Genomic DNA, 113020 nt, shown 5'->3' with positions numbered 1-113020 from the left:
ATCCGGCGGAGATGACCAGGGCGCCGAGGGAGAGGGTGACCTTGGGGCCGCGCGCGGCCGACAGCTTGGCGCCGAGCGGGGCCAGGACCATCATCATCAGGCCCGCCGGGGCCATCCAGAGGCCCATCGCCATCATCGACTGGCCGAGGCCGTAGCCGGTGGCCTCGGGCAGCTGGAGCAGCTGCGGGACGACCAGGGACTGCGCGTACATGGCGAAGCCGACGAGCACCGAGGCCGCGTTGGTCAGAAGAACGACGGGGCGGGCGGTGACGCGCAGGTCGACGAGCGGGTCACGGGTGCGCAGCTCCCACGCGCCCCAGGCGAGCAGGACGACGGCCGAGCCGGCGAAGAGGCCGAGGGTGGTGCCGCTGCCCCAGCCCCAGGTCGCGCCCTTGGAGACGGCGAGCAGGAGGGCGACGAGTCCGACGCCGAGGCCGAGGGCGCCGGGCACGTCGAAGCGGCCGGGTGCGGGGTTGCGGGGGCCCGCGGGCACGACGCGCCAGATCAGGAGGCCGACGAGGAGGCTCAAGGCGGCGGCGACCCAGAAGAGGACCCGCCAGCTGGCGTTCTCGGCGACGGCGGCGGAGAAGGGCAGGCCGAGGGCGCCGCCGACGCCCATGGAGGCGCTCATCAGGGCGATGGAGCCGCCGAGCTTCTCGGGCGGCAGGACGTCCCGGAGGAGGCTGATGCCGACGGGCACGACGCCCATGCCGAGGCCCTGGAGGCCGCGTCCGACGACCATCGGGACGACGGACGAGGCGAGGGCGCAGACCACGGATCCGGCGATCAGCGGAACGACCGAGGCGAGGAGGACCCGGCGCTTGCCCAGGGTGTCGCCGAGGCGGCCGGCGACGGGGGTGGCGACGGCCGCGGCGAGCAGGGTGGCGGTGATCACCCAGGAGGCGTCGGACGGCGCGGTGTCGAGAAGTTTCGGCAGGTCGCCGATGAGCGGCACCACCAGGGTCTGCATGAGTGCGGCCACGATGCCCGCAAGGGCGAGGACGCCGACGACGCCTCCGGTGCGGGCTTCGGGCTTGGAGCCGTCCACGGGTTCTCCCTCGGTTTTCCACTGTGAATGATGTGCATCATGCACAGCTCTTGCGTTATACACAAGTCGTGCATGATGCACATCATGTCGCCGCGAGAGAGAATGACCCCATGGACAAGCCCGTGGACAAGCCCACTCACCTGGTCGAGTTCGAGACCATGCTGCTCGGCCGGCACGCCCATCTGTACGCGCCCCGCTCCCGCGCCGCCGGCGGTCACCTCGACCGCAGCGCGTACGTCCTGCTGAGCCGCATCCGCATGCACGGGCCGATGTCCATCGGGCAGCTCAGCGACGCCTTCGGCCTCGACGCCTCCACCCTCAACCGGCAGACCGCCGCCATGCTCCGCGCCGGGGCCGTCGAGCGCATCCCCGACCCCGACGGCGGCATCGCCCGCAAGTTCCGCATCACGGAGGAGGGCGAGCACCGCCTCGACGCCGACCGGGCGTCGAACATCGAGGGCCTGGAGCGGGTCATGGAGCACTGGTCACCGGAAGACGTGGCCCGTTTCGCCGGCTTCCTGGAACGCTTCAATCGGGACATCGAGCGCCTGGAGGGCCGCCCCTGGCCCCGCCCCTGACGGGGAATCACCTCCCGATCCCCCCCACTCACGAGCACTCCTGAGGGGCCCGTGGCCGATCCGGCCGCGGGCCCCTCTTCCGTCGGATCCCTTTACGGGCGGGCCGTGCAGCGGTAGCTTCCGGCCACGCAAGATGTTTCTGAAAGTTTCCGACTGTGTTTCCAAAGGACCTCACGGCCCGTCAGGGGGCGAGCTCCGACCGGTGACGCGGCGGCCCTGCCTGGAGATTCAGATGACACGCACCCGCAGACGGCTGCCGGCCCGCCCGGTCGCCGCACTGGCGGCCGCCGCACTGGCGGCCGCCGCCGGCGTTCTCGGCCTGGTGGTCGCCTCGCCCCCCGGTGGTACCTCGCCCCGCACCGCACCGGTCGCGGCCGCCGCCGAGAACACGGCCACGGTCTTCTACTGGACGAAGACGAAGAACTGGGCCCTCCACCACCTCCATTACGCGCCCGACGGCGGGTCCTGGACCACGGTCCCCGGCGTCGCCATGGAGGCGGCCTGTACGGACTGGGTGAAGAAGACCGTCACCCTCGGCACGGCCGCGGGCCTTCAGGCCACGTTCAACAACGGCACCGGCACCTGGGACAACAACGGCGGCAAGAACTACGCCCTCGGCACCGGCGCCATCACCGTCAAGGACGGGGTCGTCGCGCACTCCGACCCCTGCGCCGGAACCGAGCCGACACCCACCCCCACCCCCACCCCCACCCCATCGCCTTCCGCCAAGGCCACGGTCTACTACTCGACCGAGGCGCTCGGCTGGTCCACCGTCAACGTCCACCACCAGCCAACGGGCGGCGCCTGGACCACCGTCCCCGGCGTCGGCATGCAGGCGGCGTGCGCCGGCTGGTGGAAGCGGGAGGTCGACCTCGGGACGGCCGCCTCCCTCAAGGCCGCCTTCAACAACGGCAACGGCACCTGGGACAACAACCGCGGCTCGGACTACACGATCGGTACGGGCGTCAGCACCGTACGGAACAACGTGGTGACGGCGAACGCGTCCGACCCGTGCGCCGCCGCCGTCCCCGACACCCAGGCCCCGACGGCGCCCACCCGGGTCACCGCCGCCGCCGACGGCGTCTCCGTCCTGCTCACCTGGGATCCAGCCACGGACGACCGCGGGGTGACCAAGTACCAGGTGACCCGGTCGGGCGGCAGCGGCGGCACGGTCGTGACCGACGTCGGCTCCACCGTCTTCTCCGACACCGGACTCGCCGAACGGACCGCGTACGGCTACACGGTGAAGGCCGTGGACGCCGCGGGGAACGTCTCCGCGGCCTCCACCGCCGCGACCGCGACCACGGGCGACAAGCCGCAGACCCCCGCCGCCGGGAAGCCGCTCGGCACCGACCCGCGCAAGGACCCGATCTACTTCGTCCTCACCGCCCGCTTCAACGACGGCGACCCGTCGAACAACCGCGGCGGGAGCCAGCACACCAAGTCCGGCAACGCGGCCAACGACGACCCCATGTTCCGGGGCGACTTCAAGGGACTCGTCCAGAAGCTGGACTACGTCAAGGGCCTCGGCTTCTCGGCGATATGGGTCACCCCGGTGGTCCTCAACCGCTCGGACTACGACTACCACGGCTACCACGGCTACGACTTCTACAAGGTCGACCCGCGCCTGGAGTCCGCCGGGGCCTCCTACCAGGACCTGATCGACGCCGCCCACGCCAAGGGCATGAAGATCTACCAGGACGTCGTCTACAACCACTCCTCCCGCTGGGGCGCCAAGGGCCTGTTCGTGCCCACCGTGTACGGCGTCCGCGACAGTCAGTGGAGCTGGTACTACGACGAGAAGCAGCCCGGCTTCGAGTACGACGGCCTGACGGTCGACGCCAAGTCCGGGAAGTCGCACTACAACGGCGACCTGTGGTCGACGGCCGAGCCGACCGGCAACACCTGCCTGAACTGGGGCAAGCCGACGGGCGGCAAGAGCGCCGAGGGCTACACCGTCTACAACTGCCAGTGGCCGAGCCCCACGTCCGGCATGTTCCCCAAGGCCCTCTTCCACCAGTGCTGGATCGGCAACTGGGAAGGTGAGGACTCGCGTTCGTGCTGGCTGCACGAGGACCTCGCCGACCTCAACACCGAGAACCCGACCGTTCAGAACTACCTGATCGGCGCCTTTGACAAGTACATCGACATGGGCGTCGACGGATTCCGCGTCGACACGGCCGTGCACATCCCCCGCACCACCTGGAACCGCCGCTTCCTGCCCGCGATCCAGGAGCGGGTGACACAGCGTCACGGCGCTGAGGCGGCACGGAACTTCTTCGTCTTCGGCGAGGTCGCCGCCTTCGTCAACGACAAGTGGAACCGTGGCTCGGTGAACCACTCGGCGCAGTTCTTCACCTGGAAGGAGCGCAAGGAGTACGACGCCGACGACGCCAAGGCCGCCCTGGAGATGTACGACTACGAGCAGCAGCAGGGCACGGGCAGCCAGCCCACCTCCACCAACGCCTTCCTGAACGGGAACAGCTACCACACGCCCGACCACAGCCGCTTCTCCGGCATGAACGTCATCGACATGCGCATGCACATGAACTTCGGTGACGCGTACAACGCCTTCTCCAACGGCAAGGACTCGGACGACAGCTACAACGACGCCACCTACAACGTCGTCTACGTCGACAGCCACGACTACGGTCCCAACAAGTCCAGCGAGCGGTACACGGGCGGCACCGACGCCTGGGCCGAGAACATGTCGCTGATGTGGACCTTCCGCGGCATCCCGACGCTCTACTACGGCTCGGAGATCGAGTTCCAGAAGGGGCAGAAGATCGACTGCGGGCCGTCCTGCCCGCTCGCCACGACCGGCCGCGCGTACTTCGGCGACCACGTCGCCGGCTCCGTCACGGCCTCCGACTTCTCCCAGGTCTCCTCGGCCTCCGGCGCCGTCGCCACCACCCTCCAGCAGCCCCTGGCGCAGCACGTCCAGCGGCTCAACCAGATCCGCCGGGCGATCCCGGCCCTCCAGATGGGCCAGTACTCCACCGAGGGCATCTCGGGCGGCATGGCGTTCAAGCGCCGCTACACCAGCGGCACGACGGACAGCTTCGCCCTCGTCACGATCTCGGGCGGTGCCACCTACTCGGGCATCCCGAACGGCACGTACACCGACGCGGTCACGGGTGACGTGAAGACCGTCACCAACGGAACGCTCTCGGTCGGCGCGCCCGGCAAGGGCAACCTCCGGGTGTACGTCCTGAACGGCCCGGGCAAGATCGGCGCCACGGGCCCGTACCTGAAGTAGGCCGGCGCCTCACCTGTCGGACCCCGTACGGGGCGGGAACCACCCGCCCCGTACGCGCGCCGCTCCCGTCCGGCTTCCGTCCGGCTTCCGTCCGGCTTCCGTCCGGCTTCCGAGAACGAACGGGACAGGACGGCTGATTCCCGCGTCTTCCCGGCACCGACAGGTCAACAGTGCGTAACGCGAACAGGCTTCTCGGACAGAACACTTCCTTCCGTCCGGCGAGTCTGGGATCTTGCGTCCACCCCACACATCACAGGGCCCGGCGGGCGCCACCCGCGCCACCGGGTCATCGGAGGACGCATTGTTTTCCCAGATATCCAGCCGGTTGAGACTCTCGGCCATCGCCGTCGCGACCCTCGGTACGACCGTGGCGCTCGCCGCTCCCGCCGGATTCGCCCAGGCAGCACCGTCGGACACCGCGCCCGTCGCGGCCCGTTCGGCGGGGGCGACACAGGCCACCACGGCACAGACCGCCACCTCGACCGCCGCCGCACCGGCGGCCTGGGCCGCGGGCACCCGCGCCTACCTCGTGATCACCGCGCCGGGCGGCACCTCCGCCGTGAGCGGCGCCGTGGCGAGCAACGGCGGTTCGGTCTTCGCCACCTACGACGCGATCGGCGTGATCGTGGCGCACTCGACCTCCGCGTCGTTCGCCTCGTCGATGCGCACGGTCGGCGGCGTCCAGCAGGTCGGGGCGACCCGTACGTCGGACGTCCCCGCCGACGCCTACAACCCGGCCCTCCCCGCCAACCCGTCGCAGTCCGCGACGACGCTGACGGAGTCCAACCGCTGGGACATGACGCAGATCAAGGCCGACCAGGCCTGGGCCGTCACCACCGGTTCGGCTTCGGTGAAGGTCGGCGTCCTCGACACCGGCGTGGACGACCAGCACCAGGACATCGCGCCCAACTTCAACGCGGCCGACTCGGCGTCCTGCGCCTACGGCAAGGCGGACACCCGCGCCGGTGCCTGGCGTGACGTCGGCACCCACGGCACGCACGTCGCGGGCACGATCGCGGCGGCGAAGAACGGCAAGGGCGTCATCGGCGTCGCGCCGGGCGTGAAGATCTCCTCGGTCCGCATCGCGGAGCCGGTCAGCAGCCTGTTCTTCGCGGAGAACACGATCTGCGGCTTCGTGTGGGCCGGTGACCACGGCTTCAAGGTCACCAACAACAGCTACTACACGGACCCGTGGGCGTTCAACTGCCCCGACAACGTGGACCAGGCCGCCATCATCGAGGGCGTCCGCCGCGCCCAGGCGTACGCCGAGGGCAAGGGCTCGCTCCAGGTGGCCGCCGCCGGCAACTCCAACTACGACCTGGCGAACAAGACGACCGACTCCGAGTCCCCCAACGACTCGACGCCGGTCACCCGCACGATCACCAACGCCTGCATCGACATCCCGACGGAGCTCCCGGGTGTCGTGACCGTCGCCGCGCAGGGCAACGGCGGTGCCAAGGCCTCGTACTCGAACTTCGGCAACGGCGTCATCGACATCGCTGCCCCCGGCGGCGACGGCGCCTCCGGCGTCTACTCGACGCTCCCGGGCGGCAAGTACGGCAACATGAACGGCACGTCGATGGCCTCCCCGCACGTGGCGGGCGTCGCGGCGCTGATCGCGAGCGTGAACCCGTCGTTCACCCCGGCGCAGATCCGGGACCAGCTCGGCGTCCAGGCCACGGACCGGGCGTGCCCCTCGGACACCCGCTGCAAGGGCACCACGACCAAGAACGGCTTCTTCGGCGACGGCGCGGTCGACGCCCTGAAGGCCGTCGGGGGCACCACCCCGCCGCCCGGCGCGTACTTCGAGTCCCTGACCGATGTCACGATCGCCGACAACGCGACGGTCGAGAGCCCGATCACGGTCAGCGGAGTGACGGGCAACGCTCCGGCGACCCTCAAGGTGGGCGTGGACGTCAAGCACACGTACATCGGTGACCTGAAGGTCGACCTGGTGGCTCCGGACGGCACCGTCTACACGGTCCACAACAGGACCGGCAGCGGTACGGACAACATCGTCCAGACGTTCACGGTCAACGCCTCGGCGGAGGTCGCCAACGGCGTCTGGAAGCTCCGCGTGAACGACAACGCGAGCCAGGACACGGGCAAGATCGACGCCTGGAACCTGACCTTCTGACACGGTCGTTCCGACCGAGCGTGACCCCTTGACGGGGCCGGAACCCACTGGGCTCCGGCCCCGTTCGCGTGCCCGCCGGAAAAAGTCCGTACCGAGGGGTAGGCCTGCCCCGGACCCTTGCTATACGTTCCGTCTAACAAGCTTGCTAGACGCAGCGTCTAATAAGCGTCCGAGCCACCGATCACGCGATCCGAGGAGCCGCACCATGGCAAGCAGCACCGTTCGCCCGGAGCCCGAGGACCAGTACGACAACTCCACGGCCGAGCGGCTGCTCCGGTCCGCGGCGAAGCTGTCGTACGACCCCGCCGTCGACGTCGACTGGGACACCCCGCTCGACAAGGACTTCCACGGGCAGAGCCCCGAGTGGAACTCCCTCTACGGCACCGCGTACTGGACCGAGATGACCGAGGAGCAGCGCAAGGAGCTGACCCGGCAGGAGACCGCCTCGGTGGCCAGCACGGGCATCTGGTTCGAGATGATCCTCCAGCAGATGGTGCTCCGCGACATCTACCGCATGGATCACACCGATCCGCGGTTCCAGTGGGCGCTCACCGAGATCGCCGACGAGTGCCGGCACTCGATCATGTTCGCCCGGGGCTCCCAGAAGCTGGGCGCGCCCGCGTACCGGCCCAAGCGGGCCGTGCTGGAACTCGGGCGTCTCATGAAGACCGTCGGCTTCGGCGAAGCCGCGTACGCCGGCATCCTCGTCGCCGAGGAGGTCCTCGACGTCATGCAGCGCGACTGGATGCGCGACGAGCGCGTCGTCCCCTTCGTGCGCACCATCAGCAACATCCATGTCGTCGAGGAATCCCGGCACATGAAGTTCGCCCGGGACGAGACGCGCCGCAACCTCGCCCGCGCGAGCGCGGCGCGCCGCCGCTTCCAGGCCCTCGTGGTCGCCATCGCCGCGTACTACATCATCACCAGCCTGGTGAACCCGGAGGTGTACGTGCGGGCCGGACTCGACCCCGAGCGGGCCCGCCGCGAGGCGGCCGCCAACGAGCACTACAAGGCACAGCTGCGCGCCAGTTGTTCCGGACTGATGGAGTTCCTCGCCGACGTCGGGATGCTGACCCGGCCCGCGCTGTTCTTCTACCGGCGCGCCCACCTCGTCTGACTCCACCTCGCCTGACCCCACCGAGCCGAGCCCCACCAAGCCGAGCCTCCACCGAGCCGAGCCCCCCTCCGAGCCGATCCCTCCGAGCCGAGCAGAGCAGAGCCGACGACATGACCTACGCGATCACCCAGACCTGCTGCAACGACGCGACCTGCGTCGCCGTCTGCCCGGTCAACTGCATCCATCCGACGCCCGGGGAACCGGACTTCGGCACCACGGAGATGCTGTACGTCGACCCCCGGGCCTGCATCGACTGCGGCGCCTGCGCCGACGCCTGCCCCGTCGACGCGATCTTCCCGGCGGACCGCCTCACCGAACGGCTGCGGGAGTACGAGGCGATCAACGCCGAGTACTACGCGAACCGGACACCCGCACCGGCGCTCGCCTCGCCCAACTTCCACCCCTGGGGCGCCCCTTCGTTCCCCCGCTCGCTGCCCGCCGACTTCGCCCCGCTGCGGATCGCGGTCGTCGGCACGGGCCCCGCGGGCATGTACGCCGCCGAGGACCTGCTGCTGCACACCAACGCCGAGGTGACGCTGATCGACCGGCTGCCGGTCGCCGGCGGTCTCCTCCGCTACGGCGTGGCGCCGGACCACCCGGCGACCAAGGGCGCCGGGGAGGCCTTCGCCCGCTTCCACTCCCACCCCCGCGTCCGGCTGCGGCTGGGCGTGGAGATCGGCCGGGACGTCTCCGTCGAGGAACTCGCCGCGCACCACGACGCGGTGATCTACGCGGTGGGCGCGCCCGCCGACCGACGGCTCGGCGTCCCCGGCGAGGACCTGCCGGGCAGCGTCTCCGCGACCACCGTCGTCTCCTGGTACAACGCCCACCCGGAGACCGGCGCGCACGCGGTCGACCTGTCGGGCGGGCGGGTCGTGGTCGTGGGCAACGGCAACGTGGCCCTGGACGTCGCCCGCGTCCTCGTCATGGACCCCGACTCCCTCGCCGCCACCGACATCGCCGACCACGCCCTCGCCGCCCTGCGCGGCACGCCGGTGCGCGAGGTGGTGCTGCTGGGCCGGCGGGGCCCGGAGCACGCGGCGTACACGTCGTCCGAACTGCTCGCCCTGAAGCACCTGGCGGGGGTGGAACTGCTCGTCGACGACCGGGACCCGCGCACCGGGGAGGCGATCGACGCGGCCGCGCCCGGGGACAAGGCCGCGCTCCTGCGGGACGTGCCCCGCGAGGCGGTGGACTGGACGGGGGAGCCCGCGCGGGACCGGCGCCGGATCGTCCTGCGCTTCCACTCGGCACCCGTCGAGGCACTCGGTACGGAGCGACTGCGGGCGGTCCGGGTGACGGAGGACGGATCGCCGGCGGCCACGGAGATCGGCGCGGGCCTGCTCGTCCGGGCGATCGGCTACCGCGGTGTGCGCCTGACGGGGCTGCCGTTCGACGAGGCCACCGGCACCGTGCCCCACGAGACCGGACGGGTGACCGGACTGCCCGGTGGCTATGTCGTCGGCTGGATCAAGCGGGGGCCCTCGGGGGGCATCGGGGCCAACCGGGCGTGCGCGGAGGAGACGGTGGGGACGCTGCTCGCGGACGCGGTCGCGGGCGCCCTGCCCTCCCCGACGGGCACGCCGCAGGCCTTCCGCAAGCTGGTACGGAGCCGCAGCGCCGGTCTGGTCGACGCGCGCGGTCTCGCGGCCATCGACCGTGCCGAGCGGGCACGGGGCCGGGACGCCGGGCGCCCCCGGGTCAAGCTGGCGACGGTGCCGGAACTCGTCGCGGCGGCGCGGGGCGGACGGTGGCGCCGCCCGGGCTGAGCTCTGCCGAGGCGTGAGGCGTCCCGTACGCGGTGTCCGGCCCGGGACGGCGGGCCGGTACGGCTCAGACGGCGACGGCCAGGGCCTGCCGGACCAGGATCGCGTTGAGCCGGACGGCGAAGGGGACGACGTCCGTCAGCTCCAGGGTGGTGGCCTCGGCCTTCGGCAGCTCGACGGTCACGTCGACGCAGAAGGCGAGGGCGTAGATGTCCTCCCCGGTCTCCTCGTCCTGGAGGGCGAAGAACAGGTCCCGGTAGAAGCGGGTGCGCTGCTCGGACTCCTCGTAGAAGGAGAGTCCGGGCTGCCCTTCCTGCCCGGCGAGGCCGGTGAAGGCGTCGACGAGCTCGCGCTCGACGGTCCCCCAGAAGCCCGCCTCCGCGTACTCCGGGGGAAGGGCCTGCCGGACGGCCTCCTTCAGGGAGAGGACCATGACCAGGACGGGGGCGTGCTCCTGGAGCCCCCAGCCCCGGACCTGCCGCACGACGGTGGTGTCGGGGACGGCCGCGGCCGCGGCCCGTATCGCCTCGAAGTCGAAGTTGACGGTCGCGGGCGCGATCGCCTCCTGGAACACCCGGTCGATGGACCGGGCCCGTTCGAGATGGTCCGGTCCCACCTCGACGACGGTCCTGAAACTGGCGGCCAAAGCTCCTCCTGTGTGATCTCGATGATCAGGAGGGGTCAGTATGCCGAGGCACCCCCGCCCCGGTGAGGGCCGTCCGCCGTGCGGACAGGGGCGACACCGAAGGACCGTACGGCGTCAGGACCGGCCGCGGGGCTTTCCGCCCTTGCCGCGGCCGGAGCCGCCCGCGCCGCCGCTCTTCGCGCCGCCCTTGCCGCCGGTCTTGGCGCCCCCCTTGCGGGCCGTCGTGGGCTTGCCGCCGCCGCGCGCGCCGCTGCCGCCCGGCTTCGCGGACCTGCCGGGCTTCTGCTCCTTCTTCGGCTGCTTCTGCCCCTTCTGGGCCTCGGCACGACGGCCCCGGGTGCTGTTCACGGTCCGGCCGCGCACGATCCCGATGAACTCCTCCACCAGGTCGGGGGCCTCGTCGGCCGCCGGCCACGACAGGGCCACGCGCGACTGCGGGACGTCGTTGAGCGTCCGGTACGTGAGGTCCTTGCGGTGGTGGAGCCGGGCGAGGGACTGCGGGAGGGCGAGCACGCCGACGCCCGCCGCGACGAGCTCGACCGCGTCGGCCGTCGTCTCGGGGCGCTCGTTCGCGGGGCGGCCCGGCGGCTGCTCCCAGCCGAGGGTGTCGTCGAGGGGGTGCAGCACGAGCTCGTCGGCGAGGTCCGACGCCCAGATCTCCTCGACCTCCGCGAACAGGTGGTCCTTGGGGACGACGACGACCGTGGTCTCCGTGTAGAGCGGGATGGCGCTGAGGTCGTCCCGGTCGACGGGCAGCCGGACGAGACCCGCGTCCGCGGCCCCGTCCCGGAGCGCGCCGAAGGCCTCGGCCGGGTCCACGGCGAGGAGGGTCAGCGGCACGTCGGGCAGGCGCTCGTTCCAGATCCGCACCCACTTCGCGGGCGTCACTCCCGGGACGTAGGCGAGCCGGAAGGCAGGAGAAGCGGAAGCGGAAGAGGGGGAAGCGGCGGGGGAATCCGAAGGGGATTCCGCGGGAGAAACGTCCGAGCCTGTCACCCCGCAAGGCTACCGGTAGCGGACGTGGTCGGAGGTCGCCCGCATGCTCGATACCCTTGGCACCATGACGTCGCACCAGAACGCCCAGACGATGAAGCCCGCGACCGCGGCGAAGAAGCTGGGTGTGTACCTCGAAGCCACCCCCGCCGAGTTCCAGGAGGGGGTCGTCTCGCGCGCCGAGCTGACCGAGCTCCAGGCCAACCCGCCGGCCTGGCTCCAGGAGCTGCGCAAGAACGGCCCGCACCCCCGCCCGGTCGTCGCCAACAAGCTCGGCGTCTCCATCGCCGGTCTCGCGCGCGGCGGGATCACCGAGCCCCTCACCACCGAGCAGATCGACGCGATCAAGGAGGAGCTCCCCGCGTGGCTGCGGAAGGAGCGGGCCACGCAGTCGGAGGTCCGCGCGGAGACCGTCCGCATCAAGGAGCGGGACGCGGAGCGGGCGCGCAACGACCAGAGCGCCTGACACTTCCCCGTACTCTTCTCCGCCGGCCCGTACCGAAGCGATTCGGTACGGGCCGGTGTGGCGTCCGGGCGGATGCGGGAGTCATGTCCCCATGAGTGACACGAGCACCGCTTCCGAGCCCCCGGTCGTCGTCGGCGTGGACGGCTCCGAGCACAGCCTCCGCGCCCTGGAGTGGGCCCTGGGCGCCGGGGAGGGCCTCGGCGCGCTCGTCGTGGTGGCCCATGTCCGCTCCGACGCGCTCCAGCTCGGGGCCGCCCGCATCGCCTCCCTGGGCAAGGAACCGGAGCTGCCCGACACCGTCCTGAACGCGGTCAGGACCGTCGTGGAGGAGCGCGGGCACACCATTCCCGTCCGGTACGTCTCCCTCGACGGGACCGTCGCCGACGCGCTGCCGGCGGCCGCGCGGGGCGGGCGGCTCCTGGTGACCGGCTCGCGGGGGCACGGTGGTTTCGTGACGCTGCTGCTCGGCTCGACCAGCCGCACGCTGGCGATGACCGCGCCCTGCCCGCTCGTGGTCGTGCCGCACGAGGCGCGTACGGTCGCGTCGCCGGGCGCCCCGGACCAGGGGCGGGTCCTGTTGGGCCTGCACCCCGAGGAGACCCCGGACGAGGTGCCGGCCTTCGCGTTCGAGGCGGCACAGCGGCGGGGCGTGCCGCTGGAGGTCGTGACCGCCTTCCGGATGCCCCCGCAGCCGGGGGCGCTGCTCGCCGCCCCGTCCCCGGCGCTCCAGGTGCCGCCGCCGCTGCCGGAGGCCGACGACTCGGCGGAGCTCCTGCGGGAGGCGGAGCGGGAGCAGGAGGAGCGGCTGCGGCCCTTCGCGGAGCGGTGGCCGGATGTCCGGCTGGTTCAGTCCGTCGTGCCGGGGGACGCGGCGGGGCGGCTCGTGGAGGGTTCGCGGGATGCCGGTCTGGTGGTCGTGGGACGGCACCACCGGCACCGGATCGGTTCACTGCTCATCGGTTCGGTCGCCCATGCGGTGCTGCACCACGCGCACTGTCCGGTCGCGGTGGTCCCCCCGCCTGGCGGAGGAACCACCGGTGCCCTCGGGACATGACAGTCCCCGGCGGTCCGGGTCGGTTCGCGCGGTCGTCGGCCGTCGCCGACGGCTCCGTGCCCGACCGGCCCCGCCGGGGGCCTGGCCAGAGCCGAGTCAAGGGTCACGCGGGCCTTCGGACGTCTCCGTCGGCGGGTGCGGCTCTTTCCGGTTGTCCGGTGTAAGGATGAGTTTCCTCCTTTTTTCGGACGATTCAAGGGGTTCAGATGGTTTTGTTACGGGTCTTTGCCGTACGGAGAGGGCTGCTGGTAGAGGAGGCTCATGTCCACCCCGGATCAGCCCGCCACGGCGCGCCGCAACGTGCAGCCGCCCCCTGCCCAGGCCTCGCTCCCGGTGCCCGACGGCCCGTTCCACCGCTATGCGATGAGCCGCCTGCCCCGCTGACCCCGCCGCTCACCCGGTCAGGGTGCGGGCGAGGCGGAACCCCACGTCGTCGATGCGGAGGGTGGGGTGGCTGCGGCGCCGTACGGAGGCGCGGCAGCTCCAGTGCTCGTCGAACCAGCCGCCGCCGCGGAGCACCCGGTAGCCGCCGTACACCTCGGCGTCGTAGACGTCCCAGCACCACTCCCAGACGTTGCCGAGCATGTCGTGGAGCCCCCAGGCGTTGGGGCGGCGTCCGCCGGTCTCGTGGAGTCGCTCTGCGGAGTTACCCCGGTGCCAGGCGATCTCGTCGAGCGGCCCGTATCGCGCCTCCGTGGTGCCGGCGCGGCAGGCATGCTCCCATTCGGCCTCGGTGGGCAGCCGGTAGCCGTCGGCGTCCCGGTCCCACTCGACGCCGTCCGGGTCGCCGTCCGTGACACTGTCCGGGTCGCCGTCCGTGCCGTCGCCCGGGATCCGGTACGCGGGGGTGAGCCCCTCGCGGGCGGAGAGGGCGTTGCAGAAGCGGATCGCGTCCCCCCAGGACACTCCTTCCACCGGGAGCCGGTCACCGTGCGCGGTGCTCGGCCGCTCTCCCGTGATCCGCGCGTACAGCTCCTGGGTGACCGGGTGGGCGGCCAGACCGTACGCCTGGAGGTCGACCGTCCAGCGTCGCTCGGTGCGCCGGTCGGACAGCGTGACCCGCCCCGCCGGGACGGCGATGATCCCGTGCTCCGCGCTCGTCTTCATGCGTCCATGATCGCAGCAGCGGGGGCACGGTCACGTTGCGTCACCGAGCGGTGTGTGGCGGGCGTGGCTAGCGTGGCTCACAGGAACACGACATCGATCGCAAGAGAGAGAGTCACCGTCATGGCCGCACGACCTGAAGGCACGCCGGTCTGGACCGACGCGATGTTCACCGACGTCGAGGGCGCCAAGACGTTCTACGGCGACGTGCTCGGCTGGACCTTCGGCGAGTCCTCCACGGAATACGGCAACTACACGCAGGCGTACAAGAACGGAAAGGCGGTCGCGGCCGTCGTGCCGCCGATGCCCGGTCAGGACGGCGAACCGAAGTCGGCCTGGTGTCTGTACTTCGCCTCGCCGGACGCCGCCGCCACGGCGGAGAAGATCCGGTCGGCGGGCGGCACCGTCCTCATGGAGCCGATGCAGGTCGGCGACTTCGGGTCGATGTGCCTCGCGCAGGATCCGACGGGCACGACGTTCGGCATCTGGCAGCCGGGCGTGCACGAGGGCTTCGAACTGGAGGGTGAGACCGGCTCGTTCGCCTGGGCGGAGGTGTTCACCCGGGACCCGGCGAAGGCCGACGCCTTCTACACCGCCGTCTTCGGCTACGCCTCCAAGAAGATGAAGGACGAGCACGTCGACTACCGGGTCTTCGACCTGGGCGGGGAGATGCCGGTCCTGGGGCGGATGAAGATGACCCCGGAGGACTTCCCCCCGGAATTCGCCCCCTACATCCAGATCTACTTCGCGGTCGACAACTGCGACAAGGCCGTCGAGGCGGCCGAACGCCTCAAGGGGCGGAAGCTCTTCGGGCCGATGGACAGCCCGTTCGGCCGGTTCGCGGCGATCATCGACCCGCAGGGCGCCGCCTTCGCGGTCATCGACCTCAAGACCACCGTCGGCGACATGCCCGAGATGGTCTGACCGGACCCGTCGCCCGAACGGAGAACCACGGAACCGCCCCGGCGCCTCTCGGCTCCGGGGCGGTTCCGTGTGCCTGCTCAGGCCTTGTCGCGGACGGCGACAATGCCGTTGAAGACGCCCACGTACGCGGTGCCGTCCGGGCCGATGGTGATCGGCGCCCAGTTGTTGTCGTAGGCGAGGCCGGTGCCGGTGAAGCGCGAGAAGGCCCGCTGTCCGGTGCGGAAGTCGACGGCCGTGAGGTACCAGGCGTCGATGCCGAAGGAGTTCGGGCGCTTCTCGTAGAAGTAGACCAGCCCGTTGGCGGTGGAGAGCTTCGGGACGGTGGAGGGCGAGCGGACGTCGCTCTCCCAGACGATGTCGCAGCCACTGCCGTCGGCGCGGACGTCGATCCTCGTCGCGCCGCCGACGACGCTGCGGCCGAGGGTGAGCGTACTCGGGTTCTCGTAGCCGTAGTTGTTCTCGACGACGAGGCTGTTGCCCCAGCTGATCAGGGAGTTGTCGGTGGTGGAGGCCCCGGAGCGGAAGACCGGGACCTCGCAGACGAGACGCTCGGCGGCGGGGACGTCGGCGCCGCGCCGGTAGACGACCACGTTCATCCGGTCGTCGGCGTTGTCGGTGATGGCGACGTACTGGTCCCGGTCGCCGAACAGGTCGGGGGTGGTGCCCGAACCCTGGTTCACGGAGCCGGGCTTGGTGCCGGTCCCCCGGTCGTACGTCTCGCGCCACTCGACGCGCGGGGTGCCGTCGGCGCCGGCGCGGAAGCCGTACAGGGCGTGGTCGGTGACGATGGAAACGCCGTCCTCGGCGACGGAGAACGAGTTCTGGATCTCCTCGCCGTCGAGCCTGATCGAGCGGAGCGCGCCCGTCGCCGGGTCGACGGTGCCGACGCGGCCGAGCCGGGTGACCCACCAGATGCGGCCGTCCCAGTCGGGCATGACGGAGGTGACGGGGTCGCAGACGCCGCTGGGGAAGAGATTGGTCCAGGTGACGCAGTCGTGCGGGACGAGGGAGGTGAGGTCCCAGTCGTTCTCGACGACGAACTCCCAGGCGCCGTCGGCCTTCTGGCGGTGGGCGATGCGCAGGACGTGCTGGCGGGAGTCGGCGAGGACGACCCTGTCCTGGTCGTCGAGGTAGAAGTAGGCACCGCCGGAGGTGTCCTTGAAGATCTTCTCGAAGTCGAGGCGGGTGATGGCCTCGACGGTCGAGGAGCGCTGCGGCAGCTTGTACTCGGCGAGGGTGTCGAGGGTGCGCGGATCGAGCAGCTTCAGGAGGAAGCCGCTGAAGGTGCCGCAGACGGTGACGAGGCGGCCGCCGGAGTCGAAGGTGACGGTGGCGCACTCGCCGCCGACGGGGGCGATCCTCTCGCTGTCGACCTGCGGGTCGCGGCCGAGCGGACCGGAGTAGGGGTGGGTGCCGCTGCCCGCGCCGTCGGCGTGCATGCCGCTGCGCCCGTTGGGGGCGAGGTGCGGGTGCTGGGCCGGGGCCTTGCCGGGTAGGGGCCGGGCGGTGGCGGGGGCGCCTTCGTAGTGGTCGACGAGTCGGTGGCCGATGGCGAGGGGTATCTCCTCGGCCTGCGCGACGGGGGCGGCGCCCGCGAGGAGGGTCGCGCTCAGCGCGGCGATCAGCGCGAGCGCGCGTGCTCGTCTTCGAGGCGGGTGGGTGGTCACTGCGGCTCCTCGGGTTGCTGACAAACTGTCGCGCCGGCCGCCGACGCTAGGCCCGAGTCGGTGAGATGTACATGCAACTGCCCTGTGTTTCACAGGCAGTTCACGATCGCGCAATGATCACGGCTTGAGGTTGGAGACCACGTTGGCCGTGGCGGCGACGCCGTTGTGGATCGTGGGCGCCACGCTGGTGCCGGCGAGGAAGAAGCCGAGCAGGGCGCAGGTGAGCGCATGGGTGACCTTGAGTCCGCCGCTGCGCAGGAAGATCACGGCCAGCACCAGCAGCAGCACCACGACAGAAATGGAAACGGCCATCGCCTTCACGTCCCTCCGTCGCCGCACCGGAATTGCGGCGTTCGGCGGACAGTGTGGCGGAATGGGCGGTCCGTCCGGGCGTATGGCGGGGCGGCCATACGGGTGGGATTTCGGCCGGGTTCAGCTGCCGAGGCTCTCGGCGATGGTCGGGTGACGCACCGCGTCGAGCTCCGGATCGGCGAGCAGCCCCGCGATCAGCGCCGCGTCTCCGAAGACCTCGGTGGCGTTGAGGTCGAAGTCGGTGAGGACGAGCCAGCTCCCGTCCGCCGCCCACCAGGTGGCGGGAAACCACCCGTCCGGCATGGCGTCGTGGTGGGCGAGGGCGTCGCCGAGCCGGCCCCGTCGGGCGACCAGCCGTTCGCCATGGAGCATCCCTTCCTCGTGAGACGTCGCCACGGGGGCCCGGACGCCCGCGCACGGGGTGTCCGGCCCCTGCGGACCACTGCGGACCAGGTGCTCGACGAGCCGGGCCAGGCACGCGCGGTCCATCTCCGCCGGGTCGGGCCCTTCCAGGTCGTGCATGCCCTCCACGCCCTCGAAGACCAGGTGGGACAGGGTGCCTTGCCAGTCCGCAATCCGTCGCCCGGCTCGGGACAGCACCTCGTCCCAGCGGAGCCGTACGGGGCCGTCGTGGACGGTGTGGAGGATCCAGCAACGGTCCTCGTACCCACCCTGGGGCTCGTAGCCGCAGTCGGCGGTGGTGACGGCGGCGCGCAGCCCGTCGAGGGGGTCGTCGTCGGCGGCGCGCGCCCAGGGCGTGGTCAGGGGGTCTCCTCGGGGGGCAGGCAGTCCTTCCACTCCACCGTACGGTCGCACCAGCGGTTCAGCAGGACGCGGTCGTGGCCCACGGCGAGCAGGCCCGCGCCGCTCTCCGTGCGGTAGGTCTCGACGGCGGCGACGAGCGCGGCCGTGGTGGACGCGTCGAGCATCGCGGTCATCTCGTCGCAGATCAGCCAGCGCGGACGCAGGGTCAACGCGCGGGCCAGGCAGGCGCGTTGGAGTTGGCCGTCGCTGACCTCGTGGGGGCGGCGGGTGAGCAGGTCGGCGGTGAGGCCGACGGCCGGGGCGAGCTCGGCGACCCGGCTGTCGGCCTCGGCGCGGCGACCGGTGGCGCGGAGCGGTTCGGCGACGATCTCGGCGAGGGTGAGCCGGGGGTCGGCTGCGGTGCGGGGCTGCTGGAAGACGACGCCGACGGCGGTGCGGAGCTCACGCGGGGCGCGGTGGCGCCAGGCCCGGATCTCGGTGCCGTCGAGGACGAGCCGGCCCGCGTCGGGCCGGTGGAGGAGGGCGGCGACCCGGGCGAGGGTGGATTTGCCGCAGCCGCTGGGGCCGAGGAGGCCGACGGACTCGCCGGGGGCGACGGTGAGCGAGGCGCCCCGGAAGACGGGGTCGCGGCGGTCGTAGCCGGCGGTGACGGTGTCGAGTTCAAGCACGGGGGTGCTCCGGGTGGTGGCAGGCCACCCCGGCGCGCGGCTCGGGGCGGGTGGCGCAGAGGTCGGTGGCCAGGGGGCAGCGCGGGGCGAAGGCGCAGCCGTCGGGCAGCGCGGAGAGCTCCGGAGGCATGCCGGGGATGGGGGTGAACGCCCGGTCGGGGAGGGCTTCGAGGAGCCCGCGCGCGTAGGGGTGGCGGGGTCCGGCGGCGCCGAAGAAGCGGTGCGCGGGGGCGAGTTCGACGATCCTGCCCGCGTACATGACGGCGACGCGGTCGGCGATACGGGCGGCCGCGGCGAGGTCGTGGGTGATGAGGAGCAGGCCGCGGCCCTCGTCGACGTGGCGGCGCAGCTCGTCGACGGTGCGGTCGACGAGGTCCCGGTCGAGGCCGGTGGTGGGTTCGTCGGCGAGGAGGAGGCGGGCGTCGCCGATGAGGGCGAGGGCGGTGGCGGCGCGCTGCGCGAGGCCGCCGGAGAGCTCGTGCGGGTACCGGTCGAGGTGGCCGGCCGGGAAGGCGGCCCGTTCGGCGGCGTCCTCGGCGGCCTTCCGCCGGGCGCGGCGCGGAGTGCCGGTGAGGGCCCGTACGGTCTCCTCCAGCTGGGACCGGACGGTGCGGACGGGGGTGAGGTGGGCGGCGGGGCTCTGCGGTACGAGGCCGACGCGGCGGCCCCGTACCGTGCGGGCCAGGGTCTTCTCGTCGGCGGCCAGCAGATCGGTCCCGTCCTGGCCCTCGGGGCCCGCGAGCAGGGCCGTACCGGACGTCTCGGCGTTGCCCGGGAGCAGTCCGAGGAGGGCGGAGGCGAGGACGGACTTGCCGCAGCCGCTCTCGCCGACGAGGGCCAGGCACTCCCCCGCGCCGAGGTCGAAGGCGGCGTCGCTGACCGCGGCGACGGTCCGCCCGCCGCGCAGCCGGAAGCGGACGGTCAGGTCGCGGACGCTGAGGACGGCGTCCTCGGCGCGCTCGGCGGTGAGGGCCTCCAGGGCCCGCAGAACGTTCCCGTTCACAGCATCAGCTCCGATCGGCGGCGCGGGTTGAGCCGGTCCCGCCACACGCCCGCGAGTCCCGCGATGGCGAGGGTCGGCACGATGAGGAGGAGGCCGGGGAAGAGGGTCGGCCACCAGTCCCCGGCGAGGAGCGAGGAGCGGGCGTTCTGCACGAGGTTGCCGAGGCTCGCCTGGTGGCTGGGGAGGCCGAGGCCGAGGAAGGAGAGCGCGGACTCGTGCCACATGGCGTGCGGGACCATGAGGACGGCGGCGAGTCCGGCCTGCGGCAGGACGGCGGGCAGCAGGTGCCGGACGGTGACGCGCCACCGCGAGGAGCCGCCGGAGACGGCGGCGTCCACGAAGGGCCGGGTGCGCAGCGAGAGGACCTCGGAGCGGACGATCCGGGCGGTGGAGAGCCAGTGGGTGACGGCGACGGAGGCGATGACCGGCCAGACGCCCGGCCGGAAGAGCGCGACGACGAAGATGCCGAGCAGCAGGTGCGGCACGGACGAGAAGGTGTCGACGAGCCGCATGAGGCAGCGGTCGGTCCAGCCGCCGAGCGCTCCGGCGGCGGCTCCGACGGCGGTGCCGACGACGGTGGCGACGAGGGCGGCGACGAGCCCGACGAGGAGCGAGATCCGCAGCCCGTAGATGCAGCGCAGGAGCAGGTCGCGGCCGAGGTCGTCGGTGCCGAAGGGGTGGTCCCAGGACGGCGGGAGGAGCTTGCGTGAGAGGTCGACGGCCTGTTCGTCGAGCTGCACGAGCGGGGGTACGAGGAGGACGGCGAGGAGGATGACGCCGACGGTCACGGCGGAGCTCCACAGCCGCAGGCGGTGGGTGCGCGGGTCAGCCATCGAAACCCACCCTCGGGTCGGCGAGTCCGTACAGCAGGTCGGAGAGGAGGTTGCCGAGGAGGACGGCCGCGGTGGCGAGCACGGTGAGCGCGGCGAGCAGCGGGAAGTCGACGGAGGTCGCGGCCTGCACGGTGGCGGCGGCGATGCCGGGCCAGCTGAAGACGGTCTCCACGAGCAGGGCGCCGGTGATGAGCTCGGGGACGCGGGATCCGACGAGCGTGAGCATCGGCAGCATCCCGGAGCGCAGGGCGTGGCCGGTCAGGACGGTGCGCCCGCTCAGGCCGCGGGCGCGGGCGCCGCGCACCGGGTCCTCGTCGAGGGCGTCGCCGACGCCCTGGCGGACGTACAGGAAGAACCAGGGCAGCTGGGAGATCCCGAGGACGAGCGCGGGCAGCACGAGGTGGCGGGCGACCTGGCCGGCGGTGACGGTGTCGCTGGCGGTGTCGGTGAGCCCGCCGGCCGGGAGGACGCCGAGCTTCAGGGCGAAGAACCAGATCGCGAGGAGGCCGAGCCAGAAGGCGGGGGCGGCTTCCAGGGTGTACGCGGCGGAGCTGACGACCCGGTCGAGGAGGCCGCCGCGGCGGCGTCCCGCGAGGACGCCGAGGAGGGTGCCGAGGACGATGGCGATCAGGAAGGCGGTGACGGCGAGGAGGACGGACCAGCCGAGGCGCTCGGTGATGACCTCGGCGACGGGGCGGCGCATGACCGAGGAGTCGCCGAGGTCGCCGGTGACGGCGGCGGTGAGCCACTCCCACCAGCGAGTGAGGAGGGGTTGGTCGGCGCCGAGGTTGGCGCGGAGCTGGTCGAGGTTCTCCTGCGAGGCGGTCAGTCCGGCGGTGCCGGCGTAGGCCTTCACGGGGTCGAAGGGGGAGGCCGCAGCGACGGCGAACACCGCGAAGGTGACGGCGAGGAGGACGGGGACGGCGGCCAGGGCGCGCCGTCCCGTCATCCGCGCCATGGCCCCCCAGGGGAGGCGGCGCTTCACTTCTGCGTCGCTCCGGTGGTCTTCGGCTTCCAGCCCTCGACGTTCCACCAGGGACCGGAGGCGAGGCCGTGGTCGTGCGGCTCGGTCTGGGTGCTCAGCCCGTCCCAGTTGTCGTCGACGACGTACAGGTGGTCGATGTGGGTGAGGAAGGTATAGCCGGGGTTCTTGGCCAGTTCGCGCTGGACGGTGTCGTACGCGGCGCGGCGCTCGGCGGTGTCGTTCGTCCGGCGGCCGTCCTCCAGGGCGCGGTCCACGGTCTTGTTGTCGTACCAGGCCATGTTGTTGAAGCCGTCGCCCCCGAGGGAGGACTTCAGGAGCAGGTACTGGTCGAAGTCGGGGTCGCCGGGCGAGCCGCCGCCGGCGAGGACGGCGTCGGTCTTCATCCGGGGTTCGATGACCTCCCAGGAGCCGGCCTGGGTCGTGATGTCGATGCCGGCCTTCTTGGCGTCGGAGGCGTAGGCGAGGGCGTGGTCCTGGCGGAGCTTGTCGCCGGAGAGGTACCAGAGGGGGAACTCGGCGCGGACGCCGTTCCTGACGCGGATGCCGTCCGGGCCGGGCTTCCAGCCGGCCTCGTCGAGGATCTTCTGGGCGCCGGCGAGGTCGTGGCGGCGCTCGGTGCCCTTAGCGAACCAGGGGCTGTCGGTGGGGACGGGCCCGTAGGCGGGCTTCCCGGCCCCTTCGAGGATCTTGTCGACCATGGCCTGCCGGTCGACGGCGATGTCGAGGGCGCGGCGGACGGCGGTGTCGCCGGTCACCTTGTGGTGGGTGGGGAGGGTCACGGTGCGGTAGTCGTACGTCTTCGCCTCGTACGTCTTCCTCCCCTTGTCGCCCTTGAACCCGGCGGCGAGGTTGGGCGGCAGGATGGCGCCGTCGAGGTCGCCGGCGCGCAGCCGGGTCGCGCGGACGTCGTCGTCCTTGACGACGGCCATGGTGAACTTCTTCACCGCGGGTGCGCCGCCCCAGTAGGTCGGATTGGCCTTGAAGCTGAGCTTCTCGCCCTTGGACCAGCCGGTGAGGACGTACGGTCCGGTGCCGATCGGCTTCGTGGTGAAGGCGCCGGTGTTGACGTCCTGCCGCGCGGCGACGTGCTCGGGCGCGATGGCGTGGACGGTGCGCTCGGCGAAGGGAGCGTAGGGGTACTTCAGGGTGAAGACGACGGTGTCGTCGCCGACCGCCTCGACCTTCTTGACCGCGTCGAGCTCGGTGCGGGAGGGGTTGTTCGTCTTCGGGTCGAGGATCGTCCGGTACGTGAAGACGACGTCCTTGGAGGTGAAGGGCGCTCCGTCGCTGAAGGTCACGCCGTCGCGGAGCGTGTACGTGTAGGTGAGCCCGTCCGCGCTGACGTGCGGCAGCTTCGCGGCGAGGGCGGGCTTCGGCTTCATGTCGGCGTCGAAGGCGAGGAGCCCGTCGAAGATCTTGGAGTTGCCGTCCTTGCCGTAGCCGAGGAGCGGGCTGAGCGTCTCGGGCTCGTAGGCGATGCCGACGACCGCGGAATCCTTGGGGCCGCCGGAGGCCCCGGCCGGGGAGCCGGGGTTCGTGCAGGCCGCCGCCGTGAGGGCGACGGCCCCCGCGAGTATCGCGGCGGCCGCGCCGCGGATGGATCGGGCGGTCATCGTGTCCACACCCCTTTTGGAGATCAACTGTTATTGCGAACGGCTTGCAATTAAACAGTATGTAAAGGGGTGTGGGCACAGTGGGCCCCTTACCGGGCCGCCATGAGCTCTACGCGGGGGCCGGGAGGTCCACCAGGGCGGCGATCGCGTCCTGGTGGCGGCCCGCCGAGCCCAGCGCGAGCTGGTCGGACTTGGCCCGCTTGAGCGCCAGGTGCGCGGGGTGCTCCCAGGTCATGCCGATCCCGCCGTGCAGCTGGACGCACTCCTCGGCCGCGCGGACGGCCACCTTGGAGCAGTAGGCCTGGGCGACCGCCACCGTGAGCGGGGCGTCCGGGCTGCCGGTGGCGAGGGCGTCGGCGGCCGCGCGGGCCGCCGCCCGGGCGCCGACGACGTCGAGCCACAGCTGGGCCATGCGGTGCTTGAGCGCCTGGAAGGAGCCCACCGGCCGGTTGAACTGGTGGCGCTCGCGGGTGTGCCGGACGGTCTCCTCCAGGCACCACTCGGCCAGACCCAGCTGCTCGGAGGCGAGCAGCCCGGCGCCCGCGAGCAGCCCGCGGCGGACCGCGGTGGCGGCCGCGTCCGGCCCGGCGAGCAGGGTGCCGCTCCCGGCTTCCGTCGTCACCCGGGCGAGCGGGCGGGTGAGGTCGAGCGGGATCTGCGCCTCGACGGCCGCCTCCCCCGCCGGCACGGCGTACAGACCGTCCGCGCGGGAGACGAGGAGGACGTCGGCGACGGCGGCGTCCGCGACACCGGTGACGGTGGACGCGGCGGACTGCTCCGCGTAGGGGGAAGCCGACAGGGGTACGGCGAGGACGGCGACCGTGCGGCCGCTCGCGAGTCCGGCGAGGAGCTCCGCCGCCGGGGTGCTCTCCCCGGCGAGGGCGAGCAGCGTCTCGGTGGCCACGACCGCGCTCGTCAGATACGGCGCCGGGGTCACCGCGCGGCCCAGCTCCTCCAGGACGACGGCCGCCTCGCGGTGGCTCGCGCCCTGACCGCCGAGCTTCTCGGGTACGAGGAGTCCGGCGGCGCCCATGTCCCCCGCGAGCGCCTTCCAGAGGCCGGGGACGTACGGGCTGTCCGACTCGATCCGGCCGAGGAGTTCCTGGTGCCCGGCCCGGTCGGTGAGCAGGGAGCGGACGGCGGCCCGCAGGTCGTCCTCGGTCTCGGAGTAGAGCAGATCGCTCTGTGCTGCCTGTTCCGTCATCGGGCGAGGTCCTTCCAGGCGACGTCCTTGTCGTTGCGGGGCTCGGAGGGCAGACCGAGGACCCGTTCGGCGACGATGTTGAGCAGGACCTCGGTCGTGCCGCCCTCGATCGAGTTGCCCTTGGAGCGCAGGTAGCGGTAGCCGGCGTCGCGGCCGGTGAAGTCGACGAGCTCGGGCCGGCGCATCTCCCACTCGCCGTACAACAGCCCTTCCTCACCGAGGAGTTCCACCTCCAGGCCGCTGATGGCCTGGTTGAGCCGGGCGAAGCCGAGCTTCATCGCGCTGCCCTCGGGGCCGGGCTGGCCGGCGACGAGCTGCTGGCGGAGCCGTTCGCCGGTGAGGCGGGCCACCTCGGCGTCGACCCAGAGGTCGAGGAGGCGCCGGTGCAGGTCGTGGGTGCGCAGCTCGGGGCGTTCGCGCCAGGTCGTGGCGGCCTTCCCGATCATGCCGCCCTCGCGCGGGATGCGGGCGCCGCCGATGGAGACCCGCTCGTTCATGAGGGTGGTCTGTGCGACCCGCCAGCCGTCGCCGGTCTCGCCGAGGCGGTGGGCGTCGGGGATCCGGACGCCGGTGAGGAAGACCTCGTTGAACTCCGCCTCGCCGGTGATCTGGCGCAGCGGCCGGACCTCCACGCCGGGGTCGGTCATGTCGCAGACGAAGTAGGTGATGCCCCGGTGCTTGGGGACGTCCGGGTCGGTGCGGGCGATGAGGATGGCCCAGCGGGCGACGTGGGCGCTGGAGGTCCACACCTTCTGCCCGTCGACCACCCAGCTCTCGCCGTCCCGGACGGCGCGGGTGCCGAGTGCGGCGAGGTCGGAGCCGGCGCCGGGCTCGCTGAAGAGCTGGCACCAGACCTCCTCCCCCACCCACAGCGGGCGCAGGAAGCGGCGCTTGACCTCCTCGGAGCCGTAGGCGAGGAGGGTGGGGGCGGCCATGCCGAGGCCGATGCCGATGCGGCGCGGGTCGTTGTCGGGGGCGCCCGCGGCGGCGAGCTCGGTGTCGACGACGGCCTGGAGGGCGCGGGGCGCGTCGAGTCCGCCGAGACCCACGGGGTAGTGCACCCAGGCGAGTCCGGCGTCGAAGCGGGCGCGCAGGAAGTCGGTGCGGTCGGTGGTGGCGGGCGGGTGGTCGGCGAGCAACCGACGAGTGAGGGAGCGGAGTTCTTCGGCGCGGGTCGTGCGTTCGGCGTCGGTCACGCGCGGGCTCCTTCCGGGAGGACGACCAGGCGGCCGGTGGTGGTGCCGTCGGCGACGCGCTGGACGGCGTCCGCCGCGCCGGCGAAGGGGACGCGGTCGCCGATGAGGGGCTTGATCAGACCCTTGGCGGCGTAGGCGGTCAGGGTCTCGTGACAGCGGGTGATCGCGCCCGGGTCCTTCGCCGCGTACAGGCCCCAGTGGAGGCCGAGGACGGAGTAGTTCTTCACGAGCGCGTGGTTGAGGGCGGGGGCGGGGACGGTGCCGCTCGCGAAGCCGACGATCACGATCCGGCCCTCGAAGGCGACGCACTTGGCGGACTGCTGGTAGGCCTCGCCGCCGACGGGATCGTAGATCACGTCGGCGCCCCGGCCGCCGGTCGCGGCCTTGACGGCGGCGACGACGTCCTCGGAGCGGCGGTCGACGACGAGGTCGCAGCCGAGGGCGCGGGCGACGGCCGCCTTCTCCGGTCCGCCGACGACCCCGATGACGGTGGCGCCTGCCGCCTTGCCGAGCTGGACGGCGGCGCTGCCGACACCGCCCGCGGCCGCGTGGACGAGGAGCGTCTCGCCCTCCTGGAGGGCGGCCCGGCGGTGCAGGCCGAACCAGCCCGTCTGGTAACCGATGTGCAGCGCGGCGGCCTGGGCGTCGTCCAGGCTCTCGGGGGCGGGGAGCAGCCCGGCGGCGTCGGCGAGCGCGTACGCGGCGAAGCCGCCGTGCGGGAGTGCGGCCGTGGTGATGACGCGGCGGCCGTCCTCGGTCTCGCCGCAGAGCTCCACGCCGGGCGTGAAGGGCAGCGGGGGCCGGACCTGGTAGTGGCCGCGACAGAGCAGCGCGTCCGGGAAGTTGACGTTCGCGGCGCGGACTCTGAGGAGGACCTGCCCGTCGGCGGGCGTGGGCGGCTCCACCTCCTCGCGGCGCATCACCGCGCTCGGTTCGCCGTTCTCGTACACACGCCATGCCTGCATCCGCGAGCCTCCTCCGTACCGGGTGGTCGGTGGCATACTAAGCGGTCGCTTGCACGCTGCGGAAGGGTCGGCCGGACCCGTTCGGCCGAGTCAGCCCGACTTCTTCGGTCGCGCCCTGACATGCATGCGCTCCCCCTGCGGGCCGAAGAGGCTGAGGAACTCCACGGGGCCGTCGGCCGTCGGACCGAACCAGTGCGGGACGCGCGTGTCGAACTCGGCGGCCTCCCCGGCGGCGAGGACGACGTCGTGCTCGCCGAGGACGAGCCGCAGCTTCCCGGAGAGCACGTACAGCCACTCGTACCCCTCGTGGACGCGGGGCTCCGGGGCGTCGCGCGGCTTCTCCTCGATCACCTTGTACGCCTGGAGGCCGCCGGGCTGCCGGGTCAGCGGGTACATCGTGCGGCCGTGGCGCACGATCGGCCGGGCCTTGACCCGGGGGTCGCCGACGGCGGGGGCGCCGACCAGCTCGTCGAGGGGGACCTGATGCGCGCGGGCGAGCGGGAGGAGCAGTTCGAGGCTGGGCTTGCGCTGCCCGGACTCCAGGCGGGAAAGGGTGCTCACGGAGATGCCGGTGGCGGCGGAGAGCTCGGCCAGGGTCACGCCGCGGTCGCGGCGGACGCGGCGGAGCCGGGGGCCCACCTCGTTCAGTACGGCGTCGATGCGGTCGTCGTCTTCGGTCATGCCTCCAGTGTTCCTCCAGTGTTGCGGAAACGGCAAGAACAGTTGCCGTTCGATCCGGCGGTAGGCGACGCTCACGACATGAGCACGAACGCGAGGAGCACGGAGATGACGAAGCCGGACGAGCGGTACGACGTGGTGGTGATCGGCGGTGGCGCGGCCGGGCTGAGCGCCGCGCTGATCCTGGGCAGGTCGCGGCGGCGCACCCTGGTGGTCGACGCGGGCGAACCCCGCAACGCGCCGGCGGCCCACATGCACGGGGTGCTGTCCCGGGACGGGATGAGCCCCGCCGCGTACCTGGAGGCCGGGCGGCGCGAGATCGCGGAGTACGGGGTCGAGTGGCGGGCCGGGAGGGTGACGGGCGCGGCGCCGGACGGGCGGGGCGGGTTCGCGGTCACCCTCGCGGACGGTACGGCCGTGGGCGCGCGGCGGCTCGTCGTCACGACCGGGCTCGTCGACGAGCTCCCGAAGCTCGACGGGGTCGCCGAGCGGTGGGGGCGGGACGTGCTGCACTGCCCGTACTGCCACGGCTGGGAGGTCCGCGACCGGGCCTTCGGCGTGATCGCGCACCCGATGATGCCGGCGCACCAGGCGCTGATGGTCTCGAACTGGTCGAAGGACGTGACGCTCTTCCTGCACACGGCCGACGGGCTCTCCGCCCACGACGCGGCGCTGCTCGACGCGGCCGGGGTCACGGTCGTGGCGGGCGAGGTGGCGGGGCTCGTGGTCGAGGACGACCGGCTGACCGGGGTCCGGCTCTCCGACGGCCGGGTGGTCGCCCGCGAGGTGGTCTTCGTCGGGGCCGACCGCCTCGTGCCCGGGGACGGGGTCCTGCGGCGGCTGGGGGCGGCGCTGCGCGAGACGCCGTTCGGGGAGTTCGTGACGGTGGACGAGACGGGACGCACGAGCGTTCCCGGCGTCTGGGCCGCCGGGAACGTGACGGGCCCGCAGGAGCAGGTCGTCAACGCGGTCGGGCTCGGCTACCGGGCCGGCGTGGCCGTCAACAACGAGCTGCTGCTCGGCGACCTGGAGGACGCGGTGGCCGGTCGGCCGCGCGGATGAACCGGAGGTGCTGCGGCTGCGCCGTCGCGACGCAGGGGTGAGGATCGGTCGTGGTGGCCGGAAGCCGGCGGGACCGGCGGCAGGGTTCCGGCAGCACGACTCCGGCAGTCACGGACGACGGAAGGACAGGACACCTCCCATGCTCGGTACGCAGTTCACCACGGGTTCCCCCAGCTGGATCGATCTCGGCAGCCCCGACACCGAGGCCGCCGCGGCGTTCTACGGCGCCGTCTTCGGCTGGGAGTTCCGCTCGGCGGGCCCGGACGCCGGCGGCTACGGCTTCTTCCAGCAGGACGGCCGCACGGTCGCCGCGCTCGGCCCGCTCACCGAGGAGGGCGCGAGCAGCGCCTGGACGGTGTACTTCCGGACACCGGACGCGGACGCCACGCAGAAGGCCGCCGAGTCGGCGGGCGGCACCGTGCGCCTCCCCGCCTTCGACGTCATGGACGCGGGCCGCATGGCCGCCCTCACCGACCCGGGCGGCGCACAGTTCGCCGTCTGGCAGCCGGGCACCACGCAGGGCCTGGAGCGGACCTCGTCCACCAACACGCTGGTCTGGGCGGAACTGCACGTCGCCGACCCGGAGGCCGTCCTCGCCTTCTACCGGACGCTGTTCGGCTGGCGATGGGCGGAGATGGAGGCGCCCGGCATGACGTACCGGGTGATCTCCACCGCCGAGGGCAACCAGGAGGACGCCTCCTTCGGCGGAGTCGCCGAGCTCCAGGGGGAGACACCGCACTGGATCCCGTACTTCGCGGTCGAGGACGCCGACGCGATGGCCCGGGCGGCACAGGGCAACGGCGGGTCGGTCCTCATGCCGGCGGCCGACATCCCGGACGTCGGCCGCATCGCCTGGCTCGCCGACCCCTTCGGCGCCCCCTTCGCGGTGCTGAAGCCCGCGCCGATGGGGTGACCGGGCCGCCTCCGGTAGCCGTCAGCGCGGGAACAGTTCGAACGTCACCGCCGGGCGGTCGCCGAAGCGGGTGGCGGCGCGGGCTGTCGTCGTCGTGAGGAAGGAGCGGACGTACTCCTCCGGGTCCTCGTCCGTCAGGGCCTCGATGTAGGCGCGGTGGCAGAGCAGGGAGCGGATGGCGCGGTCCAGGCCCGGGGTCGCGTCGACCGCGTGGGTCGGGGTGCTGGAGGCCGCGACCGCGACCCAGCGCACGCCGTCCCAGGGCTCCAGGCCCTGTTCGGTGAGTTCGGGGAAGATCCAGCGGTTTCCGGCGTCGGCCGCCGCGTCGAGCGTGGCGCGGCCGACGGCGAGGTGGTCGGGGGTGTTCCAGGGGGCGCCGGGGCCGCCGCCCCAGGTGTCGCGGTGGTTGAGGGTGATGACGAGCTCGGGGCGGTGGCGGCGGATCGCGGCCGCGATGTCGCGGCGCAGCCCGAGGCCGTACTCGATGACGCCGTCGCGGTGGTCGAGGAAGTCGACGGTGTCGACGCCGACGACGGCGGCGCTGTCCCGCTGCTCCCGTTCGCGCAGCGGGCCGCAGACATCCGGGGCGAGGGTGTCGATGCCGGCCTCGCCGCGCGTGGCGAGGACGTAGACGACCTCCTTGCCCGCGTCCGTCCAGTCGGCGACGGCGGCGGCGCAGCCGTACTCCAGGTCGTCGGGGTGGGCGACCACCGCGAGGGCCCGCTGCCAGTCGCGGGGCATGTCCAGGAGGCCCGTGGCGTCGTTCTCGATCATGAGCGCAGGATACGGGCCGCGTCCGAGACGGTCGGGCGGAACGCTCCGGCGAGGATCACCGAGCGCGAGACGTGCCGTGGGCGGTCGGGGTTGAGGCCGCGCCGGTCCGCGAGGGCGACGGCGAGCCGCTGGGCGCGGACGAGCGCGGCGACCGGGTCGATCGCGTCGGCGGCGAACAGGGCGCCGGTGGACTCCACTTCGTCCCGGAGGCCCGAGGGGGCGGGGCCGAAGCAGCAGACCAGGCTCGTCCGGTCGCTGATGCTGATCGGGCCGTGCCGGTACTCCATGGCCGCGTACGACTCCGTCCAGGCGCGGGCCACTTCGCGGAGTTTGAGCGCCGCCTCGTCGGCGAGGCCCACGGTCCAGCCGGTGCCGAGGAAGGTGAACTGGCCGCGTCGCTCCCAGACGGCGGGCAGCCGCTCGTACAGCACGAGTTCCGCGTCGACGATGGCGGGCGTGAGGTCCACCCCGAGTCCGGCGCGCAGGAGTTGGAGGGCGGTCGTCGCGAACCGGGTCTGGACGACGGAGCGTTCGTCGGCGAAGGCGAGGTCGACGGTCTCGTCCGCGAGCTGTCCCGCCGGGCTGTCGGGGACGCCGGTGAGCACGAGGGTCGGGATGCGGCCGGCCGCGCCGGCGAGGAGGTTCACGACCTCCGTGGTCGTACCGGAGCGGGTGAGGGCGACGATCCGGTCGTAGCCGCGGCCGAGCGGCGTCCGGTCGGAGGCGGGGAAGGCGTCGGTCTCGCCCCCGCCGAGGGACTCCCGCAGCGCCGCGTAGGCGCGGGCGATGAAGTACGAGGTGCCGCAGCCGACGACGGCGACGCGCTCGCCCCGGCGCGGCAGCCGGGCGGCGTGGCGGTCGGCGGTCTCGGCGGCGCGGCGCCAGCAGTCGGGCTGGCTGGCGATCTCCCCGGTGACGTGGGTGCTCATGGTGCGGTCCTCTCTCGCGGACTCCCCCGTGGGGTCCGGACCGAGTTCTACCGGCAACGGTCAAGAGCACACCATGAGCAATAGGGACTCACCGCTTGGACTTTCCTCGGCTCCCCCTCACCTCGCGACCGCGCGTCCGCCCCCGCAGGACGCGCGGACGACGAGCCGGGGCCGCAGCTGCACCTGGTGGAGCGGGGCCGCGTCGCCCTCGGCGAGGCGCCGGAGCAGGATCTGCGCGGCGAGCCGCCCGAGCTGGTACTTGGGCGGCGAGACGGCCGTCAGCGGGGTCTCCGCGACGTCGGCGAACTCGTTGTCGTAGCTGATCACCGCCAGGTCCTCGGGCACTCGGAGCCCGGCGCGGCGGACCGCCCCGAGCATCAGCGCGGCCTCCCGGTCGCCGAAGCAGAGCGCCGCGGTGACCCCGGCGGCCCGCAGGGCGTCGAGGGCCCGGTCGGCGCGGGCCGCGTCCCAGCCGGCCATGAGGTCCCGTTCGTACGGCGGCGCCTCGGGCAGCCCGAGGTCGGCGAGCGCCCGGGCGAAGCCGGACTCGATGGGCGCGGTGGTGGGCGCGTCGGTGCGGGCGACGAGACCGAGCCGTTCGTGGCCGAGGCCGTGCAGATGGCGCACGGCGTCGTAGGCGCCGCCCTCGTGGTCGGTGCAGACGTGTTCGGTGGCGTCGCCGGGGCCGTGGGCGGCGAGCCGGCGTTCGACGAGGACGGCGGGCACGGGCAGTGCGAGGAGTTCCTCGGCGCGCCGGCCGGGGTCGGTGGCGGTGTGCAGGCTCGGGACGAGGAGGAGCCCGTGGACGCCGTCGGAGAGGAGGCGTTCGACGGCGGCGTCCTCCTCGTCGGGGTCGTAGTGGGAGCAGGCGAGGACGAGCCGGGCGCCGTCCGCCGCGAGTTCCTTCTCGATGCCCTGGAGGACGCGCGGGTAGTAGAACGTGGTGTCGGGGACGAGGACGCCGACGATCCGGCGGCCGGTCCCGCCCCGCTCGGGGCGGTGGGCGGCGAAGGAGCCCGCGCCCTGGCGGCGCTCGACGAGGCCGAGGGCGACGAGGTCCTCGTAGGCGCGGCGGACGGTCGTCACCGACAGGCCCGTCTCGGTGGCGAGGGCGCGTTCGGTGGGGAGTTTGCTGCCGGGCGGCCAGGTGCCGTCGAGGATGCCGCGCCGCAGCTCGGCCATGAGGGCCCGGAACTTCAGTTCCCGGCCGGACGCCGGAGTCTCGCGTCCCGCCATCCGGGCCCCCTCACGTTCCCGCGCCGCGCGCGGCGCCCTTGCCGGTCGATTGCGCGCCGCATCCTATGCCCGGACGATCAGCACCGGCCCCGGGAGGTCAGACCTCGTCCCTGGCGAGCGAGAGCAGCCGGTCGAGGACGCGCGGACCGCCGGCCCGCACCCCGTCGTGCTCGAACTCGTCGGTCACCCACGTCCGCAGGCCGCGCACGGCGCTCGCCGTTTCGAGGGAGTGGGCGGTGTCCACGTACATGTCGTCGTGGTAGACGGCGGCGGCGACCGGGATCTCGTTGGCGGCGAGGCGCTCGGGGTCGTAGAGCGGGTCCCAGTCGGCGCGCGCGGCGAGCAGTTCGGCGGTCTCGCGGAGCGGCCGCAGGGCGGGATCGGTGGTGAAGTGCCAGGGGTGAACGGTCTCGCCGGTGAAGAGGAGGGGCTCGCCCGCGGAGAGGGCCGACGCGGCGTCGAACTCGGGGAACTCGCCCCGGACGCGCTCGGCGGCCCAGTCGGTGGGGCCCAGGCCCTGGGCGTAGATGGCCTCGTGGAGCACGGCGTAGAGCGGGTGTCCCGCGTACGACAGATGGGCCTGGACCTGTTCCAGGAAGGCGTCGGCGAGCGCGGGTCCGGCCGGGGTCGGGACGAAGGCGTGCTCCAGGAGCAGATGGAGCTGGTGGGTGCCGTCGCCGGAGCCGAGGAGGATGCCGAGGGACTGGAAGGCCTCGACGGTCAGGAGCCCGCCGCCGGGGAGGGTGACCTCGCGGTCGAGGAGGTGGGCGGCGATCGCCCGGGCCCGTTCGGCGTCCTGCGGGTAGCGGGCGAAGTGGGCCTCGTTCTTGCGCCGGATGCGGGGGTAGGCGGCGCGGTAGACCTCGTCGGCCGTGGCGTACAGGGAGGGAAGGCCTCCGGTGACGAGGACCGTCTCCAGCCCTTCGGGGGCGGTGGAGAGGTAGTGGGTGGCGCAGAAGCCGCCGAAGCTCTGGCCGAGGACGGTCCAGGGAGCGCCGCCGGTGAGGCGTCGCCGGATCAGTTCGCAGTCCTTGACGATGGAGTCGGCGCGGAAGTGGGCGAGGTAGTCGGCCTGCTCGCGCGGGGTGCCGCGCAGGGGCAGGGTCTGGCGGTTGGCGGGGGTGGAGCGGCCGGTGCCGCGCTGGTCGAGGAGGAGGACGCGGTACTCGCGTACGGCCCGTCCGAGCCAGGCCTGCGGGCCGATGAAGCGGCGGGCGCCGAAGCCGGGCCCGCCCTCCAGGTAGACCAGCCAGGGGAGCCGTTCGGGGTCCCGGCCGGCCTTCTCGCTCGCGACGAGCTCGCGGCCGTAGATCTCGATCCGCTCGCCGTCGGGGCGGGTGTGGTCGAGGGGGACGGGGAAGCGGTGGTCGGTGAGGACGAGGCCCGGCTGGCGGTAGGTGGTCAACGCTGCTCCTGCTGCTCCTGATCGGTACGCCCCCGCCAGGACAGTGGATCACACGGCGGGGGCGCACGAGGGGCGGGGAGGGTCAGGAGGTGGGGAAGGAGTCCGCCGTCCTGATCCGGTCGCGGATCCAGACGCCGGCGGGCTTGAGGGAGCCGGTGCCGGTCCACGTTCCGCCGGCGGCGCAGGTGCCGGGCTTGAAGACGGCGCCGCTGCGGTCGTCGTCGGAGAAGTTCCAGTTGACCCAGCTGATCTTCTTCGCGGCCATCAGGTCGAGGTACTTCTGCGTCATGGCGAAGTCGTTGCCGCCCTCGCCGGCGTAGTTCTGCGTGCCGAACTCGGTGACGAAGACGGGCAGCTTGTCGGCGGCGCGGGACAGGGTGTTCAGGTACTCGTCCCGGTGGGAGTACGCGTAGAAGTGGAACGTGTACATGATGTTGCTCGCGTTCACCGGGTTGGACACGACCTCGGACTCGTTCGCCCCTTCCGAGACCCCGAACGAGGACCAGGCGCGGGTGCCGACGAGGACCGGGGTCTCGGCGTCCTTGGCGCGGATGACGGGGATGAGCGCCTCGGCGTAGCTCTTGATCCGGGACCAGGCGACGCCGCTGGGCTCGTTGGCGATCTCGTAGAGCAGGTTGGTCTTGGCGCCGTGGCGCTGGGCGATCTCGGTGAAGAAGGTCTTGGCGCGGGCGAGGTTGGCGTGCGGGTCGCCCGGGTCGAGCATGTGCCAGTCGACGATCACGTACATGCCGCGTGCGGTGGCCTGCTCGATGAGCGCGTGCGCCAGGTCGGTGTACTTGCGGGGGTCGGTCTCGTAGCCGCCCTCCTGGACGTACGTGGAGACGCGCAGGACGTCGGCGTTCCAGTCCTTGGCGAGGGCGTCGAGGGAGCCGCCCGTGAGGCACTGGGCGTACCACTGGGTGCCGTGGCTGGACATGCCGCGCAGCTGGATCGGCTTGCCGTACGTGTTGCAGAGCTTGGTGCCGCAGACCGTGAGCTGTCCGTTGATCGCGGCGGGGGTGGAGGCGGTGGGCGGCGGGGTGGTGGCGGTGTCGACGGTGAGGTGGTCGACGTTGGGGCCGCCGTTCGCGGTGGTGGCGGTGGCGCGGACGGTGTTGGCGCCGGCCTTGAGGGTGGCGGTGATCTGTGTGGTCGCCCAGCTGGTCCAGGCTCCGGTGCCGGCGAAGGCCTTGCCGGCGGCGGCGGTGGCGCCGTTGACGGTGATGTCCATGGGGCGGTTGGTCGTCGTGCCGTTGGCGTACCGCAGGGTGAGTGTGGCGGTGCCCGCCTGGGCGGCGTTGACGTTCCACTGGACGTAACTGCCGCTGGTGTTGTCGTAGTTGACGAATCCGGTGCCGGTGAATCCGGTGTGGTTGGACTCGGCGAGGCCCTGGGAGACGGTGGCCGTCTCCGCCTCGTGGGTGACGGGGGCGGCGCTCGCGGTGGGCGGTGCGGTGGCGAGGCCGAGGAGCAGGGCGCCGAGGGCGGTGCCGGCGACGCCGAGGCGCCGGAGTCCGGTGCGGGAGCGGGGTCGTACGGATCGTGCCGAAGTCATGGGGGTCTCCACGGAACGACGAACGAGGGGTGGGGATGGGGCGTTGGACGCGCATCCGACTGGAAGGAAACTTTCCTAACGGATGAATAGCAGGGGTCCGCAGCGCCCCGCAAGGGTCATGACAAGAGACACTGTTCAGCGGGCTGACGACGGAGCCTCGACTCGTCGGCCCGGAATCAGGCCCCTGTCGGCGAGGTAGTTCCGCGCCACGTCCTCCGGGAGCCGGCGCCAGCTGTCCACCCGCTCGTTGAGCTCCGCCAGATCAGCCGTGGTCAGGACGGTGTTGAGGCGGTCGAGCGCCTCCGTGACGCGTGCGCTCCCGGCGCGGGCGCGGTTGACGACGGGCACGATGTGGTCGGCGTTCTGGAGGTTCTTGTCGTCGGCGAGGAGGACGAGCCCGAAGTCGTCGAGCGTGGCGTCCGTGGTCGTCGTGAGCACCAGCTGGTCCTGGCCGCTCTGGACGGCCTGCTTCGCCTGGGTCGTCCCGACGCCCTTGGGGTCGACGGCGGTCACCTCGATCCCGTAGACCTTCGTCAGACCGGGGGCGCAGTACGGCCGCCGGACGCACTCGTCCCCGGCCGCGAGCCGGACGGGGAGGCGGGCGGCGCCGAGGTCGCTCAGGGTCTTCAGGCGGTGCTCGGCGGCGTAGGCGGCGGTGACGGCGAAGGCGTTCTGGTCGACGGCGCGGCCGGGGTCGAGGACGGTGAGCCCGCGCGGTGCGGCGAGCGCGCGGAGGGCGGTCATGGTCGCGGCCAGGTCGGGTGAGCCGACGGTCGGCGCGTCCGGCCCGTTGGCCTTGGCGTTCAGCCAGTCGGCGAAGGTCGCCGCGTACTCCGGTACGACGTCGATCTGCCCGTTCTCCAGCGCGGGTTCGTACAGCTCTCGGTTGGTGACGGAGAGGATCTTCGTGCGGTAGCCGGCCTCTTCGAGGAGCAGCGCGTACATCTGGGCGAGCAGGTCGCTCTCGGTGAAACCGGCCGAGCCGACGGTCAGACTGCGGCTGTCGCCCGGCGGCGCCGTGACCTCGCCCTGATCCTCCAAGCTCGGGCCCGTGGCACAGCCGGCGAGGGAGAGGGAAAGGGAGAGGGAGAGGGCAAGCAGCACTGCCGTGGGTACGCGGGGCGGCCTCACGCGCCGCTCCCCCGCGCCCCGGCGGGCGCGAGGCGCCGGACCCCCTCGAAGACACCCTCCACCAGGAGCGCGAGCGCGGCGACGAGGAGGGCCCCGGCGACGACCTGGGGCGTGGAGGCGAGGTTGAACCCCGCCGTGATGATCCGCCCGAGCCCGCCGCCGCCGGCGAGCGCGGCCACGGTGGCGGTGGCGACGAGCTGGACGGCGGCGATCCGTACGCCGGTGAGGACCATCGGCAGCGCGAGCGGCAGCTCGACCCGGGCGAGCGTCTGACTGCCCGTCATGCCCATGCCCCGGGCGGCCCGTACGACGTCGGCGTCGACGCCGCGCATCCCCACGTACGCGTTGGTGAGCAGCGGGGGCGCGGCGAAGAGGACGAGCGCGATGATCGTCGGCCACTGGCCGTACGGGCCGAGGGGGCTGAGGAGCAGGAGGACGAGGACGGCGAAGGTGGGCACCGCACGGCCCGCGTTGGCGAGGTTCACGGCGAGCGCGCCGCCCTTGCCGAGGTGACCGAGGACGAGCGCGACGGGCAGGGCGACGAGGCAGCTGAGCGCGAGGCAGACGACGGTGAGGAACAGGTGCTCGCCGAGCCGGTGCCAGACGCCGTTCTCGCCGGACCAGTGCGCGGCGGTGGTGAGCCACGACCAGGCGTCGGTCAGCGTGGTCACGCGGCCTGTCCCCGGGTCCAGGGGGTGAGGAACCGCTGCGCGCCGAGGAGGAGCAGGTCGGCGACGACGGCGATGACGACGCAGAGGACGGAGGCGGTGAGGACCTGGGCCTTGAAGTAGGTGTTCATCCCGGCGTAGATCAGGTTGCCGAGACCGCCGTGGCCGACGATCGCGCCGATGGTGACGAGGGAGACGGCGGAGACGGTGGCGATGCGCAGCCCGGCCATGGCGGCGGGCAGCGCGAGCGGCAGTTCGACGGCGAGGAGGAGGCGGATCGGCCCGTAGCCGAGGCCGCGCGCGGCCTGGCGCGTCTCCTCGGGGACGGCGCGGAGCCCGGCGAGGATGTTCCGTACGAGGAGGGTGAGCGAGTAGAGGACGAGACCGGCCACGACCAGGGCGGCGGAGAGTCCGTACACGGGCAGGAGCAGCGAGAACATCGCCAGGGACGGGATCGTGTACAGGACCGTGGTGATCCCGAGGACGGGCCCCGCCGCCCAGCGCCAGCGGCGCGCGACGACCGCGAGGGGCAGGGCGAGCAGGAGGCCGAGGGCGACCGAGACCGCGGTCAGCTGGAGGTGCTGGACGACGGCGTCGCTCAGGATCTCGCCGCGCGTGGACACGTAGGCGCCGCAGATCCACTCGTTGCGGGCGAGGCAGTCGTCGGGCGGCGCGGTCACCTTCCCATTCGAGACGGCACGCGGGCGCGGCGCACCTCCGGCCGGGCCGTTCGGGGGCGGGGCGCGTCCGCCTCCCCGGTCAGGGGTGACCGTGGAGGACGGAGAGGACGTTGCCCGCCGGGTCCGTGAACCAGGCGATGGTCGGTCCGCCCTCGGCTCGCACGATGCCCTTCTCGTCCGCCTCGAATTCGGGGTAGCGCTCTGGGGTCACCCCGCGCGCCGCCAGCTCGTCGACGGTCCGGTCGACGTCGTCGACCTCGAAGTTCAGGATCGTGAACGAGGCGGGGGTGTGGTTCTCCTTGGGATAGACGAAGATCCGGGCCCCGCCGCCGAGGGTGAGGGTGAGCATCCGCATGTCGCCCTCCCCTTCCTCCTCCACCTTCAGACCGAGGGTCTCGCCGTAGAAGCGCCGGGCGGCGTCGAGGTCGTCGACCGAGAAGCCGCTGAACGCCGTGGTCTCGCCGAACATGGCGTACTCCCTTCCGGGGGACTCTTCCGAGGCCCCCTTCCAGGATCCGCCGAAGGGTCGCGATGCGCTCAGGGGACGCCGAGGGCGAGCTCAGGGGACGGCCAAGGCCCTGGTCAGGGAGCGATCGGCAGCTGCCGCTTGTGCTCGGTGAGCCGGTAGCGGCGGACGATGGAGGCGAAGGCGGCCTCAGCGACCGGCTTGCCCTCCAGGAAGTCGTCGATGTCGTCGTACGTGACGCCGAGCGCGTCCTCGTCGGGCTTGCCCGGGTCCAGGGTCTCCAGGTCGGCCGTCGGGACCTTCCACACCAGCCCGGCCGGGGCGCCGAGCTCGGCGGCGACCGCGCGGACGCGCCGCTTGGTGAGACCGGTGAGCGGGACGACGTCGGCGGCGCCGTCGCCGAACTTGGTGAAGAAGCCGGAGACGGCCTCGGCGGCGTGGTCGGTGCCGACGACGAGACCGTCCTGGGCGCCGGCGACCGCGTACTGGGCGATCATCCGCTGGCGGGCCTTGATGTTGCCCTGCACGAAGTCCTGGTGGTGGGCGTCACGGAAGGCCACCCCGCCCGCGAGACAGGCCTCCAGGGCCGCGTCGCTCGCGGCCTTCACGTCCACCGTGAGGACCTGGTCGGCGCGGATGAAGCCGAGGGCGGTCTGCGCGTCGCTCTCGTCGGCCTGGACTCCGTACGGCAGGCGCATGGCGTAGAAGGTGGCGTCGTGGCCGGCGGCCCGGACACGCTCGACGGCGAGCTGGCAGAGCCGCCCGGCGGTGGTCGAGTCGACGCCGCCGCTGATGCCGAGGACGAGGGAGCGCAGACCGGTGGAGGTGAGGCGCTCGGCGAGGAAGGCCACTCGGCGCTCGATCTCCACGGCCGGGTCGAAGGTGTCGGACACCTCGAGGTCCCGGGCGATCTGCTGCTGGAGGGCGGTGGACGCCGGGTCGGTCACGGGGGTCTCCTCGTCGGGGTCGGGCTGGCTGCGATGTACCGGGGTCGACTCTACGCGCCGCCCGATCAGGCGACGGACGCGTCCGGGGTGCAGAGCACGTCGACCAGCTGGACGAGGTTGTCGGCGAAGCCGCCGCGGTTCCACGGGGCGACGAGCGGCTGGACGTGGCCTTCGGCGCCGGTGGCCCGCACGGCAAGGTGGTGCGGCCCGGGCGTCGCCGTCCACGTGGTGTGCCGGGACGACCAGGCCCAGGGGTGCGCGGGGTCGTGATCGAGTACGGCGTCGGTCCACGCCGCACCGCCGTGGTACTCGCCGTCCTCGCCGTCCTCGCCGATCTCACCGTCCTCGCGCCCCTCTCCGACCTCACCGCCCTCACCGCCCTCACCGACCTCTCCGACCTCGACGCGGGTGACCGGGCCGTGGCCGGACCAGGCGCGCACGGCGAGCGGGACGGGCCCGGGACGGACGACCCGGGTGCGGGACATGAAGTCCGGGAAGCCGGGCGGGATCATCAGGGCGCGGGGCGCGATGAGGGTGGCGGGCTCCCCGGGCTCGTCCCCGTCCGTCGACGCCCGGATGCGGTAGGCCACGCTCTGCTGGAGGCCGGTGTACGGATCGGCGGTGACCGTGATGTCGTGGAGCCACTTCACGTGGGCCATGCCGTACCAGCCGGGGACGACGAGCCGGAGCGGGCTGCCGTGCTGCGGGGGCAGGGCGCCCCGTTCGTCGCGTACGCGACGAGGAGCGTAGGGCGAGCGGGTACCGCTCACCCGTCATCGGCCCCGCGGGGAGCCGCGAGCGCCCGGTCGAGACCGTCCTGCGGGAGGCCCGTGAGGGCGCGCAGGAAGATCTCCTCGTAGGCGGGCTCGCCGATGGTCGCGCGGGCCGTGTCGGTGTACTTCTCGCGGAGGGCGCGCAGACCGGGCAGACCGCGGCGGGGCTGGCCGGTGGAGCGCCAGTAGGCCTCCCCCGTGCCCGAGACGTCGGCCGCCCGCTCGCCGTCGCCGGCCGCCGCGAGGGCGGTGGCGAGGACGTCGAGGCCGAGGGCGACGCCCAGGCTCGCGCCGAGCCGCCGGGTGCCTTCGAGCATGGCGCGGGCGTGGCCGGCGGCCGCCGCGGGTTCGCCCTCCAGGAGGCCGGTCAGGGCCAGCTGGTACTCCAGGGCGGTACGGGTCCAGTGTTCGTCGAGCTCCTCGCAGAGGGCCCGGAGCGCCAGGGCCCGCTCGCGGGCCTCGGCGAGCCGGCCCAGGCCGGTGAGGGCGAAGACCCGCACGAGGCCGCAGCGGAGCCGGGCGGCGGAGTCGGCCGGGCCGCCGGGTACGGCGTCGAGGACGTGGTCCACGACGACGAACGCGGCCATGGGGCGGCCGGTGGTCAGGGCGAGCAGCCCCGCGAGGGCGGCGGCGTCCAGGGTGAGGTCGCCGGGCCGGGGCCGCCCGGCCCTCGCGTACGGCGCGCCCGGCCCCGCTCCGGGCCGCGCCTCCGGCCGCTCTCCGGAGCGCGCCTCGGACCGTGGCTCGGAGCGCGCCTCGGACCGTGGCTCGGAGCGCGCCTCGGACCGTGGCTCGGAGCGCGCCTCGGAGCGTGGCTCGGAGCGTGGCTCGGACCCTGGCTCCGGCCGTCCCTCCTCCAGGGCCTCCTCGTACTCCGTGTAGCGGGCCTCGCGGGCGCAGCGTTCGCTGACGTCCTGGGCCGGGCCGAACTCGCCCTGGAGGATGAGAGTCACGCCGAGCGCCCAGAGCGCGCGGGCTCGGGCGCGGCCACGGGAGCCGCTGAGGAGCAGGGCCTGTTCGAGGCCGTCGCAGGCCTCCCGGAGGCGGCCGCGGCAGGACCAGGCGAAGGCGACGGAGCCGACGAGGTCGAGGGCCGCGTCGGGGTCGGTGCGCAGCAGCCGGTCGAGGGCGGTGCGGAGGTCGGTGTGATGGGCGTCGACGCTCCGGTACCAGCGGAGTTGGCGGGCGCCGAGCCATTCGGTGTCCGCGCGGCGGGCGAGGCCCCGGAAGTGGGCGGCGTGCCGGTCGGCGACGGTCCCGGTCTCGCCGGTCCGCTCCAGCCAGGTCGCCCCGTACGCGCGGATCGTGTCGAGCATCCGGTGGCGCCCGGCTCCATCGGGCGGGTGGACCACGGAGGAGCGGACGAGTCCGTCGAGGGCCTCCGGCAGGGTCGCGGAGGTCAGCGGGCCACCGGAGCACACGGCGATCGCCGAGGCGAGGTCGAAGGGACCCCGGAAGACGGAGAGACGGGCCCAGAGGAGGCGTTCGAGCGGGGCGCACAGCTCGTGGCTCCAGCCGATGGCGGCGCGCAGGGTCTGGTGCCGGCCGGGCCACACCCGCTCGGTGTGGGCGAGCAGGTCGAAGCGGGCGCCCGGCGGGGTGTCGAGGCGGGTCCCGAGCTGGTCGCGGACGGCCTCGGCGCCCTGGAGGCGGATCTGCGCGGCGGCCAGCTCCAGGGCGAGGGGGATGCCTTCGAGGCGTACGCAGATCTCCCCGGCGGGTCCCGCGGCGGGGAAGTCCTCCCCGGCGGCCCGGCGGAGCAGCTCCAGGGCGTCCCGCCCCGCGGGCGGCAGCGGGTCGAGGGCGACGACCCGTTCGCCGTCGACGCCGAGGGGGCGGCGGCTGGTGGCGAGGACCGTGAGTCCCGGGGCGGCGGCGAGCAGTTCGGCGACGAGCCGGGCGCTGGGGTCGGCGAGGTGCTCGCAGGAGTCGAGGACGAGGAGCAGCCGGTCCTCGGCGAGCCTGCGGCAGAGCGCGGTGCTCGCCATGCCGGGCGTGTGGTCGGCGAGGTCGACGGAGTCGGCGACGAGCGCGACGAGGAGCCGGTCGCCGTCGAGGGGGGTCAGGTCGGTCCACCAGGCACCGTCCGGGAACCGCTCGGCGACGCGGTGCGCGGAGCGCAGCGCGAGCCGGGTCTTGCCGACGCCGCCGACGCCGGTCACGGTGACGAGGCGGTCCTCCGCCAACGCGGCGGATATTCGGCCCAGTTCCGTGCGGCGCCCCACGAACCCAGGGTTCTCGTCCGGAAGATGTCCACGCACGAAGGCAGTCTCCCTCAATTGGGCGAGGAACGGGCGTACGGATCCGGTTCGTTACGCACCTTCGACGGTCACCACCACCGAGTGCCATCCCTGCGCCCCGTCGGGCATGGTGCCGGTGCGCTTCTCGGGCTGGGTGGAGCCGGTGCTGTCGGTGGCACGGACGGTGAGGGTGTGCCGGCCGGGAGTGGCCTGCCACGGGTACGCCCACTGGCGCCAGGTGTCACGGCTGTCCTCGGCGGCGAGCCCGGCGTCCCGCCAGGGGCCGTCGTCGATCCGAACCTCGACGCGGGCGATGCCCCGGTGCTGGGCCCAGGCCACTCCGGCGATCATGACGGTACCGGCGGCGGGCCGGGCGAGGGCGCGTGGAGTGTCGATGCGGGACTGGGTCTTCACGGGCGCCTCGGCGGCCCAGCCGCGCGGGACCCAGTAGGCGTCGTAGGCGTCGAAGGTGGTGAGCTCGATCGACTCGATCCACTTGCAGGCCGAGACGTACCCATACAGGCCGGGGACGAGCATGCGGACGGGGAAGCCGTGGGTGAAGGGCAGGGGTTCGCCGTTCATCCCGAAGGCGAGGAGGGCGTCCCGGCCGTCCATGACGTCCTCGACGGGGGTGCCAATGGTCATGCCGTCGACGGAACGGGCGACGAGCTGGTCGGCGGGGCCGCCCTCGGAGGGCGGCCGGACGCCCGCCTCGCGGAGCAGGTCGGCGAGGTGGACGCCGAGCCAGCGGGCGTTGCCGACGTACGGGCCGCCGACCTCGTTGGAGACACAGGCCAGGGTGATGTCCCGCTCCACCACCCTGCGCGCCATCAGCTCGCGGAGAGTGAGGACGCGTTCCTCACGGACGCCGCTGCCGTGGAGACGCAGGCGCCAGCGATCGGCGTCGACCTTGGGGACCACGAGCGCGGTGTCGACGCGGTAGAAGTCGCGGTTGGGGGTGAGGAAGGGGCTGATGCCCGGGACACGGAGCTGGGCCCCGGCGGGCACGGGCGGGGCGGGGGACTCCGGGCGGGGCAGCCGGAGCGCCGCCCGGGAGGCGGCCGCGTTCTCTGCGACGGGCGAGCCGGCCGCCCTGCCGAGGGCGGCGGCGCCGGTCGCGGCGAGCCCGGCGGACGCGGCGACGATCAGGAAGCCGCGCCGGTCAGACCGGTCCACGAGGTCCGACGGCTCCGCGCGGCCCTCACCGTCCGCGAGGTCCGACCGATCCACACGGTCCTCACCCTCCGCCACGTCCGACCGATCAGTCCCGCTCGACCGATCAGCCCCGTCCGTCAGGTCCGGTCCGCCCGGCAGGTCCGGCCGCGGTGCGGCGCCTGCTCGTGGGGCGAGGAGCCGGCCGGTCAGGACGTACAGCAGGACCGCGCCGGCAGCCGCGCCGACCAGGGAGGGCACGGCGTCCAGGGCGGAGTCCGAGTCGGGGCGGGTGACGGCGGCGAGTGCGCCGAGCAGGCCGAAGGCGCCGACCGCCGCCGAACCGGCCGCCCGGTGCCGGAGCGCGAGCAGTCCGATCCCGGCGGCGAGCAGGCCGAGGAGGACCAGGATGCCGAGTTGGAGGACCGCCTTGTCGCTCTCGCCGAAGACGCGGATCGCCCACTGTTCCACGGCCGCCGGGGTCCGGTCGACGACGGCGCCGCCGACGGCGGGCACGGGGCTCGCCTCGGGCCGTACCCAGAAGGCGACGAGGTCCGCGACGGCGAGCGAGACGTACGCGGCGACGAGGCCGCCGACCGCTGCCAGGAGTCGGTCCGTGCGCGTGGGCTCGCGCGGGGGCGCTGAGAGGGTCATGCCTCTCATTCGGCATCGACGGCGCTCCGGATGGGGCGATTCACCTGGACGGGTGGGCCGCAGCGCCGACCGGTCCCTTCCCGGACGCCGTCCCCGGACCCGCCGCGCACACGCGTCGCCTACGCGTCGTTTCCGGCCCTCAGCGCGCGAGCACGGTGGCACGCCGGCTCCGCCCCGGCGCCTCGCCCAGCGAGCGGCGCAGCCGGTCGAGACCGCGCCGCGCGTGGCTCTTCACGGTGCCGAGCGGCAATCCGGTCCGCTCGGCGATCTGGACGTGGGTGAGGTCCCCGTAGAAGGCCATGGCGAGGACCTCGCGCTGCGCGGCGGGGAGTTTCGCCAGCTCACCGGTGACCACGAGCCGGTCGAGGACCGCGTCGGGGCCGTGGGCGGACGCGTCGCGCTCGTGGGAGAGCCGCGCACCGGCCGCGATCACCAGGTCCCGGCGGCGGGTGCGGGCCGAGAGGGCGTCGGCGATCTTCCGCCGGGTGATGCCGACGAGCCAGCCGGGGAACGGGCCGCGCTCCGGCCGGTAGCCGGCGCGTCCCCGCCAGGCGGCGAGGAAGACCTGCTGGCCGACGTCCTCCGCCTCCTTGGGATCGCCCAGGCAACGCGCGGCGAGTGCGGTCACGAGGCCGGACCACCGGGCGTACGCGGCGGTCAGGCAGCGGTCGTCGCCGCGTACGAAGCCCTCGGCGACCTCGTGATCGGGCAGGGAACCGGCCTCGCTCCACGGCGACGGCCGGAGGGCGACACTCGGTGCGGACATGGCGACTGCTCCTCTGGCCTGGACCGGGGGTGACCCGGTCGGCGGGCGGCGGTCCCCTCGCGGGGGACCCTCAGGCTCCGTCACGGCGCCGCCGCGGCTCCACCCGCATCGCTTGTGCGTCGTATCGTGGAACCATGAACGAGCCCTCGCCGGGAATCACCAGCGGAGCGGTGGCGCGCCGCCTGGGCGTCGCGCCCACGACCCTGCGCTCCTGGGACCGGCGCTACGGCATCGGCCCGGCCGCCCGCGAGGACGGCAGACACCGACGGTGGACCCCGGACGACATCGCCGTCCTGCGGGAGATGTGCCGCCTGACCTCGTCCGGGTTCCCGCCGGCGGAGGCCGCGCGCGCCGCCAAGGCAGGAGCGGCGCCCGCCGCGCCCGTCCCGCCCGCCGCCGAGGACGGACCCACCGAGCGGCGCCCCGCGGACGCTCCGCCTCCTGGGGCGCTGCGACGGGAGGTCCGCGGTCTGGGCCGCGCGGCCGTACGACTCGACTCCGGTGCCATGGACGAGCTCTTGGAGTCCGCGATCGCGACACACGGTCTGGTCGCCGCCTGGGAGGAGGTGATGGCCCCGGCCCTGCACGCCGTCGGCCGCAAGTGGGCGACCTCGGAGGACCGTTACGTCGAGGTGGAACACCTGCTGTCCTGGCATGTGTCGTCGGCCCTGCGCCGGTTCGACTCCGTGGCGCGCTCCGGCGCCCCGGCGGCCGGCACTCCCCCGGTGCTGCTCGCCTGTGTGCCCGGCGAGCAGCACACGCTTCCGCTTGAGGCCCTCACCGCCGGACTCGCCGAACTCGGAGTGCCCACCCTGATGTTCGGGGCGGCGGTGCCGCCGGAGGCGCTCGACCAGGCGGTACGGAGGACCGGTCCCGCCGCGGTCGTGCTCTGGGCCCAGGCACGGTCCACGGCCCACCACCCCCTGGCACGCCACGTCGCCGACATGTCCTGGGGCGTCAAAGGCGCCAGGAACCGTCCGGTCGTCCTCCTCGCGGGCCCCGGCTGGGCGGGCCGGACCCCCGCGCCGGGGATGCCGCGCCCGGGCGGGCTGCGGGAGGCCCTGACCCTGCTGCGCGGGCTCTGCGACGCGGCGCGCGACGGCGAGCGGCCGGCCTCCGCGTCGGCGTCGGCGTCGTCCTGAGAGCCGGGGGCTGAGCGCGGCGCTCAGTCCCGACCCCGTGCGTGCCGGAAGCGGGCGAGCCCGTCGGCCAGTTCGATCATCGGGTCGGGGTAGTCGTAGCGGGCCCGTTCGAGGCCGGGCAGTCTCCACGGCTCGTGGATCGCGGGACCTTCGAGGCCGGCGAGTTCCGGTACCCATCGCCGTACGTACGCGCCGTCGGGGTCGTATCGCTTTCCCTGGATCACCGGGTTGAGCACCCGGTTGGGGCGGCTGTCGGTGCCCGTGCCGGCCATCCACTGCCAGTTGAGCTGGTTGTTCGCGACGTCACCGTCGACCAGTAGGTCCATGAAGTGCCGCGCGCCCTCACGCCAGTCGAGGTACAGCGTCTTGGTCAGGAACGACGCCGTGAGCAGCCGCCCCCGGTTGTGCATCCAGCCCTCGTGGGCGAGCTGCCGCATCGCGGCGTCCACGACGGGGTAGCCGGTGCGGCCCTCCTGCCAGGCCCGGAGGTCGGCCTCGGCCTCCTTCCCGCGTCGCCAATGGTCGTGACGGGTGCGGTAGTCGGTGGCGGCGGCGTCGGGGCGGGCGGCGAGGACCTGGTGGTGGAAGTCGCGCCAGCAGAGCTGCCGGACGAACGCCTCCGCGCCGGGCCCGCCCCGCGACCGGGCCCGGTGGGCGGCCTCGGCCGCCGAGACGGCTCCGAAGTGGAGGTACGGCGACAGGCGCGAGGTCGCGTCGCCCGCGAGGTCGTCGTGGCGCTCCTCGTACGTGTCGGCGTACCGGCCCAGCCAGGCGGCGAGCCGCTCGCGGCCCTCCTTCTCGCCGCCGGTGGCCAGGCCGGCGGAGACGGAGGGAACGTCGGCGGGGCTGGGCAGGTCCTCGGACCGGACCTTCTCGGGTACCCGTACGCGGCCGGGCGCCGCGAGCGGCTCGCGCAGACGCTCGCGCGACCAGCGCCTGAAGTAGGGGGTGAAGACCGCGTAGTGGTCCGAGCCGTTCGGTGTCACCGCGCCGGTGGGCAGTGCGGTGACGACGCCGTCGTGGACGTACAGCCGCCGCCCGTCCGCCTCCAGGGCGCGGCGCAGCCGGTCCTCGCGGCGCCGCGCGAAGCCGCTGCACCCGGCCGCCATGTGGACGTCGTCGGCGTCGGCCTCGCGCACGACGCGGCACACCTCGGCGACGGGGTCGCCCGAGCGCACGACGAGTCGGCCGCCGCGCTCCCGCAGCCCGGCGTCGAGGCCGGTGAGGCAGGCGGCGAGGAAGGCGAGGCGGTTCGGCGCGAACCGGCCCGCGCGGTCCACCGCCGGATCCCGCACGAACAGGGGAACGACCTCGTTTCCCTGGCCCAGCGCCGCGCGCAGGGGCGGATGGTCGTGGACGCGGAGGTCCGAGGTGAACAGGACGACCGAGACGTTCATGGCACCGCTCCTGGCAGGGGACCACCGACCGCCGCGCGACGCGCGGGCCCGATGCTCACTGGGCTGACCTTGCGGAGGTCATTCGCGGCGGGCGCGTGCGCCGGATGCGGTCCACGGGCGGGAGGTGCCGGGCATCGGACCGCGCCGCCACTCCGACTCGTCGACCCGGGCACGCTCGTCGACCCGGGCGGCTGGTCGACCCGGCCGCGCTGGTCGACCGGGGCGGCTGGTCGACCCGGGCCGCTCGTCGACCCGGCCTCGCTCGTCGACCCGGGCCGCTCGTGGACCCGGCCGCGCTCGTGGACCCGGCCACGCTCGTGGACCCGGGCCGCTCGTGGATCCGGCCGCGCTCGTGTCGACCCGGCCGCGCTCGTGTCGACCCGGCCGCGCTCGTGTCGACCCGGCCGGGCTCGTGCGCGCGGCCCGCGCTCCGGTCATCTGGTCCCGTCCGTCGGGCCCCGATGCTCGCCCGGCGTGGCCAGTTCCTCCACGGCGTCGGCCCCGACGACCGCGCCCGTGGACTTCTTGCCGCGCCGCAGGCGGCCTTCGAGCCAGGAGGCGAAGGTGGTGAGCGCGAAGTTGAGGATGACGAAGATGACGGCGACGACGGTGAAGCAGGCGATCGTGTTCGCGCCGTAGTTCGCGCTCGTCGGGCGTACGGAGGCGAGGAGTTCGGAGAAGCCGAGCATCGCACCGCCGAGCGCGGTGTCCTTGACGATGACGACGAGCTGGCTGACGAGGGCGGGCAGCATGGCGGTGACCGCCTGCGGGAGCAGGACGTACGTCATGGTCTGGCCCTTGCGCATGCCGATGGCCTTCGCCGCGTCGGTCTGGCCGCTGGGCAGGGAGAGGATGCCGGCGCGGACGACCTCGGCGAGCACGGAGGCGTTGTAGAGAACGAGGCCGGTGACGACGGCGTAGAGCGGGCGGACGTCCGGACTCATGTCGGTGAACTCGGAGTAGGCGGCGTCGGCGAAGAGCATGAGGATCAGGACGGGGATGGCCCGGAAGAACTCGACGACGGTGCCGGCCGCGCCGCGCACCCAGCGGTGCTCGGAGAGGCGGGAGATGCCGAGGAAGGCGCCGAGGGGCAAGGCGATCACCATGGCGAGCGCGGCGGCGATCACGGTGTTCTTCAGGGCGGGCAGGATGTACGTCTCCCAGACCCGGGCGTCGGTGAAGAAGGGCGCCCACTTCTCCCATTCGAGCTGGTTCTTCTCGGCGAGGCTCGCCACGACCCACCACACCACGGCGGCGAGGGCGACCACGAACAGCAGCGTCCAGAGGAGGTTGCGCCGTCGGGCGCGCGGCCCGGGGACGTCGTAGAGGACCGTGGGCTTGCTCTTCACCGTTTCACCGCCACCTTCTTGGCCACCCACCCGAGGAACAGCCCGGTGGGCAGGGTGAGACAGAGGAAGCCGACGGCGAAGATCGCGGAGATGAGGATGAGTTGGGCCTCGTTCTCGATCATCTCGCGCATCAGCAGGGCCGCTTCGGCGACGCCGATCGCGGCGGCCACGGTGGTGTTCTTGGTGAGGGCGATGAGGACACTGGCGAGCGGGCCGACGACGGAGCGGAAGGCCTGCGGGAGCACGATGATGCGCAGCACCTGCGGGAAGCTGAGCCCGATGGCGCGGGCCGCCTCGACCTGCCCGAGGGGGACGGTGTTGATGCCGGAGCGGACCGCCTCGCAGACGAAGGCGCTCGTGTAGGCGGTGAGGCCGAGGACGGCGAGCCGGAAGTTGATCGTCGTGAACCTGTCGGCACCCAGGCTGACCCCGAGGGTCTGGAAGAGGCCGAGGGAGGTGAAGACGATGATGACAGTGAGGGGGATGTTGCGGACGATGTTGACGTAGCAGGTGCCGAAGCCCCGCATCAGAGGGACGGGGCTGACGCGCATGGCGGCCAGCACCGTCCCCCAGATCAGGGAGCCGATGGCGGAGTACACGGTGAGCTGCACCGTTACCCAGAAGGCTCCGAGCAGGTCGTACCCCTGGAGGAAGTCGAACACGACGGCCTGCTCACTTCACGATGACGCCGATCTTCGGGGCGGGTTCGTTCTGGTAGCCGGCGGGGCCGAAGTTCTTCTCCACCGCGGCGTCCCAGGAGCCGTCGGCGACCATCTTCTCCAGCGCGGTGTTGATCTTGGCCGTGAGGTCGCTGCCCTTCTGGACGCCGATGCCGTAGTTCTCGTTGCTCATCTTGAAGCCGCCGAGCTTGAACTTGTCCTTGAACTCGGCCTGCGAGGCGTACCCGGCGAGGATCGAGTCGTCGGTGGTGACGGCGTCGATGACGCCGTTCTCCAGGCCGGTCAGGCACTCGGAGTAGCCGCCGTACTCCTGGAGCTGGGCGTCGGGAGCGATCTTGTCCTTGACGTTCTGCGCGGAGGTCGAGCCGGTGACCGAGCACAGCTTCTTGTTGTTCAGGTCGGACGGCTGCTTGATCGAGTCGTCGTCCGCGCGGATCAGGACGTCCTGGTGGGCCAGGAGGTAGGGCCCGGCGAAGTCGACCTTCTCTGCCCGCTCGTCGTTGATCGAGTACGAGGCCGCGATGAAGTCCACGTCACCGCGCTGGAGCAGCGTCTCCCGGTCGGCGCTCTTGGCCTCCTTCCACACGATGTCGGACGGGTCGTGGCCGAGCTCCTTGGCGATGTACGTCGCCACGTCGACGTCGAAGCCCGTATAGGTGCCGTCCGGGGTCTTCAGGCCGATGCCGGGCTGGTCGTACTTGATGCCGACGGTGATCTGCTCGCCACCGTGGTCGCGGGACACGTCGCCGGCGGCGCCGGACGCGAGTCCGGCGGAGGTGAAGGAGAGGACGACGGCCGCGGCGACGGCCACGGTGGCCCTTCCGGTCCTGTGTGTGTTCATGTGGATCACCCCTGGGGGCTGCTGATCGGGCGACGGCCGGGCTCAGTGGTGGAGGATCTTGGACAGGAAGTCCTTGGCCCGGTCGCTGCGCGGATTGCTGAAGAACTCGTCCGGGGTCGTCTCCTCGACGATCCGTCCCTCGGCCATGAAGACGACGCGGTTGGCGGCGGAGCGGGCGAAGCCCATCTCGTGGGTGACGACCACCATCGTCATGCCGTCCCGGGCGAGTTGCTGCATGACCTCCAGGACCTCGTTGATCATCTCGGGGTCGAGCGCGGAGGTCGGCTCGTCGAAGAGCATCACCTTCGGATCCATGGCGAGGGCGCGGGCGATCGCCACGCGCTGTTGCTGACCACCGGAGAGCTGCGCCGGGTACTTGTCCGCCTGCTCGGCGACCCCGACGCGGTCGAGCAGCGCGCGGGCCCGCTGCTCGGCGGCCTTCCGGTCCTTCTTGCGGACCTTGATCTGGCCCAGGGTGACGTTGTCGAGCACCGTCTTGTGCGCGAAGAGGTTGAAGGACTGGAAGACCATGCCGACGTCGGCCCGCAGGGCCGCCAGCTCGCGGCCCTCGGCCGGGAGGGGACGTCCGTCGATGACGATCTCGCCCGAGTCGACGGTCTCCAGACGGTTGATCGCCCGGCAGAGCGTCGACTTTCCCCCGCCCGACGGCCCGATGACGACGACCACCTCGCCTCGGTGGATCGTCAGGTCGATGGACTGGAGGACGTGCAGGGTGCCGAAGTGTTTGTCCACTGCACGCAGCACGACGAGCGCGTCGCCGCCTTCCGGGACGGGCATGGCACCCTCCAAGGGTCACGCCCCCGATTGCCGCTCCCTCCTCACGTTCATGCTCCGCCCTCCGCCGGGCCCGCGCACGCCGGGCGCCGGGCGTCGGGCGGAGGGCGGAGGGCGGAGGGACGGAAGGACGGAGATCAGCCGGTGGTCTCTCGTACGGCGAGCTCGATCAGGTCGCAGACGTCGACCGGCCGGGAGGCGAGCGAGGCGTGGCTCGCGTCGAGCTCGACGGTCTCGCGCGGATTCATGCGCTGCGCCATCCGGCGCTCGTTGTCGGGGTGGATCATGCGGTCCTGGGTCGAGACCTGGTACCAGCACGGCTTGACGCGCCAGGCCGGGGCGGTGACCGTGTCGCCGAACGTGGACGCCAACGGAGCCTTCTGGGTGACGGCCATGACGAGGGCCTCGTCGGGGGCGAGGTCCTGGGCGAAGCTCTCATGGAACTTGTCCTGCGCGACCCAGAGGTAGCCGTCGGAGTCGGGGGCGATGTTCTCGAAGGCGGCCGGCGGGTGTTCCTGGCTGATCTGCCCGGGGCTCTCGCCGGAGTCGGGCGCGAAGGCGGCGATGTAGACGAGGGCCTTCACGTTCGGCAGGTCACCGGCCTCGGTGATGACGGCGCCACCGTAGGAGTGGCCGACGAGGACGACGGGTCCGTCCACCTGCTGGAGCATCTTGCGAGTGCGTTCGGCGTCGTCGGCGAGCGAGGTGAGGGGGTTCTCGACGGCGCGGAGCTTGTCGTAGCCGCGCTTGTTCAGCTCGACGATGACGTTCGCCCAGTGGGCGGCGCCGCCCCAGAATCCGTGCACGAGGACGATCGTGGGCTTGTCTGCCATGGGTGTCCGTACCGATCTGTGCGAGGGATGGATCCCGCCCCTGTCCCGCCCCGTCTCCCCGCGGCCACGCTACGTGCGCGTCGGTGGCCCCGCACGCGCGCCCGCGCGGGGCGGCGGACACTGGGGGTGGGAGCCGAGCGTCCGAGGAGGAGGGTCCGCCATGACCAGATCCGCGCCCAAGGTCAGCACGTTGCCGCCGGAACACCGGGAACGGCTGATGGCCTTCGCCGAGGACGTGTACTTCGATTCCGGTCATCGGCTGTTCGAGGAGCAGCAGCTCGCCGACCGGTTCTGGATCGTGAAGACGGGAGCGGTGACGCTCGACGCCAAGGTGCCGGGCCGCGGGTCGCCGGTGATCGAGACCCTGCGCCACGGCGAGCTCGTCGGGCTCTCCTGGATGTTCCCTCCGTACCTGTGCCAGTCGGGTGCCGAGGCGATGACGCCGGTGCGGGCGTACCAGTTCGACGCCCCGGCCGTCCGGTCGATGTGCCGCGCGGACACGGAGTTCGGCGCCTCGGTCATGTTCTGGGTGGGGGCCATCCTGGCCCATCGCCTCAACGTGACCCGGGTCCGGCTCCTGGACCTCTACGCCCCGCACGGGAGCGGCATCTTCGCGTGAGCCCCGCCCCCTCCTCGTCGAGGGGAGGGGGCGGGGCTCCGACCGGGGTCGGACGATCGTGATCAGTTCACGAAGACGGCGGGGCTGCCGGCCTGGCTGGTGTCCAGGACGGGGCCGTACTTCGCCGAGAAGTAGCCGTTGGCGGGACAGGTGCCGGGACCGCTGGCCTTGGTGAACAGCTGGTCGGTGAAGGTGAGCGAGTTGTCGGTGTTGGAGGGCGTGGCGGTGAGGCTGCCGGCGCGGTAGACGCAGGTCATCAAGCCGAGGATGCTGTTGATCTTCAGGGTGGTCTGGATCGGGCCCGCGGCGCCCGCCGTGACGGTGAGCGCGCCGCCGGAGACGACGGCCGTGCCGAACGGCAGGTTGTTGACGGTGATGCTCTGGACGCCCGTCGCGCCGACGATGTTGGTGGTGCAGCTGCTGAGCGTGTGGGCCGTGGCGGTCTCGGTGGCGGTGCCGGGCGCGGCGGGGTTGCCGGTGACCGTGGCGGTGAACGCGGAGGTGTTGCAGGTGATGCCCGTGCTGCCGCCCTGGGTGGTGGCGATCCGGGCCTTGGTTCCGGTGGGGAGCGAGGCGGAGAGGACGTCGCCGATCGCGACCGCGGGGCCGGTGGCGGAACCGGTGGTGAGGACGTTGCCGGCGGCGGAGCCGACCGCGCCGGCCTGGGTGGTCGCGGCGAGCGTGGCGGAGACGGCGAGGCCGACGGCGGCGAGGAGAGCGTGCTTGCGCATGAGGGTGCTTCCTTCCGTACGGAGGGGGGGTGGGGACGTCGGGACGTACGGATCGACGTGCGACCGCTGCCGGAACGGTCCGGCGCCACGGATGATGTCCGGCAGCGGCGTTCTGGAGAGGGGGTGCTGGAGAGGGGTGCTGGAGAGGTGCGGGAGCGTGATACTCGGTGCGGTGTGCGGTGAGGACGTGCCCCGTCCCTCGGGGATCGGCTCCACCGAACACGTGAGAACACCCGATGACACTCGGCGCACCGAGAGGAAAACCCACGAGGGTTGTAATCCTGCCGAGTACGCGACGTCAACAAGCCCGGAAGGATGTGGCCGATGACGAGTGCCCGCGAGGCCGAGGAGGAGCTCGTCCTCCCGGGGGCCCGCTCGGGTCGTGAACCGGGGCGCTCCCTGCGCCCCGGGCCGCGCCGGCTGAGCCCCGAGCAGGTGGCCTCCCGACAGCGCGAGCGGCTGCTCGACGGAGTCGCCAGGACGGTCGCGGAGAACGGCTACGCCGGGGCACGCATCAGCGACATCTGCCGGGAGGCCGGGGTGACCCGACCGGTCTTCTACGAGCTGTTCTCCGGAAAGGAGGACGCCGTCATCGCCGCGTACCGGGGCGGTACGCAGCTGGTGGTGCGCGCCATGCAGCGGGCGTACGACGAGGCGGGCGGCGCGGCGGACTGGCCGGCCTCCGTGCGGGCCGGGCTGCGGGTGCTGCTGACCCTCCTCACGCAGAACCCCGCCTTCGCCACGATGGTGGTCGAGATCGAGTCGGTGGGGCCCGCGGGGCGCGGGGCCCGCGCGGAACTTCTGGCCAGTTTTCGACGGTTCTTCGCGGACGCGCCGGCGGGGCCGCCGTGGGTGGCGCGGGGCGAGCTGGTGGACATCGTGGTGGGCGCCGTACACGCGGCGGTCCATCGCGCGGTCGACGAGGGACGGTTCACCGATCTCCCCCCTCTCCTCGACACCCTCGTGCACGTGGTGGTGGCCCCGTTCACGCCTGAATGATCGATCGCCGGAGGTCCGACAAGCAGCACACGCACGCTGGTTGACCCGGGGTAACCGCAAGCCTTACGGTCCCGGGAAGGTTCCCTGCGGCATGTCTGCCTCCGCACCACGCGAGGAAGACCCGGGCAGCTCGGGGAACGGTCCGCGCCAGGACACCGCCGCGCAGGTCTGTTTCCTCACCCACGTCAGGAGCGCCTCATGGCCATGTCCGAAAACACCCGGGAGATCGCGCACACCCCGTTACCCGACGACGGATCCGACAGACGCGGCCGGGTCCGGTTCCGCCGCGCGGCCCTGATGGGCGGGCCCGCCCTGGCGGCCGCGGCGGCTCTCGTGGTGCTGACCGCGCAGGGAGCACTCGCCGCCCAGTTCGCCATCTCGGGCATGCCGTTCACGGTGACCGCCGACAGCCTGGAGGGCCGGGGCTTCGGGCAGTTCGGCGGCCTCGACAACATGCCCGAGGGCAGCCCGAACGCCGGCGACACCGGGGGCCAGATCCTGGTCATCGTCACCGCGATCCGTGAGGCCGAACTCACCAACCTCTGCCAGAGCGTGGAGCTCGGCGGCACGTACCTGCACATCACGGCGGGCGCCAAGGGCACCCCGGTCAAGGCCTCGGGGCTCACCACCGACTCCACGGACATGTCCGGCAAGGTCGCCGACTTCGACAACATCGAGATCGGCGGCGACGCGAGCACCTTCGACAAGCCCCCGGTCAAGGGCCCGCTGGGCGTGTTCGGCCAGCAGGCCGACACCGTCCGCATCAAGGACGTGCGGCAGACCAACTACGCCACGACCGCCGTCCGGTTCACCCTGCCCGACCTGCACATGCGCTTCAGCTCGAAGGGCTGCTGAGCGTGGCGTCCGGCCGCCGGCGGTCTCCCTGGCGGGCCTTCCGGCTCTGGCGATACCGCCGCCCGTTCGGCGCCGGTCTCACGCTCGCCCTGGGCGGCGCGGAGATCCTGCTGACCCAGCGGGCGAGCATCACCGTGATCCTCACGGCGGGGGCGGACAGCCTGGTGGGCTACGTCCTGCCCCTCCTCATGGTGATCTGCGGACTGCTCGTCGTCTTCAACCCGCGCCAGCGGCTCTTCTACTCGGTCGTCGGCGTCCTGGCGTCCCTCGGGAGCTGGGTGACCTCCAATCTGGGCGGGTTCTTCATCGGCATGGCACTGGGGCTCGTCGGCAGCTCGCTCGCCTTCGGCTGGCTGCCCGACCGGCCCCGGCGCCGGTCCTGGCGCCGGGGGCGACGCCGGAAGCCGGGGACGACCGCGAGCGGGACGGCGGCGCCCACCGGAGCGGCACCCACCGCAGCCGTGGCCGGAGCGGCGGCCGGACCGGCGCCGGAGCCACGGCCTGGCGCCTGACCTGTCCGTACGGGCGGCTCCGCCGCGCCTCCACCGTCCGACGGTACGGTGGAGGCGCACCACCGACCCACCCGTACGGACGGATCCGGCGACGAGCGGCGAGGCACGCATGACCGACCCGATGACGGCACGCGAGGCGCTCGCGCTCGTCACCGACGACTTCACCGAACTCCCGTTCTCCGAGGGGCCTCTGGACGGGGACGGGCCGATCGGCTGGCCCGGCTACTCCGCCGCGCACGGCCGCGCCGCCGCCCGTTCCGGCGAGACCGAGTCGGTGATCTGCGGTACGGGCACGATCGGCGGCGTGCACGTGGTGCTGCTCTCCTTCGAGTTCCGCTTCCTCGGCGGTTCCATCGGCGAGCGGACCGGTGCCCGGGCCTCCGCCGCGCACCGCCTCGCCCGCGACCGCCGGCTGCCCGTGGTCGTGCTTCCGGCCACCGGCGGGAGCCGGATGCACGAGGGCATGCGCGCCCTGCTCCAACTCCAGGTGCTGGCCCGGGAGTCGGCGCTCACCCGGGCCGCCGGACTGGCGCAGATCGCGGTCCTGCGGGACCCGACGACCGGCGGCGGCTGGGCCACCCTCGGGGCGGGCTCCGATGTCGTCCTCGCCCTGCCGGGCGCCCAGGTCGGCTTCGCGGGCTCGCGGGTACGTCCACAGGACGCCGACCCCGGCGCCTACACGGCGGAGGCCCAGCTCGCCCACGGCCACATCGACGCCGTCGTACCGCCCGGGGAGCTGCGCGCCGCGCTCGGCCGCTGGCTCACGCTCCTCACGCGTCCCGCCGAGGGCCCGGCCGCACCCCCGCGCGCCCTGGGCGCCGGCGCCATGTCACCCGCCGAGTCGGGCCGGGAGGCCGTCGCCCGCGCCCGGCACCCCGACCGGCCCCGGGCGCCCGCCTACCTCGACGCCCACTTCACGCGGCGCGCCGGGATCTCCGGCGACCGCTGCGGAGGCACGGATCCCGGCATGCTCTGCGGCTTCGGGCAGCTGCCGGACGGCCGCACCGTCGCCTACGCCGCCCAGTGCGGCACCGCCACCCGGCCCGCCGGATTCCGTACCGCGACCCGGCTCGTCCGCCTCGCCGACCGCCTGGGGATCCCGGTCCTCACCCTCGTCGACACCCCCGGCGCCGCCAACGACCCCGAGGCCGAACAGGACGGAGCGGGCCCGGCCATCGCCGCCCTCTTCGAGGCCGTCGCCACCGCCCGGGTCCCGCTCACCTCGCTCCTCGTCGGGGAAGGCGGCTCGGGCGGCGCCCTCGCCCTCGCCGCCCCCGACAACACCTGGGCCACCCCGGACAGCTACTTCTCCGTCATCGCCCCGGAACTCGCCGCGGCCATCCTCAAACGGACACCCGAGGAAGCCGCCACCACCGCCGACCGCCTCCGTCTGCGCCCCCAGGACCTCCTCGCGCTCGGCGTCATCCGAGGCATCGTCGACGGCCCCGCTCGCGGCTAGGGGTGTCCTGTCGATCAGGCAGGACACCCGTGAACCGGTGCACCTTCCCGGTCGCGGCACAATCGTGTTGACCGCCCCGGCAGGCGGTGCTTGAGTCGGCGCGTGGACAGCATTCCTGCCAACCGGCGGTTCTGGAACCAGATCAGCAGCGCCTACCAGGACGAGCACGACCCGCAGATCGGCGCAACGCCCCGGCTGTGGGGCACGTACGCCATCCCCGACGCGCACCTGCACGCCCTGGGCGACGTCACCGGCAAGCGCGTCCTCGAACTCGGCTGCGGCGCCGGCCAGTGGTCCAGGGCGCTCGCCGCTGAGGGCGCCACCGTGGTCGGGCTCGACCTGTCCGAAGCCCAGCTCGCCGCGGCAGCTCGCGCGATGGGAGCGGCCCGCTACCCCCTGGTGCAAGGCGCCGCCGAACAACTCCCGTTCGCCGCCGCCAGCTTCGACGTGGTGTTCTGTGACTACGGCGGGCTTAGCTGGGCGCCCCCGCACCTGGCCGTCCCGCAGGTCGCACGCATCCTGCGCCGGGGTGGGCGCCTGGTGTTCAACGTCGCCAGCCCATGGTTCGAAGCCTGCTACGACGAAGCCGCCAGCCGCGTAACCACGACGCTGCACCAGGACTACTTCGGGCTGGACACCATCGCCGAAGACCAGGGCGCGGTCAGCTATCAGCTCACCTACGGCGGCTGGATCAAGGTCCTGCGCGGCGCGGGTCTCGTCATCGACGACCTCATCGAGCCGCGGCCCGAACCCGGAACAGACAACGGCTACAACCGAACCGACCCGCCTGACTGGGCACACCGCTGGCCGGCAGAAATGATCTGGGTAACCCACAAGCCGTAAGCACCGCCGCACCGAGACGTGAAGATGTCCCCTCCCCGGTCGGCCCTGGAAGATCCTGTCCCAGGCGCCATCCGCCGACCAGGTACAGGATCCGATGATGGTCCTGCGACGACTGGCCCACCGGCCGCCGCGCAGCCCTGACTTCGGCAGGTACGGCTTCAGCCGGACCCACTCCTCATTCGTGAGATCTCCCCATTCGTGAGATCTCCCCGTCCTCTCAGCGCCTGTGCTTTAATCGCATCCGTGGCGCGTGGCGCCGGCCAAAGAGCAGTGGGCCGGCCGGCGATCGGGCGACCACCTTCCCGTCGGAGGACCTCACATGAGTCCGTTCCCTACCGACCACGCCTGACCGAGGTGCGCTCGCGCGCGGCATTCCCGCGCGAGGCACCCGTGCGTTCCCACCCGTGACCGGCCGCCTCCGGCGCGCTCTCACGGCACACCCAGGGCCATCGCGCCCTTCACGGAGATCCCCATCATCATGCCCACATCGTTCAACCAGTCCGTCATCGACGAGTTCCGCGCGAACCGCGGGAAGGTCGGCGGCTACTTCGAGGGCGGCGACCTGCTGCTCCTGACCACCACCGGCGCGAAATCCGGCGCGGAGCGCACCGTGCCGCTCGGGTACGTGCGCCATGACGATCTGCTGTTGGTCGTCGGTTCGAACCTCGGGTCCGAGCAGCACCCCGACTGGTTCCACAACCTGCTGGCCCACCCGCTGGTCCGGGTGGAGATCGGTGCCGAGGAGTTCGAGGCACTCGCCGTACCCGCCGAAGGCGAGCGCCGGGACCGGCTGTTCGCGCACGTGGTGAAGGCGGAGCCCGGCTACGGCGCCTACCAGGAGAACACCGCGCGCGTGCTGCCGGTCGTGGTCCTGGAGTCCGCCGCGGTCGCCGAGGACGAGGCACCCGTCGAGGTCGCGAACCTCGCCGACAAGCTCATGGAGGTCCATCTCTGGCTCCGCGGCCAGTTGGGGCTCGTACGGGACGAGGTCGACGCGCACTTCACCGCGCGCGCGGCGCACCAGGGCCAGGGCGAGCCGCCGGCGCCGGGTCTCGGGCTCCAGATCCGGCAGCGGTGTCTCGCGTTCTGCCAGTCGCTGGAGTTCCACCACACGAGCGAGGACGCCCATCTGTTTCCCGGCCTCGAGGCACATCACCCGCACCTCGGCGAGGTCTTCGAACGGCTCCGCGTCGAACACCGCACGGTCGCCCGCCTCCAGCGGGAGCTGAGCGGACACCTCGCCGACATCGCCGGCGCGGACCCCGAGCGGTTCCGCGCCGAACTGGAGCGGATGTCGACGGAGCTCACGGCACACCTGGACTACGAGGAGGAAGCGCTGCTGCCGCTGCTCGCGGAGATCCCCTTCCCACCCGTCCGCCCCGTTCCATGATCCCTATCGGGTGAACGGCGGGCGCGTGCCCCGCACATCGGGTGCCGGAGACGCGACGATGCAACGGATACGTCCCCCTTGAGGAAAGGCCGCTTCCGTGCGCCGTGCCCTGATCGTCGTCGATGTACAGAAGGACTTCTGCGAGGGCGGCAACGTCCCCGTCAAGGGCGGGGCCGACCGGGCCGTCGCCATCGCCGATCTGATCCGGGGTGCCGACGGCAGGTACGCGCACGTCGTCGCGACCCGGGACCACCACGTCGACCCGGGCGGCCACTTCTCGGACGAGCCGGACTTCGAGAACTCGTTCCCGGTGCACTGCGTCGTCGGCACCGAAGGGGGCGAGTTCCATCCGGACTTCGAGCCCGTCGTGACCTCCGGAGCCGTGGACGAGGTCTTCTTCAAGGGCGCGCACTCCGCCTCGAAGAGCGGTTTCGAGGGCGCGACGGAGAACGGCACGCCCCTCGGGGAGTGGCTGCGCGCCCGTGAGGTCGGCGGCGTCGACGTCGTCGGGATCGCCACGGACCACTGTGTGAAGGCCACCGCGCTGGACGGCGTCCGGGCCGGCTTCGACGTGCACGTCCTGCTCGACTACACGGCCGGCGTCGCCGCCGACACCACCGGCGTCGCTCTCGACGAACTGCGCGCGGCGGGCGTCGGACTCAGCGGCGAGCCGGTGGTCCACGCCTGACGGACCTCTCCTGGCGGGCGGTGGCGCGGTCCTTTCCCGAGTCTTGTGCGGGCTCTTGCCGCCCGCTGTACGGGCGTTGAACCGTCCGCCGCGAGAGTGGCAGCACGCGAACCGGTCAGCGTTCGGGAGCCGCCCTCTTCGACCGGTGGAACGCGGCGCTGACGATGGCAGGCCGTGCGCGGACGGGACGGGTGCGGCTCATCGCTTCGGAGCCGCAGCGCCCGGCAGACGAAGAGTCCCTGGTTCGTGTCCCGCACGTCGGTTCACCAGTAGCGGCGCATGATCTCGTCGGCCCACGCGGGCTGACTGGTCGGCCCCTGGGGGCCGAACTCGGCCATGTACGGCTTGATGTCGAGTACCGGCGTGCCGTCGACGGCGTCCAGGCCCCGCACATGGAGGTCCAGGCCGTCGGTACGGATCAGCCGGCAGCGCGAGACGCCGAGGCGGTTGGGGCGGTTCTTGCCGCGCTGCGCGAAGATCCCGACGAGCGGCCACTCCGTGTTGCCGCGCGGGTGACGGGCCCCGGTCTCGACCGCGTCCGGCTTCACGCGGTCGAAGTGGTGGACGATCTCCAGGTGCGAGAAGGCGTCGAGACCGGCCAGCGCCTCGGGGCCGAAGGCCGCCGCATCCAGCCGGATCACCGACTCGACGCCGCCCCACTCGTCGTCGCGCACCTCGTCCCGCCCGCCGACGACACGCCCCACCGGGTACGAGACGACCGTCTCCGGGGCGCTGTGCTCCTGTGCCATGGGGTTCCTCCCTCCTCGCCCGTGGGACGACCCTCGTCCGTACGTGATCACGCCGACCGTACTCCCGTCGCCGACGAGCTGGTACGGGCCGTCAGATCCCCGGTCCGTACCCCGGATCAGGTCCCTGCTTCGGATGCCAGACCGTGTCGAGCCCCCAGAGCCCGACCGCGACGACGGCCAGGCAGACGAGCGCCGCCGCCCACGGCCGCAGACGCCGCGTGGCCGCGGCCCAGGTCAGGGGCGGGAGGGCGAAACCGGCGAGGAGGATCAGCGGCAGTTCGAGGAGGATCGTGCTCCAGTCGGTGTCCTGGCCCTCGAAGCCGCCGTCGTAGCTGTACGCGGCCCGGGGCACCGCGTAGGCCGCCGCGACCAGGACGCCGGCGAGGGCGAGGAGACAGCCGATGCTGTTCAGCACCCGCTCGTCGCGCTCGCCGCTCTCGGCGGCCCGCTCGTCCTCGGCGCTCTCCGGCCGGTCCTCGAAGCTCATGTCGGGTACGGACGCCGGCCGCCGCCGCGCGGTTCCCCTGTCCTGTCGGGACCGCCCCGCCGCGACCGCCCGGCCCGGATTCCCGCTCCTGTCGGTCACCTTCCCGGCTTCGGCCCGCGGCGGCGCAGGTCCTCCGCCGCCCGCGCCGTCTCACGGGCGGCTTCGCGGTGGCCGCGCTTGCGCAGGTACCAGGCGAGCCAGGCGAGCGAGTCCGCGAGCGCGGCGACGTCGTTGCTCGGGTGGATCCGGTCCAGCGACCCCAGCAGCCGAACGGCCTCCGTCGTGGCGCGCACGGCGTCGTCGGGCCGTTCGACGCGGGCCAGCCGGAGCGCGAGGTTGGACAGGGCGTGGAGGAGGCCGGGAAGGTGCGTCGCCGGGTCGCGGCGGTGGAGGCGGCGCTGGAGGTCGGCTGCCTGCTCCGCGACGGCGAGCGCCTCGGCGTGCCCGTCGCTGTCGGTGAGCCGGATGCCGAGGTTGTTCAGCGCACGGGCGAGCTCGCCCTCGTACGCGACCGGGTCGGTGTGCGCGAGTTGCCGGTAGAGCGCCACTGCCTCCGTCGCGGGCGCGACGGCGTCGCGGTGGCGCCCGAGGACCGCGAGTCGGCTGCCCAGGCTGTCCGCGGCCTCGGCGAGGAGGGGCCGGACGGTGTCCGGCGCGGCGGAGAGCCGGCGCCTGCAGAGGTGGACGGCCTCGTCGGCGGCTTCGAGCGCCTCCGTGCGTCGGCCGGCCCAGGCTCGTACCAGACCGAGGTTGTGCAGGGTCCGGGCCAGGGCGACGACGCTGCGGGTGCCGCCGTCGGCGGCTGCCGCGCGGGCGAGCGCCACGGCCTCGGTCAAGGGTTCCGCGGCGAGGTCCACCCGGCCGGAATCCGCCAGGGCCAGACCGCGTGCGGTGAGCCGGTCGACCTCACCGAGGGGATCGGCGCCCTCCCTTTCGATCCCTCCCTCCCGGCCGACCCGGTAGCCGTGGCCGCCGAGGAGACGGTCGAGGAGGATGATGGCCCGGGGCTCGCGCGCGGCGATCTCGGCGCGGAGCGCCGCCACTTCGGCGAAGTAGGGGCCGGCCTCCCGGGTACGCCCGAGGCCGGTGAGGGTGCGGGCCGCCGCGAAGGCGACCGCCGCGTGCTCGGCGAGCTCCCCCGTGTCCCGAGCCCCGGGCCTGCGCGCCCGACCCGCGGAGGCGCTCTCGGTCTCGCTCTCGCGGTACGTGTCGACCGCCGCTCGCAGCGCGTCGAGGGCCTCGGGCTGACGGCCCATCTCGCCCAGTTTGATGCCGAGGTCCCCGAGGACGGAGGCGAGTTCGTGGCGGCCGGCTCCGCTCGCCGGGTCGACGAGTGAGCGTCGTATCTCGACGGCTTCGGTGATCCGGTCGAGCGCCTCGTGGTGGCGTCCCGTCTCGGCGAGCTGGTTGCCGAGGTTCACCAGAGCGGCGGCCAGTTCCCCGCGGCTGCCGTCGACTCGCGCCGCCACGATCCGGCGCCAGTGCGCGACGGCTTCACGCGCCACCGTGCGCGCCTCCTCGCGCCGCCCCACGACGCCGAGACCGAGGGCCTGCCGGTGCAACGCTACCGCCAGGCCGGCGAGATGGGGATCCGGCGCGCCATCGGCCAGGCCCCGGTACACCCGGGCCGCCTCGCCCAGGACGTCGATGGACTCCTCGTGGCGGTCCGGGTCGCCGGCGAGCAGGGACCCCAAGACCAGGAGGGCGTAGGCGAGTTCGGGGAGGTGGCGGGCGGGGTCGGCGGCCGCCGCGCGCCGCAGCGCGGCGACGGTCCGCTCGGCCTCGTCCGTCCGGTCCGGCTCCGGTGTCTCCCCGTACGGCATGGCGCTCCCCCTTGCCCGAAAGGATGGGGGAGCAACGATCCCCGACGCCCGTGAATTCCCGGTGAAGAGACCGCCCGCCGGGGCGTGTTACCGGGTCAGGACGATCGCCGTGATCACCAGTCCGCCCCGGGCGAGCCAGCGCCCGGTGAAGTGCTCCCGCGGGGCGCCCCCGACCATCGGCCCGGGTACGAGCAGCCGCGCGTCGAAGGTGCCCGCGCGACCGTTCCCGTCGTCCGGGGTGAACTCGACCACCGCCTCGTCGAAGTCCAGCTCGCGTCCGGTCAGCGGGTACCAGGTCTTGAAGACGCTCTCCTTGGCGCTGAAGAGGAGCTTCTCCCAGGGGACCCCCGGGTCCCTGGCGTCCAGGGCGGTCAGGTGACGGCGTTCCTCGGGCAGGGACACCACCCCGAGGACGCCGTCCGGCAGGGGCTCGGCCGGCTCGGCGTCTATGCCGAGCGACACGACGTCCGTCGACCGGGCCACCGCGGCGGCCCGGTAGCCGTCGCAGTGGGTCATGCTTCCCGCGATGCCCGCCGGCCACCGTGGCTCCCCGCGCGGGCCCGGTGTCAGGGGCCCCACGGGCACCCCGAACCGGCCCAGCGCGAGCCGCGCGCAGAGCCGGACGGTGGCGAACTCCTGCCGCCGCTTCTCGACCGAGTTGGCGACGAGCGCCGTCTCCTCGGGGAAGAGCGTGACCTGTTCGGAGTCGTCGAGGCGCCACGCCGTGGCGACCGACCCGGGCACGAGCTCGCCGATCATGGTGTTCCCTCCGCGTACGGGGTGATCACGGGGTGGTGACGGGCCGGACCGTCAGGCCGGGTTCTTCACGTCCGCGACGTAGTTCGCACCGCCGAGGCAGTCGCGGATCTCGTAGCGGGGCGCGGTCGTCCCGGTCCACCGGAGGAAGCCGGTGGCGCCGGTCGCGGCCGTCATGTCGATGAATCGGCATCCGTCGTAGATCAGCTTGCCGGCGGTGGTGGCGACGGCGCTGGTCCCCACCTGGTGCGAGCCCATCAGCGCACAGTCGGTGTAGCGGACCGTCGGGCCGCGGTCGCCGTTCGCGTTGAAGGCGTACGTGTGCGTGACGGCGTCCGGCGCCCACGACTTGAAGCTCAGCGCGGTGTCGTCGCACGACACGAAGCTGATGCTGCCCTTGTACCAGCGGGAGTCGATCACCTTGTGGCCGAGGCCGCGCAGCTCGAAGCGGATGCCCTGGGCGTACAGGCGCATGGTGGAGTCGGCCCGGGTGGGCGCGTCCGAGGTGAGCTGGAAGAAGGTGCCGTTCGACGCGGCGTCGGTGAGGATGTAGGAGCCGCCGATGAAGTTCATCGAGCCGCCGCGGTTGTTCTTCACGAACACACCGGACTGGTACTCGACCTTGCAGTCGCGGAACCAGTAGTTGAGGAACTGGTCCTGCTGGGTCGCGGCCGGGGTCATCCCCATGACGAGGAACGCGTCGGAGTAGGAGCCGCCGACCTGGCAACGGTCCCAGCCCATCTCGCTGTTCAGGTTGGAGGTAGTGGCCGGGCCGTCGAGGCCGATGCCGCGCTTCCAGCTGCCGCGCCACTCCACGTCGGTGTACCAGGTGTCCTGCACGCCGTAGGCGGCCGAGGAGTAGGCGTAGTTGAAGCTCGACGTGGCGTTCTCGCTGGTGAAGGTCAGCCCGGAGATCCGGATGTTCTTGTAGCGCTGGTAGTTGGTCCACAGCGTCGTGTCGTTCGCGGTCGGCGCGTACACGATGCGGGACAGCCGCTTGCCGTAGCCGGTGATCGAGATGCCGTCGACGATGCCACCGCCGCCCTCGCCGTTCACGTTGGGCAGGAGCGAGTCGGGCTGGGTCAGCAGGTAGGTGCCCGGCGGGATGACCAGCACCTTCTTCGGGACGGCCCCCGAGATCGGGTCCGGCTGGAAGGAGGCGAGCACCTCCGCGGCGGCCGCGCGGAAGGCGGCGTCGCTGGCGGTGGCGCCGGTCGGGTCCGCGCCCTTGCTGATGACGTCGACGCTGTACGGGTCGTCCCCCGCGCCGGCGGCGTATGCCGGGCTCCCGCCGAGCGCCAGAGCGCCCGCGGCGCCCGCGCCGGCCGTCGCCATTCCGCGTATGAGCGAACGTCGATCCATGTTCCCGGTCATTCGTAACCCCCCATAGTCATGATCATGAAACAGACGGGACATACGATCACGACTCCGGCGCGGAAGCAAGACCGGTCCGCCCAACAGGACCCGTCCGTACGGGGCCTGTTGGGCGGACCGGCCCCCTCCGGCCCTTAGGCGCCGCGCCGGATCCGGGCGGCCTGGCGGGCCTCGGCCTGCTTGCGGGCCTCGGCGGAGCGGCGGGATTCGTTCTTGGCGCGGCCGGGCTTGCCGGGGACGGTGCCCATGCCGCGGAAGGCAGCGCCGCGCTGGGAGCGTTCGGGGGTGACGGGCGCGTTGCCTCCGATGGCGACGCCGGAGGGGGTCTTGGCGCCGGTGATCCGGGTCAGTTCGGCCTCGCCCGAGCGGACCGGGGTGATCTGCGGCCGGATGCCCGCGTCGGTCATGAGGCGGGCCACGTCCTTGCGCTGGTCCGGCGTGACCAGGGTGACGACGCTGCCGGACTCACCGGCCCGCGCCGTACGGCCGCCGCGGTGCAGGTAGTCCTTGTGGTCGGCGGGCGGGTCGACGTTGACGACGAGGTCGAGGTCCTCGATGTGGATGCCGCGGGCCGCGACGTTCGTCGCGACGAGGACGGTGACTGCGCCGGTCCTGAACCGCTCCAGGGTGTGGATCCGCTGCGGCTGCGACTTGCCGCCGTGCAGCGCCGCCGCGCGGACCCCGCTGCCGAGGAGGTGGCGGGTGAACCGGTCGACGGCGTGCTTGGTGTCCAGGAACATGAGCACCCGGCCGTCCCGGGCGGCGATCTCCGTGGCGGTGGCGTACTTGTCGGGTCCGTGGACCTGGAGGACGTGGTGTTCCATCGTGGTGACGGCGCCGGCCGAGGGGTCGACGGAGTGGACCACCGGGTCGTCGAGGTACTCCCGGACCAGCCGGTCGACGTTGTGGTCGAGGGTGGCCGAGAAGAGCAGGTGCTGCCCGCCGGGCGCCACCTGGTCGAGCAGCTCGGTGACCTGGGGCATGAAGCCGAGGTCGGTCATCTGGTCGGCCTCGTCGAGGACGGTGATCCGCACCTGGTCGAGGTGGCAGTCGCGGCGCTCGACGAGGTCCATGAGGCGCCCGGGGGTGGCGACGACGACCTCGGCGCCCTCTCTCAGTGCGACGACCTGCTTGTTGATCGACACGCCGCCGAAGACGGTCGCCGTCCGCAGCTTCAGGGCCTTGGCGTACGGCTCGATGGCGGCGGTGATCTGCTGGGCGAGCTCACGCGTGGGGACGAGGACCAGGGCAAGCGGCTTCTTGGCGTCGGCGCGTCGGCCGGCCGTCCGGGTGAGGAGCGCGAGGCCGAAGGCGAGCGTCTTGCCGGAGCCGGTGCGCGCGCGGCCCAGGACGTCGCGTCCCGCGAGGGCGTTCGGCAGGGTCGCGGCCTGGATCGGGAACGGGGTGGTGACGCCGAGGTCGGTCAGCGTCCGCAGGAGCTCCGCGGGGAGTTCCATGGCGTCGAAGGTGTCGGCGGGCGGCAGGGCCGGCGTGATGGTGTCCGGTAGCGCGAACTCACCCTTGACGGGGGCGGGGCGGCGGGTGTCGTTCGTACGGTCCGAGCGGTTCATGGGGCCTTCCTCGATGCGGCGATGCGGAGATGCGGCGCGTATCGAGGAATCCACGGCGTGAATGCGCCGGAGGAATTGCAGGAACGGGCCGAGAACAGTACCTGTACGGATCCGGGCATATCCGTGCGATGCGGTACCACGTCACGGGATCCGGTGTCGGAATGCCGGGGACCTGCCGGGCAGCGGCCTACGGCCGGCGGCGGGTTGCAGACCCGGTAAAACGGCGACGGCCGGTGCCCCCCACCCTGGGGGTGGGGGGCACCGGCTGCGTCAAGCGTCAAGCTTAGGCGGGGGTGATGTTCTCCGCCTGCGGGCCCTTCTGGCCCTGCGTGACGTCGAAGTTCACCTTCTGGCCCTCCTGCAGCTCACGGAAGCCGGAGGACGCGATGTTCGAGTAGTGGGCGAAGACGTCGGGGCCTCCACCCTCCTGCTCGATGAAGCCGAAGCCCTTTTCCGAGTTGAACCACTTAACGGTGCCGGTAGCCATGCGATATCTCCTTCGAGGCATTACCCGGAATTCACACTGCGCGAATCCCGGCGTCGCCGCGATGATTGCCCCGTCCGGAAAAAGCACCGAAAATACAAAAAGTGCTCTGACGGTAACGAACCCGCCTAAGCACTTGAAGTCTATGGGAACCACAACTGCAACTGATAACTACTGTATCACGTAATGGGCCGGAGGGCTCTTTGGGGCGGAACTTCTTCGATTCGCGTGTCGGCCGGGCCCCCGCGGCCCTGCCACCGCCCGCCCGTGGCCCCGCCACCGCACGCCTGTGACCCCGTCCCGCGTCGTCCCGCGCGCCTCGCGCAGCGCCGTACGGTGATCACCAGGCCGAGGAAGACGGCGACGCCGCTCTCGTGGAAGCGGCCGAGGACGGCGACGATCGTGACCCGCGGGTGTCCGGCCATGTGCACCGGCCCGACGGAGGGGCACCGTGACGACCTCGGCCTCGTCGGCCACGGCATGGTGAAGGTCCTCGACGGCGGCCTCGGTCCGGCCTTGTCCCGGCCTGCCGTGGGAGCCTGCGGTCGCGTTCGCCGCCCTCGCCCACTACCACCGGGAGCTCTGAGCCCTCGGTCAACTCCCCTCGCTCCAGGACGATGTGGCAGAGTCGGGACGGGTTCGGGGTGAGGGGGCTGCGTGGCGCGAGTGGTCGACGGTCGGTTCGAGCTGGTGGCACGGCTCGGCGGTGGCGGCATGGGAACGGTGTGGCGGGCGCGGGACACGGCGCTGCACCGCGACGTCGCCCTCAAGGAGGTGCGCCCGCCCGACCCCGCGCTGGCGGAGTACGACCCCGAGGGCGCCCGCGCCCTGCGCGCCCGCGTCCTGCGCGAGGCGAGAGCCCTCGCCCGTATCGCCCATCCGCACGTGGCGACCATCCATCACATCGTGGACGGCGGCGAGGACACGTACCCCTGGCTCGTCATGGAGCTGGTCACCGGCGGCTCCCTCCAGGACCGGCTCGACCGGGGTCCGCTGTCGCCGACCGAGACGGCCACGCTGGGGCGCGGGGTGCTGTCCGGGCTGCGGGCGGCGCACGCGGCGGGCATCCAGCACCGGGACATCAAGCCCGCCAACGTCCTGCTGCGACCGGACGGCCGGCCGGTCCTCACCGACTTCGGGATCGCGGCGGTGCACGGCGCGACGGCGCTCACCGCCGCCGGTTCGATCATCGGCACCCCCGACTACATGGCGCCCGAGCGGGTCGGCGGCGAGGAGGGCGGCCCGGCCGCCGACCTCTGGTCGCTGGCGATGATGCTGTACGTCGCGGTGGAGGGGCACCATCCGCTGCGGCGGGCCAACACGCTGGCGACCCTCGCCGCCGTCCTCGGCGAGGACGTGCCGCCGCCGCGGAACGCGGGAGCCCTGGCGCGGGTCCTGACGGACGTCCTGGTCCGGGACCCCGCGGCGCGACCGGACGCCGAGACGTTGGACCGGCTGCTCGCGGAGGCGGAGACCCCGGCGCCGCCACCCGCCGCGGCCGGCGCCCCCACCTCGTACCCGTTGGCTCCGCCCCTCCCCGCCGCTCCGCCCGGGAAGCCCGGGAAGCCCGGCAAGCGGCGGGTCACGGTGTACGCGGGGGCCGTCGCCGCCGTGGCGCTCGGCGGCGTACTCGTCTGGTCGCTGCTGCCCGACGGCGACGGTGACGGTGGCGATGACGGCGGGAAGGCGGGCGGCGCGCCGTCCTCCGTGGTGCCGTCGGCGCCCGCGTCCCCGTCCGCGTCGACGTCGACAGGCGCACCCGCCGGTGGCTCCGGGATCACCATCGGGATCAAGTTCGACCAGCCCGGGCTCGGCTGGAAGAACCCGGACGGCACCTTCTCGGGCTTCGACGTGGACGTGGCCGCGTACGTCGCCCGCGCGCTCGGTCACGACCTCGCCGACGTCACGTGGAAGGAGGCCAGGAGCGCCACCCGCGAGTCCCTCCTCACCGGCGGTGAGGTCGACCTCGTCGTGGCCACGTACACGGTCAACGACCAGCGGAAGCGGCGCGTCGACTTCGTCGGCCCCTATCTCGTGGCCCATCAGGACGTCCTGCTGCGGGCGGCCGACACCGCCGTGACGCGCCCGGCGGACCTGAACGGCCGGAAGGTCTGCTCGGCCGTGGGCTCCACCTCCGCGCTCAACGTCCGGACGCTCGCCCCGCAGGCGCAGCTCCGGGAGTACGACGGTTACGCGCGCTGTGTCGACGATCTGGCGTCCGGCGCCGTCGACGCCGTCACCACCGACGACTCGCTCCTCGCCGGCTACGCCGCCCAGGCGGCGTTCAAGGGCAGGTTCAGGCTCGCCGGCTTCCGCACGACCGACGAGCCGTACGGCATCGGCCTCCCGAAGGGCAGCCCGCTCACGTCGAAGGTCCGGTCCGCGCTGGAGCAGATGGTCTCCGACGGCTCCTGGCAGGCCGCAGTCCAGCGGAACCTTCCGCTCCTGCGCGCGGACGCGCCGCCGCCGCTGCGGTAGCCGGGCGCGGCCTTCGGGTCTCGTGTTCGGGTGATCGTCCGCTGCTAGTGTCCGGTGCGGGGCGTGTGTCCCGTCCCAGGGTGAGGAGGAGCCCATGAACGCCGCGGACGAAGGACGGCAGCAGCTGGACGCGGCCAGCGTCCTCAACGCCAAGAGAACGCTCCTCCAGCTCCTGGCCAGGGCCGGGGTCTGGTCCGGCGACGCCGAGGAACTCATCGGGCTCGTGGAGGCCGGCGCCCTCGCCCTCGCCCACACCGAGATCGGCGACAGCGGACGGAGCGGGCCGGGAGACAAGGGCGAGCTCTACGAGGCCGGCTGGCGGGACGGCACCCGGGCCGTCGCCGACGCACTCGCGGACATCGCCGAGCGCACGCTGCGCCACGCCCTCGCCCCCGATCCGACGGTGTCGTCGCCCGACGAGCGTTCCCCCGTCGGGCGGGCGGAGATGGAGCGGGCGAAGGTCGCGATCACGCCGCTCTACCTCTCGTACACCGAGGTCTCCGACCTGGACCCCGACGCCACCGAGCAGGTGCTCACCGCCGTCCTCGGCACGATGAGCCCCCGCCAGCGCGCGGGGTACCCGGGCCGTCTGACGGAGTTCTCCACGACCCATCACGCGCGCCTGGAGCGGTTGTACGCGGAGTACGGCCCCGGCAGCGCGATCGCGATCCACGGCCGCTATTCGCTCGTCCACTCCCCCACCAGCGTCGCCGTCCTGGAGCGGCTCGCCGCCGCGCCGGAGACGCTGCACGAGGAGTGGGACGCCGCCGAACTGCCGCCCGCGTGGCTGGACGGGCTGACCACGGCCTGGGGTTCCGCGGCCTAGGGTCTGTCGTTTGGATCAGGCCGGATCAGGGAGCGGGGTCTGGTGCCGTGCATCGCAAGGCGGAGGAGGGAGTCGACGTGGTGGGGGTACCTCCCGTGCCCGAAGGGCTACGGGGGACGTCGGCGAGTGACGACAACGCGGCGAGGCGCGGTGCCAGGCGCCGCGAGCCCGGCATGATCCAAACGACAGGCCCTAGCTGTATCGATCACGAGCGGTCCGGCTCGGGCGGTCCACGACCTCCTGGTCGAGCGTGAACGCCTTCGCGGGGGTGGCGGCGGCCATCGCCGCCACGGCCGCCCGGTGCGGGTCCGTCCATTCGAGGAGCCGGCGGGCTTCCCCGCCGGCTTTCAGCAGCGCTTCCGCGCGCACCCACAGGCGGAGCAGGGCCGCGCCCGGGTCAGGCCCGCCGGCTGCCGCCCGTACGTCGGCCTCGGGCAGGATCCGGCTCAGTACCGACAGGGGGCCCGGCCTGCGCGTGGAGGGCTCCACGTCGACGCCGACGGCGCCGGGGCCGACGGCCGCCGCGACCAGCCCGTCGGCGTGGCTCAGGCTGATACCCACGCCGGGGTGGTCCCGCAGGTACGGGCGGCCGTGGCCGGTCCGCCCGCACCCGGTGCAGTACTGGGCGGGTGCCGACTCCTCCGGTGAACCCCCGGTGAACCGGGCGACGCACAGCCGCAGCAGCAGCCGTGCGGCCAGGACGTCGTCCCGGCGGCTCGGCACGCGGACCGCGTCCAGCCGGCGCAGCTCCCACGGTTCGAGCAGTCCCTCGTGCAGCCGCGGGTGGGCGAGGACTTCGCCGGTGGTGGCGACGGCGACCAGGCCCGTACGGGAGTCCCGGCCCGGCAGCGGGCCACCCCCGGTCACGTGCGCGTGCTCACCCCGCGGCGGTCGCACCGGGGGCGGCGGCCGTCGCGGACGGGGTCAGAAAGCGCCGCTCCACGCGGCTGAGCGTGCGGAAGTCGTCGATGGTGACTTCCTGGAGGTCGATGGTGTCGCCGGAGATCTCCTCCAGGAGGTCGATGAACTCCAGGAAGTCCATCGAGTCGATGAGCCGGGCCTCGATGAGGTCCTCGTCGACGTCGATCGGGCCGTCGAGGCCGGGGTTCTTCTCGTGGAGCCACTCGGCGATGCGTTCCATGGTGCGGGTCACTCCTTGCTGGTACGGGTGTTCCTGTCGTTGCGCTCGGTTCAGGCGGCCTGGGCGGCGCGGAGTCGTACGAGGGCCTGCTCCGGGGTGCCGTGGGCGAGGATCATCGCGTGCACCCAGCGTTCGACGCCGAAGGCGACGCAGGCGCTGTACGCGGGTCCCTCGGCGCCCGCCCGGATGTCCAGCCGCTCGCCGAAGAAGTTGCGGTGCCGGTTCACGGAGGCGATGGCCGTGCCGTCCGGGGCGCTGAACTCGTGCTTGACCGGGTCGAGCGCCATGAGGCGGGCGCGGGAGCCGCCCCGGTCGTAGAACGGGTCGTCGGCCGTGGCGCGGGTCAGGTCGAGACCCAGGAGCCCGGCCACTTCCTGAACGAACTCCGCGCCCTTCTCCAGGTGTTCGACCGCACCCTGCTTGGTACCGAGGTACAGGACTTCCCGCATGTGGAAGCCCCACAGGCGTCGCAGCCCGTCGTAGTGGGTCTCGTTGCGGAAGCAGCGGCCGGTGGCGGAGAGCCGCAGCCCGTCCTCGCCGACGTCCCGGCCCTCCAGGGAGAGCAGCAGGCCGTAGCAGGTGGCGGAGGGCAGCAGGTGCCCGGTCGGCCGGAGCGGCAGCTCTCCCGGATTCTCGCCGGCCGCCAGGCCGTCGAGCGCCTCGGGGGTGAACCGCCCTGCGGAGACACCGAGATGGGGGAAGTTGCGGAAGTAGTCCAGCCGGGCCAGGCCCTCCACGGACAGCAGCGGCGGACCGACCACCTCGGGGGCGGAGAGGCGCGCGGCCAGACCGGTCAGCAGGGCGTCGAGGCCGTGCAGCAGGGCGGTGTGGACCGGGTCCAGCGTGAGCAGACCCGGACCCGGGCTCCTCAGGCCGCCGTCCGGCAGGGCTGTGCTGCTGCTTGTACTCATGGAACCGCTCCCTCTCAGCGTGGGCGAACAGTCGGGGGCGTCGGCAGGCGGGCAGGACGCATCTCCACGACGTGACGGTGGCGGCGCTGACGGCGCTGTCGCGACGGTCCGTACGTCCGGGGAATGGACCCTAGGCCAGCCCTTCGCGACTTGTCTAGACCAAAGTCGGCGGGCCGGTGCACGTCGTCAAGAGTTCGTTTTGATCTTCCGGACAAGTCAACTGTGCATATCAAGCCGACACTTGACAGCAGCTATGGTCTAAACCAATGCTGCTGCGTAATCGGCAGCGCCCGTCCTCGGCCCTGACTCCCGTTTTGGAGGGACCACATGACGACCCCCGCTCCCCACGGCCGCTCGCGCCGTCCCCGGCTGCACCGGGCGGCGTCGGACCTTCCGTACTTCAGCGCGGACGGCGAGTCCTATCTGGCCCAGACCACCCTGCGGGAGCTGAAGAAGTCCCGCCCCCTGCGGGTGCTGTCCGAGGAGGACTTCGCCCACTGGCAGACGTACGGATACGTCATCGTCCGGGAGGCCATCGCGGCGGCGGACGCCAGGCGGCTCCTCGACTTCACCTGGGACTTCCAAGGGCTGGACCCGGACCGGCCGGACAGCTGGTACGAGGACCGGCCGTTCCGCTCCGAGCTGGACCAACAGCTGCACGTGTACGGCTTCGTCGAGGCGTACCACCACCAACTGCTCTGGAACAGCCGCCAGTCCCAGCGCGTGTACGACGCCTTCGTCGACGTGTGGGACTGCGAGGAGCTGTGGGTCACCCTGGACCGGCTCAACCTCAACCCGCCCAACGTCGGGAACCGTGACCGCGCCCTGATCGAGCCCACCGACCGGGGCTTCGACATCGAGTTGCACTGGGACATCGACACCACGCTCGGCGTCCCGCCGCAACGGGTGCAGGGGATCATCGCGCTCAACGACACCCGGCCCGAGACCGGCGGGTTCCAGTGCGACCCGGAGCTCTTCCGGCGGTTCGAGGAGTGGAGGATCGCCCAGCCGGCCGGCCGGGACCCCCTCCGTCCCGCCGTGGACCGGACCGAGTTCCCCGTCGAGCGGCCCGAACTCCACCCCGGCGACCTGCTGATCTGGAACGGCCTCCTCGCCCACGGCGTGGCGCGCAACGCCTCCGAGAACGGGGTGCGGGCGGTCCAGTACCTGTCGATGATGCCGGCGCTCGAGGAGCACGAGAGGCTGCGGCGCTCCCGTGTCGAATCCTGGCGGCACCTGCGGACCCCGCGCTGGAACCGCACGCTCGTCGGCGATCCGGTGCTGCACGAGTCCAAGCGCTACCCCACGGCCGAACTGACCGGGCTCGGCAGCCGCCTCCTCGGTCTCACCTCGTGGCACGACACGGCAGCGGACCGTCAGAGCGGAGAACCGGCGTGCGCCGTGTCTGTCTGACCCTCCCCACCAACCGGGCCTGCTCCGGAACCCTCAGGGCCGTCGCCGAGGAGGCCGCCTACGGCGCCCGCCGGTTCGGCGTCGAGGTGCACCTCCTGGTCCTGGACTCCTCCGAGGCACCGGTGCTCGCCGAACACCGCGAGACGGTGGACGGTCTGCCCCCGGCGCCCGGCGTGGTCGTCCACCACCTCGACGAGACCGAGCAGCGGACCTTCCTGCGGGAGGTGATCACGCGGTCCGGCGTCGCCGCACCCGACCGGGTGCTCGACCTGATGCTGCCGTCCCGTGTGTCCTACGGTGCCTGCACCAACCGCGCCTTCCTGATCGCCGAGGCCCTGGGCTGCGCGTCGGTCCACCGCCGGGACTCCGACAGCCGCTACCAGATCCACTCCGAGGGCCCGGATGGCGGCGAACCGGTCTTCCCGATCCACCACGAGCTGACGTCCCTGGGGCGGCGGGCCGCCGACGTGGCCGGGCTCGTGTCGCGGAGCAGGCTCGATCCCGCGTGCGCGGACCGGCCGGTGGCCATGGTCGGCGGCTCCTTCGTCGGCGAGATGTCCGTGGACGTCGCGGAGATCCGCCGGCTCGATCCCGCCGTCTACGACGACGTCGTCGGCCTGTCGGTCCCCGACGGCCATCCGGAGATCTGGCGCAGGCACCTCATCGCGGAGTCGTTCCGCGGAGCCGGGACCACCCCCTTCACGAGCGACCTCACCACGCTCACCCGCGTCAGCCCCACGCGTGTCGACATGTGCAACATCGGCTTCACCCGCGAGGTCTACGGCCGGGTGCCGCTGCCTCCCGCCACCGACACCATCGGCAGCGACTACTTCCTCATCCACCTCGTCCACGACGCCCGGCTGCCCGCGGTCCTGCACAACCGCCACATCATCAACTTCCATACGAACGAGCGTCGTTCCGACGCGGGCTTCCTCGCCTACCAGCGGCGGCTCGCGAAGTTCCTCCTCTCGACGCCGTACTTCAGCGCCGTGTACGAGCAGATGGCGGCCGCCGGAGCGGAGTTGCTCGACGCCGACGGCCACGTCCACGCGTCCGCCGTCGCCGGGTTCGTCAGGGACAGCACCCGGCTGGACCGCGTCGAGAGCGCCGAGCGACTCGACGTCATCGACCGCTCGTTCCGCAAGCTCGGCGGCCGCTACGCCGGAGCCGCCGACGTCCTCGCCGCCGAGCGCGAGCGACTCCTCGACGAGGCCCGCGCCGACATGGAGGAATTCGCCCTCCTCATCGACGCCTGGGGCCCGCTGACCGACTCCACGAAGTCCGTGAAAGGCATCACATGGTGAGCGAGCGAGAGACCTCGCGGCTCAAGGAGAGGCACGCCCGAGCCCGTACCGTCACCGTCGCGTACGCGGGCGGCGAGGAGCGCCGGGGCCCCGTCACGATGGGGCAGGCCAACATGATCCGCTGCATCCTGCGGGACGAGCCCGCGCACATCAACATCCACGATGTGTGGCCGACGCCCGCCGGGACCGGGATGGACGCGGCCGTCGACGCCCTGCGCGCCCTCGCGGTCCGGCACGAGGCGCTGCGCACCACGTTCCCCCACGCCCCGGGCTCCGCCCCTCGCGAGCAAGTCGTCTCCGCCGCGGGCACGTTCACGGTCACCGTCCTCGACCACGACGAACTCCCCGGCGAACCCGCCCGATACGCCGAGTCGTTGGCGCGCGACGCCCGTGACGAGCGTTTCCACCTGGACCGGGACTTCCCCCTCCGGGTGTCCCTGGTCGCCGTCGACGGCGCGCCGGTGTTCGCCGCGCTCGCGGCCAGCCACGCGGTCACGGACATCAGCGCGCTCGCCGTCCTCAAGGAGGAATGGCTCGCCCTGCTGGCCGGCGACACGCTCCCTCCGCTGACGGCGCTCACGCCACTCGGCCTCGCCGCCGAGGAGGCGGCCCCGGCCGGGCTCCGTAAGTCCGCGGCGTCGCTGGGGTACTGGGAGCGGATCATCCGCACCGGACCGCAGGCCATGTTCGCGGAACCGGGCGCCGAGGGCACCGAGGTCCGCGCGCCGCAGCTCACGCTCCGGTCGCGGCGCGGCGCCCGCGCCCTGGCCCTCGTGGCGGAGCGCACCGGCGGCCTGCCGTCGACGGTGCTGCTCACGGCCTGGTGCGCGCTCCTCGCGCACCGTACGGACCAGCCGGCCTGCGTGACCGCCGTCCCGACCTCCAACCGGTACGAGCCCCGCCTGGCCCGCTCGGTGAACACCCTGTCCCAGGACGCCCTGCTCTGCCTCGACGTCCGGGTCCCCTCCTTCGACGTCCTCCTCGGCAAGGCCTGGGGAGCCGCGCTCAACGCCTACCGGCACAGCCGGTTCGACGCCGTGAGCCTGTGGGAGATGATCGGCAGGGCGACCTTCGAGCGCGGCAGCCGGTTCACCCGCGATGTGGCCTTCAACGACGTGAGCACCCTGCCCACCGCGCTGCCCTCCACGCTCCCTTCCGCCCACGGCCCCTCCTCCCCCGGCGACGGTGCCGTCATCGGCCCTGAGCTGGAGCTCAGTTGGGGCGAGGACCAGGTGCTGCCGACCCGCGTCCTGACCTTCGTCCACGAGACGGACCCCCTGCTACGCCTCGGCATGTGGGCGGACCCCGCGCTGTTCACCCGGGAGCAGGCGGAGGGCTTCCTCCTCGGCCTGGTGCGTCTCCTGGAGGCGGCCGCCACCGGGGACGTACCGCTGGACGCGCTCACCGAGGTGACGGGGGTCCGGCCGGTCGAGCGCGGCGCGGACTGGGAGCGGGTGGACGGCTCCTGGGTCTCGCCGCCCGCCGTGGCGGAGGCCCTGAGCCGGGCCCTCGACGGCGTACCCGTACACGTCACGACGGATCCCCCGCGCGCCGGCGGATCGCCCGAGGAAGACACCGGGCGGGGCCTCACCGCGTACATCGCCTCCGGGGGCGCGCCCCTGACTCCCGCGGGCGCCCACGCCGCGTTCATGGACGTCCTCCCCGGCCGTCCCGGGCTGCTGGCTCCCCGCCGGTACGTGATCGTCCAGGGCCCGCCGGCGGAGACCGACCGGAGCGGCGCCTGGCTCCGGCAGCAGATTCTCTCGGAAGGGACCGGCCGGGAACCGGCGGATGCGACATGACGATGGATACCGATGGTGTGACCGTCCGGCAGAAGCCGGACCCGCTTCCCAGCCCGTGGCGGTCGAGCCGCTTCCGGCTGTTCTTCACGGCCCGCAGCGCGTCGCTGCTCGCCGACGGCATGCTGATGGTCTCGCTCACGACCGCCGTCCTCGGTGCGGGCTACGGGGCCAGCGGCGTCGGTTACGCGCTGGCCGCGTGGATGGCGCCGATCGTCCTGCTGGTCCTCGTCGGCGGCGTCCTCGCCGACCGGTTCACCCCGCAGGTGATGATGGTCGGGGCCGACGTGGTGCGCCTGGTCGCCATGCTCGCGCTCGCGGCGCTCCTCGCCGCGGGCGGGGTGCGGCTCTGGCACATCATGGCGCTGCTCGCGCTCAGCGGCGCCGCGACGGCCATGTTCCAGCCCGGCCTGGCGAGCATGGTCCCCCAGGTCGCCGAGGACATCCAGCGGGCCAACGCGCTCCTGCGGATCTCCGAGGCGATCTGCACCCTGCTCGGCCCCGGTCTCGCGGGCCTCCTCGTCGCCTACTGGGACGTGGCGGGATCCTTCCTGGTCATCGCGGCGGCCTACGCGCTCAGCGCGCTGGGGCTCGCGCCCCTGCGGAAGCTGAGCACCGCCAAGGACGACAGTGCCGACCCGCTGTGGCAGCGGCTGGCCACGGGCTGGCACGAGTTCCGGTCCCGGTCCTGGCTGTGGGGCGTCATCGCCGTCTGGGCGGTCTACGGCCTGTTCGTCTTCGGCCCGGCCCTGCCGCTGGGCGCCGCGCTGCTCACCGAACAGCACGGGGCGAGCGGCTACGGCTGGATCGCCTCGGCCGACGGGGCCGGCACGATCGTCGGCGGTCTGCTCGGCATGCGCGTCAAGCCCCGCCGCCCGCTCGTCGCGGGCGCCCTCGCCATGCTCTTCTTCTCGCTCAACCCCTTGGCTCCCGCTCTCGGCTGGTCGTTCACGCTCACGGCGGTCACCGGCGTCGTGGCCGGCTGCGGCTTCGCCTTCTGGGGAGTCATGTGGGCGACCAGTGTGCAGTCCCACATCCCGCTGGCCGTCCTCAGCCGCGTCTCCGCCTACGACATCGCCGGCTCCATCATGGTGATCCCGCTGGGGCGGGCACTGGCCGGGCCGGCGGCGGAGACCTTCGGTGCCGACCGGGTGCTGCTCTTCTCCGCCGTGACGGGTGTCGTGTTCCTCGGCGTCATGCTCTGCGTCCCGGCCGTCCGCGCGCTCGGCCGAGCCCCGGAGGATGACGGCGCGGCGCACGACGACGGCGGCGGAGGCCGCTGACGTACGCGGCGGGAGGCGGTACGGGGGTCGAGCGGCGGGACCGGGGCGGGTGACGGTGCCGGGGCGGGTGGCGGTACGGGGGCGGGTGCGCACGGGCGGCCCGCCCTCGGCGTTTCGGCCATGCGCGCCTCCGGGCACGGCCCTCCTCCGGCAAGGGTCGGTGTACCCGGCATGCTCGGGTTTTCGCTCTGCCATGCGGATCGCGACACGTCCGAAAGACGCGTGTTCGAAATTGCCGCCGTTTCGTTGAGCCGCATGACATCCGGGCGACACCCGGACGGCTCAGCGACGGAGGACACCATGCATCCCTCCCCCACCCCGCCGACGACACCCACCCCACCGGATCAGGACACCGCCGACGGCGGCCCCTCCGCCTCCGAACGGCTGCTGTTCGGCGGGGAACTCGCGTACGACTTCGGCTGGAGCCAGCACCACGGCGTCTGGCTGAAGCTGAGCCTGCGCGCCATGGCGCTCTCGCTTCCCCGACAGGTCGGGATCGCCGTGCGACTGGCCCGCGAAGCCGACCGCCGGGCTCTGTACACGGTCGTGGCAGCCGAGTTCGGGCGGGGTGTCACCCAGGCGGTGTCGCTGATCGCCGTGAACGCGATCCTGGTCGAGCTCCTCGCCCAGGGCAGCACCGTCGAGCGGCTGCGCTCCGCGCTGCCCTCCCTCGTCGTCGTCGCCGTCCTCGCGGTGCTCGCCTCCGCGGGGAAGTCGGCCTCCGCGGCGGCCACCGGGATCCTGGAGCCCAAGGTGCAACGGGTCGCCACGGAGCGGTACTTGGGCCTGGTCGCCCGGGTCGAGCTGGAGGCCATCGAGGACGACGCCTTCCACAAGCTGATGGACTCCGCCCAGTGGGGTGCGGAGTCGTCGCGCCGGATGGTCGGTTACTGCACGGCCGTGGTCACCTCGGCGATCTCGCTCGTCGCGGCCGCCGGCGTCCTGACCGTCCTGCACCCCTTGCTGCTGCCCCTGCTGATCGCCATGGCGCTGCCGAGCGCGTGGAGTTCGCTGACGATGGCGCGGGCACGGTACGTGAGCTGGCACCGGTTCGTGCAGCACGCGCGGGCCGCGCAGCTGATCAGCCGGCTGCTGATCGACCAGCAGGCGGCGGGAGAGGTCCGGGTCCACGACGTGGGTCCGTTCCTGCTCGAACACTTCCGGGGCATGGCGGAGACCAGCGAGCGGGAGCAGACCCGGCTGGCGTGGATCGGTGCCCGTACGGGACTGACGGCGGACGCGGCGCGCGGGCTGGCCACCGTCGGCACGTACGTCGTGCTCGGGCTGCTCCTGTGGGACGGGCACATGGCGCTCGCCGTCGGCGGCACGGCCGTCCTCGCGATCCGTACGGGTTCGGCGAGCATCACCGATCTGGTGCTGCGGGTCACCGACGTACAGGAGGAGTCGCTGTTCGTGGCCGATCTGGAGACCCTCTGCGAGGAGGCGGTCCGCCGCGAGATCCCCGCCACCGGGGTGGACCTGCCCGAGGAGGTCGACGAGATCCGGTTCGAGAAGGTCACCTTCACCTATCCGGGAGCGGAGAAGCCGTCCCTGAGCGAGGTCGACCTGGTCATCCCCCGGGGCAGGACGGTCGCGTTCGTCGGCAGGAACGGCTCGGGCAAGACCACGGTCACCCGCCTGCTCTGCGGGCTCTACCTCCCGGACGACGGCCGGGTGACCTGGGGCGGGGTCGACACGGCGCGGGCCTGCCGGGCGCAGGTCTTCGACCGTGTCGCGATGGTCGCGCAGAACTTCCATCGCTGGCCCTTCACCGCCCGCGTGAACATCGGCATCGGCCGGCCCGGGGGCCCGCTCGACGACGCGCCGATCGGGGCCGCGGCGGCGTACGCGGGCGCGGACGACGTCGTCAAGGGGCTCCCCCGGGGTCTGGACACGCTCCTGGCGCGCGGCTACCGGGGCGGCCAGGAGATCTCCGGCGGACAGTGGCAGAAGATCGGCCTCGCCCGGGCGCGGTACCGCGACGGCCGGGTCCTGATCGTGGACGAACCGACGAGCGCCCTCGACCCGGCCGCCGAGCAGCGGGTCTTCGACCAGATCCACCGCCTCGCGGGCACCGGCCAGACCACGATCCTGATCACCCACCGTCTGCACAGCGTGGCCCACGCGGACCTCATCTACGTGATGGAGGAGGGCCGGGTCGTGGAGGCCGGGACCTTCGCGGAACTGATGGACCCCGCCACCGGCACGGGTGCCTTCCGCGAGGCGTACGAACTCCAGGCCCGGCAGTTCGTCCGCCCCTCCGTCCCTTCCCAGGGCGGGCGCGCGAGCGCCGAGTCCCCTACGGACACGAGGCCGTGAGGAGGGACGCCACCGCTTCTGCCGTGTCCGGGTGACGGTCAGTGAGAAGCGGGTGGTGCGGGGCTGGGCCCGTCGGGGTCCAGCCCTCCTCGCAGCCCAACAGCTCCGCCACCGCGTCGCAGGTCTCCGGGTGCGCGGGCAGCAGGGCCGCGCCCTGTGGGTGCGGAGGCGGTCCGTCCGTCGACGTCCATGCGTCCGTGCAGCCCAGCAGCTCCGCGAGCGCGTCGCAGGTGTCGGGATGCGCCGGCAGCAGCTTCGCTCCCAGTGGGGTCGTGGAGTGCGGGCGGACGCGGGACGCCGAGGGGGTGGACGGTTGCTGCCGCCACGGCGGGACCCAGGAGTCCAGGGCGGCGAGCCGGGCCGGGAAGATACGGCCCGCCTCGCGGATGAGCAGCGGTGCCAGCTCCGCCGCGTTCGACCGGAGCGTGGTGATGAGCACCGGCAGCCACGGCAGCAGGACGGCGTCCGGCAGCCGCCCGAAGGCGTTCGACACGGCCTCCACCACGACGTCCGCGAGTCCCGGCACCGGTTCGAGCGCGTGGACGAAGCCGCTGAGGTAGCGCGGGTAGGAGGGCACCACCAGGGGGTTGCCGAGGAGCTCGTCGCACCGTGCCCGCAGCTCGGCTCTGGAGAGCGTGCCGAGCTGCACCTGCGCCGCCCACAGCAGTGCCGTCTTCGCCGGGTCCTGCGGGTGCGACTGCGCGACCGACAGTTCGAGCTGCGTCCGGTCACACCCCAGGGAGAGCGCCAGGCTCTCCATGCTGAACAGGAAGCCCAGCATCGCGGCCACCTGCCCGGCCGTCGCCTCCTCGTCCCGGAACGCGGTCGGCAGGAGGGTGCAGTAGTGCGCGTAGCCGGTTCTGACGAAGGACTCGATCCACGGCGGCAGCACCGCTTCGCTCGTCCGGTAGTACGCGAGGAGGCCGCGCACCCGGCGCAGCACCTCCGGTGCCCCGTCCACCGTGCGCTCGGCCGCCAGGACCTCCAGGGCGCGGGTGCCCAGCTCGTCGGCGAGGCGCCGGCCGCCGAGGTACAGCGTCGCGTCCTCGACCGCCGCCAGGACCTGAGCGGTCGTCGTCTGTGGTCCGTACGCGGTGCGCCGCAGGCGCTGCTCCAAGACCTGTTCGAGGCTCACGCCCTCGTATCCGAGCTCGATGAGCGCCCGCTGGTGGGTGCCGAGGGACAGGTCCCACGACTCCTGGATCGACCGCTCGCCGAGCCGCCGCTCTCCCATGATGGGCCGGGCGGCGCCGGGCGGCATCAGGCGGCGCAGCATCCACAGGACGTCGGAGCAGGCCCGGAGGTCCGGCTCGGACGCCATGTCGAGGAGGGCGCGCCGCACGCCGCGCTGCTGGAGGTTCAGCTCCAGCGGTGCCAGCCGGTCGTGCACGTCGCGCGCGAGGGGTGGCAGCGCGTCGTAGCCGACCTGACCGATCCGGTCGCCGCCCATCATGATCTCGACGAGGCGGCGCACGTCCCGGCGCCCCGGCACCGAGTCCTTCTCGATGCAGGTGACGGCCGCGTCCTGGAAGTCGTACGGCGTCGGCTTGGCCCGGTCCCGCATGCCGGCCAGCAGGATCGACGTCTCGAAGACGGCGATCGCGTCGGCGGTCGAGGCCAGGTAGCCGCTGCGGCGGGCCGCCCGGACGATGTCCACGGACCAGCCGAGCAGTTCGGCCTCGTCCAGGGTGTCGACGACCGGCGGCCGGCGCAGGAAGCCGGAGAGCCGGTCGTCCGCGCCCACGGGCACGACGGGCGCGGCGGCCTTCGCCACCGCCTTCGTCGGGGCCGGCTTCTTCGTGCCGGCCTGGCCTTCCAGGCGGTACGGCTTCACCCGGGTGCGCTTGAGGTTCTTCCCCCACTGCGTCGCGGCGATCGACACCGACCCGGGGGCGAGACCGAACTGCGCCTCGATCGCGGAGTGGCTGGACGGGATCAGCCCGTACTGCCAGGTGGTGGCGGTCCGTGGGGAGATCGTGAAGCCGGTGGTGCCGTCGGTACCGGTAGCACCGTTGGTGCCGCTGGTGCCGCTGGTGCCGTCGGTGCCGCTGGTGCCGCTGGTGCCGTCCACGCCGAACTCGTCGACGCGGCTCGCGGCGTGGAAGGCGCCGCACACGTACAGACAGTCCGCCGGGTCGGTGCCGGTCGCGGCCAGGTGCTCCCGCATCCGGGTCCACATGTACCGCTCGCGGTACTCGTCGACGCGGACCCGGTCCCCGTCGCCCGGGGCGAGTCGCCGGAACAGGCTGCCGATGAGGAACATGACCTGGCGGTAGGTGTCGTGGTCGCTGTCGCCGAGCGGTACCTCGACGTACTGGTGCCACCACTCCGACCAGTGGCGGACCTTGCCGTGGCGGAGGAGGTGCTCCTCCAGCTCGGCGAAGCGCGGCCGCAGGTCGCCGATCTCGACGCCGACGGCCTCGCCGTGGAGCGCCGCCTCCGCCTCGGTCTCCGCGGGCTTCGCCCTCGGGGCCGCCGCGCCGGCGGCGTTCTCGTCCGCCCCGTCCGGGTCCCCGGCCCGGTCGTGCCGGGCGTCCCACTGGAAGACGTGGTCGGAGGAGCGGTCGACGAGGACCAGTTCCACGCCGGGGGTGTCGAGGGCGTACGCGATGGCCTGGTACTCGGCGGAGGCCTCGGTGATCGGCGCGACGACGGACAGCGGGGCCCAGTCGGGCGGGAAGCCGTCGATCTCGCTGGCGAACGCCTGCACGGCGACGGGCAGCCGGCAGTTGCGCAGCTCGGTCAGGAGCGGCGCCATGTCCTCGCACAGCTCCAGGTACACGACCTTCGGCTGCTTCTCGCGCAGCCGGCGGGCCATGGCGAGCGCCGACGCGGGCGAGTGGTGGCAGACGGGGAAGATCTCCAGCGGTTCGCCCGCTGCCCGGTCGACGTCGTCGACCATGCCGAGGAGGATGCCTTCCAGGGCGTCCCCTCCACCGGCGAACTCGGTGGCCGCTTCGTGGAGTTGACCCCGCAGTGCGGCGAACGGGGTCTCGGGGGCCGCGCTCATGCCAGCTTGGCGATCGCGTCGCGACCGCCCTCCAGGAACTCGGGCCAGGAGCCGCCTTCCTCCTTGCCGCGCGGCTCGACGACGCCGTGCAGGTACTTGTTGAGGATGGCGAGGTCCTCGGGCTCGCGGCGGGCGAGGGAGCCGACGAGCGAGGCGGCGAGGGTACGGGCGGTCAGGGCGCGCTCACCGAAGAAGTTGCTGTGGAGGACGGCGTCTTCGAGAACGCCGATCTGTTCGGCGGTGGACAGCGCGGACTCCAGCTTCTCGTCGTCGCTGCCCGCCGCCGCGGCGGAGGCGCGGAGATCGGCGAAGCTCTGGAGGAGGACGTCGAGGAGGGTGGGCGGCACGTCCAGGTCGATCTGGTGCCGGCGCAGCAGCTCCTCGGTGCGGAACCGGACGATCTCGGCCTCGCTCTTCTTGTTGGTCACGACCGGGATGCGGACGAAGTTGAAGCGGCGCTTGAGCGCGGAGGACAGGTCGTTGACGCCGCGGTCGCGGCTGTTGGCGGTGGCGATGATGGAGAAGCCCGGCTTCGCGAAGACGATGTTGTCGCCGCCGCCGTCGCTCTCCAGCTCGGGGACGGAGACGTACTTCTCGGAGAGGATCGAGATGAGCGCGTCCTGCACGTCGCTGGTGGAGCGGGTCAGCTCCTCGAAGCGGCCGATGGTGCCGGTCTCCATCGCGGTCATGATCGGCGACGGGATCATCGACTCCCGGGACTGGCCCTTGGCGATGACCATGGAGACGTTCCAGGAGTACTTGATGTGGTCCTCGGTGGTGCCGGCGGTGCCCTGCACCACCAGGGTGGAGTTGCGGCTGATCGCGGCCGAGAGGAGCTCGGCGAGCCAGCTCTTGCCGGTGCCGGGGTCGCCGATGAGCAGCAGGCCCCGGTCGGAGGCGAGGGTGACGATGGAGCGCTCGACGAAGCTGCGGTCGCCGAACCACTTCTGCGTCACCTCCCGGTCAAGGCCGTCGGCGCGCTCGGAGCCGAGGATGAAGAGGCGGACCATCTTCGGGGACAGGCGCCAGGAGAACGGCTTGGGGTTGTCGTCGATCGACTCCAGCCAGTCGAGTTCCTCGGCGTACTTGATCTCGGCGGGAGAACGGAGCAGGTCGGACATGCGAAGGGCCTCTCAGGTGAGGAAGGTCTTGAGTTCGTGGACGAGCTTGTCGATGTGGCCGGAGACCACCGGGGTGCCGAGCGCCTTGAACCGCTCGCGGAACCAGGGGTTGACCTCCTGCCGTCCGGAGCTGGTGACCGAGCCGACGGGGATGAACCGCACCCCGGACCGGTGGACCGCCTCGATGCCCTCGAAGAGCGGCTGGGAGCGGTCGAACTCGTAGAAGTCGGAGATCCACACCATGACGGTGTTCTTGGGTTCGGCGATCTTCGGCCGGGCCATGGCCATGGCGACCGGCCCGTCGTTGCCGCCGCCGAGGTTGGTGCGGAGCAGGACGTCGAACGGGTCGTGCACCCAGGGAGTGAGGTCGATCGCGCGGGTGTCGTACGCGATGAGGTGGACGTCCACCTTCGGCAGTCCCGCGAAGATCGAGGCCAGGATGGTGCAGTTGACCATCGAGTCGACCATGGAACCGGACTGGTCCACGACGACGACCAGCCGCTGGGGCGTGGTCCTGCGGACGGTGTGCCGGTAGTAGAGGCGGTCGACGTAGAGTCGCTCCTCCTCCGGGCTCCAGTTGGTGAGGTTCTTCCAGATGGTGCGGTCGATGTCGAGGTTCCGGAAGACCCGCTTGGGCGGGACCGAGCGGTCCAGCTCGCCGACGGTCGCCTTCTCCACCTGTGTCCGCAGGACCTCGGCGACCTCGTCGACGTAACGCCGGATGAGGGACTTGGCGTTGGCCAGGGCAATGCCGGAGAGGTTGCCCTTGTCGCGCAGGAGCTGCTCGATCAGGGACATGCTCGGGGTGAGCTTGGCCGCGAGCGCGGGATCCGCCAGTACCTCGCGCAGGTGCATGCGCTGGACCAGGTCCGCCTCGACGGCGCCGAGTTCGGCTCCGAGACCGCCACCGGTGAGGCCCGCTCCGGCCGCCCGGCCGCCGCGCAGCCCGCCGGGCGGGCAGCCGAGCGCGCGCTCCAGCCAACCGGCGTCCGACTGCCAGCGCGCCAGCTGACCGGCGGAGACGGTGCCGGAGCCGGTGGAGAAGACGTTGAGCAGGACCTTCGAGGCGAGTGCGGCGCGCCGTACCTCGGCTGCCCGGTCGCGGGCGTCGTCCGGTTCGGGCTCCGGGGTCATCAGGCCGTCGAACTCGTCGGCCAGCTCCGGATGGCGCTGGACGACGGAGTCGACGGACGCGCCCGGGTCGAGCAGCGCCGAGGGGAGGCCGATGTCCTCGACGACGGCGAGGCTCGCGGACTCCAGAGAGGCCTGCTCCTCGTGGTCGAAGAGCCGGGCGAGGAGACGCCAGTAGAGGACCTGACGGCGGTTGTCGTCGGAGTCGACGGCGTCGGCGGCTTCGGCGGCAGTGACAGAGGTGGCGGGGTCGGTGCGGTCGGTCATTTCCGCAGCAGCCTTCCGGCCCGTTCACGCAGGACGGCGACGGAGTCCGTGGCCGCCTTCTCCGCCCGGACGCCGGCCTTGTCGGTGGTTCCTCCGGCCCAGGCGCCCGCGTGGACGGCGACCGTCTTCTTCCGCACCGTCGTCTCGACGGCGAGGGGCTGGAGGACGAACGCTCCGGCGTCCCAGCGGAGGAGTCCGATGCACGCGCCGGACGCGGCGACCGTCTCCGGGGTGAGCGGACCGGCCGCGGGGACGCGGTCGGTGTCGACGGCCAGCCGGTGCCCGGCGACCGCGAACGCCGTCGTCCCGTCGTCGTCGTGCTCCACCGCGTACCCCTCGACGAGGACGGGCACGGCGATCCGGACCGGGTGACGGTCCAGCGGGGCGGTCACCGGGTCGGAGGCGGTGGACAGGATCACCCGGGCGGTGGCGAACGGGTCGGCGGGCTCCCCCGCCCGGGCCCGCTCGTCGTCCCAGACGAGGTCGCCCTCGGCGGTGACGGGCATGGCATCGACCTCCATGGAGCGGCCCTCGCTCACGGCGGCCAGCAGTGACATCCGCGGGCGGAGCAACTGCCAGAGTCCGGCGCCGACGACGGTGTCCGGCTTGGGCGCGGACACCGTCGCCCGCACCAGGCGCGGCGGTGCGCCGTCGGCGGGCTCGAACACCGCGTGGACCTGGGCCTGTACGGCGGTCGCGTGCTCCTGCACGTCGACGCCGAGCGGCAGCAGCCGGCCGGTCGCGGCGGCCGTCGAGGGGATTCGGGTGGCCCCCGGCAGGGTCAGCAGCAGCGCGCGAGACCAGAGGTCGGCCCAGCGGCGCACCGGGACGCGCTCCAGGGTGGCACCCGGGCAGGAGGCGGCCAGTTCGGCCGCGAAGCCGTCGAGCAGGGTGGCCTGACGCCGAAGCAGCGGGTCCGGCAGCATCGCGGAGACCACGGGGGCTGCGCCGGCGACCAGCTCGTGGTCGATGCCCTGCCAGCCTGCGCGGGCGATGTCGCACAGCCAGGCGCGGGCGGCCGCGAGGACGTTGGCCGCGGGGCCCTCGCCTCCGGCGGCCGGTGCGGTCGCCTCCGCACGGGCTCGGCCCGTGACGTCCCCGACGCGGGCGACGAGCGCGTCGTGCGCGGAGCCCATGAGGGCGGTGCGGGCGGCGGCGAGGGCCACGAAGTGCTCCTCGCCCGCCGCGCCGGCCGCCGTCTTCTCGGCGGCCTCGGCGACGCGGGAGGCCAGCGGCGTCCCGGCGACGGCGTCCGTGAGCGCGGCGAGGCCGTCGGCCTGCGCCGACTGCGGACGGAGCAGTCCGGCGACGAGCACCCGGTCGAAGGCGTCGACGGCCGCGAGCGCCTCGTCGAGTCCGGCCAGGGAGTCGGAGAGCAGATCCGTACGCATCAGGCCACCGCCCTCGTCGGCGGGAACCACTGCATCTCGGGCAACGGCACGGACACCGGCTCCCGTTCGAGATAGGCCAGGTGCCGCAGGAACCGGCTGAACACCGGCGCGGCCGCCGCCGTGTCGCCCTGGGCGGGGCGCGCGGCGGTCATCACCGAGACGAGCGCGTGGGCGTCGGGCTCCTCGCCGGGCGTCTCGGCCTTCAGGTAGCGGGCGACGCGCTCGGCGCCGTACGGCAGGACGGCCTCGCCGACGAGCGTCCGGATGTGGTTGCAGAACGCGCCGCGCGCGCCGCCGCAGGGACGGTTGTTGTTGGTGCTGCACGCGAACGCGTACGTCCCGGCCGCGATCGAGGACACGTACACGCGCCCTATGTCGGACCCGCTGGACACGACACCCTGCAACCGCCCGTCCGCCAGCTCGACGAACGGCACCTTGGCGAGCTTCCGCGGTCGCGCGGGCGGTACGACCCGCGCCACGCTCGACGTCTCCCAGACCGTCAAGACACCTCTCCCATGCACGTCAAAGGGATGTTCACGCCGGATCGGCGCGACAGGAACGAACCTATCCCCGCCCACTGACAACGGCCCGGGAGCGGCCGGAAAGTGGGTCGTTCACCACCAATAGGCGGGGTACTTGGGTGCGCCGCGGCGGATGCGGGACGCGGTGAAGGCGGTCAGCACGAGCAGGACCGTGGCGCCGAAGAGGAGGGGAACGAACCGGCCGGGCGCGGGCGACTGGAGCACGATGACGACGGCGGTCGCGCACGCCGGCGAGTGCGGCGTCCGCGCCAGCGTCGTCAACGCGAGGGCGACACCGGCGGCTACGGCGGCGGCCCAGGTGCTGCCGCCCGCCGCGGTCGCGACCGCGTATCCGGCGGCGGCCCCGAGCAGGTGGCCGACGACCACGCTGCGGGGCTGGGCCAGGGGGAGCGTGGGGGCGCAGTGCACCAGGGCTGCGCTGGCGGCCAACGGCGGTATCAGTACCGGCTCGTGGATGGCGGCGCCGATCGCGACGAGGCCCAGCAGGGCGGCCGTCGCCGCGGTGACGCTGTGGAACGCGGCCGCGGGTGCGGGGCGGGCCGGAGCCCGGCCGACGATCCGCGGCAGGCGGGGGCGGGGCGGGGCTGCGGGGCCGGCGAAGTCCGTAGGGCCGGTGGAGTCCTCGGGGGCGGCGGAGTCCCTGCGATCGGTTTCGGTCCGGGGTGCGGCGTCGGTGCTCATGTGATGCGGTGTTTCCGGGCGGGCGGCCGTGGGCCGGGCAGGACAGGGGCAGGGGTCGGGGCAGACGTCGGGGAGACGGTCGTACGGGACTCTGTGATCGACAGTCGGCCCGGTCATGCGCGTGATCCTGATGCGGCGGCGCAACCGATCACCACTCTAACCAGCGGTTTCGCGCCGGAGAGGGCGGGGTCGACGCGGTGCCCTCCGCCCATCCGGCGTAAAATGGGCTGAATGAACACACTCAGGTACGAGCTGGTGTTCTCCGACGGCACGGGCTCGGCGCGGGACGTCGTGATCGTGGAGCGCACCCTCGCCTCGGGGCCCGGGGGCCATCCCGTGTACGCCGACCCGACGGGCATCATCCGAGCGGAGATCAGCGACCGCGGCGAGGTACGCGTCCTCGCCTCGGGCGGCCACCAGGAACCCGCTCAGACCGTCGCGGTCCGGCCTCTGCCCGACGAGCGGGGAGAGCACGAAGAGCCCCCCGTCCACGGGGACGGGGGGCCGGCGGCACGCCGACCGTGAGCGGCGGCGCCACGGTGTGCGTCAGACGTGCAGCCCGAGCGCGGCGGTGATCACGTCGCCGATCTCCTCGGTGCGGCCGTCGAGGTAGAAGTGGCCGCCGGGGAAGACCCGCAGATCGGTGTCCGCGCCGGTGAAACCGCTCCACGCCGCCGCCCGCTCGACGGGGGCCACGGGGTCCGCGTCGCCGACGAGGACGGTGATCGGGCAGTCCAGCGGCGGGCCCGGCTCCCAGGCGTACGCGCCGATGGCCCGGTAGTCGGCGCGGAGGGCCGGCAGGGCCATCTCCATCATCTCGGGGTCGTCGAGGACGCCCGCGCCCGTTCCGCCGAGCATCCGGATGGCCGCGATCACGTCGGCGTCGCTGCTCATCCGGTCGGCTGCCTGGGGCCGGGGCTCCGGCGCGGCCCGCCCGGACAGGAACAGCCGCAGGGGGCCGGGCGCCGACCGCGCGGCGAGCCTGCGCGCGGTCTCGTAGGCGACGACCGCACCCATGCTGTGTCCGAAGAAGGCGTACGGCCGGCCGTCCGCCGGGTCCAGGGCGTCCGCGACGAGTTCGGCGAGCCGGGTGACGGATTCGACCGGCTGCTCACGATACCGGTCCTGCCGCCCCGGGTACTGCACGGCCAGCACGTCGACGGCGGGGCTCAGGAGGCGGGAGAACGGCACGTACGAGGTGGCCGCGCCGCCCGCGTGCGGGAAGCAGACCAGTCGGACCCCTCCCTCCGGTTCCCCCTGCGACACCCCACCGAATCGCCGAAGCCATGTGACGTCCACTGTTCCCCCTCGTGTCCTCGCTCGGGCGCCCGTTCGGATTCCCGTTCACGACTCTGCCGTACTCCCGCCGCTCCCGTACGCCGAACGGAGCGGTCAGCGAGTCCGGTCCCTTCACGGGGCTCCGGGAGCGAAGGACAGCATGCGGGCCTCGTGCCTCGCGTCGTCGCCGGACACACCCGACGGCGTGATCACGATCCGGCCGTTCGCATAGGCAAGGCGCCCGGCGAGCATGCCGCGTTCCGTGGACCGGGCCGTGACGGGATGCCGGAGCACCAGCTTCTGCGTGTCCGCGCCACCCGGGCCGAGCCGGATGATCCCGCCCGGCCGGTCCGCCGAGGGCGCCTCGTAGACGAGAGCGAACAGGCCGCCGTCCGCGCGCAACGGGTGCAGGGTGCTGTCCGCGGACTTCACGCCCCAGACGAGCTTCCCGGTGTCGAGGCTGTAGCCGCCGACCCGGTCGGTGCCGCCCAGGAACACGATGTCCTTGCCGACGGCGGTCCCGGGGCAGAGCTGCGTGTTCCCTCCCGAGTCCCCCGCGTCGGCGCAGTACGCGAACCCCTTGGGCCGGGCGTCGATGGTGGTACGGAGCTTTCCGCCGGGCTTCAGCGCCACGACCCGCCAATTGCCGGTGATGTCCTCGTGGTGGTAGGTGGTGAAGACGACCGGCTCGACGGAGAGCATCTTCCCGACTCGCCAGCCCGGCTGGGTGCGGTAGCGCCAGCGGACCTTGCCGGTGCGCGGGTCGAGCTCACGGAGCTGGTGGTAGGACTTGCCGCGGTCGACGCTGATCGCACAGGTGGAGCTCACGATGAGCCGGGGGCCGCCCGCGAGGTTGTCGGGGTAGCACTTCCCGGGGTTCTCCAGCGGGATGTCGTAGAGCTTGGCGCCGGTGTCGACCCGGTACGCGGCGGCCTTCATGCTCTGGACGATCGCGAGGGTGCCGCCGCTGATGGCGCTGTTCACCGTGATGGTGCCGTCCATGGAGCCGGTCTCGGTGAGCCTCTTGCGCCACCCTGCCTTGCCGGTCTTGAGGTCGATCATCTGGAGCTGGTTGCAGCGGTTCCCCGTCCAGGCCCGGTTGCTCTTGTAGACCACGACGATCTTGCCGTCGGGGGTCGGGTTGGCCGGTACCTCGCAGACCGAGGCCGGCAGCGGCACGCTCCACGCCTCGGAACCGTCCGACAGGCGGCGGGCGGTGACCTTCTCGTACCCGGCCTGGACGACGGTGTCGCCGACGATCCACAGGGGGTAGAGCTTGATGTGACGTCGGGGCAGATCGGTCCGGTCGTCGACGATCCACGCCGTGGCGTCTCCGGCCGTGCGGCCCGCGTTGAGCTCCTCCGACGTCGGGATCTTCTTCGGCGTCGGCGTGGCGACGGCGGGGGTACGGGAGGGTGTCGGCGTCGCCGAAGGGCTGGGCGCCTTGTCGGCCACGGGCGCGGCGGGCCTGCCCCAGCGGCCCTCGGTGACGGCGTACACCCCTCCGCCCGCTGCCAGGAGCAGCAGGACGAGGGCGGTGGCGAGCACCGGCCCCTTGCGGAAGCGTCCGCGGCGGGGCGGCGGCTCCGGCGGGGGGTAGCCCCCGGGGGCGTACGGGTTGTGCGGGACCGGCTGCTGCGGCTGGTGCGGCTGGTACCAGGGCTGTGGCGGGTGGTGCATCGGACTCCCCTGCTGTCCACCGGTCGTCGAGCTGTCCACTAGGAGGCGACTCGCTCGCCGGACGGGTCGGCGACCACGATCTGGAGGTGCGACGGAGCGTAGCGACGCGCCTTGTCGACCATCGTCGAGAGATCGAACTTGGCACGCGGAACGGCGACATGGACCGGGGCGGGCATCGCAGGGTCCTGCGCCAGGGCGGACACCCCCGCGGGAAGGGCCGCGCCGGGCCGGAACCGTGCCCCGATCAGCGCCCGCTGTCCGTCCGCCGGGGTGACCACGACGAACTGGGTGAGGTCGGTCCACGGCACGACCACCGTGCCGAACCGGGCGCCCGCCGCGTCGAACTGGAACGCCGTACGGCGGTTCTCGAACGAGGCGATGATGAAGGGCACCGCCGCGACGATGACGACCCCGCCCTTCATGTCGAGGGCCCAGCCGAGGAGCGCGGCCAGCGCCACGACACCCACGATCGACCCCCACAAGGCCGCCTGGTCCTGCGCGGAGAACGGATGGGTGACCCGGTAACGCTCCCATCGGCCGCGACGGCGGGTGGGCCGTGCACCGGACGTGCCACGGGCATGCGACATGAGGATATGTCCTCTCTTGACGGTGTGTCGGCTGCTCTTCGCCGACCGACTGCTCCCGCTCACCGCCCGGCCCGTCGGCACCCGACATGACGAGCCCCACACTGGACAGGCGCTCTGCAGCGCGGATGAAATCCCGCTGATGCAGGAGACTGGGAGAACTGCGCGGGCAGGGAACACGGGGACATGGGGCTTCGAAGTGGGCGTGGATGCAGGGGGGCCGGGTGCGGTTCCGGCCGGGGCGAGGGGACGGCTGCGGATCGAGCTGGTCGGGCCCGTCCGGGCACTGCGCGGTGATACGCCGATCGGACTCGGCCCGATACGGCGACAGGCGGTCCTCGCCGCCCTGGTGCTGCGCGCGCCGGCCTTCGTGACGTACGGGCAGCTCCTCGACGACGTCTGGGGAACCGAACCTCCGGGCACGGGCCACCGGGTCCTGCCGAGTTACGTCTACGCCCTGCGCAAGGCGCTGGACACACCGGGCGCCGGGCCCGCCCGGTCGGTGATCGAAGGACGGCACGGCGGCTACCGCTTCGTGCCGGGCGAGACCAGGACCGACCTCGCCGACCTCGCCGAGCACGCCGGCCTCGCGCGGCGCGCGAAGGCCTCGGGTGACCTCGGCGGCGCCCTCGACCACGTCGACCGGGCCCTGGAGCTGCTCCGCGGCGAACCCCTGCCCGGTCTGCCGGGGCCGCTCGCCGACACCGAGCGGCACCGCCTCGCCCGGCAGCGGCGCGCCCTGCTCCAGGACCGCGCCGAGTGCCTGGTGCTGCTCGGGCGGTATCCGGACGCCCTGGACGGTCTCATGGCGGCGCCGTCGGCACGGCCTCACGACGAGCCGCTTGCCGCACTGCGGATGCGCGCCCTGTACGGCAGCGGGCGGCAGGCCGAGGCGCTGGCCGTCTACCAGGAGACGCGGCGGCGGCTCCTCGACGAGCTGGGGGTGGAACCGGGCGAGGAGCTGCGCCGTGTCCACCAGGCCGTCCTCCGCCGGGAGGACGAGCTGCTGCTCGGCCGGGCGGCGGATCCGCACGCGGCCGTCCCGTACGCGGGCGGGGACACCCCGCTCCAGGACTCACCACCCCAGCCGCGCCCGCGTCCCCAGCCCCGTCGTAATGAACTGCCCGGCGACACCGCCTGCCTGGTCGGCCGCGATGCGGAACTCGCCCTGCTCACCGCCCCCGTGGCGCCCGGTGCCGTGTCCGTGATGACGATCGACGGCACGGCGGGCGTGGGCAAGACCGCCCTGGTGGTGCGCGCCGCCTGGGCGTTGGGCGACGCCTACCCCGACGGGTGCCTGTTCGTGGACCTGCACGCGTACGGCGCCGCCCATGAAAGCGTCGGCCCGCAGCGGGCACTGCGGCGGTTGCTCCGCACTGTCCGTGAGTCCGGTACCGAACTCCCCTACGACTCGCCCGACTTGGGCGAACCCGTCGACCCGGACGACGTGACGGAGCTCGTCACCGCGTGGCGTGCGGCGACGAGCGGCCTGCGGCTGCTGCTGGTCGTGGACAACGCCCGCAGCGCCGAGCAGGTCAGGCCGCTGCTGCCCGCCGGGCCGGGAAGCCGGGTCCTGGTGGCGGGCCGGAACCGCCTGCCGGGCCTCGACGCCGATCTCCGGCTCACCGTGGAGCCACTCGGCTCCGGTGACGCCGTCGGCCTGTTCCGGGAGCTCCTCGGCCAGTCCCGGGCGGACCGCGAGCCCGAGGCCGCTCGCGAGCTCGCCCTGCGCTGCGGCGGCCTCCCGCTGGCACTGCGCATCGCGAGCGCCCGGCTGCAGAACCGCCCGTCCTGGACGCTGGCCTTCCTCGCCGACCGGATGTCCGACGACGCGCGCCGCCTCGGCGAGCTGCGGGCCGGGGACCGCAGCGTGGAGGCCGCCTTCCGGATGTCGTACGACCAGCTCCCCCCTGAACTGCGGCGCGGATTCAGGGCGTTGGGCTCGGCTCCGACCGCCCGCTTCGACAGCCGCACCCTCGCCGCCATGCTGGGCGGGTCCGATGAGGACGCCGAGACCCTCCTGGAGGACCTGGTCGACGCGAGCCTGCTCCAGCAGCCGCATCCCGGCCGCTACCGGCTGCACGATCTCGTACGGGCGCACGCGCGGCGTCTCGCGGCCGCAGCGCCCCGGGAAGCCGCCGCGGACCGAGCCGCCGTCCTGGGGCTCTACGCGGCGGCGGGCCGTATCGCGAGCGACTGGGGACCGGAGGCCTTCCCCGCCGGCCACGACGTCACCGGTCCGCCGCCGTTCTCCGGTGCGGGTGAGGCCTCCGCCTGGCTGAACGCGGCGGGCGGAGACCTGGTCGACGCGGTGGCCTTCGCGGCCGCCGCCGGTGAGTTCGACCACGCCTGCCGGATCGCCGAGGCCCTGGTCGACCACCTGGCGCGCCAAGGCCACTTCCACGAGTGCCGCACCGCCCTGGAACGCGCCCTGGCCTGCGCGGACATGACGAGCGACCGACGGATGCCCTCCTCGCTGCGCATCTGCCTGGGAATCGTCGACGTCTACCAGGGGAGGTTCCGGCAGGCGGGCGACTGGTTCGCCGAAGCGCTGCGGTACGCCCGCTGCCAGGGCGATCCACGGGACCTGGCCCGGGCGATCGCCGGAATGGGCGCCGCGGCGTGGCCGCTGGGCCGGACCGACGAGGCGTTGGCCCGACTGAGCGAAGCGGTGGAACGGGCGTCCGGTCTGGACGACGACTGGCTGACCGGGATGGCGAACTGCAACCTCGGCGCGATCCACTCCCAGCAGGGACGGCACGAGCAGGCGCTGGACCACTACGCCACCGCGCTGGCCCTCGCCGAGAAGAACGGCCGCCCGCGGACGATCAGCAGCACCCTGTGCTTCGCCGCCGACGCCCATCTGGCCCTCGGCCGGCACGCGGAGGCCACGGACCTGCTGCGGCGGGCGGCCGAACTGGCCCGTGAGGCCGAGGATCTCCCGCTGCGCGCGGCGGGTCTGTCACGGCTCGCCGCGGCGGAGCACGTACAGGGGGATCTGCGCTCGGCCGTGGACACCCACCACGAGGCGCTGTCGACGCTGACCCGACACACGAGCACGTGGCTGGAGATGGGCGTCCGGATCCGCCTCGGCGGCACGTACGCGGCGGCGGGCCGGCACGCCGAGGCGCGCGAGGAGTTCCTTACCGCGCTCGCCCTGCCCGGGGCGGGCGACCACCCCCGGGAGTACGGGATGGCACGCGACGGGCTGAACGGCACCTCCCCGGAGTCCGGCGACCCCGGGGAGGAGCCCCTGAGCGACCCGGGAGGCCCGCTCGGCTCCTGAGAGCCGGGCGGGGTGCCGGCACCCCGGCAGCCTGACTGACCGTCAGTCGGTGCGGGGTGTGCCGAACTCCTCGATGAGCACGGGATACTGCTCCCCGCCGTGCCCGGCGGCGATCGCGCGGTCCGCCATCGCCTTGATCAGCTTCGGCAGTTCGGCGTTGACCCCCAGCGCCTCGCTCTCCTCGATCAGGTGGTCCATCGCCCGCGCGTCGGTCTCCAGCGCCGACACCTCGGCGGGGAAGGAACCCTTGTCGATCTGCTCGGCGTACCCGGGCAGCCAGTCGGCCACGCCTGCGGCGATCTGCCGCGCGAACGGCGCGTACGTCGCGGCGTCGACACCGGCCGTCCTGAGCATGGCGGTGCCCTGGAGCCAGGCGTTCAGGACGCTCCACATCATGGCGAGGCCGGCCACGTCGTACAGGGACGCCAGGCCGTGGTCCGCGCCGAGGTGGGTCACCGTGCCGAGGGCTTCGAGCGTCGGCTCGTGCGCCTCGAAGACCTGCTGGGGCCCGCTGTGGAGGATCACCGCCTCGGCGGTGCCGATCCCCGACGGGATGGCCATGATGGCGCCGTCCAGGTAGCGGGCGCCCTGCCGCGCTGCCCACGCCGCGGCTTCGCGTGCCTGGCCCGAGCTCCCCGAAGTGAGGTTGATCAGCGTCGTGCCGTCCAACGTGACGTCGTTCGCGTCGAACAGCTCGTACATGGCGTCGTAGTCGGTGAGGCAGATGATCGTCAAGCGAGCCGCCGTGAGCGCGTCCCGGAGGGTGGGCGCCGACCGCGCCCCCGCGGCCACCAGCGGGTCGGCCTTGGCGGACGTGCGGTTCCACACGGTCGTGGGATGTCCTGCTTTCAGGAACGCGCCGGCGAGTGCCCGGCCCATCAGTCCGAGTCCGATGACCGTCACGGGCGCGTGTGGTGTGTTGTTCATGGCAGCATCGTCAACGTTGATACCGGTGTGAAGGTCAAGCGAGGTTTCGATGCGTATCGGGGAACTCAGTCGTCGGGCGGGCGTCAACGCCCATCAGCTGCGCTACTACGAGGCCCAGGGCCTGCTGAGTGCGGCCCGCGGCACCAACGGCTACCGCGAGTACGACGAGAGCGCCCTGCTGAGGGTGAAGCAGATCCGGCACCTGCTCGGAGCGGGGCTGTCCTCCGAGGACATCGCGTACTTGCTGCCCTGCGCGGTCGGCGAGGCCCCGGAACTCGCCGGGTGTCCCGAGCTGTTGGCCGCGATGCGCTCGCGCCTGCGGCGACTGGACGACGAGATGGACCGGCTCGCCCAGTCCCGCGAAGCCCTCGCCGACTACATCGACGCGGCGGAACGCGTGGGCGGCGAGAGCTACCCGCCCTTCACGGATGCCGACGTACGGCCCGTCGCCTCCTGAACGGGTGCTCGCGGCTCCCGGTCACGCGTCCCAGGTGACCGGGAGGCTCTTCACCCCGTAGATGTCCGCGGTCTCCGGACGCAGGACGACGTCCTCGGCCGGTACGGCCAGGCGCAGCGTGGGGAACCGGGCGAGCAGCGCGTTGAACGCGACCCGCATCTCGACACGGGCCAGCTGCGCGCCCAGGCACAGGTGGACGCCGTGGCCGAAGGCCACGTGTCCGCCGGACTGCCGCCGGATGTCGAGGACATGGGGGTCGGCGTAGCGCTCGGGGTCGCGGTTGGCGGTGTTGTACGAGAGGACGACCGTCGTCCCGGCCTCGACCAGCCGGCCGCCCACCTCGACGTCCTCCAGCGCCGTCCGCATGAAGGACTTGGCGACGCTCAGATACCGCAGCAGCTCCTCGACGGCCTGGTCGACGAGCGCGGGATCGGCGCGCAGCGCGGCCAGTTGCTCCGGGTTCCGCAGCAGCGCGAAGGTCCCGAGGGCCAGCATGTTCGCGGTGGTGTCGAATCCGGCCGCCAGCAGGATCAGGCTGATGCCCTTCAGTTCCTCGTCGGTGAGGTCGCTGTCGGTGAGTTCGCTGAGCACGTCGTCGGTGGGGTTCGCGCGCTTGGCGGCCACCAGCTGGGCGAGGTACTCCTGGGTCGCGGTGTAGGCCGCGATCAGCTCCTCGTCACCGGTCTCCCCGCCCATGAACGTGTCGATCTGTTCCTGGAAGGAGTCCCGGTCCTCGTACGGCACCCCCAGCAGCTCACAGATGATGATGGTCGGGATGGGCTTGGCGAACGCGGTCACCAGGTCCGCCCGCGGGCCGGCCTCCTCCATGGCGTCCAGGCAGTCGGCGGTGATCTGCTCGACGCGCTCGGTGAGCAGCCGCATCCGCCGTGCGGTGAACTTGCCCACCAGCGGCTTGCGGTAGCGCCCGTGGTCGGGATCGTCCATGAGCAGGAACTCGCCGGGCGGGGCCGGCGGGATCTCGAAGTCGACCACGTTCAGGAGGTCCTTGCGGGAGCTGAACCGGGGGTCGGCCAGGACGGACCTGACCAGGTCGTATCCGGTGATCAGCCAGCCGGGTTTCCCGCCGGGGTGGGTGAAGCGGCTGATGGGGCCGTGCCGGCGGGCTTCGACGAGCTCTGCCGGCGGGTCGAAGGGGCAGCCGGGCGGGCGCTCGGTCGGCAGCGTCGTGACGGTGTGGACGGTCTCGGTCATCGCCATTCCTCATCTCTCGGCACAGCTCGTTCTCCCCTAACGAAAGCTACGTTGCGTTCACATCATCGTCAATCGCGAGAATCGCATTAATGCAGGTAGATTAAGGGAAATTGATGCAATGGCGCTGGAGGTGAATGCAATGATGCGTTGCAATGGCTGACGGCGAAGGCAAGAGGCGCGCGACCGCGGCCTCCGCGTGGGCGCCCTGCTCGTGAGCGGCTTCCCCGGACTTCGGCACCCAGCCGGCATCGGTCCCGACGGCGTCCCGAAGCCCCTGCCACGTCGCCCGCATGTACCCGCCCCCACGTCCAGGCACCCGCCTGCTTGGATGTCTCCCATGTTGAGTTCCACGAAATCCGCCGGCGCGCTCCGGACAGCCGCACGTGTCTCCGCCGAATCGCTTCTCGTGCTGCTGATGGCCGCGGTGACGCTCTGGCTCGTGGGCCGGATGTGGTCCGTCGTGTGGCCGCTGATCGCGGCCCTGTTCCTGACCACCCTCACCTGGCCGCCGGCCCGCTTCCTGCGGCGGCACGGCTGGCCGCCCGCCCTGGCCGCGACCACGGTGACGGTGCTCTTCCTCCTGCTCGTCGCGGGCATCGTCGCGCTGATCTCCGTACCGATGGCGTCCCAGTCCGGCGAACTCGCCGACGGCGTGGTCGCAGGGATCCAGCGGCTGCGCGAGTGGGCGGCCGGGCCGCCCCTGAACATCGGCGACAGTCAGATCAACGGCGCGCTCGACACCGCCGTCGCCCGTCTCCAGGACAGCATCGGCAGCATGGTCAACGCCGTCGCGACGGGGGTCGGCACCGTCTTCAACGGTGTGGTCACCGCCTTCCTCGCGCTGTTCCTGATGTTCTTCTTCCTCAAGGACGGGCCGCGCTTCCTGCCGTGGCTCACCCGGCAGCTTCCCGGCCGGCTCGCCACCGACATCCCGGTCGTGGCCGCGCGCGGCTGGGACACGCTCGGCGCGTTCGTACGCTCCCAGGCGTTCGTCGGCCTACTCGACGCCGTCCTCATCGGCCTTGGCCTGTGGATCCTCGACGTACCCCTGGTGCTTCCGCTGGCCGTCCTGACGTTCGTCTCCGCGTTCGTGCCGATCATCGGCGCCTTGTTCGCGGGGCTCGTCGCGGTCCTCATCGCCCTCGTGTCGAACGGTCCGACCGACGCGCTGATCGTGCTGGCCCTCATCGTGGTCGTCCAGCAACTGGAGGGCAACGTCTTCCAGCCCATGCTCCAGAGCCGCGGCCTGGGCCTGCACGCGGCGGTCATCCTGCTGGCGGTGACGCTCGGCGGCAGCATGGCGGGCATCGTGGGCAGCCTGCTCGCCGTCCCCGCGGCCGCGCTGATCGCGGTGGTCTGGAACTACGTACGCGAGGAGCTCGACGACCCCCGGCAGGAACTCCCGGGGCCCCGGCCGGAACCGACGGCCGACGAGCCGCCCGCCGGCCCGGCCCTCGACCCGGCCGCGACCGCGTAGTCCGGCGGTTCGACGTGCGCGTCACGACCCGCGGGTGAACCATTGAAGGGGGTCGTGCGTGCACCAACCGCATGCGGGGGAAGTCAAGGCATCAGCTTCCGCTTCTAGAGGTGGCGAGCATGGACGTCTTCGATGCCGTCGTCGTCGGATCCGGTTTCGGCGGATCCGTCACCGCGTTCCGGCTGGCCGAGGCCGGCCTGAGCGTATGCCTGCTGGAAAGGGGAAAGCCGTTCCCGCCCGGGTCCTTTCCGCGTAGCCCCCATGACGCGGCCGAGAACTTCTGGGACCCGGACTTCCACTTGTACGGAATGTACGACATGTGGAGCTTCTCGAAGCTCGACGCGTTGGTGTCCAGCGGGCTCGGCGGGGGCTCGCTGATCTACGCCAACGTACTGATCCGCAAGCCGGAAAGCTGGTTCGTCCACGAGTCGTTCGACGGCGGCTACGAGAACTGGCCCGTCACACGCAAGGACCTCGACCCGTACTACAAGCGCGTCGAGACCATGCTCGGTGCGCAGCGGTACCCGTCCGATGTGAAGCCCTATCAGGACACGCCCAAGACCCTCGCCATGGAGCAGGCGGCGGCGCGGCTGGGCCTTCCGTGGGAGCGTCCGAAGCTGGCCGTCTCGTTCGGAGACCCCGCCGTACCCGGCGCTCCCATTCCGGGCGGCGAAAACAACATCCATCACAGCCCCCGCTTCACCTGCAAGCTCGTCGGCGAATGCGACCTGGGCTGCAACTTCGGCAGCAAGAACAGTCTCGACTTCACCTACCTCAGCGCCGCGGACCGGCTCCAGGCCGACATCCGGACCGGCTGCGAGGTCCGCTCGTTCGAACCGGTCCCGGAAGGGTTCCTGGTCTCCTACATCAAGCACGACCCCGCCAGGGACGGAGATCCGCACGCGTCCCCCGAGCGGCACACCCTCAGGGCCAAGCGGCTGGTCCTCTCCGCCGGCACCCTCGGCACCACCTATCTGCTGCTGAGAAACCACAGCGCCTTTCCCGCGCTCAGTCCGGCGCTGGGTACGCATTTCTCCGGAAACGGCGACTTTCTCGGGCTGGTCCTCAAAGCCCGGCAGAGGATCCAGGGCCGGCCCGGGGAGACGGAGCCGCGCATGCTGGAGCCGAGTTTCGGCCCGGTCATCACGAGTGCGATGCGCGTGGACCGCGAGGAGGCCGACGAGAACGGCGAGAGCGTCCGCGGCTTCTACATCGAGGATGCCGGCTACCCGGAATTCCTGAACTGGCTCGTCGAGCACAACGTCCTCACCATGTCGAACAGGGTCGCGAGGTTCCTGCTGCGGCGAGGCTGGTCGCAGCTGACGGGAACGGCCAAGAGCCGTGTGGGGCGGCAGCTCGGCGACGCCATGGGAAAGGGGCTGTTCACCGCGACATCCGCGCCGTTGCTCGGCATGGGAAGGGACGTCCCCAACGGCCGGATGTTCCTCCGGGACGGGCATCTCGACCTCGACTGGGACCTCACCGCCTCGGGTCCGTACTTCGAACAGATGAACACGACCATGAAGCGCGTGTCCCACACCATCGGCGGGCGCTACGCCTCGAGTCCCCTGTGGTGGCTCAACCGCCTCATCACCGTGCATCCCCTGGGCGGCGCGCCGATGGGACGCCACGCGCAGGAAGGCGTGGTCGACTCCTTCGGGCGCGTCTACGGCTACCCGGGGTTGTCGATCGCCGACGGCTCGGTGATGCCCGGTCCCGTAGGCCCGAATCCCTCGCTCACCATCGCGGCACTGGCCGACCGGTCGGCCGACCGCATCATCGAGGATCACCGACAGCACTCCGCGGAGCCCTCATGACGACCGGCCAGGGCGGCGAGCGCCGCGACGCGTCCCCCCGCAGATCCCTCATCCTCGCCGGCGGCGGCCTGAAGGTGGCCTTCCAGGCGGGTGCCCTCCAAGTCCTTCTCGACGAGGCCGAGTTGCGGTTCGATCACGTCGACGGCGCCAGCGGCGGCGTGTTCAACCTCGCGATGTACTGCCAGGGGATGTCCGGGCGCGAGATCGCGGACAACTGGCGCACCCTCTCCCCCCTGAAGGGCGTCACCCCCAACTGGCGCGAGTTGCCGAAGGGACCGTACGCGCGTTCCCTCTTCACCCTGGACGGCTATCGGCGTCGTGTCTTCCCGGACTGGGGACTGGACTGGGAGAGGATCCGGGCCACCGACCGGGAAGCCACCTTCAACCTCTACGACTTCACCTCCAACGAGCTGGAGACGGTGACCGCGGACCGCATGGACGAGGACCGCTTCTGTGCCGGGGTGGCCCTGCCCATGTGGTTCCCTCCCGTCGTGATCGACGGGAGGACGTACATCGACCCGGTCTACCTGACGGACGGAAACGTCGAGGAGGCGATCCGGAGAGGCTGCGACGAACTGTGGATCATCTGGACGGTCAGCCGACGGCACCGCTGGCGGAACGGCTTCGTGGCCAACTACTTCCACATCATCGAAACGACGGCCAACGGCCAGTTGAAGCACTGGCTTCGCCGGATCGAGGCCAACAACGCGGCCATCCGCGCGGGCGAGCACGGTGAGTTCGAACGTCTCATCGACGTCAGGCTCCTGAGCGCCGAGGTCCCGCTGAACTACCTCGTCAACTTCAGCAGGGACCGTTTCGCCCAGGCCGTGGAACTCGGTGTCCACCGCGCCCGCCAGTGGTGCACCGACCAGGAGATTCCCTGGAAGCCCGGCGCCCCTCCGGACCGCCCCGACCCCACCAGTCTGCGCTTCACCGAACGCATGGTCGGACGCGTCGCCTTCGGCGAGCACGACGTCCAGGACATGCCGTCGCCGGAGCACGGAGCAGCCGTCGACCTGGCCCTGCACGTGACCGTCGCCATCCAGGGGATGGACCGCTTCCTCGTCGACCCGGAGCATGAGGCCGCACTGCGGGGAGAGATCGTCTGCCAGGCTCTGGGCGGACGCCTTCCGGTCACGCGAGGGACTTTCCAGCTTTTCGTGGAACGGTCCGACCCCGAGCACCTCGAAATGCGATACCGCCTGTTCTTCAGCGACCGGGCCGGTCACCCCCTCACCCTCAGCGGGCACAAGGACGTCAACGAGGACTCCCGCCGAGGCATCTGGAAGGACACGTCCGTCCTCCACACCCGCGTTCTCCGTGGCCACGTCGGCATCGACGAGGAGCCCGAAGCCCAGGTGGTGGCCACGGGAACCCTTCGCATCCGCCCGGCCGACTTCCTGAAGCAGCTCACCACCTTCCGGGTCGAAGCGCCGACGCTCGCCGGCCGGGTGACCACGCTGGGCCGCTTCGGACGCTTCTTCTCCGGCAAGCTGTGGGACGTGTACGCGCAGAACGTCCTGCCCTGGTCGCCCCTGTGAACGAGGAGCCATCGTGGACGTCCGTAAGCTCCGCAGGCACGCGGCGGAACTCCGCTTCACCCCGCGGGACCCGGTGCGCTGGCTGGCACCGACGGAACTGGCACGTACGGCGGTCAAGGTCGGGCTGGCCGCGGTGTTCGCCGGCTACGCGGACAAGCGCGAGATCCAGGGCGCGCTCCAGGCCGGGCTGCTCCAGGCGCCGCTGGCGCGTCCCGACGCCGAGGAGATCTGGATCGACTTCGTCGCCGACCTCGGCGACGGCTTCGAGGCGACGTACTCGGTGGCGTCCGCGCTGGCAGCGCCCGAGCTCGCCGTCTCCGCCGCCGTCACGTGTCCCCGGGGCTCGCTGCTCGTCCTCGGCGGGGACCAGGTGTATCCGGTGGCATCGACGACGGCGTACGAGGACCGGCTGAAGGGGCCCTACCGCGCCGCGCTTCCGTCGGCACCCGACCAGCCGCTCATGGTGGCACTGCCGGGAAACCACGACTGGTACGACGGACTCACCGCGTTCCTGCGGATGTTCGCCCAGGAGAGGTCCATCGGCGGCTGGGAGACCCGGCAGACGCGGAGCTACTTCGCGGTGCGGCTGCCGCGCCGCTGGTGGCTCGTCGGCCTGGACAGCCAGCTCGGCTCCTACATCGACGATCCGCAGCGGCGCTACTTCGAGACCTGCCTCTCGCCGCGGCTGCTGCCGGGTGACAGCGTGATCGTCTGCTCCGCCGCACCCACCTGGGTCAAGAGCCACGAGGATCCCGACGCCTTCAACACCCTTCACTGGTTCGACCGGAACATCATCCGGACCCGGCTCGACCGGGCGACCGGGCAACGCGAGGACACGGGCGCGGCGATACGTCTCTGGCTGACCGGTGACAAGCACCACTACGCCCGCTACGCGGAACGGCTGCCCGACGACCCGCCCCCGTCCGACGGTCCCCCGCCCACGAACCCCCGACGGCGCCAGCTGGTGACGTGCGGCCTGGGCGGCGCGTTCCTGGCCTCCACGCACAGGCTCCCGGACGCGCTGTCGCTGCCGCCGACCGCCTCGCGGCTGCGGGAGAGGGACGACCCTCCGGCGGCGTTCGCCCTCGCCCCGCACACGTACCCCACGGCGGCTGAGTCCCGCAAGCTCGCCCGAGGGATCGCCAACCCGTTGTCGCGGCACTGGCTCGTGTGGCGCAATCCCTGGTTCGGCGTACTGGTCGGGGTGGTGCAGCTGGTGCTCGTCCTGCTGACGAGTGGCGCGTTCGCGCTGGCCGAAGGGAGAAGGCATCCCGTCGACGCCGTACGGAGTGCCGGCGCCCACGACCTGATCGGCATGGTCGGCATGTGCGCCCTTCTCTTCGCCCTGCCCTTCCTGTTCGGCTGGGGAAGACGACCGGCGGGCGCACGGCCGCCGCGGAGAATGGCCGGTCCGATCGTTGCCACGCTGCTACAGCTGGCGGTCACCGTCGGTGTCCTGGCCATCACCGTCACCGTGGTCTGGGCGCTGCCATCCTCGCGTTTCGGACTCTGGCTGCTGATCCCCCTGGTCGTCATCGCGGTGACGGGCGCCCTCCTCGGCTCCGAGGTCTTCGCCCTGTGGGTGCTCTGGACGAACCACGGCCTGGTCGCCGACTGGCAGATGTCCGGCCAGTCCATCGACGACAGCACGGGCTTCATCCGGATGCACATCGCACCGGACGGCACCCTCACGCTCTACCCGCTGGCACTCGACGGCACCTGCCGGGACTGGCTCCTCGACGACGTCGCGGACACCCCGACCTCGTGGGTCCGGCCGGTACCCGGTACGCCGCCGACCGTGAAGCTCATCGAAGATCCCGTGGTGATCGCACGGCACGGAGCGCCCGACTGAGCGCACCTGGCCGATTCCCGCACCGGTCACCGGACCCGGGCGTCACCATGTGTGCATGGACAAGCACTGGAAGCAGCGGCTCGACGATGCGCACGCGCGGCTGATGCAGGGGGGTGACCCCGTCGCCTGGGTCACCGAGGCCGACGCCGTCGAGGCTGTCGCGCGGTATCCCCAGCTCGCCGTTCGCGGCTCGCTGTTCGGGGTGGCGGCACGAGAACCCGGGGGCGCGTGGCGCGTGGTGGTGCCGGTACGGGCCGGAATGCCACAGGAGTCGCGGGACAGCTTGCAGTCGAAGTTCTTCTTCTGGGCCAAGGACGACACCGACGACCCGACGGTGCGGCGCGCACTCCTCGCGGCCGTGCGCGTCCTCGAACGGGAGCCGGTCGACGAGGTCGACGTGCTGGGCACGACGTACCGGATCGTGCGCGCCGACGAGTTCGCGCGCGCGGGCGACGACACTCTCGAACCGCCGCGCCCCACCGATCCGGAGCCGGTGTTCCGGGTCTGGGAGCGGCAGCGCGGTGCCCGCCGCTCCCCCGACACCGATGTCGTCCTCGACCCCGAGAAGGTGCGCGGGGTGATGACGGAGGCCCTGCGGATCGGGCTGCGGGAGTTCCACTACACCGGGGAGCGCTACCCCGCCGACGTCCGGGCCGACTCCCGGAAGGCGGTCACCACGCATCCGGACATCGCCCTGCTGCCCACCACCTTCGGCAGCGTGGAGCGAGCCGGCGACGGCTGGCGGCCGCACGGCTCTCTGGCGCCGACGCCGCACGAAGCACGGCGGGAGCTGTACGACGACCTCACCGACCTGTGGGCCAGGGTGTACGAGTGGGGCGACGAGCAACGGGAGCGGTACCGACGGGCCGGCGAGCTGTTCAGGGCCGCCGGGCGCGCCGACGAAGCATGGGTGGACGGCCGGGAGTTCCGGATCTGCCGCGTCGAGCGGATGGTGCGGTTCGGCCCCGACGGGCCGGAGGGGCCGCGCCCCTCGGACGTCGACGAGTACGAGCCGACGAAGATGCACCCGCGCATGGACGAGGACGGCACCCTGCACTACGACGAGTGACGTCACATCGGCCGGTCCGACGTCACGGGTGACGCGGTACGGCGGTACGAGACCACCGGTGGCGCCGCGGAGCCCGCATCGCAGGGCGCCGAGTCGCCACCGAGGCCCCGAAAGGCGGACGCCACAGAGACCAGGGGCACGTAGTGACGCCCGCCGGGGCAGGAGCGCCCTCGATCGCCGGTCAGCGCACGCGCCCGCGGGCCTTCAGCTGTGTCGCCGGGACCTCCGGGGCAGGGAGGCGGTCGCCGTCGTAGCCCTTCACCTCGCCGAAGCGTCCGCTGGTCATCCAGGCCTCACGGGCCTCGCGGATCTCCTCGTCCGTGCGGCCGATGAAGTTCCACCACATGACGATCTCCTCCTCGAACGGCTCTCCGCCGAGAAGCATCAGGCCCGCGTCCGACAGGGCGCGCAGGGGCAGCTCGGTGCGGCCGCAGCCGAGGTACAGCATGGAGCCGGGCAGGACCGGTACGCCGTCGACGTGGGCCTCGCCCGACATGGACAGGACCGCGTACTCGAAGTCGGGCTCCAGCGGGAGGCTCGTCTCGGTGCCCGCCGCCAGCGTGAGGTCGGCGCCGACGAGCGGCGAGTACGTGGTGCCGGGCGAGGCGGCGCCGTCGAGGGCGCCGAGGATCACCGTGGCCGTGAGACCGGGGGCCGTGACCCGGGGCAGGTCGGCGTGGTGCTGGAAGTGGGGTTCCACGTGACGCTGGGCGTCGGGGAGCGCGACCCAGAGCTGTGCGCCGTGCAGGAAGCGGGCGTGCGGGCGGGGACTCTCCTCCGAGTGGGAGATCGCCCGGCCCGAGGTCATCAGGCCCAGCTCGCGCGGGCGGATCGTCTGGAGGCTGCCGGTGGAGTCGCGGTGCAGGACCTCGCCCTCGTGAAGCCAGCTCACGGTCTGCAGCCCCATGTGCGGGTGGGGCGGGACCTGCATGCCCGGCTCGTCGGCGATGTCGTCGGGACCGTAGTGGTCGACGAACGCCCAGGCGCCGACCATCCGCCGACCGAGGTTCGGGAGCAGCCGGCGAACCTCGGTCGACTCCCCGAGCTGGACGCGCCGCGGGCTGAGGAGCTCGCGTACGGGCTCGGCGACGACGAAGCCGCGGCCACCGCACACCGTCAACGCGGCCTGACGATCAAGATTGCTCATGACGCTCAACCTATCGTAGTGGAATGTTCAACCATCCAGGCTTGTTGACCTGGTCGACCGTCACACAGAGTGGCAGATCCGGGAAGCCGGAAGGGGAGAGCAAGTGAGCGACACGTACTACGAGTTCGGAACGGCCGGGGAACGCTGGGACCGCGCGCGGCTGTTCTTCGACGCGAAGGAGTACGGGACCGCTGTCCGTATCCTGCGCGGCCTCGTCGCCGAGCACCCGGAGCAGACGGCCCAGCGGCTCCTCCTCGCACGCGCCTACTACCACTCCGCGCAGCTCGCCCGGGCCGAGACCGAGCTGCGGGCCATCCTGGACCGCGACCCCGTCGAGGACTACGCGCGGCTGATGCTCGGGCGCACGCTGGAGCGCCAGGGGCGCCCGGACGAGGCCGCGCCGCACCTGCGGATGGCCGCCGCGATGGCGGGCGAGACCCCGTCCTGACGCCGTTCTGATACCCCCGCACGGTATGGTCGCGCCAGGAGGTCCTGGTCTTGCGTACACGTCGGGCGGCCCGCGGAGAGCGCGGCATGCGAGCAGGAGGTGCCCTGGCGCACCTCCTGCTCGTCGTCGTGCTCGCGCTCGGGGTGTTCCTGATGCACGCCGTCGGCCACCCCGAGGGCTCCGGCGGTACGACGGAGACCACCGCTGCCGCCCACCACTCCACCCCGGAGCCCGGCGCGCACGGCGCCGGCGGCGCCGGCTCCGACGCGGGACACGACCCCGGTACGGGGATGGACATGACCACGCTGTGCGTGGCCGTTCTCGGTGCCTGGCTCCTCGCCGGGCTCGTCCGGGCCGCCCTGGCCCGACGCCCCGAATGGCTCACCGTCGTCCTCGCGCGGCTCATCCCCGCCCTGGGACCCCACGCGCCGCCGCGCAGACCTCCCGACCTCGCCCTGCTGTCCGTCCTGCGGATCTAGGCCGTACCGCCACCGCGGGCGCCTCGCGCTGCCCGTGAACGCCTTCGACCTGCCCTTTTCCCGCCGGTACGGACACCCGTTCCGTACGGACAGCACACGAGGTATCACTCCCATGCGCACCTTCACACGTCGCACCGCCAAGAAGTTCGCCCTCGCCGGCGTCGTCACCGCCACCGGGCTCCTGCTCGCCGCCTGCGGAACGGACGACAAGATGAGCGGCATGGACCACGGCGGGACGTCCGCCACGGCCTCCGCCACGGCCTCCGCTTCCGCCGAAGCGTCCGCCGCCGGGACCGAAGCCGCCGCGCCCGGGGCCTTCGACGACGCGGACGTCATGTTCGCCCAGATGATGATCCCCCACCACGAGCAGGCCCTGGAGATGGCGAAGCTCGCCGCCGGCCGGGCCGAGGACCCCGAGGTCAAGAAGCTCGTCGCCGCGATCGAGCAGGCGCAGGACCCGGAGATCCGGAAGATGAAGGCCTGGCTCAAGGGCTGGGGCAAGCCCGAGTCCGCCGGTGCCGGTCACGGTTCCGGGGGCGGGAGCGGCCACGGCATGGCCGGGATGATGTCCGAGCAGGACATGAAGGACCTGGCGGCCGTCAAGGGTGAGGCCTTCGACCGGAAGTTCGCCGAGCTGATGATCGCCCACCACGACGGCGCCGTCGACATGGCGAAGGACGAGCAGAAGAACGGCCGGAACGCCTCGGCGAAGAAGCTCGCCGACGACGTCGTCCGGACCCAGTCCGCCGAGATCGCCGAGCTGCGGAAGATCCTCGACCGGCTCTGACCGCGAGCGGCCGGTCCCGCACCGGGGCCGGCCGCCCGCCGGCTGCTCGCCGCCACCCGGGACGGGGTGTACGAGTCGCGGGACGGCGGGCCGACCTTCGAGCGGCGGGTCACGGTGACCTCGGGGAAGGACGGCCACTGGCCCCCGGCGGGTACTGACCCCAGCGGATACCCCGCCCGGTCCTCACCCCTCGCGGCGCTCCACGACCACCTCGCCGCCCACCACGACCGTCTCCGCCACCGTGCCCGGGATCTCCTCGGGCGCGACGCGGAGGATGTCACGGGAGAGGACGACGAAGTCGGCGAGCTTGCCCACCGTCAGCGAACCCCGTTCGTCCTCCAGGAAGTTGGCGTAGGCCGAGCCCATCGTGTAGCCCTCGACGGCGGCGGCGACGTCGATCGTCTCGCCCGCAGTCCAGCTCTCCCCGCCGCCGGGCGGGCGGCGGGTGACGGCGGCGTGGATGCCCACCATGGGGTCCATCTCGGCGACGTTCCAGTCGCTGGAGAGCGCGAGGACCGCCCCGGCCCCGCGCAGGCTGCGCAGCGGCCAGGCCTTGTGCCAGCGGTCCGGGCCGACGTTCTCGGCCCAGTCCTTGCCGGGTCCCGCGATGTCGGGGGCGGCGTGCCGGGGCTGCATGCAGGCGACGACGCCGAGTTCGGCGAAGCGGGGGGTGTCGGCCGGGTCGAGGCACTCGACGTGGACGATCTGGTGGCGCGCGTCGCGCGGCCCGTTGGCGGCGCGGGCGCGGGCGACGGCGTCGAGGACGGTGCGGATGCCCCGGTCGCCGGTGGCGTGGACGAAACACTGGAAGCCGCGCGCGTCGAGGCGGGTGAGGAGCTCGGCGAACTCCTCGGGCGGGTAGAAGGTGTCGCCGCGGTGGTGGGCGCAGCCCGCGTACGGTTCCAGGAGGGCGGCCGTGCGGGGTTCGACGACGTCGTCGATGTACAGCTTCAGCGGGCCGACCCGCAGCCGGTCGTCCGCGAACTCCTTCGCCGCGGCCTCGAACGCGTCGAGGTCCGCGTCGGTGGTGCCGCGCGGGTGGAAGAGGGCGGCGACGATCCGCGAGCGCAGCCGGCCCTCGGCGCGGGCGCGCTGGAAGAGGGCGAGGTCGTCGAGGGAGTTCTGGGGTTCGACGACGGTGGTGATGCCGTAGCCGATGGCGTCGTCGAGGCTCTTGGCGAGCCGGCCGTACTGCCGGTCGGGCGAGGCCCAGGGCACGCCGAGCTCGCGCAGCGCGCGGTGGCCGTCGCGGGAGAGGCCCTTGATCGCGAAGTCCTTGACGAATCCGGTGGGTTCGCCGGTGGCCGGATCGGTGACGGCCCGGCCGAAGGGCAGGTCGGTGTGGTCGCGGTCGACGCCGAGTCGCCGGAGGGCGGCGGTGTTGAGCCAGGCGGTGTGCACGTCGTAGCTGAGGACGACGGCGGGGGTGTCGCCGGTGGCCGGGTCGAGGTCGGCGGCGGTGGGCATGCGTCCGCCGGGGACGGCCGAGTAGTCGAAGGCCTCCGCCTCGATCCACTCGGCGTCGGGGTGCGCCAGGTGCCAGGAGCGGATGCGGTCGTGGATGGCGTCGAGGGTGCGGGCGCCCGCGAGCTGGACGCAGGCGTCGTCCGAGCCGAGGCGGACGTGGTTGTGGGCGTCGACGAAGCCGGGCAGGACGAGCCGGCCTCCGGCGTCGAGCACCCGGGTGCCGGGCCCCGTCCAGGCGGCGGCTCCGGCGTCGGAACCGATCCAGACGATGCGGCCGGCACGGACGGCGAGGGCCTGCGCCTCGGGGAGCGCGGGGTCGACGGTGTGGATGCGGGCCCCGAGGAGGACGAGGTCGGCGGGGGCGGGGGTCGCGGCGGTGGTGCTGTTCATGCGGGTGGCTCCGTGATGTACGTACGAGTGTGGTGCGGAGGGGTGGGGAGACGCGAGGTCAGGAGTGCGCGGGGGCGACCGTGCGGCGCGCGAGGAGCACGTACACGAGGGCGGAGACGACCGCGCCGAGGAGCGTGAGGTCCGCGCCGCCGAGCGGGGCGACCAGGGGGCCGGTCCACAGTGCGGAGTCGCAGGTGAGCGCGGAGAAGGCGAGGCCCGCGAGGAGCGCGATCAGGCCGGGCGGATGCCAGCCCGAGCGGTACCAGTAGGCGCCGCGCTCGCGCGTGTGCAGGCCTGCGGAATCGTAGGCGCAGCGCCGGAGCACCATGTCGGCGAGGAAGACGCCGCCCCAGGGGGCGAAGACGATGATCAGGAGGGAGAGGAAGGAGAGGAGCGAGGTGGTGAAGTCGGTGAGGAAGAGGGCGCCGAGGGAACCCGCCGCGGTGACGGCCGCGCTGATGACGATGGCCCGCGCCCGGTTCCACGGGATGCCGAGGACCTGGAGGTTCAGGCTCGACGAGTAGAGCGTGATGATCGAGTTGGTGACCGAGCCGCCGAGGACGAGGGCGAGGAAGAGCGGCTGGAACCAGCCGGGGAGCAGGCTCTCGGTGCCCGCCACCGCGTCGGTCATGTCGGCCTGCGTCGCGGCGGCGACGCCGGCGACGCCCAGGGCGACGGAGGAGAGGAAGCCGCCGAGCGCGCCGCTGAGGGTGACGGCCTTGAGGGAGGTCGTGCGGGGCAGGTAGCGGGTGTAATCGGCGGGCATGGGGAGGTACGAGAAGGGGCCCGCGAGCATGACGACGAAGGCGAGGCTCCAGCCGGCGGCGCCCGGCGCGGCGGAGGGGGCGGAGGTGTCGGCTCCGGGCAGGACGAGGACGAGGAGCGCGGCGAAGCCGACGGCGAGGGCGTAGGCCATCCAGCGCTCGGCGAACTGCACGGTGGCGTGGCCCCAGAGGGCGACGGCGAAGGTCAGCGCGAGGGTGACGGCGAGGGCGAGTGCCCGGGAGAGATGGCCGCTGTGCCAGCCGAGGTCGGCGAAGAAGGCTTCGAGGGCGAGGGTGCCGACCACGGTGTTCACGACGGTGTAGCCGATGCTGACGATCCAGTTGAGCAGACCGGCGGGCCAGTTCCCGCGGACGCCGAAGGCGGCCCGGGAGATCACGAGGGTCGCGGTGCCGGTGCGCACGCCGCTGAGTCCGGCCGCGCCGATGGCGAGGAAGGAGAGGCCGCCGAGCACGACGACGAGCGTGGCCTGCCAGAAGGAGAGCCCGAAGGCGACGGCGAGGGCGCCGTTGATGACGTAGGTGAACGTGAGGTTCGAGCCGAACCAGAGCCAGAAGACGTCCTTGGCGCTGCCGCGCCGTTCGGCGTCGGGGATGGGGTCGATGCCGTGCTCCTCGACCTGGAACACCTCGTCCCGGCCGCCCGTGGTCACGGCCACCGTCTCGTGTCCGAGCACACCGCACCTCCTGTCTTGAATGCTGTTCTAAGTCTTTGAATGACATTCAAGATGTGCGAAAGGTTCAGGCCACGTCAAGACCTTCGGAGGTTGCGGTTAGGGTCGATCTCCCAGGACTCGCGCACGGTTCGCGCGGATGTCGCGCACAGAGGGTCACGGAACGACGGAACGACGGAACGACGGAAAAGGGGACGGCTGCGGTGGCAGGGGCGGCACGACGGCGGGACGGGCACGTCACCCAGGAGCGGATGCTGGAGGAGGCCATGGCGGCGATCGCCGAGGACGGCCTCGGCTCGCTCACGATGTCGGCGCTCGCGGAGCGGCTCGGCACGAGTGGCGGCCACATCCTGTACTACTTCGGCAGCAAGGACCTGCTGCTGCTCGCCGCCCTCCGGTGGAGCGAGGCCGCGCTCACCGAGGAGCGCGAGGTCCTGTTGTCCCGGCGGATCACGGCCGAGCGCAAGCTCGATCTCTTTCTGCGGCTCTACCTGCCGCGCGGCCCGCGAGACCCGCGCTGGACGCTGTGGATCGAGCTCTGGGCCCGCACCCCCGGCAACGCCGAGCTGCGCGAGGCGCAGGAGGCGCTGGACCGGGGCTGGCAGGAGGACTTGGAGTCCCTGCTCGCGGTGGGGGTCGCCCGGCGGCGTTTCGCACCGCTGGACGCCACCGAACGGGCCTCCGAACTCCTGGCGCTGCTCGACGGGTTGAGCACCCGGGTCGTCCTGGGCCAGGAGTCCGGCCGGGACGCGCGGCCGGCGCTGGAGGCGGCGCGCTCGGCGGCGCGGCTGCTGATCACTCCCTATGCCTCCGACGCGCCACGAACGCAAGAGAAGTGACGGAGCGTCAGGTGCTGAATCGTCAGTCTTCCCGATAGGCCTCGAGGAGGCGCAGCCACGCCTCGCTCAGGGTCGGGTGCGACGGTACGGCGTGCCAGAGCCGGGCGATCGGGACCTCGCCGACGACGGCGACCGTCGCCGAGTGGAGGAGTTCGCCGATCCCCGGGCCGACGAAGGAGGCGCCGAGGACGACCTCCCGGTCGAGGTCGACGACCATCCGGGCCTGTCCCCGGTAGCCCTGGGCGTAGAGCCCGGCCCCGGCGACCTGCCCCATGTCGACGTCGACGGCCCGGACCCGGTGGCCCGCCCGCTCGGCCTCGGCCAGGGTGAGGCCGACGGCGGCCGCCTCGGGGTCGCAGAACACCACCTGCGGAACGGCGGCGCGGTCGGCGGTGGCCGCGTGCGCTCCCCAACTCCCGTCGTCCAGAGGCGCGGTGCCCTTCGCGCGGGCGGCGATCGCGGCACCGGCGATCCGGGCCTGGTACTTGCCCTGGTGGGTCA

100 protein-coding genes and 1 pseudogene (2 of these 101 cut by a window edge) are annotated in these 113020 nt (G+C 72.6%); 39 read left to right on the top strand and 62 right to left on the bottom strand.

Annotated features, from left to right (window positions below; all coding sequences use genetic code 11):
• Positions 1–1048 carry the 5' portion of an MFS transporter gene (locus tag ACFWWU_RS18830; protein ID WP_384146468.1) on the bottom strand. The gene continues 446 nt to the left of window position 1, outside the view, so the window shows 1048 of its 1494 coding nt (coding positions 1–1048); its start codon is at positions 1046–1048; its stop codon lies beyond the left edge, outside the window.
• Between the two features lie 110 nt (positions 1049–1158).
• On the opposite strand from ACFWWU_RS18830, the gene ACFWWU_RS18825 reads away from it, so the two are divergent.
• From ACFWWU_RS18825 to ACFWWU_RS18805, 5 genes are all read left to right on the top strand, one after another.
• A complete protein-coding gene (locus ACFWWU_RS18825; protein WP_384146465.1) occupies positions 1159–1626 on the top strand; it encodes a MarR family winged helix-turn-helix transcriptional regulator in 468 nt (155 codons plus the stop codon).
• A gap of 232 nt (positions 1627–1858) precedes the next feature.
• Positions 1859–4885: a carbohydrate binding domain-containing protein gene (locus ACFWWU_RS18820; protein ID WP_384146462.1), complete on the top strand. Its 3027-nt coding sequence runs from the start codon at positions 1859–1861 to the stop codon at positions 4883–4885.
• A 340-nt stretch (positions 4886–5225) separates the two neighbouring features.
• A complete protein-coding gene (locus tag ACFWWU_RS18815; protein ID WP_384146734.1) occupies positions 5226–7022 on the top strand; it encodes a S8 family serine peptidase in 1797 nt (598 codons plus the stop codon).
• A 205-nt stretch (positions 7023–7227) separates the two neighbouring features.
• Positions 7228–8139, top strand: a complete 912-nt coding sequence (locus tag ACFWWU_RS18810) for a diiron oxygenase (RefSeq protein WP_384146459.1) — start codon at positions 7228–7230, stop codon at positions 8137–8139.
• Between the two features lie 110 nt (positions 8140–8249).
• The gene (locus ACFWWU_RS18805) at positions 8250–9908 is read left to right on the top strand and encodes an FAD-dependent oxidoreductase (RefSeq protein WP_384146456.1); all 1659 of its coding nucleotides are present in this window, start codon (positions 8250–8252) and stop codon (positions 9906–9908) included.
• A gap of 64 nt (positions 9909–9972) precedes the next feature.
• Here the strand turns inward: ACFWWU_RS18805 and ACFWWU_RS18800 are convergent, their stop codons facing one another.
• Both ACFWWU_RS18800 and ACFWWU_RS18795 read right to left on the bottom strand, forming a co-directional pair.
• Positions 9973–10551, bottom strand: coding sequence for a Type-2Aa cytolytic delta-endotoxin (locus tag ACFWWU_RS18800; protein ID WP_384146454.1), 579 nt, complete (start codon positions 10549–10551; stop codon positions 9973–9975).
• 114 nt (positions 10552–10665) lie between these two features.
• Positions 10666–11547: a LysR family substrate-binding domain-containing protein gene (locus tag ACFWWU_RS18795; RefSeq protein ID WP_384146451.1), complete on the bottom strand. Its 882-nt coding sequence runs from the start codon at positions 11545–11547 to the stop codon at positions 10666–10668.
• A gap of 64 nt (positions 11548–11611) precedes the next feature.
• On the opposite strand from ACFWWU_RS18795, the gene ACFWWU_RS18790 reads away from it, so the two are divergent.
• The 3 genes from ACFWWU_RS18790 (at position 11612) to ACFWWU_RS18780 (ending at position 13448) form a co-directional block, all read left to right on the top strand.
• Positions 11612–12010 carry a DUF5997 family protein gene (locus ACFWWU_RS18790; RefSeq protein WP_384146448.1) on the top strand — a complete coding sequence of 133 codons (399 nt, stop codon included), beginning with the start codon at positions 11612–11614 and terminating at the stop codon, positions 12008–12010.
• A gap of 91 nt (positions 12011–12101) precedes the next feature.
• A complete protein-coding gene (locus ACFWWU_RS18785) occupies positions 12102–13064 on the top strand; it encodes a universal stress protein (protein ID WP_384146445.1) in 963 nt (320 codons plus the stop codon).
• A gap of 261 nt (positions 13065–13325) precedes the next feature.
• Positions 13326–13448: a hypothetical protein gene (locus ACFWWU_RS18780; RefSeq protein WP_384146442.1), complete on the top strand. Its 123-nt coding sequence runs from the start codon at positions 13326–13328 to the stop codon at positions 13446–13448.
• A gap of 9 nt (positions 13449–13457) precedes the next feature.
• Here ACFWWU_RS18780 and ACFWWU_RS18775 read toward each other — a convergent pair whose 3' ends face one another.
• Positions 13458–14171, bottom strand: a complete 714-nt coding sequence (locus ACFWWU_RS18775) for a formylglycine-generating enzyme family protein (RefSeq protein WP_384146440.1) — start codon at positions 14169–14171, stop codon at positions 13458–13460.
• Between the two features lie 120 nt (positions 14172–14291).
• Here ACFWWU_RS18775 and ACFWWU_RS18770 point away from each other — a divergent pair, with 120 nt between their 5' ends.
• Entirely contained in the window at positions 14292–15092 is an 801-nt protein-coding gene (locus ACFWWU_RS18770; RefSeq protein ID WP_384146438.1) for a VOC family protein, read from the top strand.
• A gap of 77 nt (positions 15093–15169) precedes the next feature.
• Here ACFWWU_RS18770 and ACFWWU_RS18765 read toward each other — a convergent pair whose 3' ends face one another.
• From ACFWWU_RS18765 to ACFWWU_RS18710, 12 genes are all read right to left on the bottom strand, one after another.
• A complete protein-coding gene (locus ACFWWU_RS18765) occupies positions 15170–16759 on the bottom strand; it encodes a hypothetical protein (protein ID WP_384146435.1) in 1590 nt (529 codons plus the stop codon).
• A 117-nt stretch (positions 16760–16876) separates the two neighbouring features.
• Entirely contained in the window at positions 16877–17071 is a 195-nt protein-coding gene (locus ACFWWU_RS18760; RefSeq protein ID WP_317601587.1) for a hypothetical protein, read from the bottom strand.
• A 120-nt stretch (positions 17072–17191) separates the two neighbouring features.
• The gene (locus ACFWWU_RS18755) at positions 17192–17869 is read right to left on the bottom strand and encodes a hypothetical protein (RefSeq protein WP_384146432.1); all 678 of its coding nucleotides are present in this window, start codon (positions 17867–17869) and stop codon (positions 17192–17194) included.
• On the bottom strand, positions 17833–18504 hold the full coding sequence (locus tag ACFWWU_RS18750) for an ABC transporter ATP-binding protein (RefSeq protein ID WP_384146429.1): 672 nt from the start codon (positions 18502–18504) through the stop codon (positions 17833–17835). Before ACFWWU_RS18750 ends, ACFWWU_RS18755 begins: the two co-directional genes overlap by 37 nt.
• Positions 18497–19507 carry an ABC transporter ATP-binding protein gene (locus ACFWWU_RS18745; RefSeq protein WP_384146426.1) on the bottom strand — a complete coding sequence of 337 codons (1011 nt, stop codon included), beginning with the start codon at positions 19505–19507 and terminating at the stop codon, positions 18497–18499. Before ACFWWU_RS18745 ends, ACFWWU_RS18750 begins: the two co-directional genes overlap by 8 nt.
• Positions 19504–20340, bottom strand: coding sequence for an ABC transporter permease (locus ACFWWU_RS18740; RefSeq protein ID WP_384146423.1), 837 nt, complete (start codon positions 20338–20340; stop codon positions 19504–19506). The genes ACFWWU_RS18745 and ACFWWU_RS18740 overlap by 4 nt, the downstream gene beginning before the upstream one ends.
• Positions 20333–21325 (bottom strand): ABC transporter permease, encoded by a 993-nt coding sequence (locus tag ACFWWU_RS18735; protein ID WP_384146420.1) that lies wholly within the window; start codon positions 21323–21325, stop codon positions 20333–20335. Before ACFWWU_RS18735 ends, ACFWWU_RS18740 begins: the two co-directional genes overlap by 8 nt.
• Positions 21322–22938 carry an ABC transporter substrate-binding protein gene (locus ACFWWU_RS18730; RefSeq protein WP_384146417.1) on the bottom strand — a complete coding sequence of 539 codons (1617 nt, stop codon included), beginning with the start codon at positions 22936–22938 and terminating at the stop codon, positions 21322–21324. The genes ACFWWU_RS18735 and ACFWWU_RS18730 overlap by 4 nt, the downstream gene beginning before the upstream one ends.
• Before the next feature lie 109 nt (positions 22939–23047).
• Entirely contained in the window at positions 23048–24142 is a 1095-nt protein-coding gene (locus ACFWWU_RS18725) for an acyl-CoA dehydrogenase family protein (protein WP_384146415.1), read from the bottom strand.
• Positions 24139–25338 (bottom strand): acyl-CoA dehydrogenase family protein, encoded by a 1200-nt coding sequence (locus ACFWWU_RS18720; RefSeq protein ID WP_384146412.1) that lies wholly within the window; start codon positions 25336–25338, stop codon positions 24139–24141. Before ACFWWU_RS18720 ends, ACFWWU_RS18725 begins: the two co-directional genes overlap by 4 nt.
• On the bottom strand, positions 25335–26303 hold the full coding sequence (locus tag ACFWWU_RS18715; RefSeq protein ID WP_384146409.1) for an NADPH:quinone oxidoreductase family protein: 969 nt from the start codon (positions 26301–26303) through the stop codon (positions 25335–25337). Before ACFWWU_RS18715 ends, ACFWWU_RS18720 begins: the two co-directional genes overlap by 4 nt.
• Positions 26304–26393: 90 nt before the next feature.
• Positions 26394–26984, bottom strand: coding sequence for a helix-turn-helix domain-containing protein (locus ACFWWU_RS18710; protein WP_384146406.1), 591 nt, complete (start codon positions 26982–26984; stop codon positions 26394–26396).
• A gap of 78 nt (positions 26985–27062) precedes the next feature.
• Here ACFWWU_RS18710 and ACFWWU_RS18705 point away from each other — a divergent pair, with 78 nt between their 5' ends.
• The gene (locus ACFWWU_RS18705; protein WP_384146403.1) at positions 27063–28043 is read left to right on the top strand and encodes an NAD(P)/FAD-dependent oxidoreductase; all 981 of its coding nucleotides are present in this window, start codon (positions 27063–27065) and stop codon (positions 28041–28043) included.
• 139 nt (positions 28044–28182) lie between these two features.
• Positions 28183–28956 carry a VOC family protein gene (locus ACFWWU_RS18700; protein WP_384146400.1) on the top strand — a complete coding sequence of 258 codons (774 nt, stop codon included), beginning with the start codon at positions 28183–28185 and terminating at the stop codon, positions 28954–28956.
• A gap of 21 nt (positions 28957–28977) precedes the next feature.
• Here the strand turns inward: ACFWWU_RS18700 and ACFWWU_RS18695 are convergent, their stop codons facing one another.
• The 14 genes and pseudogenes from ACFWWU_RS18695 to ACFWWU_RS18630 form a co-directional block, all read right to left on the bottom strand.
• Positions 28978–29730 (bottom strand): PIG-L deacetylase family protein, encoded by a 753-nt coding sequence (locus ACFWWU_RS18695; protein ID WP_384146397.1) that lies wholly within the window; start codon positions 29728–29730, stop codon positions 28978–28980.
• Positions 29727–30659, bottom strand: coding sequence for an SIS domain-containing protein (locus tag ACFWWU_RS18690; RefSeq protein ID WP_384146394.1), 933 nt, complete (start codon positions 30657–30659; stop codon positions 29727–29729). The genes ACFWWU_RS18695 and ACFWWU_RS18690 overlap by 4 nt, the downstream gene beginning before the upstream one ends.
• 117 nt (positions 30660–30776) lie before the next feature.
• On the bottom strand, positions 30777–31895 hold the full coding sequence (locus ACFWWU_RS18685; RefSeq protein ID WP_384146391.1) for a substrate-binding domain-containing protein: 1119 nt from the start codon (positions 31893–31895) through the stop codon (positions 30777–30779).
• 97 nt (positions 31896–31992) lie between these two features.
• A complete protein-coding gene (locus ACFWWU_RS18680) occupies positions 31993–33300 on the bottom strand; it encodes an alpha/beta fold hydrolase (RefSeq protein ID WP_384146388.1) in 1308 nt (435 codons plus the stop codon).
• Between the two features lie 82 nt (positions 33301–33382).
• On the bottom strand, positions 33383–34855 hold the full coding sequence (locus ACFWWU_RS18675) for a cellulase family glycosylhydrolase (RefSeq protein WP_384146385.1): 1473 nt from the start codon (positions 34853–34855) through the stop codon (positions 33383–33385).
• A gap of 135 nt (positions 34856–34990) precedes the next feature.
• Entirely contained in the window at positions 34991–35959 is a 969-nt protein-coding gene (locus tag ACFWWU_RS18670) for an ABC transporter substrate-binding protein (RefSeq protein ID WP_384146731.1), read from the bottom strand.
• A gap of 23 nt (positions 35960–35982) precedes the next feature.
• Positions 35983–36657 carry an ABC transporter permease gene (locus tag ACFWWU_RS18665; protein WP_384146382.1) on the bottom strand — a complete coding sequence of 225 codons (675 nt, stop codon included), beginning with the start codon at positions 36655–36657 and terminating at the stop codon, positions 35983–35985.
• Positions 36654–37334 carry an ABC transporter permease gene (locus ACFWWU_RS18660; protein WP_384146379.1) on the bottom strand — a complete coding sequence of 227 codons (681 nt, stop codon included), beginning with the start codon at positions 37332–37334 and terminating at the stop codon, positions 36654–36656. Before ACFWWU_RS18660 ends, ACFWWU_RS18665 begins: the two co-directional genes overlap by 4 nt.
• 79 nt (positions 37335–37413) lie before the next feature.
• Positions 37414–37803 (bottom strand): VOC family protein, encoded by a 390-nt coding sequence (locus ACFWWU_RS18655; protein WP_384146376.1) that lies wholly within the window; start codon positions 37801–37803, stop codon positions 37414–37416.
• Positions 37804–37916: 113 nt separating this feature from the next.
• On the bottom strand, positions 37917–38747 hold the full coding sequence (nadE, locus tag ACFWWU_RS18650) for an ammonia-dependent NAD(+) synthetase (protein WP_384146373.1): 831 nt from the start codon (positions 38745–38747) through the stop codon (positions 37917–37919).
• Positions 38748–38812: 65 nt separating this feature from the next.
• A pseudogene (locus ACFWWU_RS18645) lies at positions 38813–39513 on the bottom strand (molybdopterin-dependent oxidoreductase); the annotation flags it as partial.
• The gene (locus tag ACFWWU_RS18640; RefSeq protein WP_384146370.1) at positions 39514–41745 is read right to left on the bottom strand and encodes an ATP-binding protein; all 2232 of its coding nucleotides are present in this window, start codon (positions 41743–41745) and stop codon (positions 39514–39516) included.
• A gap of 87 nt (positions 41746–41832) precedes the next feature.
• A complete protein-coding gene (locus tag ACFWWU_RS18635) occupies positions 41833–43566 on the bottom strand; it encodes a molybdopterin-dependent oxidoreductase (protein ID WP_384146367.1) in 1734 nt (577 codons plus the stop codon).
• Positions 43567–43705: 139 nt separating this feature from the next.
• Positions 43706–44332 carry a sigma-70 family RNA polymerase sigma factor gene (locus ACFWWU_RS18630; protein ID WP_384146364.1) on the bottom strand — a complete coding sequence of 209 codons (627 nt, stop codon included), beginning with the start codon at positions 44330–44332 and terminating at the stop codon, positions 43706–43708.
• A gap of 134 nt (positions 44333–44466) precedes the next feature.
• Between ACFWWU_RS18630 and ACFWWU_RS18625 the strand changes: the two genes are divergently transcribed.
• Complete coding sequence (locus ACFWWU_RS18625) at positions 44467–45474, top strand: MerR family transcriptional regulator (RefSeq protein WP_384146361.1); 1008 nt, start codon at positions 44467–44469, stop codon at positions 45472–45474.
• 23 nt (positions 45475–45497) lie between these two features.
• On the opposite strand, the gene ACFWWU_RS18620 is transcribed toward ACFWWU_RS18625, so the two are convergent.
• The 6 genes from ACFWWU_RS18620 to ACFWWU_RS18595 all read right to left on the bottom strand — a co-directional run bounded on the left by ACFWWU_RS18620 (position 45498) and on the right by ACFWWU_RS18595 (position 51369).
• A complete protein-coding gene (locus ACFWWU_RS18620) occupies positions 45498–46871 on the bottom strand; it encodes a cryptochrome/photolyase family protein (protein ID WP_384146358.1) in 1374 nt (457 codons plus the stop codon).
• 434 nt (positions 46872–47305) lie between these two features.
• Positions 47306–48220: an amino acid ABC transporter permease gene (locus ACFWWU_RS18615; RefSeq protein ID WP_384146355.1), complete on the bottom strand. Its 915-nt coding sequence runs from the start codon at positions 48218–48220 to the stop codon at positions 47306–47308.
• A complete protein-coding gene (locus ACFWWU_RS18610) occupies positions 48217–48882 on the bottom strand; it encodes an amino acid ABC transporter permease (RefSeq protein WP_189836060.1) in 666 nt (221 codons plus the stop codon). Before ACFWWU_RS18610 ends, ACFWWU_RS18615 begins: the two co-directional genes overlap by 4 nt.
• Before the next feature lie 10 nt (positions 48883–48892).
• The gene (locus tag ACFWWU_RS18605; protein WP_384146352.1) at positions 48893–49741 is read right to left on the bottom strand and encodes a glutamate ABC transporter substrate-binding protein; all 849 of its coding nucleotides are present in this window, start codon (positions 49739–49741) and stop codon (positions 48893–48895) included.
• Between the two features lie 42 nt (positions 49742–49783).
• Positions 49784–50539, bottom strand: a complete 756-nt coding sequence (locus ACFWWU_RS18600) for an amino acid ABC transporter ATP-binding protein (RefSeq protein ID WP_384146349.1) — start codon at positions 50537–50539, stop codon at positions 49784–49786.
• A gap of 134 nt (positions 50540–50673) precedes the next feature.
• On the bottom strand, positions 50674–51369 hold the full coding sequence (locus ACFWWU_RS18595; protein ID WP_384146346.1) for an alpha/beta hydrolase: 696 nt from the start codon (positions 51367–51369) through the stop codon (positions 50674–50676).
• Positions 51370–51529: 160 nt separating this feature from the next.
• On the opposite strand from ACFWWU_RS18595, the gene ACFWWU_RS18590 reads away from it, so the two are divergent.
• Positions 51530–51988: a Crp/Fnr family transcriptional regulator gene (locus ACFWWU_RS18590; RefSeq protein ID WP_384146343.1), complete on the top strand. Its 459-nt coding sequence runs from the start codon at positions 51530–51532 to the stop codon at positions 51986–51988.
• Positions 51989–52050: 62 nt separating this feature from the next.
• Here the strand turns inward: ACFWWU_RS18590 and ACFWWU_RS18585 are convergent, their stop codons facing one another.
• Positions 52051–52719, bottom strand: coding sequence for a Tat pathway signal sequence domain protein (locus ACFWWU_RS18585; RefSeq protein WP_384146340.1), 669 nt, complete (start codon positions 52717–52719; stop codon positions 52051–52053).
• 324 nt (positions 52720–53043) lie between these two features.
• On the opposite strand from ACFWWU_RS18585, the gene ACFWWU_RS18580 reads away from it, so the two are divergent.
• From ACFWWU_RS18580 to ACFWWU_RS18550, 7 genes are all read left to right on the top strand, one after another.
• On the top strand, positions 53044–53718 hold the full coding sequence (locus ACFWWU_RS18580) for a TetR/AcrR family transcriptional regulator (RefSeq protein ID WP_384146337.1): 675 nt from the start codon (positions 53044–53046) through the stop codon (positions 53716–53718).
• Positions 53719–53916: 198 nt separating this feature from the next.
• Positions 53917–54573 (top strand): DUF6230 family protein, encoded by a 657-nt coding sequence (locus ACFWWU_RS18575; RefSeq protein WP_384146335.1) that lies wholly within the window; start codon positions 53917–53919, stop codon positions 54571–54573.
• A gap of 2 nt (positions 54574–54575) precedes the next feature.
• Positions 54576–55085: a DUF6114 domain-containing protein gene (locus ACFWWU_RS18570; protein ID WP_384146332.1), complete on the top strand. Its 510-nt coding sequence runs from the start codon at positions 54576–54578 to the stop codon at positions 55083–55085.
• A gap of 109 nt (positions 55086–55194) precedes the next feature.
• A complete protein-coding gene (locus ACFWWU_RS18565; RefSeq protein ID WP_384146329.1) occupies positions 55195–56544 on the top strand; it encodes a carboxyl transferase domain-containing protein in 1350 nt (449 codons plus the stop codon).
• 102 nt (positions 56545–56646) lie between these two features.
• Positions 56647–57387 carry a class I SAM-dependent methyltransferase gene (locus ACFWWU_RS18560; RefSeq protein ID WP_384146326.1) on the top strand — a complete coding sequence of 247 codons (741 nt, stop codon included), beginning with the start codon at positions 56647–56649 and terminating at the stop codon, positions 57385–57387.
• Between the two features lie 478 nt (positions 57388–57865).
• The gene (locus tag ACFWWU_RS18555; protein ID WP_384146323.1) at positions 57866–58777 is read left to right on the top strand and encodes a nitroreductase/quinone reductase family protein; all 912 of its coding nucleotides are present in this window, start codon (positions 57866–57868) and stop codon (positions 58775–58777) included.
• A 97-nt stretch (positions 58778–58874) separates the two neighbouring features.
• A complete protein-coding gene (locus ACFWWU_RS18550; protein WP_384146318.1) occupies positions 58875–59465 on the top strand; it encodes an isochorismatase family protein in 591 nt (196 codons plus the stop codon).
• Between the two features lie 263 nt (positions 59466–59728).
• Here ACFWWU_RS18550 and ACFWWU_RS18545 read toward each other — a convergent pair whose 3' ends face one another.
• From ACFWWU_RS18545 to ACFWWU_RS18515, 7 genes are all read right to left on the bottom strand, one after another.
• On the bottom strand, positions 59729–60214 hold the full coding sequence (locus ACFWWU_RS18545; RefSeq protein WP_384146315.1) for an SAM-dependent methyltransferase: 486 nt from the start codon (positions 60212–60214) through the stop codon (positions 59729–59731).
• A gap of 91 nt (positions 60215–60305) precedes the next feature.
• A complete protein-coding gene (locus tag ACFWWU_RS18540) occupies positions 60306–60701 on the bottom strand; it encodes a hypothetical protein (RefSeq protein WP_384146312.1) in 396 nt (131 codons plus the stop codon).
• Between the two features lie 95 nt (positions 60702–60796).
• Complete coding sequence (locus ACFWWU_RS18535) at positions 60797–62524, bottom strand: tetratricopeptide repeat protein (protein WP_384146309.1); 1728 nt, start codon at positions 62522–62524, stop codon at positions 60797–60799.
• Positions 62525–62611: 87 nt separating this feature from the next.
• Positions 62612–63283: a 4'-phosphopantetheinyl transferase gene (locus ACFWWU_RS18530; protein WP_384146306.1), complete on the bottom strand. Its 672-nt coding sequence runs from the start codon at positions 63281–63283 to the stop codon at positions 62612–62614.
• Between the two features lie 51 nt (positions 63284–63334).
• Positions 63335–64615 carry a hypothetical protein gene (locus tag ACFWWU_RS18525; protein ID WP_384146303.1) on the bottom strand — a complete coding sequence of 427 codons (1281 nt, stop codon included), beginning with the start codon at positions 64613–64615 and terminating at the stop codon, positions 63335–63337.
• Positions 64616–64788: 173 nt separating this feature from the next.
• Positions 64789–66225: a DEAD/DEAH box helicase gene (locus ACFWWU_RS18520; RefSeq protein WP_384146300.1), complete on the bottom strand. Its 1437-nt coding sequence runs from the start codon at positions 66223–66225 to the stop codon at positions 64789–64791.
• Between the two features lie 283 nt (positions 66226–66508).
• Positions 66509–66712 (bottom strand): cold-shock protein, encoded by a 204-nt coding sequence (locus tag ACFWWU_RS18515; protein WP_024760785.1) that lies wholly within the window; start codon positions 66710–66712, stop codon positions 66509–66511.
• Between the two features lie 711 nt (positions 66713–67423).
• Here ACFWWU_RS18515 and ACFWWU_RS18510 point away from each other — a divergent pair.
• Positions 67424–69187, top strand: coding sequence for a bifunctional serine/threonine-protein kinase/glutamate ABC transporter substrate-binding protein (locus ACFWWU_RS18510; RefSeq protein WP_384146728.1), 1764 nt, complete (start codon positions 67424–67426; stop codon positions 69185–69187).
• A 94-nt stretch (positions 69188–69281) separates the two neighbouring features.
• The gene (locus ACFWWU_RS18505) at positions 69282–70013 is read left to right on the top strand and encodes a hypothetical protein (RefSeq protein ID WP_384146296.1); all 732 of its coding nucleotides are present in this window, start codon (positions 69282–69284) and stop codon (positions 70011–70013) included.
• 192 nt (positions 70014–70205) lie between these two features.
• On the opposite strand, the gene ACFWWU_RS18500 is transcribed toward ACFWWU_RS18505, so the two are convergent.
• From ACFWWU_RS18500 to ACFWWU_RS18490, 3 genes are read right to left on the bottom strand one after another with little or no spacing between them, the layout of a single operon-like run.
• Entirely contained in the window at positions 70206–70880 is a 675-nt protein-coding gene (locus tag ACFWWU_RS18500) for a 4'-phosphopantetheinyl transferase family protein (RefSeq protein WP_384146293.1), read from the bottom strand.
• Between the two features lie 10 nt (positions 70881–70890).
• A complete protein-coding gene (locus tag ACFWWU_RS18495) occupies positions 70891–71154 on the bottom strand; it encodes an acyl carrier protein (protein WP_384146290.1) in 264 nt (87 codons plus the stop codon).
• A gap of 50 nt (positions 71155–71204) precedes the next feature.
• Complete coding sequence (locus ACFWWU_RS18490; protein WP_384146287.1) at positions 71205–72065, bottom strand: aminoacyl--tRNA ligase-related protein; 861 nt, start codon at positions 72063–72065, stop codon at positions 71205–71207.
• A 327-nt stretch (positions 72066–72392) separates the two neighbouring features.
• Here ACFWWU_RS18490 and ACFWWU_RS18485 point away from each other — a divergent pair, with 327 nt between their 5' ends.
• The 5 genes from ACFWWU_RS18485 (at position 72393) to ACFWWU_RS18465 (ending at position 80183) form a co-directional block, all read left to right on the top strand.
• Positions 72393–73478 carry a phytanoyl-CoA dioxygenase family protein gene (locus ACFWWU_RS18485; RefSeq protein WP_384146284.1) on the top strand — a complete coding sequence of 362 codons (1086 nt, stop codon included), beginning with the start codon at positions 72393–72395 and terminating at the stop codon, positions 73476–73478.
• Complete coding sequence (locus tag ACFWWU_RS18480) at positions 73460–74782, top strand: DUF6271 family protein (protein ID WP_384146281.1); 1323 nt, start codon at positions 73460–73462, stop codon at positions 74780–74782. Before ACFWWU_RS18485 ends, ACFWWU_RS18480 begins: the two co-directional genes overlap by 19 nt.
• A complete protein-coding gene (locus tag ACFWWU_RS18475) occupies positions 74776–76584 on the top strand; it encodes a condensation domain-containing protein (protein ID WP_384146278.1) in 1809 nt (602 codons plus the stop codon). The genes ACFWWU_RS18480 and ACFWWU_RS18475 overlap by 7 nt, the downstream gene beginning before the upstream one ends.
• Positions 76585–76586: 2 nt before the next feature.
• Complete coding sequence (locus ACFWWU_RS18470; RefSeq protein WP_384146724.1) at positions 76587–77864, top strand: MFS transporter; 1278 nt, start codon at positions 76587–76589, stop codon at positions 77862–77864.
• A gap of 300 nt (positions 77865–78164) precedes the next feature.
• Positions 78165–80183 carry an ABC transporter ATP-binding protein gene (locus tag ACFWWU_RS18465; protein ID WP_384146274.1) on the top strand — a complete coding sequence of 673 codons (2019 nt, stop codon included), beginning with the start codon at positions 78165–78167 and terminating at the stop codon, positions 80181–80183.
• On the opposite strand, the gene ACFWWU_RS18460 is transcribed toward ACFWWU_RS18465, so the two are convergent.
• From ACFWWU_RS18460 to ACFWWU_RS18435, 6 genes are all read right to left on the bottom strand, one after another.
• Positions 80164–83193, bottom strand: a complete 3030-nt coding sequence (locus ACFWWU_RS18460; RefSeq protein WP_384146271.1) for a hypothetical protein — start codon at positions 83191–83193, stop codon at positions 80164–80166. The two genes, ACFWWU_RS18465 and ACFWWU_RS18460, sit on opposite strands and share 20 nt — an antisense overlap.
• Positions 83190–84314 (bottom strand): AAA family ATPase, encoded by a 1125-nt coding sequence (locus ACFWWU_RS18455; protein WP_384146268.1) that lies wholly within the window; start codon positions 84312–84314, stop codon positions 83190–83192. The genes ACFWWU_RS18460 and ACFWWU_RS18455 overlap by 4 nt, the downstream gene beginning before the upstream one ends.
• Positions 84315–84326: 12 nt before the next feature.
• The gene (locus ACFWWU_RS18450; RefSeq protein ID WP_384146264.1) at positions 84327–85712 is read right to left on the bottom strand and encodes a VWA domain-containing protein; all 1386 of its coding nucleotides are present in this window, start codon (positions 85710–85712) and stop codon (positions 84327–84329) included.
• Complete coding sequence (locus ACFWWU_RS18445) at positions 85709–87133, bottom strand: hypothetical protein (protein ID WP_384146262.1); 1425 nt, start codon at positions 87131–87133, stop codon at positions 85709–85711. The genes ACFWWU_RS18450 and ACFWWU_RS18445 overlap by 4 nt, the downstream gene beginning before the upstream one ends.
• Positions 87103–87606, bottom strand: coding sequence for a hypothetical protein (locus ACFWWU_RS18440; RefSeq protein ID WP_384146259.1), 504 nt, complete (start codon positions 87604–87606; stop codon positions 87103–87105). The genes ACFWWU_RS18445 and ACFWWU_RS18440 overlap by 31 nt, the downstream gene beginning before the upstream one ends.
• 111 nt (positions 87607–87717) lie before the next feature.
• The gene (locus tag ACFWWU_RS18435) at positions 87718–88326 is read right to left on the bottom strand and encodes an HPP family protein (RefSeq protein WP_384146256.1); all 609 of its coding nucleotides are present in this window, start codon (positions 88324–88326) and stop codon (positions 87718–87720) included.
• Positions 88327–88557: 231 nt separating this feature from the next.
• Here ACFWWU_RS18435 and ACFWWU_RS18430 point away from each other — a divergent pair, with 231 nt between their 5' ends.
• Positions 88558–88851 carry a DUF6296 family protein gene (locus ACFWWU_RS18430; RefSeq protein ID WP_384146253.1) on the top strand — a complete coding sequence of 98 codons (294 nt, stop codon included), beginning with the start codon at positions 88558–88560 and terminating at the stop codon, positions 88849–88851.
• Positions 88852–88872: 21 nt separating this feature from the next.
• On the opposite strand, the gene ACFWWU_RS18425 is transcribed toward ACFWWU_RS18430, so the two are convergent.
• The 3 genes from ACFWWU_RS18425 to ACFWWU_RS18415 form a co-directional block, all read right to left on the bottom strand.
• Positions 88873–89592, bottom strand: coding sequence for a thioesterase II family protein (locus ACFWWU_RS18425; RefSeq protein WP_384146250.1), 720 nt, complete (start codon positions 89590–89592; stop codon positions 88873–88875).
• A gap of 144 nt (positions 89593–89736) precedes the next feature.
• On the bottom strand, positions 89737–91284 hold the full coding sequence (locus tag ACFWWU_RS18420) for a PQQ-binding-like beta-propeller repeat protein (protein ID WP_384146247.1): 1548 nt from the start codon (positions 91282–91284) through the stop codon (positions 89737–89739).
• A gap of 38 nt (positions 91285–91322) precedes the next feature.
• The gene (locus ACFWWU_RS18415; RefSeq protein WP_384146244.1) at positions 91323–91871 is read right to left on the bottom strand and encodes a hypothetical protein; all 549 of its coding nucleotides are present in this window, start codon (positions 91869–91871) and stop codon (positions 91323–91325) included.
• A gap of 202 nt (positions 91872–92073) precedes the next feature.
• Between ACFWWU_RS18415 and ACFWWU_RS18410 the strand changes: the two genes are divergently transcribed.
• Positions 92074–95154, top strand: coding sequence for a BTAD domain-containing putative transcriptional regulator (locus ACFWWU_RS18410; RefSeq protein ID WP_384146241.1), 3081 nt, complete (start codon positions 92074–92076; stop codon positions 95152–95154).
• A 42-nt stretch (positions 95155–95196) separates the two neighbouring features.
• Here ACFWWU_RS18410 and ACFWWU_RS18405 read toward each other — a convergent pair whose 3' ends face one another.
• Positions 95197–96081: an NAD(P)-dependent oxidoreductase gene (locus tag ACFWWU_RS18405; RefSeq protein ID WP_384146238.1), complete on the bottom strand. Its 885-nt coding sequence runs from the start codon at positions 96079–96081 to the stop codon at positions 95197–95199.
• 49 nt (positions 96082–96130) lie between these two features.
• Here ACFWWU_RS18405 and ACFWWU_RS18400 point away from each other — a divergent pair, with 49 nt between their 5' ends.
• On the top strand, positions 96131–96538 hold the full coding sequence (locus tag ACFWWU_RS18400) for a MerR family transcriptional regulator (protein WP_384146235.1): 408 nt from the start codon (positions 96131–96133) through the stop codon (positions 96536–96538).
• 21 nt (positions 96539–96559) lie between these two features.
• Here ACFWWU_RS18400 and ACFWWU_RS18395 read toward each other — a convergent pair whose 3' ends face one another.
• Positions 96560–97750, bottom strand: a complete 1191-nt coding sequence (locus ACFWWU_RS18395) for a cytochrome P450 (RefSeq protein ID WP_384146232.1) — start codon at positions 97748–97750, stop codon at positions 96560–96562.
• Between the two features lie 328 nt (positions 97751–98078).
• Here ACFWWU_RS18395 and ACFWWU_RS18390 point away from each other — a divergent pair, with 328 nt between their 5' ends.
• The 5 genes from ACFWWU_RS18390 to ACFWWU_RS18370 all read left to right on the top strand — a co-directional run bounded on the left by ACFWWU_RS18390 (position 98079) and on the right by ACFWWU_RS18370 (position 105506).
• Positions 98079–99227: an AI-2E family transporter gene (locus ACFWWU_RS18390; RefSeq protein ID WP_384146229.1), complete on the top strand. Its 1149-nt coding sequence runs from the start codon at positions 98079–98081 to the stop codon at positions 99225–99227.
• 119 nt (positions 99228–99346) lie between these two features.
• Positions 99347–101044: a GMC oxidoreductase gene (locus ACFWWU_RS18385; protein WP_384146227.1), complete on the top strand. Its 1698-nt coding sequence runs from the start codon at positions 99347–99349 to the stop codon at positions 101042–101044.
• On the top strand, positions 101041–102585 hold the full coding sequence (locus ACFWWU_RS18380; RefSeq protein WP_384146224.1) for a patatin-like phospholipase family protein: 1545 nt from the start codon (positions 101041–101043) through the stop codon (positions 102583–102585). Before ACFWWU_RS18385 ends, ACFWWU_RS18380 begins: the two co-directional genes overlap by 4 nt.
• 13 nt (positions 102586–102598) lie before the next feature.
• Complete coding sequence (locus tag ACFWWU_RS18375; RefSeq protein WP_384146221.1) at positions 102599–104437, top strand: hypothetical protein; 1839 nt, start codon at positions 102599–102601, stop codon at positions 104435–104437.
• Between the two features lie 55 nt (positions 104438–104492).
• Positions 104493–105506: a DUF5954 family protein gene (locus ACFWWU_RS18370; RefSeq protein WP_384146218.1), complete on the top strand. Its 1014-nt coding sequence runs from the start codon at positions 104493–104495 to the stop codon at positions 105504–105506.
• A 181-nt stretch (positions 105507–105687) separates the two neighbouring features.
• On the opposite strand, the gene ACFWWU_RS18365 is transcribed toward ACFWWU_RS18370, so the two are convergent.
• A complete protein-coding gene (locus ACFWWU_RS18365) occupies positions 105688–106653 on the bottom strand; it encodes a pirin family protein (RefSeq protein WP_384146215.1) in 966 nt (321 codons plus the stop codon).
• Positions 106654–106756: 103 nt separating this feature from the next.
• On the opposite strand from ACFWWU_RS18365, the gene ACFWWU_RS18360 reads away from it, so the two are divergent.
• The 3 genes from ACFWWU_RS18360 to ACFWWU_RS18350 all read left to right on the top strand — a co-directional run bounded on the left by ACFWWU_RS18360 (position 106757) and on the right by ACFWWU_RS18350 (position 108367).
• Positions 106757–107101 carry a tetratricopeptide repeat protein gene (locus ACFWWU_RS18360; RefSeq protein WP_384146212.1) on the top strand — a complete coding sequence of 115 codons (345 nt, stop codon included), beginning with the start codon at positions 106757–106759 and terminating at the stop codon, positions 107099–107101.
• Positions 107102–107187: 86 nt separating this feature from the next.
• Complete coding sequence (locus ACFWWU_RS18355; RefSeq protein WP_384146209.1) at positions 107188–107580, top strand: DUF6153 family protein; 393 nt, start codon at positions 107188–107190, stop codon at positions 107578–107580.
• 112 nt (positions 107581–107692) lie between these two features.
• On the top strand, positions 107693–108367 hold the full coding sequence (locus ACFWWU_RS18350; RefSeq protein WP_384146206.1) for a DUF305 domain-containing protein: 675 nt from the start codon (positions 107693–107695) through the stop codon (positions 108365–108367).
• Between the two features lie 183 nt (positions 108368–108550).
• Here ACFWWU_RS18350 and ACFWWU_RS18345 read toward each other — a convergent pair whose 3' ends face one another.
• Together ACFWWU_RS18345 and ACFWWU_RS18340 are read right to left on the bottom strand one after the other, a co-directional pair.
• Complete coding sequence (locus ACFWWU_RS18345) at positions 108551–110224, bottom strand: amidohydrolase (protein ID WP_384146204.1); 1674 nt, start codon at positions 110222–110224, stop codon at positions 108551–108553.
• A 58-nt stretch (positions 110225–110282) separates the two neighbouring features.
• Positions 110283–111683, bottom strand: a complete 1401-nt coding sequence (locus ACFWWU_RS18340; protein ID WP_384146201.1) for a purine-cytosine permease family protein — start codon at positions 111681–111683, stop codon at positions 110283–110285.
• Positions 111684–111883: 200 nt separating this feature from the next.
• On the opposite strand from ACFWWU_RS18340, the gene ACFWWU_RS18335 reads away from it, so the two are divergent.
• Positions 111884–112519: a TetR/AcrR family transcriptional regulator gene (locus ACFWWU_RS18335; protein ID WP_384146198.1), complete on the top strand. Its 636-nt coding sequence runs from the start codon at positions 111884–111886 to the stop codon at positions 112517–112519.
• A 22-nt stretch (positions 112520–112541) separates the two neighbouring features.
• On the opposite strand, the gene ACFWWU_RS18330 is transcribed toward ACFWWU_RS18335, so the two are convergent.
• Positions 112542–113020 carry the final stretch of a dihydrolipoyl dehydrogenase family protein gene (locus ACFWWU_RS18330; protein WP_384146195.1) on the bottom strand. It continues 964 nt past the right edge of the window, so only the last 479 of its 1443 coding nucleotides appear in the window; its start codon lies beyond the right edge, outside the window; it ends in the stop codon at positions 112542–112544.

Origin of the sequence: Streptomyces sp. NPDC058650 (assembly GCF_042717315.1) — a bacterium.
Lineage (GTDB): Bacteria > Actinomycetota > Actinomycetes > Streptomycetales > Streptomycetaceae > Streptomyces.
The sequence above is the reverse complement of the archived record's forward strand: the minus strand, read 5'-3'. Positions and strand labels throughout refer to the sequence as shown.

Excerpts from the sequence above, each read along its gene's own strand:
- ACFWWU_RS18355 (WP_384146209.1), top strand. The coding sequence starts at position 107,188 with ATGCGAGCAGGAGGTGCCCTGGCGCACCTCCTGCTCGTCGTCGTGCTC.
- ACFWWU_RS18590 (WP_384146343.1), top strand. The coding sequence starts at position 51,530 with ATGACCAGATCCGCGCCCAAGGTCAGCACGTTGCCGCCGGAACACCGG.
- ACFWWU_RS18415 (WP_384146244.1), bottom strand. The coding sequence starts at position 91,871 with ATGTCGCATGCCCGTGGCACGTCCGGTGCACGGCCCACCCGCCGTCGC.
- ACFWWU_RS18600 (WP_384146349.1), bottom strand. The coding sequence starts at position 50,539 with ATGCCCGTCCCGGAAGGCGGCGACGCGCTCGTCGTGCTGCGTGCAGTG.
- ACFWWU_RS18685 (WP_384146391.1), bottom strand. The coding sequence starts at position 31,895 with ATGGCGGGACGCGAGACTCCGGCGTCCGGCCGGGAACTGAAGTTCCGG.
- ACFWWU_RS18760 (WP_317601587.1), bottom strand. The coding sequence starts at position 17,071 with ATGGCCGTTTCCATTTCTGTCGTGGTGCTGCTGCTGGTGCTGGCCGTG.
- ACFWWU_RS18635 (WP_384146367.1), bottom strand. The coding sequence starts at position 43,566 with ATGACCCTCTCAGCGCCCCCGCGCGAGCCCACGCGCACGGACCGACTC.
- ACFWWU_RS18350 (WP_384146206.1), top strand. The coding sequence starts at position 107,693 with ATGCGCACCTTCACACGTCGCACCGCCAAGAAGTTCGCCCTCGCCGGC.
- ACFWWU_RS18695 (WP_384146397.1), bottom strand. The coding sequence starts at position 29,730 with ATGATCGAGAACGACGCCACGGGCCTCCTGGACATGCCCCGCGACTGG.
- ACFWWU_RS18400 (WP_384146235.1), top strand. The coding sequence starts at position 96,131 with ATGCGTATCGGGGAACTCAGTCGTCGGGCGGGCGTCAACGCCCATCAG.
- ACFWWU_RS18775 (WP_384146440.1), bottom strand. The coding sequence starts at position 14,171 with ATGAAGACGAGCGCGGAGCACGGGATCATCGCCGTCCCGGCGGGGCGG.
- ACFWWU_RS18545 (WP_384146315.1), bottom strand. The coding sequence starts at position 60,214 with ATGGCACAGGAGCACAGCGCCCCGGAGACGGTCGTCTCGTACCCGGTG.
- ACFWWU_RS18420 (WP_384146247.1), bottom strand. The coding sequence starts at position 91,284 with ATGCACCACCCGCCACAGCCCTGGTACCAGCCGCACCAGCCGCAGCAG.
- ACFWWU_RS18625 (WP_384146361.1), top strand. The coding sequence starts at position 44,467 with ATGAACGAGCCCTCGCCGGGAATCACCAGCGGAGCGGTGGCGCGCCGC.
- ACFWWU_RS18450 (WP_384146264.1), bottom strand. The coding sequence starts at position 85,712 with ATGACCGACCGCACCGACCCCGCCACCTCTGTCACTGCCGCCGAAGCC.
- ACFWWU_RS18690 (WP_384146394.1), bottom strand. The coding sequence starts at position 30,659 with ATGAGCACCCACGTCACCGGGGAGATCGCCAGCCAGCCCGACTGCTGG.
- ACFWWU_RS18455 (WP_384146268.1), bottom strand. The coding sequence starts at position 84,314 with ATGTCCGACCTGCTCCGTTCTCCCGCCGAGATCAAGTACGCCGAGGAA.
- ACFWWU_RS18530 (WP_384146306.1), bottom strand. The coding sequence starts at position 63,283 with ATGATCGGCGAGCTCGTGCCCGGGTCGGTCGCCACGGCGTGGCGCCTC.
- ACFWWU_RS18465 (WP_384146274.1), top strand. The coding sequence starts at position 78,165 with ATGCATCCCTCCCCCACCCCGCCGACGACACCCACCCCACCGGATCAG.
- ACFWWU_RS18490 (WP_384146287.1), bottom strand. The coding sequence starts at position 72,065 with ATGAGTACAAGCAGCAGCACAGCCCTGCCGGACGGCGGCCTGAGGAGC.
- ACFWWU_RS18605 (WP_384146352.1), bottom strand. The coding sequence starts at position 49,741 with ATGAACACACACAGGACCGGAAGGGCCACCGTGGCCGTCGCCGCGGCC.
- ACFWWU_RS18805 (WP_384146456.1), top strand. The coding sequence starts at position 8,250 with ATGACCTACGCGATCACCCAGACCTGCTGCAACGACGCGACCTGCGTC.
- ACFWWU_RS18565 (WP_384146329.1), top strand. The coding sequence starts at position 55,195 with ATGACCGACCCGATGACGGCACGCGAGGCGCTCGCGCTCGTCACCGAC.
- ACFWWU_RS18675 (WP_384146385.1), bottom strand. The coding sequence starts at position 34,855 with ATGACTTCGGCACGATCCGTACGACCCCGCTCCCGCACCGGACTCCGG.
- ACFWWU_RS18715 (WP_384146409.1), bottom strand. The coding sequence starts at position 26,303 with ATGCAGGCATGGCGTGTGTACGAGAACGGCGAACCGAGCGCGGTGATG.
- ACFWWU_RS18520 (WP_384146300.1), bottom strand. The coding sequence starts at position 66,225 with ATGAACCGCTCGGACCGTACGAACGACACCCGCCGCCCCGCCCCCGTC.
- ACFWWU_RS18785 (WP_384146445.1), top strand. The coding sequence starts at position 12,102 with ATGAGTGACACGAGCACCGCTTCCGAGCCCCCGGTCGTCGTCGGCGTG.
- ACFWWU_RS18825 (WP_384146465.1), top strand. The coding sequence starts at position 1,159 with ATGGACAAGCCCGTGGACAAGCCCACTCACCTGGTCGAGTTCGAGACC.
- ACFWWU_RS18630 (WP_384146364.1), bottom strand. The coding sequence starts at position 44,332 with ATGTCCGCACCGAGTGTCGCCCTCCGGCCGTCGCCGTGGAGCGAGGCC.
- ACFWWU_RS18435 (WP_384146256.1), bottom strand. The coding sequence starts at position 88,326 with ATGAGCACCGACGCCGCACCCCGGACCGAAACCGATCGCAGGGACTCC.
- ACFWWU_RS18810 (WP_384146459.1), top strand. The coding sequence starts at position 7,228 with ATGGCAAGCAGCACCGTTCGCCCGGAGCCCGAGGACCAGTACGACAAC.
- ACFWWU_RS18700 (WP_384146400.1), top strand. The coding sequence starts at position 28,183 with ATGCTCGGTACGCAGTTCACCACGGGTTCCCCCAGCTGGATCGATCTC.
- ACFWWU_RS18730 (WP_384146417.1), bottom strand. The coding sequence starts at position 22,938 with ATGACCGCCCGATCCATCCGCGGCGCGGCCGCCGCGATACTCGCGGGG.
- ACFWWU_RS18395 (WP_384146232.1), bottom strand. The coding sequence starts at position 97,750 with ATGACCGAGACCGTCCACACCGTCACGACGCTGCCGACCGAGCGCCCG.
- ACFWWU_RS18485 (WP_384146284.1), top strand. The coding sequence starts at position 72,393 with ATGACGACCCCCGCTCCCCACGGCCGCTCGCGCCGTCCCCGGCTGCAC.
- ACFWWU_RS18505 (WP_384146296.1), top strand. The coding sequence starts at position 69,282 with ATGAACGCCGCGGACGAAGGACGGCAGCAGCTGGACGCGGCCAGCGTC.
- ACFWWU_RS18475 (WP_384146278.1), top strand. The coding sequence starts at position 74,776 with ATGGTGAGCGAGCGAGAGACCTCGCGGCTCAAGGAGAGGCACGCCCGA.
- ACFWWU_RS18345 (WP_384146204.1), bottom strand. The coding sequence starts at position 110,224 with ATGAACAGCACCACCGCCGCGACCCCCGCCCCCGCCGACCTCGTCCTC.
- ACFWWU_RS18740 (WP_384146423.1), bottom strand. The coding sequence starts at position 20,340 with ATGGCTGACCCGCGCACCCACCGCCTGCGGCTGTGGAGCTCCGCCGTG.
- ACFWWU_RS18405 (WP_384146238.1), bottom strand. The coding sequence starts at position 96,081 with ATGAACAACACACCACACGCGCCCGTGACGGTCATCGGACTCGGACTG.
- ACFWWU_RS18585 (WP_384146340.1), bottom strand. The coding sequence starts at position 52,719 with ATGCGCAAGCACGCTCTCCTCGCCGCCGTCGGCCTCGCCGTCTCCGCC.
- ACFWWU_RS18535 (WP_384146309.1), bottom strand. The coding sequence starts at position 62,524 with ATGCCGTACGGGGAGACACCGGAGCCGGACCGGACGGACGAGGCCGAG.
- ACFWWU_RS18710 (WP_384146406.1), bottom strand. The coding sequence starts at position 26,984 with ATGACCGAAGACGACGACCGCATCGACGCCGTACTGAACGAGGTGGGC.
- ACFWWU_RS18780 (WP_384146442.1), top strand. The coding sequence starts at position 13,326 with ATGTCCACCCCGGATCAGCCCGCCACGGCGCGCCGCAACGTGCAGCCG.
- ACFWWU_RS18510 (WP_384146728.1), top strand. The coding sequence starts at position 67,424 with ATGGGAACGGTGTGGCGGGCGCGGGACACGGCGCTGCACCGCGACGTC.
- ACFWWU_RS18525 (WP_384146303.1), bottom strand. The coding sequence starts at position 64,615 with ATGGCGACGGCCGGCGCGGGCGCCGCGGGCGCTCTGGCGCTCGGCGGG.
- ACFWWU_RS18430 (WP_384146253.1), top strand. The coding sequence starts at position 88,558 with ATGAACACACTCAGGTACGAGCTGGTGTTCTCCGACGGCACGGGCTCG.
- ACFWWU_RS18725 (WP_384146415.1), bottom strand. The coding sequence starts at position 24,142 with ATGACGGAACAGGCAGCACAGAGCGATCTGCTCTACTCCGAGACCGAG.
- ACFWWU_RS18390 (WP_384146229.1), top strand. The coding sequence starts at position 98,079 with ATGTCTCCCATGTTGAGTTCCACGAAATCCGCCGGCGCGCTCCGGACA.
- ACFWWU_RS18470 (WP_384146724.1), top strand. The coding sequence starts at position 76,587 with ATGGATACCGATGGTGTGACCGTCCGGCAGAAGCCGGACCCGCTTCCC.
- ACFWWU_RS18655 (WP_384146376.1), bottom strand. The coding sequence starts at position 37,803 with ATGTTCGGCGAGACCACGGCGTTCAGCGGCTTCTCGGTCGACGACCTC.
- ACFWWU_RS18380 (WP_384146224.1), top strand. The coding sequence starts at position 101,041 with ATGACGACCGGCCAGGGCGGCGAGCGCCGCGACGCGTCCCCCCGCAGA.
- ACFWWU_RS18515 (WP_024760785.1), bottom strand. The coding sequence starts at position 66,712 with ATGGCTACCGGCACCGTTAAGTGGTTCAACTCGGAAAAGGGCTTCGGC.
- ACFWWU_RS18495 (WP_384146290.1), bottom strand. The coding sequence starts at position 71,154 with ATGGAACGCATCGCCGAGTGGCTCCACGAGAAGAACCCCGGCCTCGAC.
- ACFWWU_RS18575 (WP_384146335.1), top strand. The coding sequence starts at position 53,917 with ATGGCCATGTCCGAAAACACCCGGGAGATCGCGCACACCCCGTTACCC.
- ACFWWU_RS18705 (WP_384146403.1), top strand. The coding sequence starts at position 27,063 with ATGAGCACGAACGCGAGGAGCACGGAGATGACGAAGCCGGACGAGCGG.
- ACFWWU_RS18540 (WP_384146312.1), bottom strand. The coding sequence starts at position 60,701 with ATGAGCTTCGAGGACCGGCCGGAGAGCGCCGAGGACGAGCGGGCCGCC.
- ACFWWU_RS18770 (WP_384146438.1), top strand. The coding sequence starts at position 14,292 with ATGGCCGCACGACCTGAAGGCACGCCGGTCTGGACCGACGCGATGTTC.
- ACFWWU_RS18580 (WP_384146337.1), top strand. The coding sequence starts at position 53,044 with ATGACGAGTGCCCGCGAGGCCGAGGAGGAGCTCGTCCTCCCGGGGGCC.
- ACFWWU_RS18620 (WP_384146358.1), bottom strand. The coding sequence starts at position 46,871 with ATGAACGTCTCGGTCGTCCTGTTCACCTCGGACCTCCGCGTCCACGAC.
- ACFWWU_RS18820 (WP_384146462.1), top strand. The coding sequence starts at position 1,859 with ATGACACGCACCCGCAGACGGCTGCCGGCCCGCCCGGTCGCCGCACTG.
- ACFWWU_RS18365 (WP_384146215.1), bottom strand. The coding sequence starts at position 106,653 with ATGAGCAATCTTGATCGTCAGGCCGCGTTGACGGTGTGCGGTGGCCGC.
- ACFWWU_RS18595 (WP_384146346.1), bottom strand. The coding sequence starts at position 51,369 with ATGGCAGACAAGCCCACGATCGTCCTCGTGCACGGATTCTGGGGCGGC.
- ACFWWU_RS18555 (WP_384146323.1), top strand. The coding sequence starts at position 57,866 with ATGCCCACATCGTTCAACCAGTCCGTCATCGACGAGTTCCGCGCGAAC.
- ACFWWU_RS18385 (WP_384146227.1), top strand. The coding sequence starts at position 99,347 with ATGGACGTCTTCGATGCCGTCGTCGTCGGATCCGGTTTCGGCGGATCC.
- ACFWWU_RS18790 (WP_384146448.1), top strand. The coding sequence starts at position 11,612 with ATGACGTCGCACCAGAACGCCCAGACGATGAAGCCCGCGACCGCGGCG.
- ACFWWU_RS18370 (WP_384146218.1), top strand. The coding sequence starts at position 104,493 with ATGGACAAGCACTGGAAGCAGCGGCTCGACGATGCGCACGCGCGGCTG.
- ACFWWU_RS18460 (WP_384146271.1), bottom strand. The coding sequence starts at position 83,193 with ATGAGCGCGGCCCCCGAGACCCCGTTCGCCGCACTGCGGGGTCAACTC.